Origin of the sequence: Marinobacter sp. AL4B, assembly GCF_019916045.1 — a bacterium.
Taxonomy (GTDB): Bacteria; Pseudomonadota; Gammaproteobacteria; order Pseudomonadales; family Oleiphilaceae; genus Marinobacter.
In genome coordinates, this window is the sequence record NZ_JAILWZ010000011.1 from 980,415 (window position 1) to 1,095,757 (window position 115,343).

At 53.8% G+C, this 115,343-nt stretch carries 108 protein-coding genes (2 of these 108 cut by a window edge); 38 read left to right on the forward strand and 70 right to left on the reverse strand.

Features of this window, described 5'->3' with window-relative positions; translation table 11 throughout:
• Positions 1-1,206 carry the 5' portion of a type VI secretion system Vgr family protein gene (locus tag K5L82_RS08560; RefSeq protein ID WP_223133827.1) on the reverse strand. Its footprint begins 927 nt before the window's first position, so 1,206 of the gene's 2,133 nt are visible here — the first part of the coding sequence; the start codon lies at positions 1,204-1,206; its stop codon lies beyond the left edge, outside the window.
• A gap of 170 nt (positions 1,207-1,376) precedes the next feature.
• Between K5L82_RS08560 and K5L82_RS08565 the strand changes: the two genes are divergently transcribed.
• From K5L82_RS08565 to K5L82_RS08590, 6 genes are all read left to right on the forward strand, one after another.
• Positions 1,377-1,805 (forward strand): SRPBCC family protein, encoded by a 429-nt coding sequence (locus K5L82_RS08565; protein WP_223133828.1) that lies wholly within the window; start codon positions 1,377-1,379, stop codon positions 1,803-1,805.
• Positions 1,806-1,874: 69 nt separating this feature from the next.
• Positions 1,875-2,600, forward strand: coding sequence for a YebC/PmpR family DNA-binding transcriptional regulator (locus K5L82_RS08570; protein ID WP_223133829.1), 726 nt, complete (start codon positions 1,875-1,877; stop codon positions 2,598-2,600).
• A gap of 35 nt (positions 2,601-2,635) precedes the next feature.
• Entirely contained in the window at positions 2,636-3,382 is a 747-nt protein-coding gene (locus tag K5L82_RS08575; protein ID WP_262492549.1) for a glutamine amidotransferase, read from the forward strand.
• A 39-nt stretch (positions 3,383-3,421) separates the two neighbouring features.
• Positions 3,422-4,867 (forward strand): phospholipase D family protein, encoded by a 1,446-nt coding sequence (locus tag K5L82_RS08580; protein WP_223133830.1) that lies wholly within the window; start codon positions 3,422-3,424, stop codon positions 4,865-4,867.
• 97 nt (positions 4,868-4,964) lie between these two features.
• Positions 4,965-5,366 carry a PA2779 family protein gene (locus K5L82_RS08585; protein ID WP_223133831.1) on the forward strand — a complete coding sequence of 134 codons (402 nt, stop codon included), beginning with the start codon at positions 4,965-4,967 and terminating at the stop codon, positions 5,364-5,366.
• A gap of 146 nt (positions 5,367-5,512) precedes the next feature.
• Positions 5,513-6,373 carry a PA2778 family cysteine peptidase gene (locus K5L82_RS08590; protein WP_262492550.1) on the forward strand — a complete coding sequence of 287 codons (861 nt, stop codon included), beginning with the start codon at positions 5,513-5,515 and terminating at the stop codon, positions 6,371-6,373.
• A 12-nt stretch (positions 6,374-6,385) separates the two neighbouring features.
• Here K5L82_RS08590 and K5L82_RS08595 read toward each other — a convergent pair whose 3' ends face one another.
• Positions 6,386-7,063 (reverse strand): class I SAM-dependent methyltransferase, encoded by a 678-nt coding sequence (locus tag K5L82_RS08595; protein WP_316933380.1) that lies wholly within the window; start codon positions 7,061-7,063, stop codon positions 6,386-6,388.
• 23 nt (positions 7,064-7,086) lie between these two features.
• Complete coding sequence (thpR, locus tag K5L82_RS08600; protein WP_223133832.1) at positions 7,087-7,617, reverse strand: RNA 2',3'-cyclic phosphodiesterase; 531 nt, start codon at positions 7,615-7,617, stop codon at positions 7,087-7,089.
• Between the two features lie 125 nt (positions 7,618-7,742).
• Between thpR and K5L82_RS08605 the strand changes: the two genes are divergently transcribed.
• Positions 7,743-8,798, forward strand: coding sequence for an alpha/beta hydrolase (locus K5L82_RS08605; RefSeq protein ID WP_223133833.1), 1,056 nt, complete (start codon positions 7,743-7,745; stop codon positions 8,796-8,798).
• A 28-nt stretch (positions 8,799-8,826) separates the two neighbouring features.
• On the opposite strand, the gene K5L82_RS08610 is transcribed toward K5L82_RS08605, so the two are convergent.
• The 4 genes from K5L82_RS08610 to K5L82_RS08625 form a co-directional block, all read right to left on the reverse strand.
• On the reverse strand, positions 8,827-9,312 hold the full coding sequence (locus tag K5L82_RS08610; protein ID WP_223133834.1) for a DUF4442 domain-containing protein: 486 nt from the start codon (positions 9,310-9,312) through the stop codon (positions 8,827-8,829).
• A 101-nt stretch (positions 9,313-9,413) separates the two neighbouring features.
• Positions 9,414-10,022: a LysE/ArgO family amino acid transporter gene (locus K5L82_RS08615; protein ID WP_133006203.1), complete on the reverse strand. Its 609-nt coding sequence runs from the start codon at positions 10,020-10,022 to the stop codon at positions 9,414-9,416.
• Positions 10,023-10,055: 33 nt separating this feature from the next.
• Entirely contained in the window at positions 10,056-10,640 is a 585-nt protein-coding gene (locus tag K5L82_RS08620; RefSeq protein ID WP_223133835.1) for a CPBP family intramembrane glutamic endopeptidase, read from the reverse strand.
• Positions 10,641-10,643: 3 nt separating this feature from the next.
• Positions 10,644-11,498: a crotonase/enoyl-CoA hydratase family protein gene (locus K5L82_RS08625; protein ID WP_223133836.1), complete on the reverse strand. Its 855-nt coding sequence runs from the start codon at positions 11,496-11,498 to the stop codon at positions 10,644-10,646.
• A gap of 180 nt (positions 11,499-11,678) precedes the next feature.
• Here K5L82_RS08625 and K5L82_RS08630 point away from each other — a divergent pair, with 180 nt between their 5' ends.
• On the forward strand, positions 11,679-12,098 hold the full coding sequence (locus K5L82_RS08630) for a universal stress protein (RefSeq protein ID WP_133006205.1): 420 nt from the start codon (positions 11,679-11,681) through the stop codon (positions 12,096-12,098).
• A gap of 1 nt (position 12,099) precedes the next feature.
• Here K5L82_RS08630 and K5L82_RS08635 read toward each other — a convergent pair whose 3' ends face one another.
• On the reverse strand, positions 12,100-12,327 hold the full coding sequence (locus K5L82_RS08635; protein WP_133006206.1) for a hypothetical protein: 228 nt from the start codon (positions 12,325-12,327) through the stop codon (positions 12,100-12,102).
• Positions 12,328-12,351: 24 nt separating this feature from the next.
• Here K5L82_RS08635 and K5L82_RS08640 point away from each other — a divergent pair, with 24 nt between their 5' ends.
• Positions 12,352-14,538: an OsmC domain/YcaO domain-containing protein gene (locus tag K5L82_RS08640; RefSeq protein ID WP_223133837.1), complete on the forward strand. Its 2,187-nt coding sequence runs from the start codon at positions 12,352-12,354 to the stop codon at positions 14,536-14,538.
• Between the two features lie 33 nt (positions 14,539-14,571).
• On the opposite strand, the gene K5L82_RS08645 is transcribed toward K5L82_RS08640, so the two are convergent.
• The gene (locus tag K5L82_RS08645; RefSeq protein ID WP_133006208.1) at positions 14,572-15,456 is read right to left on the reverse strand and encodes a diacylglycerol/lipid kinase family protein; all 885 of its coding nucleotides are present in this window, start codon (positions 15,454-15,456) and stop codon (positions 14,572-14,574) included.
• Between the two features lie 79 nt (positions 15,457-15,535).
• Here K5L82_RS08645 and K5L82_RS08650 point away from each other — a divergent pair, with 79 nt between their 5' ends.
• Positions 15,536-15,835: a SelT/SelW/SelH family protein gene (locus tag K5L82_RS08650; RefSeq protein ID WP_223133838.1), complete on the forward strand. Its 300-nt coding sequence runs from the start codon at positions 15,536-15,538 to the stop codon at positions 15,833-15,835.
• A gap of 21 nt (positions 15,836-15,856) precedes the next feature.
• Here the strand turns inward: K5L82_RS08650 and K5L82_RS08655 are convergent, their stop codons facing one another.
• The 5 genes from K5L82_RS08655 to K5L82_RS08675 form a co-directional block, all read right to left on the reverse strand.
• Positions 15,857-16,375, reverse strand: coding sequence for a copper chaperone PCu(A)C (locus K5L82_RS08655; RefSeq protein WP_223133839.1), 519 nt, complete (start codon positions 16,373-16,375; stop codon positions 15,857-15,859).
• 109 nt (positions 16,376-16,484) lie between these two features.
• Positions 16,485-17,609: a dihydrolipoamide acetyltransferase family protein gene (locus K5L82_RS08660; RefSeq protein ID WP_223133840.1), complete on the reverse strand. Its 1,125-nt coding sequence runs from the start codon at positions 17,607-17,609 to the stop codon at positions 16,485-16,487.
• Between the two features lie 11 nt (positions 17,610-17,620).
• Positions 17,621-18,613 carry an alpha-ketoacid dehydrogenase subunit beta gene (locus K5L82_RS08665; protein ID WP_133006212.1) on the reverse strand — a complete coding sequence of 331 codons (993 nt, stop codon included), beginning with the start codon at positions 18,611-18,613 and terminating at the stop codon, positions 17,621-17,623.
• Positions 18,610-19,689, reverse strand: coding sequence for a pyruvate dehydrogenase (acetyl-transferring) E1 component subunit alpha (gene pdhA, locus K5L82_RS08670; RefSeq protein WP_223133841.1), 1,080 nt, complete (start codon positions 19,687-19,689; stop codon positions 18,610-18,612). The genes K5L82_RS08665 and pdhA overlap by 4 nt, the downstream gene beginning before the upstream one ends.
• A gap of 198 nt (positions 19,690-19,887) precedes the next feature.
• Positions 19,888-20,226 (reverse strand): zinc ribbon domain-containing protein YjdM, encoded by a 339-nt coding sequence (locus tag K5L82_RS08675; RefSeq protein WP_133006214.1) that lies wholly within the window; start codon positions 20,224-20,226, stop codon positions 19,888-19,890.
• A gap of 119 nt (positions 20,227-20,345) precedes the next feature.
• Between K5L82_RS08675 and K5L82_RS08680 the strand changes: the two genes are divergently transcribed.
• The 9 genes from K5L82_RS08680 to K5L82_RS08715 all read left to right on the forward strand — a co-directional run bounded on the left by K5L82_RS08680 (position 20,346) and on the right by K5L82_RS08715 (position 30,406).
• Positions 20,346-20,798, forward strand: coding sequence for a YaiI/YqxD family protein (locus K5L82_RS08680; RefSeq protein ID WP_133006215.1), 453 nt, complete (start codon positions 20,346-20,348; stop codon positions 20,796-20,798).
• A gap of 80 nt (positions 20,799-20,878) precedes the next feature.
• Positions 20,879-21,211 carry a hypothetical protein gene (locus K5L82_RS16645; protein ID WP_262492551.1) on the forward strand — a complete coding sequence of 111 codons (333 nt, stop codon included), beginning with the start codon at positions 20,879-20,881 and terminating at the stop codon, positions 21,209-21,211.
• A gap of 40 nt (positions 21,212-21,251) precedes the next feature.
• Complete coding sequence (locus K5L82_RS08685; RefSeq protein ID WP_262492552.1) at positions 21,252-22,667, forward strand: ABC transporter ATP-binding protein; 1,416 nt, start codon at positions 21,252-21,254, stop codon at positions 22,665-22,667.
• 77 nt (positions 22,668-22,744) lie between these two features.
• The gene (locus K5L82_RS08690; RefSeq protein ID WP_133006217.1) at positions 22,745-23,518 is read left to right on the forward strand and encodes an ABC transporter ATP-binding protein; all 774 of its coding nucleotides are present in this window, start codon (positions 22,745-22,747) and stop codon (positions 23,516-23,518) included.
• A complete protein-coding gene (locus K5L82_RS08695) occupies positions 23,508-24,434 on the forward strand; it encodes an iron-siderophore ABC transporter substrate-binding protein (protein WP_133006218.1) in 927 nt (308 codons plus the stop codon). The genes K5L82_RS08690 and K5L82_RS08695 overlap by 11 nt, the downstream gene beginning before the upstream one ends.
• A complete protein-coding gene (gene fhuB, locus K5L82_RS08700; RefSeq protein ID WP_223133842.1) occupies positions 24,424-26,454 on the forward strand; it encodes a Fe(3+)-hydroxamate ABC transporter permease FhuB in 2,031 nt (676 codons plus the stop codon). The genes K5L82_RS08695 and fhuB overlap by 11 nt, the downstream gene beginning before the upstream one ends.
• On the forward strand, positions 26,441-27,244 hold the full coding sequence (locus K5L82_RS08705; RefSeq protein WP_223133843.1) for a (2Fe-2S)-binding protein: 804 nt from the start codon (positions 26,441-26,443) through the stop codon (positions 27,242-27,244). The genes fhuB and K5L82_RS08705 overlap by 14 nt, the downstream gene beginning before the upstream one ends.
• Positions 27,228-28,187 (forward strand): helix-turn-helix transcriptional regulator, encoded by a 960-nt coding sequence (locus K5L82_RS08710; protein ID WP_223133844.1) that lies wholly within the window; start codon positions 27,228-27,230, stop codon positions 28,185-28,187. The genes K5L82_RS08705 and K5L82_RS08710 overlap by 17 nt, the downstream gene beginning before the upstream one ends.
• A 110-nt stretch (positions 28,188-28,297) precedes the next feature.
• Positions 28,298-30,406: a TonB-dependent siderophore receptor gene (locus K5L82_RS08715; RefSeq protein WP_223133845.1), complete on the forward strand. Its 2,109-nt coding sequence runs from the start codon at positions 28,298-28,300 to the stop codon at positions 30,404-30,406.
• A gap of 293 nt (positions 30,407-30,699) precedes the next feature.
• Here the strand turns inward: K5L82_RS08715 and K5L82_RS08720 are convergent, their stop codons facing one another.
• Both K5L82_RS08720 and K5L82_RS08725 read right to left on the reverse strand, forming a co-directional pair.
• Positions 30,700-31,113, reverse strand: coding sequence for a GFA family protein (locus K5L82_RS08720; protein WP_223133846.1), 414 nt, complete (start codon positions 31,111-31,113; stop codon positions 30,700-30,702).
• An 89-nt stretch (positions 31,114-31,202) separates the two neighbouring features.
• On the reverse strand, positions 31,203-31,973 hold the full coding sequence (locus K5L82_RS08725; protein ID WP_223133847.1) for a glutathione S-transferase N-terminal domain-containing protein: 771 nt from the start codon (positions 31,971-31,973) through the stop codon (positions 31,203-31,205).
• Between the two features lie 251 nt (positions 31,974-32,224).
• Here K5L82_RS08725 and dacB point away from each other — a divergent pair, with 251 nt between their 5' ends.
• On the forward strand, positions 32,225-33,793 hold the full coding sequence (gene dacB, locus K5L82_RS08730) for a D-alanyl-D-alanine carboxypeptidase/D-alanyl-D-alanine-endopeptidase (RefSeq protein ID WP_223133848.1): 1,569 nt from the start codon (positions 32,225-32,227) through the stop codon (positions 33,791-33,793).
• A gap of 49 nt (positions 33,794-33,842) precedes the next feature.
• Here the strand turns inward: dacB and K5L82_RS08735 are convergent, their stop codons facing one another.
• From K5L82_RS08735 to K5L82_RS08760, 6 genes are all read right to left on the reverse strand, one after another.
• The gene (locus K5L82_RS08735; protein ID WP_133006226.1) at positions 33,843-34,103 is read right to left on the reverse strand and encodes a DUF2798 domain-containing protein; all 261 of its coding nucleotides are present in this window, start codon (positions 34,101-34,103) and stop codon (positions 33,843-33,845) included.
• Positions 34,104-34,298: 195 nt separating this feature from the next.
• Positions 34,299-35,069, reverse strand: coding sequence for an SDR family oxidoreductase (locus K5L82_RS08740; protein WP_133006227.1), 771 nt, complete (start codon positions 35,067-35,069; stop codon positions 34,299-34,301).
• Between the two features lie 15 nt (positions 35,070-35,084).
• The gene (locus tag K5L82_RS08745) at positions 35,085-35,774 is read right to left on the reverse strand and encodes a histidine phosphatase family protein (protein WP_223133849.1); all 690 of its coding nucleotides are present in this window, start codon (positions 35,772-35,774) and stop codon (positions 35,085-35,087) included.
• Entirely contained in the window at positions 35,774-36,838 is a 1,065-nt protein-coding gene (locus K5L82_RS08750) for a phosphotransferase family protein (RefSeq protein ID WP_223133850.1), read from the reverse strand. The genes K5L82_RS08745 and K5L82_RS08750 overlap by 1 nt, the downstream gene beginning before the upstream one ends.
• Positions 36,839-36,875: 37 nt before the next feature.
• Positions 36,876-37,697, reverse strand: a complete 822-nt coding sequence (locus K5L82_RS08755) for an SDR family oxidoreductase (protein WP_133006230.1) — start codon at positions 37,695-37,697, stop codon at positions 36,876-36,878.
• 229 nt (positions 37,698-37,926) lie between these two features.
• Positions 37,927-39,135 (reverse strand): acyl-CoA dehydrogenase family protein, encoded by a 1,209-nt coding sequence (locus K5L82_RS08760; protein WP_223133851.1) that lies wholly within the window; start codon positions 39,133-39,135, stop codon positions 37,927-37,929.
• 150 nt (positions 39,136-39,285) lie between these two features.
• On the opposite strand from K5L82_RS08760, the gene K5L82_RS08765 reads away from it, so the two are divergent.
• Entirely contained in the window at positions 39,286-40,185 is a 900-nt protein-coding gene (locus K5L82_RS08765; RefSeq protein ID WP_133006232.1) for a LysR family transcriptional regulator, read from the forward strand.
• Here the strand turns inward: K5L82_RS08765 and K5L82_RS08770 are convergent.
• On the reverse strand, positions 40,182-40,538 hold the full coding sequence (locus K5L82_RS08770) for a hypothetical protein (RefSeq protein WP_133006233.1): 357 nt from the start codon (positions 40,536-40,538) through the stop codon (positions 40,182-40,184). The two genes, K5L82_RS08765 and K5L82_RS08770, sit on opposite strands and share 4 nt — an antisense overlap.
• A 187-nt stretch (positions 40,539-40,725) precedes the next feature.
• On the opposite strand from K5L82_RS08770, the gene K5L82_RS08775 reads away from it, so the two are divergent.
• Together K5L82_RS08775 and K5L82_RS08780 are read left to right on the forward strand one after the other, a co-directional pair.
• Positions 40,726-41,880: an isocitrate/isopropylmalate dehydrogenase family protein gene (locus tag K5L82_RS08775; protein ID WP_223133852.1), complete on the forward strand. Its 1,155-nt coding sequence runs from the start codon at positions 40,726-40,728 to the stop codon at positions 41,878-41,880.
• A 44-nt stretch (positions 41,881-41,924) separates the two neighbouring features.
• On the forward strand, positions 41,925-43,184 hold the full coding sequence (locus tag K5L82_RS08780) for an aspartate aminotransferase family protein (RefSeq protein WP_223133853.1): 1,260 nt from the start codon (positions 41,925-41,927) through the stop codon (positions 43,182-43,184).
• Positions 43,185-43,265: 81 nt separating this feature from the next.
• On the opposite strand, the gene K5L82_RS08785 is transcribed toward K5L82_RS08780, so the two are convergent.
• Positions 43,266-43,835, reverse strand: coding sequence for a DUF1439 domain-containing protein (locus tag K5L82_RS08785; RefSeq protein WP_223133854.1), 570 nt, complete (start codon positions 43,833-43,835; stop codon positions 43,266-43,268).
• A 68-nt stretch (positions 43,836-43,903) separates the two neighbouring features.
• A complete protein-coding gene (locus K5L82_RS08790; RefSeq protein ID WP_133006236.1) occupies positions 43,904-45,130 on the reverse strand; it encodes a pyridoxal phosphate-dependent aminotransferase in 1,227 nt (408 codons plus the stop codon).
• Between the two features lie 157 nt (positions 45,131-45,287).
• Here K5L82_RS08790 and K5L82_RS08795 point away from each other — a divergent pair, with 157 nt between their 5' ends.
• On the forward strand, positions 45,288-46,265 hold the full coding sequence (locus K5L82_RS08795; protein ID WP_223133855.1) for a D-2-hydroxyacid dehydrogenase: 978 nt from the start codon (positions 45,288-45,290) through the stop codon (positions 46,263-46,265).
• Positions 46,266-46,320: 55 nt separating this feature from the next.
• Here K5L82_RS08795 and K5L82_RS08800 read toward each other — a convergent pair whose 3' ends face one another.
• From K5L82_RS08800 to K5L82_RS08810, 3 genes are all read right to left on the reverse strand, one after another.
• Complete coding sequence (locus tag K5L82_RS08800) at positions 46,321-46,986, reverse strand: LuxR C-terminal-related transcriptional regulator (RefSeq protein WP_133006238.1); 666 nt, start codon at positions 46,984-46,986, stop codon at positions 46,321-46,323.
• A gap of 43 nt (positions 46,987-47,029) precedes the next feature.
• Entirely contained in the window at positions 47,030-48,979 is a 1,950-nt protein-coding gene (gene acs / locus K5L82_RS08805; RefSeq protein ID WP_223133856.1) for an acetate--CoA ligase, read from the reverse strand.
• Positions 48,980-49,194: 215 nt separating this feature from the next.
• Positions 49,195-50,733, reverse strand: a complete 1,539-nt coding sequence (locus K5L82_RS08810; RefSeq protein WP_223133857.1) for a fatty acyl-CoA reductase — start codon at positions 50,731-50,733, stop codon at positions 49,195-49,197.
• 583 nt (positions 50,734-51,316) lie between these two features.
• Between K5L82_RS08810 and K5L82_RS08815 the strand changes: the two genes are divergently transcribed.
• Positions 51,317-51,970, forward strand: a complete 654-nt coding sequence (locus K5L82_RS08815) for a class I SAM-dependent methyltransferase (RefSeq protein ID WP_133006241.1) — start codon at positions 51,317-51,319, stop codon at positions 51,968-51,970.
• A gap of 43 nt (positions 51,971-52,013) precedes the next feature.
• Positions 52,014-53,021, forward strand: a complete 1,008-nt coding sequence (locus tag K5L82_RS08820) for a DUF2156 domain-containing protein (RefSeq protein WP_223133858.1) — start codon at positions 52,014-52,016, stop codon at positions 53,019-53,021.
• Here the strand turns inward: K5L82_RS08820 and murI are convergent.
• Both murI and nudC read right to left on the reverse strand, forming a co-directional pair.
• A complete protein-coding gene (gene murI, locus K5L82_RS08825; protein ID WP_223133859.1) occupies positions 53,013-53,843 on the reverse strand; it encodes a glutamate racemase in 831 nt (276 codons plus the stop codon). The genes K5L82_RS08820 and murI overlap by 9 nt on opposite strands.
• 2 nt (positions 53,844-53,845) lie before the next feature.
• A complete protein-coding gene (gene nudC / locus K5L82_RS08830) occupies positions 53,846-54,673 on the reverse strand; it encodes an NAD(+) diphosphatase (protein ID WP_223133860.1) in 828 nt (275 codons plus the stop codon).
• A gap of 136 nt (positions 54,674-54,809) precedes the next feature.
• Here nudC and plsB point away from each other — a divergent pair, with 136 nt between their 5' ends.
• Positions 54,810-57,281: a glycerol-3-phosphate 1-O-acyltransferase PlsB gene (gene plsB / locus K5L82_RS08835; RefSeq protein ID WP_223133861.1), complete on the forward strand. Its 2,472-nt coding sequence runs from the start codon at positions 54,810-54,812 to the stop codon at positions 57,279-57,281.
• Between the two features lie 30 nt (positions 57,282-57,311).
• Here plsB and K5L82_RS08840 read toward each other — a convergent pair whose 3' ends face one another.
• The 9 genes from K5L82_RS08840 to cysM all read right to left on the reverse strand — a co-directional run bounded on the left by K5L82_RS08840 (position 57,312) and on the right by cysM (position 69,359).
• The gene (locus K5L82_RS08840; protein WP_223133862.1) at positions 57,312-58,136 is read right to left on the reverse strand and encodes a class I SAM-dependent methyltransferase; all 825 of its coding nucleotides are present in this window, start codon (positions 58,134-58,136) and stop codon (positions 57,312-57,314) included.
• A gap of 18 nt (positions 58,137-58,154) precedes the next feature.
• Positions 58,155-58,862 (reverse strand): tRNA (adenosine(37)-N6)-threonylcarbamoyltransferase complex dimerization subunit type 1 TsaB, encoded by a 708-nt coding sequence (gene tsaB, locus K5L82_RS08845; RefSeq protein ID WP_223133863.1) that lies wholly within the window; start codon positions 58,860-58,862, stop codon positions 58,155-58,157.
• Between the two features lie 32 nt (positions 58,863-58,894).
• Positions 58,895-59,548 carry an adenylate kinase gene (gene adk, locus K5L82_RS08850; protein ID WP_133006248.1) on the reverse strand — a complete coding sequence of 218 codons (654 nt, stop codon included), beginning with the start codon at positions 59,546-59,548 and terminating at the stop codon, positions 58,895-58,897.
• A 227-nt stretch (positions 59,549-59,775) separates the two neighbouring features.
• Entirely contained in the window at positions 59,776-61,146 is a 1,371-nt protein-coding gene (locus tag K5L82_RS08855; RefSeq protein WP_223133864.1) for an HDOD domain-containing protein, read from the reverse strand.
• Positions 61,147-61,210: 64 nt separating this feature from the next.
• Positions 61,211-63,856 (reverse strand): phosphoenolpyruvate carboxylase, encoded by a 2,646-nt coding sequence (ppc, locus tag K5L82_RS08860; protein ID WP_223133865.1) that lies wholly within the window; start codon positions 63,854-63,856, stop codon positions 61,211-61,213.
• Positions 63,857-63,937: 81 nt separating this feature from the next.
• On the reverse strand, positions 63,938-64,777 hold the full coding sequence (gene mazG / locus K5L82_RS08865) for a nucleoside triphosphate pyrophosphohydrolase (RefSeq protein ID WP_223133866.1): 840 nt from the start codon (positions 64,775-64,777) through the stop codon (positions 63,938-63,940).
• On the reverse strand, positions 64,774-67,011 hold the full coding sequence (gene relA / locus K5L82_RS08870; protein ID WP_133006252.1) for a GTP diphosphokinase: 2,238 nt from the start codon (positions 67,009-67,011) through the stop codon (positions 64,774-64,776). The genes mazG and relA overlap by 4 nt, the downstream gene beginning before the upstream one ends.
• Positions 67,012-67,084: 73 nt before the next feature.
• Positions 67,085-68,437 (reverse strand): 23S rRNA (uracil(1939)-C(5))-methyltransferase RlmD, encoded by a 1,353-nt coding sequence (rlmD, locus tag K5L82_RS08875; RefSeq protein WP_133006253.1) that lies wholly within the window; start codon positions 68,435-68,437, stop codon positions 67,085-67,087.
• A 28-nt stretch (positions 68,438-68,465) separates the two neighbouring features.
• The gene (gene cysM, locus K5L82_RS08880) at positions 68,466-69,359 is read right to left on the reverse strand and encodes a cysteine synthase CysM (RefSeq protein ID WP_223133867.1); all 894 of its coding nucleotides are present in this window, start codon (positions 69,357-69,359) and stop codon (positions 68,466-68,468) included.
• Between the two features lie 158 nt (positions 69,360-69,517).
• On the opposite strand from cysM, the gene K5L82_RS08885 reads away from it, so the two are divergent.
• Positions 69,518-72,382, forward strand: coding sequence for an ATP-binding protein (locus tag K5L82_RS08885; RefSeq protein ID WP_223133868.1), 2,865 nt, complete (start codon positions 69,518-69,520; stop codon positions 72,380-72,382).
• 5 nt (positions 72,383-72,387) lie between these two features.
• On the opposite strand, the gene pdxJ is transcribed toward K5L82_RS08885, so the two are convergent.
• The 13 genes from pdxJ to rpoE all read right to left on the reverse strand — a co-directional run bounded on the left by pdxJ (position 72,388) and on the right by rpoE (position 85,688).
• Entirely contained in the window at positions 72,388-73,122 is a 735-nt protein-coding gene (pdxJ, locus tag K5L82_RS08890) for a pyridoxine 5'-phosphate synthase (RefSeq protein ID WP_133006256.1), read from the reverse strand.
• Complete coding sequence (gene recO, locus K5L82_RS08895) at positions 73,119-73,859, reverse strand: DNA repair protein RecO (protein ID WP_223133869.1); 741 nt, start codon at positions 73,857-73,859, stop codon at positions 73,119-73,121. Before recO ends, pdxJ begins: the two co-directional genes overlap by 4 nt.
• 7 nt (positions 73,860-73,866) lie before the next feature.
• Positions 73,867-74,787 (reverse strand): GTPase Era, encoded by a 921-nt coding sequence (gene era / locus K5L82_RS08900; RefSeq protein WP_223133870.1) that lies wholly within the window; start codon positions 74,785-74,787, stop codon positions 73,867-73,869.
• Complete coding sequence (gene rnc / locus K5L82_RS08905; RefSeq protein ID WP_133006259.1) at positions 74,784-75,473, reverse strand: ribonuclease III; 690 nt, start codon at positions 75,471-75,473, stop codon at positions 74,784-74,786. Before rnc ends, era begins: the two co-directional genes overlap by 4 nt.
• Complete coding sequence (locus tag K5L82_RS08910; protein WP_410505851.1) at positions 75,470-75,886, reverse strand: DUF4845 domain-containing protein; 417 nt, start codon at positions 75,884-75,886, stop codon at positions 75,470-75,472. The genes rnc and K5L82_RS08910 overlap by 4 nt, the downstream gene beginning before the upstream one ends.
• Entirely contained in the window at positions 75,883-76,665 is a 783-nt protein-coding gene (lepB, locus tag K5L82_RS08915) for a signal peptidase I (RefSeq protein WP_133006260.1), read from the reverse strand. The genes K5L82_RS08910 and lepB overlap by 4 nt, the downstream gene beginning before the upstream one ends.
• A gap of 17 nt (positions 76,666-76,682) precedes the next feature.
• Positions 76,683-78,485, reverse strand: coding sequence for a translation elongation factor 4 (gene lepA / locus K5L82_RS08920; RefSeq protein ID WP_133007605.1), 1,803 nt, complete (start codon positions 78,483-78,485; stop codon positions 76,683-76,685).
• A gap of 102 nt (positions 78,486-78,587) precedes the next feature.
• Positions 78,588-81,311 (reverse strand): EAL domain-containing protein, encoded by a 2,724-nt coding sequence (locus K5L82_RS08925; RefSeq protein WP_223133871.1) that lies wholly within the window; start codon positions 81,309-81,311, stop codon positions 78,588-78,590.
• Positions 81,312-81,432: 121 nt separating this feature from the next.
• Positions 81,433-82,908 (reverse strand): DegQ family serine endoprotease, encoded by a 1,476-nt coding sequence (locus K5L82_RS08930; protein WP_410505852.1) that lies wholly within the window; start codon positions 82,906-82,908, stop codon positions 81,433-81,435.
• Positions 82,909-82,991: 83 nt separating this feature from the next.
• On the reverse strand, positions 82,992-83,471 hold the full coding sequence (locus tag K5L82_RS08935) for a SoxR reducing system RseC family protein (protein ID WP_262492554.1): 480 nt from the start codon (positions 83,469-83,471) through the stop codon (positions 82,992-82,994).
• Positions 83,431-84,477 carry a MucB/RseB C-terminal domain-containing protein gene (locus tag K5L82_RS08940; RefSeq protein WP_223133872.1) on the reverse strand — a complete coding sequence of 349 codons (1,047 nt, stop codon included), beginning with the start codon at positions 84,475-84,477 and terminating at the stop codon, positions 83,431-83,433. The genes K5L82_RS08935 and K5L82_RS08940 overlap by 41 nt, the downstream gene beginning before the upstream one ends.
• A gap of 17 nt (positions 84,478-84,494) precedes the next feature.
• Positions 84,495-85,055 carry a sigma-E factor negative regulatory protein gene (locus tag K5L82_RS08945; RefSeq protein ID WP_223133873.1) on the reverse strand — a complete coding sequence of 187 codons (561 nt, stop codon included), beginning with the start codon at positions 85,053-85,055 and terminating at the stop codon, positions 84,495-84,497.
• A gap of 15 nt (positions 85,056-85,070) precedes the next feature.
• Positions 85,071-85,688, reverse strand: coding sequence for an RNA polymerase sigma factor RpoE (gene rpoE / locus K5L82_RS08950; RefSeq protein WP_228259100.1), 618 nt, complete (start codon positions 85,686-85,688; stop codon positions 85,071-85,073).
• A gap of 207 nt (positions 85,689-85,895) precedes the next feature.
• Here rpoE and nadB point away from each other — a divergent pair, with 207 nt between their 5' ends.
• From nadB to K5L82_RS08970, 4 genes are all read left to right on the forward strand, one after another.
• Positions 85,896-87,503: an L-aspartate oxidase gene (gene nadB / locus K5L82_RS08955; protein WP_207924298.1), complete on the forward strand. Its 1,608-nt coding sequence runs from the start codon at positions 85,896-85,898 to the stop codon at positions 87,501-87,503.
• A 39-nt stretch (positions 87,504-87,542) separates the two neighbouring features.
• Positions 87,543-87,815, forward strand: a complete 273-nt coding sequence (locus K5L82_RS08960) for a succinate dehydrogenase assembly factor 2 (RefSeq protein ID WP_133006267.1) — start codon at positions 87,543-87,545, stop codon at positions 87,813-87,815.
• A 543-nt stretch (positions 87,816-88,358) separates the two neighbouring features.
• The gene (locus tag K5L82_RS08965; RefSeq protein WP_223133874.1) at positions 88,359-89,261 is read left to right on the forward strand and encodes a YgfZ/GcvT domain-containing protein; all 903 of its coding nucleotides are present in this window, start codon (positions 88,359-88,361) and stop codon (positions 89,259-89,261) included.
• A 91-nt stretch (positions 89,262-89,352) separates the two neighbouring features.
• Positions 89,353-90,186, forward strand: coding sequence for an HDOD domain-containing protein (locus K5L82_RS08970; RefSeq protein ID WP_133006269.1), 834 nt, complete (start codon positions 89,353-89,355; stop codon positions 90,184-90,186).
• A gap of 10 nt (positions 90,187-90,196) precedes the next feature.
• Here the strand turns inward: K5L82_RS08970 and ung are convergent, their stop codons facing one another.
• The 13 genes from ung to ffh all read right to left on the reverse strand — a co-directional run bounded on the left by ung (position 90,197) and on the right by ffh (position 103,708).
• Positions 90,197-90,925 (reverse strand): uracil-DNA glycosylase, encoded by a 729-nt coding sequence (gene ung, locus K5L82_RS08975; protein WP_223133875.1) that lies wholly within the window; start codon positions 90,923-90,925, stop codon positions 90,197-90,199.
• A 3-nt stretch (positions 90,926-90,928) separates the two neighbouring features.
• Positions 90,929-92,464 (reverse strand): lysine--tRNA ligase, encoded by a 1,536-nt coding sequence (gene lysS / locus K5L82_RS08980; RefSeq protein WP_223133876.1) that lies wholly within the window; start codon positions 92,462-92,464, stop codon positions 90,929-90,931.
• Positions 92,465-92,515: 51 nt separating this feature from the next.
• Positions 92,516-93,611, reverse strand: a protein-coding gene (prfB, locus tag K5L82_RS08985; protein WP_114333037.1) for a peptide chain release factor 2 whose coding sequence is annotated in 2 segments (ribosomal slippage) — positions 92,516-93,538 and positions 93,540-93,611 — 1,095 coding nt in all. Because the reading frame shifts where the segments join, the coding sequence is not laid out codon by codon here.
• Between the two features lie 132 nt (positions 93,612-93,743).
• Positions 93,744-95,477 carry a single-stranded-DNA-specific exonuclease RecJ gene (gene recJ / locus K5L82_RS08990; protein ID WP_223133877.1) on the reverse strand — a complete coding sequence of 578 codons (1,734 nt, stop codon included), beginning with the start codon at positions 95,475-95,477 and terminating at the stop codon, positions 93,744-93,746.
• Positions 95,478-95,483: 6 nt separating this feature from the next.
• Positions 95,484-96,884 carry a threonine synthase gene (gene thrC / locus K5L82_RS08995; RefSeq protein ID WP_223133878.1) on the reverse strand — a complete coding sequence of 467 codons (1,401 nt, stop codon included), beginning with the start codon at positions 96,882-96,884 and terminating at the stop codon, positions 95,484-95,486.
• Positions 96,885-96,895: 11 nt separating this feature from the next.
• Entirely contained in the window at positions 96,896-98,197 is a 1,302-nt protein-coding gene (locus K5L82_RS09000; RefSeq protein ID WP_223133879.1) for a homoserine dehydrogenase, read from the reverse strand.
• A 143-nt stretch (positions 98,198-98,340) separates the two neighbouring features.
• Positions 98,341-99,075: a thioredoxin fold domain-containing protein gene (locus K5L82_RS09005; RefSeq protein ID WP_223133880.1), complete on the reverse strand. Its 735-nt coding sequence runs from the start codon at positions 99,073-99,075 to the stop codon at positions 98,341-98,343.
• A 137-nt stretch (positions 99,076-99,212) separates the two neighbouring features.
• Entirely contained in the window at positions 99,213-100,118 is a 906-nt protein-coding gene (gene xerD / locus K5L82_RS09010; RefSeq protein WP_223133881.1) for a site-specific tyrosine recombinase XerD, read from the reverse strand.
• Between the two features lie 96 nt (positions 100,119-100,214).
• Complete coding sequence (gene rplS, locus K5L82_RS09015; protein ID WP_133006277.1) at positions 100,215-100,571, reverse strand: 50S ribosomal protein L19; 357 nt, start codon at positions 100,569-100,571, stop codon at positions 100,215-100,217.
• Positions 100,572-100,596: 25 nt separating this feature from the next.
• Positions 100,597-101,355 carry a tRNA (guanosine(37)-N1)-methyltransferase TrmD gene (trmD, locus tag K5L82_RS09020; protein WP_133006278.1) on the reverse strand — a complete coding sequence of 253 codons (759 nt, stop codon included), beginning with the start codon at positions 101,353-101,355 and terminating at the stop codon, positions 100,597-100,599.
• A 3-nt stretch (positions 101,356-101,358) separates the two neighbouring features.
• Entirely contained in the window at positions 101,359-101,886 is a 528-nt protein-coding gene (rimM, locus tag K5L82_RS09025; RefSeq protein ID WP_133006279.1) for a ribosome maturation factor RimM, read from the reverse strand.
• 29 nt (positions 101,887-101,915) lie between these two features.
• Positions 101,916-102,155: a 30S ribosomal protein S16 gene (gene rpsP / locus K5L82_RS09030; RefSeq protein ID WP_133006280.1), complete on the reverse strand. Its 240-nt coding sequence runs from the start codon at positions 102,153-102,155 to the stop codon at positions 101,916-101,918.
• Between the two features lie 164 nt (positions 102,156-102,319).
• Positions 102,320-103,708: a signal recognition particle protein gene (gene ffh / locus K5L82_RS09035; protein ID WP_133006281.1), complete on the reverse strand. Its 1,389-nt coding sequence runs from the start codon at positions 103,706-103,708 to the stop codon at positions 102,320-102,322.
• A 160-nt stretch (positions 103,709-103,868) separates the two neighbouring features.
• Here ffh and K5L82_RS09040 point away from each other — a divergent pair, with 160 nt between their 5' ends.
• The 4 genes from K5L82_RS09040 (at position 103,869) to K5L82_RS09055 (ending at position 109,178) form a co-directional block, all read left to right on the forward strand.
• Positions 103,869-104,666: an inner membrane protein YpjD gene (locus tag K5L82_RS09040; RefSeq protein WP_133006282.1), complete on the forward strand. Its 798-nt coding sequence runs from the start codon at positions 103,869-103,871 to the stop codon at positions 104,664-104,666.
• 88 nt (positions 104,667-104,754) lie between these two features.
• Positions 104,755-106,053, forward strand: coding sequence for an HlyC/CorC family transporter (locus K5L82_RS09045; RefSeq protein ID WP_133006283.1), 1,299 nt, complete (start codon positions 104,755-104,757; stop codon positions 106,051-106,053).
• Positions 106,054-106,211: 158 nt separating this feature from the next.
• Positions 106,212-108,419, forward strand: coding sequence for a DUF1631 domain-containing protein (locus K5L82_RS09050; RefSeq protein ID WP_223133882.1), 2,208 nt, complete (start codon positions 106,212-106,214; stop codon positions 108,417-108,419).
• 6 nt (positions 108,420-108,425) lie between these two features.
• Positions 108,426-109,178: an energy transducer TonB gene (locus K5L82_RS09055; protein ID WP_223133883.1), complete on the forward strand. Its 753-nt coding sequence runs from the start codon at positions 108,426-108,428 to the stop codon at positions 109,176-109,178.
• A 1-nt stretch (position 109,179) separates the two neighbouring features.
• Here K5L82_RS09055 and grxD read toward each other — a convergent pair whose 3' ends face one another.
• Positions 109,180-109,506, reverse strand: a complete 327-nt coding sequence (gene grxD, locus K5L82_RS09060) for a Grx4 family monothiol glutaredoxin (RefSeq protein ID WP_133006286.1) — start codon at positions 109,504-109,506, stop codon at positions 109,180-109,182.
• 210 nt (positions 109,507-109,716) lie between these two features.
• Here grxD and argF point away from each other — a divergent pair, with 210 nt between their 5' ends.
• Together argF and K5L82_RS09070 are read left to right on the forward strand one after the other, a co-directional pair.
• Positions 109,717-110,631: an ornithine carbamoyltransferase gene (argF, locus tag K5L82_RS09065; RefSeq protein ID WP_223133884.1), complete on the forward strand. Its 915-nt coding sequence runs from the start codon at positions 109,717-109,719 to the stop codon at positions 110,629-110,631.
• Between the two features lie 3 nt (positions 110,632-110,634).
• Positions 110,635-111,708: an ABC transporter ATP-binding protein gene (locus K5L82_RS09070; RefSeq protein ID WP_133006288.1), complete on the forward strand. Its 1,074-nt coding sequence runs from the start codon at positions 110,635-110,637 to the stop codon at positions 111,706-111,708.
• Positions 111,709-111,914: 206 nt separating this feature from the next.
• On the opposite strand, the gene K5L82_RS09075 is transcribed toward K5L82_RS09070, so the two are convergent.
• From K5L82_RS09075 to K5L82_RS09090, 4 genes are all read right to left on the reverse strand, one after another.
• Positions 111,915-113,486, reverse strand: coding sequence for an ATP-binding protein (locus tag K5L82_RS09075; RefSeq protein ID WP_223133885.1), 1,572 nt, complete (start codon positions 113,484-113,486; stop codon positions 111,915-111,917).
• Between the two features lie 55 nt (positions 113,487-113,541).
• A complete protein-coding gene (locus K5L82_RS09080; protein WP_133006290.1) occupies positions 113,542-114,276 on the reverse strand; it encodes a response regulator in 735 nt (244 codons plus the stop codon).
• 171 nt (positions 114,277-114,447) lie between these two features.
• Positions 114,448-114,924, reverse strand: a complete 477-nt coding sequence (locus K5L82_RS09085) for a peptidylprolyl isomerase (RefSeq protein ID WP_133006291.1) — start codon at positions 114,922-114,924, stop codon at positions 114,448-114,450.
• Positions 114,924-115,343 carry the end of an acetyl-CoA hydrolase/transferase C-terminal domain-containing protein gene (locus K5L82_RS09090; RefSeq protein ID WP_223133886.1) on the reverse strand. It continues 1,791 nt past the right edge of the window, so only the last 420 of its 2,211 coding nucleotides appear in the window; its start codon lies beyond the right edge, outside the window — the gene reads right to left on this strand; its stop codon occupies positions 114,924-114,926. The genes K5L82_RS09085 and K5L82_RS09090 overlap by 1 nt, the downstream gene beginning before the upstream one ends.

A 115,343-nucleotide genomic window follows, 5' to 3' on the forward strand; every position in this document is an offset into this window, starting at 1 on the left:
TGAATAGCGGTCCCACGGGAATCGCGCTTTCACGCGGCCGTATTGGTCGCAGTGAATCTCTTCGCCTTCCGGGCCAGTTACGATGGCCATTTGAGGGCCGTCCATCATGGGTTTGTGCCCACAGAGGGCGCGCCAGGTTTTATCGGCGGGAATGGCGGTGAATTCGTTGGCGTAGCTGGTCGGTTCGCTACCGCCCTCTTCTTCCAGCGCTTGCGGTTGTTTACCGGTGTGGGTGATGGCGGTCAGTAGCCATTCCCGGTTCAGGCTTTGACTGTCGTGGTCTTGCAGGTCGACTTTGGCTCCGGCGGCAAAATCCGGACGGTTGCTTTTGCCTTTGGCGACAGACGCATCATTTCTGAGTGCGTCTAATCGAGCCTGAGTATACGGCTGGCCGCTGGCGTCGGCTTTGTAGCGGCCAGGATAGTCATAGTGTTGGTAGTCTTCCCGGTGGTTCACGCCACCGGCACTCTGTTCATGCATTAGAGCGTAGGCAGGGTTCTTGAAGGTGTAGTCTTTCATCGCCACCGATGAAGCCCGCACCCTTTCTTCGTAGGCGAAGCTGTAGATGCAGGCCTGCTGGGTACTGCCACCAGCTTTGGTGTTACATTCTACCGGGTCTAGTTTGGGCGCATCACCGTGATGGTCGGCGATGATTAACGCCGGTTGTTCTCCACCGTCCAAGCTGCCGTGCTGGTAGCGGTAGTGCCAGCCTTCTTCGGCAGCGAGTCGTTCCAAGAATTTCAGGTCACTTTCGCGGTGCTGGACGCAGTATTCTCGCTCCTCGGGGGAGCGTTTAAGGTCGAACACCGTATCCACAATTCCTCGCTCTTCCAGCAACGTGCGCACAATGGCATCGGTGGTCTGTGCCTGGAAGATACGGCTGTTGTGCATTAAGCCCAAGCGCCACACGGGAGGCTGAATCACCACTTCGTAATGGGTGCGGCGGTGACCGGTGTTGCCCCGAACAAATTCGTTCACCACGCCGGTAAAGCGTCGTAGGGGCTGGCCGTCTTGCCACACCACCAGATCAACCGGCTGCTCCAGCACATCCGCTGCTTGCACATCGGGGTCGGTGCTGGCCAGTTTCAAACGGCCATGGGAGAGCGTGGATAAACCTTCGGTGAGCACAAAGCTGGCGACCACGAAGTGGTCTGAGAGGAATTCGCCAACACGGGCGGTGAACTGCAATCCGCTTGCCTGGGGCATAACTTCAGTCCCTGAAGTGTGTGATTTTGATCCTGCTCGTCCTGAGCAAGACGGATTATAACGGGAGCGACCTACAAGACCAACCACCCACTCGGCCTACTGGGCACCTTTTGTTAAACAGTGTGAACCGTTACTCTTGGACCAACATCAAAGAACGATAGAGAAGCAACATGCCTGTTTACACAATTGAGATCGATGAAACCTTCAACGTACCGAGCAAGAAAGTGTTTGCGCTGTTTGCAGACCACCACCGCTTTGGCAAAATGATTGGTGCGCCGGTCAAACGCATTAAAGATAGCCATCAGGCCGACCCGAATGGCGCAGGGTCGGTTCGTAAAGTAGGCTTGGGGCCTCTAAGTATCGAAGAGACAGTGCTTGAGTTTGAGCCCTATTCGTTGATCGAATACACAATCACCAGCGCCGGTCCGATCAAAAATCACATAGGTCGCATTCATTTCAGCGAAACCAGTGACGGCCAAACCCGCCTTCGGTACACCATCCGCTTTGAAGATGTCATTCCTCTGACAGGGAAGCTGATTCGCTCTTCACTGGAATTGGGCCTTCGCCGCGGAATCCGACGAGTTCCCGAACTGGCGTAACAAAGCTGTTGTATTGTCCTCAGGTTCAGTAAAATCACGCTCTTTATAGCAAGCAAGGGGCACAGAAATATGGGCAGAGCCTATCAGAATCGCAAAGAATCCATGGCCAAAACGGCTGCGGCAAAAACCAAGGTCTACAGCAAATACGGGCGGGAAATTTACATGTCGGCCAAGTCTGGCGGCATTGACCCTCAGGCCAACCTATCTCTGCGAGGGCTAATTGAGCGCGCGAAGAAAGACCAGGTTCCCACCCACGTTATTGAAAAAGCCATTGATAAAGCCAAAGGTGGCGGAGGCGAAGACTACTCCACCGCTCGCTACGAAGGCTATGGTCCGGGCAATTGCATGGTCATCGTTGACTGCCTGACTGATAACCCGAACCGAACCTTTGGCGATGTTCGTCTGGCTTTCACCAAAACAAAATGCAAAATCGGCACCCCCGGCGCTGTCGCTCACATGTTTGACCACTGTGCGATTTTTGTATTCAAGGGCCAGGACGAAGAAGCTGTCCTTGAAGCCCTGATGGAAGCCGATGTTGATGTCACCGATATCGAGAATGAAAACGAAACTATCACCGTTTTCACACCGAACACCGAATACGCCAAAGCCAAGCAGGCCTTGGAAGAAGCCTTCGAGGGCATTGAGTTCGAAGTAGACGAAATTCAATTCTTGCCTAAAACCACCACACCGGTAGAAGGCGACGATATTCCGATGTTCGAAAAATTTATGGATATGCTGAACGATCTCGACGACGTTCAGAACGTATTCCATAACGCTGAATTGCCGCAGGAATAATCTGCGCAACGCTTTAGCATCAGATGAGGTGCAGTATGGCTGGTACAAATGAGGGCATGAAGCCTCGGGTCGTGATCCTGAAAACGGGCACAACCTACCCTCAAATTAAAGATCAGTTTGGAGATTTTGAAGACTGGTTTGTAGCTAGGCTGTCCAGCCAACTGGACCTTACCATCGCTGACGTGACGCAGGCACTCCCACCCGGTCGCCCTCAGGATTGGCATGGCGTTGTCATTACTGGCTCCCCAGCCATGGTGAGCGACCGTGAGCCGTGGAGCGAGCAAGCCGCGGGATGGTTAAAAGAGGCCGTGCAGACAAACATTCCAACGTTCGGTGTCTGCTATGGCCACCAATTACTTGCCCACGCTTTGGGGGGGAAAGTCGGCTACCATCCACAAGGGCGCGAAACCGGCACACAAAACGTCACGCTGTTCGAGAACGCGCAAACTGACCCGTTGTTTCGTCATCTTCCCCCGCAGTTCTTCGCTCAATTGACCCACAAACAATCCGTTCTGGAGTTACCTCCCGAAGCAGTGCTGCTCGGCGCAACAGATTTTGAGCCACACCAAGCATTCCGGGTTGGCAACAATGCCTGGGGCGTTCAGTTCCACCCCGAGTTCTCCGATGACGTAATGAGAAGCTACCTCAAGGTTCAACAGCCCGAACTTGAAAAAGAAGGCCTCAACACCGAATCACTCCTAAATAGAGTCTCGCCCGCCCCTCAGGCCACTTGGCTTCTTGAGCTTTTCTCCGAGTGGGTTATCAATAAACAACGTGATTAAACGGCTCAGGACGGGCCCATTCGACGGATCGAAGCGACTATGACGATGAAGTTATTAGCCTGTATCTTACTATTGGTTTTGATCGCTTTGGGTGCGTGGCATTCCTACAAACCCCTACCGGAGGGCATTCGATATACAGGAAGCACCGTCCCTCTGCTTTCCCCTCGTCTGTTAACCGACACCACACGGCACTTTCCAAACGGCAAAACAACGCTAGACCACAAGATCTTTGATGAAGCATTGCGGCTGATCGCCCACGCTGAGCAGTTCATCTTAATCGACATGTTTCTTTACAACAGCACTGGCGCAGAGAGTGCAGAACTTCGCCCGCTGGCCCGTCAATTGACTAAGGCATTGATCAACAAAAAGCGGGCTATCCCAAACATCGATATTTTGGTGATTTCAGACCCTCTGAACACTTTCTACGGCGGCACCCGTTCACCCGAATTTGAGGCTCTGAAGAAAGCTGGCATTGAATTGATTGTCACCAACCTCAAACCTCTGCGTGACAGCAACCCCGCGTGGTCTGCCGTTTGGCGTCTTTGCTGCCAATGGCTTGGCAACGACCCCGACGGCGGTTGGCTGCCAAACGCCCTTGGTACCGAACAAACGACACTACGCAGCTATCTGGCGCTGCCCAACTTCAAAGCCAATCATCGTAAAGTTTTGGTCGCCGACTCAGGTGATCAGTTTCGTGCGCTCATTACCTCCGCGAATCCCCATGACGGCAGCAGCCGTCACAGCAACATCGGGCTCACGTTCAGCGGACCAGCCATAAAAGATGTGATTGAGAGCGAGCGCGCAATCGCCCAAATGTCCGGCGCCAACACGCAAACGTTTGACCGTTGGCTTAACCAAGCAGCCATCACCCAACAATCTGAACCCGGTTCGTCAGCAACGATAAAACTTCTTACCGAGTCAGCCATTCGCGATCAAGCATTGGACATGGTCGCCCGAAGCCAATCTGGCGAAACGTTAGATATCGCGATGTTCTATTTCTCTCACCGACCTATCATCAAAGCGTTAAAAGCCGCACAACATCGCGGTGTCACTATCCGCCTACTGTTAGACGCAAACAAAGATGCTTTCGGCCATGAGAAAAACGGAATTCCAAACCGCCCGGTTGGCCGCGAACTACACAAAGCAGGCCTTGCTGTGCGCTGGTGCAATACTCAAGGTGAACAATGCCACAGTAAGTTACTCACCTACACCCGCAACGATGGCCAGCTAGAACTGCTGCTTGGCTCTGCCAACTTTACGCGAAGAAATCTGGACGACCTGAATCTTGAATCCAATGTATGGCTGAGCGTGCCCAACGACCATCCGGTTGCCCGCACAGCCTCGGATTTTTTCGATCAGCACTGGGCAAACGAACAAACGAACAGCGCTCCTCTGAGCTTGCCCTATTCCGACTGGGCTGATGACTCCCGCCTGAAATACTGGCAATACCGTTTTATGGAAGCCACCGGTCTCTCAACCTTTTGACCTCTGTGCTTTTTATCCATGAACGTTTTGTATGTTGAATGGTAAGCCGGAGCATTCTAGGGTTAAGGGAACTAAACAAACGGGAAAGGAGCCTGCAATGAACGGCATTCGACGCTATGCCAAGCAGTTTTCGCTTGTGATGGCCATTCTAATGGCTTTTGCCACCACCTTTTCGGTCTCCGCCAGCGCTGGCATGGTCGGGACCGGCGAGTTGATTCAGCAGCAACAGGTCAACCTGGACCGCCAACAGTTGTTAAGCATGCTGGAACAGCAAGAGGTTAAAGAAAAACTCGCCGAGCTTGGTGTCAGTGAAGACCAAGTAGCGGAGCGAATCCAGAACCTCACGCCCGCCGAACTGGCTGACTTTGAACAACAGTTGGCCGAGGCCCCCACAGGTGAAGGCGTGGTCGGAATCATCGTTTTATTTCTGTTGGTGTTCATCATCACCGACATGCTGTGTGCCACTAACCTGTTCTCCTTCATCAATTGTATTCGCTAATCCTCTCCGTTTGTCAGACGGCATTTGCAAGATGCAGAAGGCTGTCAGCCCTTCTCGGGCTGCTCCTGCTGGTCGGGTGCGCAACCACTCCGCCCTGGCCTGATTCGCCCACCGCTGACCAAACGGACACAGACAGCCCGCAACTGTTGGCTGATGTTCCCTTTTATCCTCAAGAAAAGTATCAGTGTGGCCCGGCGTCATTAGCCACCATGCTGAACAGTCAAGGCCTTAGCACCGAGCCGGAAATTCTGAAAGAACTGGTCTATCTGCCCGAGCGGGAAGGCTCGCTGCAGGTTGAGATGGTTGCCGGTGCGCGGTCACATAACATGGTGGTTTATCATTTACAGCCAGACATCAAAACACTTCTGGCCGAAGTCTCGGCTGGCAACCCGGTGCTGGTCATGCAAAATCTGGGATTCGATTGGTGGCCGCAGTGGCACTTTGCGGTGGTTGTCGGATACGACAATCAGAACGAAACCCTGATACTCAATACCGACACCCGTAAACATCACCACCAGCCTTACAAAGTGTTCCACACAACCTGGAACCGGGCCGAGCGCTGGGCGATGGTAATCCTGCCCCCCGACAAATTACCGGCAACCGCCGAGCTTTTGCCCTGGCTACGCGCTGCCCACGATCTGGAGACCACCGGCCACACTCTAGCAGCCAAGACCGCGTATCAGACCGCAGAGCATCACTGGATGGATGAGCCCGCACCGCTTTTAGCTCTGGGCAACCTGGCCTACAGTCAAAATCGTTTTGGCGCGGCTGCCGACCACCTTCGCCGTGCAACCCTTCGATTTCCAGAGTTTGCTGATGGCTGGAACAACCTGGCTTATGCCCTCTCAGCGAAAGGTTGCCAGCAACAGGCAAATCAGGCGATGACCTGCGCAGCCAGCCTCGCCGGCGACCGTTTCAACGTCGCAAAATTCCTTCCAGACAACAGGTCACCCGACACCTCATCCGTATGCCCGGAACTGCCTGCCTGCCCGGCAGATACAGACTAGCCGCTCAGCGATTCAGAGCGGTTTTCGGAGCAGCACAACATCTTTAGCCGGACTGTCCATCTGCCAGCCATAGCGTTTGGCCAACCACTCAAACGTTTCTTCCCTATAAAAAACCACATGTGTAGGGTCACGCCGATAGTGCCAGTTGTCGAAACGATCATCGTCAGTCTGAAAGCAAGTCATAATGCCTAACACCCCACCGGGGTTCAGAAGACGGTCAAATTGAGCAAAGACCTTGGCCGGCTGAAACAGATGCTCAACCACCTCGGTGCAGGTCACGAAGTCATAGTTTTGCTCCAGTACAGATGCTTCTGGATAAAAGAACAGATCATATAGCGCAACCGAAAAACCTGCTTCTTCAAACATCCTGGCCAACGCCGGTCCCGGGCCGCACCCAAAATCCAGCCCCGTCGCTCCTTCCGGCAATCTTGCGATCATTGGAGCCGCCAGTTTCGACAAAAAACGCCGGTATCCCGCGTCATCAGGGTCGTTGTCGTGCAGCTGATACACTGCGCGCTCTTCATCTGGTGTTAACCGACATTCAGGCGCCATAATCGTAGCTTGGCAGTTGCCACACCGTAGATAGCGCTTTTGCTCTATTTCGCGGAACGAACCCAGCTCAGCCAACTCGCACACCGGGCACTTCATGAAACCTTTACTCACCAGTACATCCTCAATGGGCGTCGTCATGCTCGACGTTGCCAGGCCCTCATTTATAGGGGAAACCGCTTTAATACGGTATAAACAGAACCGTTTGGCCCTTGGGTACTTTCATACAAAACGAACTCCCGTACAGCCATAACACCAAAGCCAGCGTTATGCTCCGACTCGATCAAGGGCTTGACCGCCCCTGCATCCCGGCCAAACCGGCTCAGCGTAATGTGCGGTCGAAAATGGCGGTGTTCAACCTTAAAACCGGCCGCCACCAACAGATCCACTAATTGCCGATGCAGATGAACAACCAAAACCTCTGGCGAGACACCCGCCCAGAAGGTCTTTGGCCGCTCCGGCGAGCCAAAACACCCTAAACCGCTGACGGCAAGCTCAAACGGACTCGCCGACACGCCGCCTGCCGTATCAGACAACCGTACTACTGCGTTTTCAGCAACGTCCCCCAGAAACACCAACGTCAGATGCAGTTGTTCATAACGCTGCCAACGGGCAGACTCAACCGGCGCTTGAACCCTCAACAAACGCTCTTTAATGTCGGGCGCAATCTCAACACCAAAAAACACCTTGGGCATACGTGACCTCCTTTGGGCAACTGAGCCAATTGCAAACCATCGCAACTCTGAAATAGTTGCCATTATAAGAACATAACGCCAGCATATTAGGCATCGGAAAACGAGGCACCCATTAAGGAACACTCATGCTCTGGATTTTACTCGCCATCGTTGTAATGCTCGTTGTTGCCACCTTCCTGTTGTTTCGGGTTCAGGACCTTTCGCACTTTGACGGCAACGAATGGGCCATCAATGAAGTCTCTCCTCACCCCGCCCAAGACGAAGTGCTCTCACGGATAAAAGAGATGGGGCGTTCGTCCAAGGGGCTAAAAGGCAAAGCCAGATTAGCGGCTGTGCGTAACCATTTTGATCGTTTGGGGGCAGAGGCAGAAATCGAGTCTGAGATTCGCCCTTGTGCGCTGCCGAAAGGCGAGTGGGTGATTGCACCAGGGGTGAACACCCAACGCAGAGTGCTCTATATCCACGGCGGCGCCTGGTCCGTTGGTAGCCCGACCAGCCATCGCGCGGTGACCAATCGATTCTCCCAAGTTGCCAATGCCGCGGTGTTTGCTGTGGATTATCGATTGATGCCAGAACATCGCTTTATGGACGGCATCATTGACTGTCGGGAAGCCTACACTTGGCTTCTTCACCACGGTCCCGAAGGCGAATCCGAAACTGAGTTTATGGTCGTGGCAGGGGATTCTGCCGGCGGCAGCCACACTCTATCGTTGATCGCCTGGTTACGTGATAGCGGTTTACGCCAGGCAGACGCGGCGGTCGCCCTGTCTCCGTCGACAGACCTGACACTGACGGCCCCCAGTAATCGTGACAACATCCGAAGCGATGCCATGCTGGGGCCAATATTTGGCGGGCTTTCAAAAGTCCCTCTGCCGGTTATCTGGTGGGGCACACTGGCTGCTTTCCGATTGTCTCCGACCAACCCGGTCGCATCTCCGCTGCGTGGGAACCTTGCTAACCTGCCACCCACCCTGATTCACGCCAGCACTACTGAAATGCTGCTGGATAATGCGGCTCGATACGCCGCCAAGGCCAAGGCAGAAGGGTCGCCGGTGGAGCTACACACCTGGCAGCGCATGGTACATGTCTGGCAGATATTCACCCCGCTGTTACCCCAGGCCGAGGAAGCATTTGACGATATCGCGCGCTTCCTGAAGCGGGTCGAGGTGGGTTCTGAGTAACTAGCCGTTGGTCACGAATAGGCCCGGATCAGCTATTGGCCCGGGCTTTTTTCTTTCGAACGTATAGAACTTTATTCACTTTCGCGACAATCTCACCAGATTCATCGACGATATCGAGCGTCCACTCCGGCAAATATTTATCGCCGTTTTCCGTTGCCTGCCGGATTCCCTCCAACTTTGCTTCAGTCAGCTCAAAATGAGCCGTCACACGGCCTTTACCCGGCCTGATGAATTCGATGCTCGCCGCTTTATCCCAAACCACATAGCTGTTACCCAGCTTGCGCATGAGCAAAAGCATGTACATGGGATCAACCATGCTGTAGAGCGATCCGCCGAAATGAGTACCCACGTAGTTGGTGTTGTACCAACGCTGCTTCATTTCCACCGTGGCTGAGGAGAAATCATCCGCAATATGGGTAGCTTTGATGCCGGCCCCTAGATACGGAGCAAACATATTCATCATATGCCGCAGGGAGTTGGCACTGGCTAACCAGCGTCGAATGGTTGAATTCATCGGGTACCTCTGTGTATTGGGAGCCTTGCAGGCGTTTTATAGCGAGCTATCTTCCTGCAAGCTAATCGAAGACTCAACCCATTTTCATACAACCGTTTGATTTATTTCAGCCCCACGAATGCCAGCTGCATTGCAATTGCAAGCATCATCAAACCAATCAAACCATCGATAACACGCCAAACTCTCGGGCGTGACAGAATCGGCGCCATCGACGACCCGAACCACGCCAGCCCTCCGAACCACAACACCGACGCACTGCTCGCTCCCACCAAAAACCCATTAGCACTTGACTGTTGAGCCCCCACTGCCGGAACCAGCAACAAAGTATCCAAATAAACCTGTGGGTTCAGCAGGGTAACCGCCAAAGTCGTCAGTAAAACGCCTTTCAAACTGCGCCTTTTTTGCTGCTTTGCGGTCAGTGCCGCCCGGCCCCGTCCAACCCGAATGAATGCCTGAAGCGCCAACCAACCCAAGAACACCACACCCAGCCAGCGTAGAATCTCCAAGCCTTGGGGCATCGCAGTCAACGCAGCGGATACACCAAACATCCCCAAGGTGAACAGCACGATATCGGAGATCATGCAAACTCCGGCAGACCACCAATGATGCTCTCGACGGATAGCCTGGCTAAGCACATAGGCGTTCTGAGCACCAATGGCAACGATAAGGCCACCGCCCACCAGGAAACCGGTCAAATAGCTTTCAAACACGCATTATTCCTAATTCAGATCGTCAGAAGATGGTTATCGGCGGACGCCAAACCATGAAGGATAATTCAACAGAAAATACAGGGCCAACACATCGTATACAGCGTGCCAGACCATCACCATGATCAGACTGCCACTGAGTTGATAGGCGGTGCCCAAGACCAACCCCAATCCCGTTGCTATGACAAAATAGGTAAAAGAAACGTAGTGCACCAACCCGAATAGCAATGAAGCGACAATGACCGCAGTCCACTGCCCTGTGTACTGGAGCAACCCGCCTTGGATGGCACCTCGAAACAACAGCTCCTCACCCACCCCGGCCAGCAGGGATAATAGCAGAAGCACCGGCCAGCAATAACTCGCTGCAAACTTATACAATGCCTGCATTTGTTCACTGAGGCCGTCCGGGAAAAGCCTGGCCAGCTTGGTCAGTTGCAACAAAAACAGATAGGTCGCCGCGGCTCCCACGACACCATAAACGAACGCGTTGATCCAACCAACGTTGCCCGCCAGTACCGGAATATCAAACAACCAGAGCGCAATGGCCCCCACCACACCAATACCGCCCTGAAACAACAGGGCGGCGACTGAGGAGATTGAGGAACTTTGGCGCTTACTCATGAATCAGTTAGAAAACAGATCCTTGACCGGGAACAGGTCATCGTAGGCCGGGGCCTGTTTCTGAGCCTTGGCCTGGAAGGTTTTCATCATGTCGGTCGGGCGGAACATACCGGCCTGCCAGGTAGCCATATACTTCAAGCTGTCTTCGACGCTGTGGTCACGGCTAAAGTTCAGCATTTCTTTACAGCCGGTAACCGCCAGCGGAGAGTTGGCAGCAATTTGTGCAGCGATCGCCAGCACAACCTCAACCATTTCTTCCTGAGAGTCATACACACTATTCACAAAGCCAAGGCGTTGAGCTTCTTCGGCGCCAAATTTCCGGCCGGTGTAGGCCAACTCACGCACCACGCCTTCTGGCATCAGCTTCGGCAAGCGCTGCAATGTACCCACGTCAGCCGTCATCCCCAGCTCGGTTTCTTTAATGGTGAAATAGGCATCCTTAGTGCAATAGCGGCTGTCTGCCGCACACACCAAATCCAGTGCCCCACCAATGCAACCTCCGTGCACCGCTGCCAGCACCGGCAAACGAACCTTTTCCAAAGAAGTCAGAGTATCTTGCAGCTGCAACACCACGCGGCGCAAATTCTCAGCCATGCGGCCGGGGTCGCCACTCATAGGCACAGATTTCGGATCAGAAAACACCCCCAGATCCATGCCGGCAGAGAAATGCTTTCCAGTGGAAGAAATAACGATAGCCCGGGCATTGGTATTGGCCTCAATATCCTGCACGCAGCGAGGCAGTTCCAACCAAAACGCTTTGTTCATCGAGTTCATCGCCTCAGGACGGCTGAACTGCACATGCGCAACGTAGTCTGTGACTTCAATATTAAAGCTTTCGTAGGTGGCAAGTTCCGACACGGTGTGGCTCCTTTAAATATATGTTTTTATTACTGGCTGGTATTCAGCTCTGTATTCGTTAGCACGCACATTACCTCGAAACGAGTCCCTAGGGAACGCCCCTGAAACTTGCGAATCACGGAGGTCATGGTCCAGACTCACCACTAATAGTTCGAATTTTGAACAGAAGGAGGTCGAGTCATGTACCAGAACATTCTCGTTCCCGTTGATCTGGCGCACTTAGACCGAATGGCGAAAACGCTCAACACAGCCATCGATATGGCCAAACACTACGGGGCAAGGCTCTGTTACGTCACCGTGACTAACAGCACCCCAGGTGCTGCCGCCCACAACCCGAAGGAACTGGCAGACAAGCTCAAAGAATTCGCCGATGAGCAGGGAAAATCCCACGGTATACAGACCTACGCTAAAGTGCTGGAGTCAGTCGACACGGCCGTTGAATTGGACGACAAGCTGCTCGGCGCAATAAAGGATACGAGCACCGATCTAGTGGTGATGGCATCCCACTCGCCGGGAATTGGCGACGCTTTGCACCTGCTGCGCTCTAACGCGGCAGAGATCGTCAAGCACAGCAACATATCGGTCTTTGTGGTGCGCTGAGCTAGCGCCCGTCGCCCTTGACCCCCAGGCGATCCAAATATACGTGCAATTCCTGCTCGCTGATGTTCACGTATTCCAGCACACGGCCATAAAGCATCACTGTGGGCACATTGCGCCCGCCCAATTCCTTTTGGGTTTCGCTAAGGACGTACAGTATCGTCCTCTCTGTTTTTGTGAGACCATCCCGCGCGTCGGGGATAACCTCGTCAATTCCGCGTAAACTGCTCATATTTCTGAATCCGGTAAGCTGCCCATGGAAATCAAAGTCAATTATCTCGACAACCTGAGGCTTGAGGCCAAATTCGACGATTTCACCGTCGTCTCGGACCAACCTGTCCGCTATAAAGGGGATGGTTCGGCGCCCGGCCCGTTCGATTACTTTCTGGCGTCCTCAGCCATGTGTGCCGCTTACTTTGTAAAGGTTTACTGCAACGCTCGAGACATTCCGACCGACAACATTCGTCTGTCGCAAAACAATATTGTAGACCCGGAAAACCGTTACAAACAGATCTTCAAAATCCAAGTGGAGTTGCCGGAAGACATTTCCGACAAAGACCGCCAAGGTATTATCCGTTCCATCGACCGCTGCACCGTGAAGAAAGTGGTGCAAACCGGGCCAGACTTCCAGATCGAAGTGGTGGAAAACCTGGATGAAGATGCTCAGGCCTTGCTTAACGTCGGGTCCGGCGAAAACACTAGCACTTACATTGAAGGTAAAGATCTGCCCCTGGAGCAGACCATTGCCAACATGACCGGGATCCTTTCTGATCTGGGCATGAAAATCGAGATCGCCTCCTGGCGCAACATTGTGCCCCACGTCTGGTCACTGCATGTTCGCGATACCGCTGCACACATGTGTTTCACCAACGGCAAAGGGGCCACCAAGGAAGCTGCGTTGGCTTCCGCACTGGGTGAGTTCATTGAACGCCTGAACTGCAACTTCTTCTATAACGATCAGTACTTCGGCCAGGACATTGCGAACAGTAAGTTCGTGCATTATCCGAACGAGAAGTGGTTCCAGCCGGGCCCTGAGGGCGAGCTGCCCGCAGGCATTCTGGACGACTACAGCCTTGGCATCTACAACCCCGACGGCGAACTGTTGGGCACTCATCTGTTTGACACCAACTCAGGCACACCTGAGCGAGGCATCTGCAGCATCCCTTACGTGCGCCAGTCCGATGGGGAAACCGTGTACTTCCCCTCTAACTTGATCGAAAACCTGTTCCTCAGCAACGGCATGAGCGCTGGTAACACACTGCAGGAAGCTCAGGTTCAGTGCCTATCAGAAATCCTCGAACGGGCGGTCAAGAAAGAAATCATCGAGAACGAAATTGCCCTGCCGGACGTGCCGGACGAAGTGTTGGCAAAATACCCGGACATCGTGGAAGGTCTGAACGCCTTGGAAGAACAGGGTTTCCCGGTGCTGGTCAAAGACGCCTCTTTGGGCGGCCAGTTCCCGGTCATCTCGGTCACCGTGATGAACCCTAAAACCGGCGGCGTATTTGCTTGCTTCGGTGCCCACCCTAGCTTCCAGGTGGCGCTGGAGCGCAGCCTGACCGAGCTAATGCAGGGCCGCAGCTTCGAAGGCCTGAACGACCTGCCCGCTCCTACGTTCAACACCATGGCAGTGACAGAACCCAACAACTACGTTGAGCACTTTATTGATTCCAGCGGTGTGGTGTCCTGGCGTTTCTTCAGCTCTAAATCCGACTACGACTTTGTGGAATGGGATTTCTCCGGCACCACAGAGGAAGAGGCCGAAGCGCTGTTTGGCATCTTCTCGGATATGGGCAAGGAATGCTATATGGCGGTCTTTGAAGATCTCGGCGCACCGGTTTGCCGAATTCTGGTACCCGGCTATTCCGAAGTGTACCCGGTGGAAGACCTCGTTTGGGACAACACCAATATGGCGCTGGCCTTCCGGGAAGACATCCTCAACCTGCATCGTCTGAACGAAGACGAACTGGCGAGTCTGGTTGAGCGCTTGGAAGAAGCCGAGCTAGATGTGTACATGACAATCGTCACGCTGATCGGCATTGAGTTTGATGAGAACACCGTTTGGGGTCAGCTCACCATTCTGGAGCTGAAACTACTCATTTATCTGGCCTTGGGCGAGCTTGAAGAAGCTCTGGAACTGGTCGAAATGTTCCGGCAGTTTAACGACAACACTGTCGAGCGCGGTCTTTTCTATCAGGCGATGCAAGCTTCTCTGGAGGCCACGCTGGACGAAGAACTCGAGCTGGAAGACTATCTCTACAATTTCCGCCGGATGTTCGGCAACGAAGTTATGGATGCCGTTGTCGGCTCCCTCAATGGCTCAGTGCGCTTCTATGGACTGGAAGAAACCAGCACGAATCTGGAAGGCCTGGACAGGCATTTGAAGATGATCGAAAGCTACAAGAAGCTCCATGCCGCCCGGGCTAAAGTAGCCGGCCTGTAACTCGACGCCTCGACCTAAAACCGGAAGGGCGAATCACATTGCCCTTCCGGCCTGCACGACTTCTCGGCCAATAACCCTCAGAACACCCTTCTTGCAGACCGCCTCAAAGGGTGTGGTACCGGCCTCGTCACCATCAACCGTCACCGGTTTAGGCTGGGTGGTGCGCACCTGACATACCGAGCTTTTCACCTGCACGATAGTGCTGGTTCGCCGAGGTGTCTTGCCGTTCAGCCGTACCATCAAAAACGCAAACAGCAATTGCAGCAATGGCCTGGGCTTCACCGCAACAACATTCAACTGTCCATCGTTGGCTGAGGCTTCCGGAATTTCGTGCCCCCCACCAAAAAAGGCACCAGAGGCGATCGCAACCGACAACCAGCGCCCTTTCATCGCCGACTCTTCGGTTTGTATTTCGGCATGAAAGCCACGCTGTTCACCGATCTGCCGAAACAGCGTAGCCACGTAACTGAATTGCCCTAACCACTTTTTCGTCGGCCCATCCGCTTCACGGGCAGGCAGCGTTCCAAGCCCAATGTGAGCGACGTTCAAAAATATCCGCTCTCCGGCAACCGCAACATCAATGTTTTGCACGGTGCCTTCCGCGACAAGCTGGACAATCTGTTGTGGCTCATCGGGGATGTTGAGATTACGAGCAAAGTCATTGGCGGTACCGGACGGTAAAACAGCCAGAATCGCATCGTTTTCAAGACAGATTTCAGCCACACCATTGACCGTACCATCCCCACCAGCCGCCATCAGGCAATCGCCTTTGGACACTCTGCCGCGCCATTGCTCCTGCTTATCCAGATGGCAAACTTCGATATCGGAAATCCCCTGAGCCTGCAGGTGATCAAGCCAGAAATCTGCATTTCGGGTACCGTCTCCAGACCCCGGACTGTCCACTAGCCAATGAGCCATCACATCCCTCTAATAAGAATTAACTACCCTTATTTGATAGCATGAATAGCTCATTTATTCCTGCAGGAAGTATTACCGTATGGCAACGCGAGTCACGATTCACTATTGCACCGGCTGCAACTGGCTATTGCGCTCGGCCTGGATGGCCCAAGAACTGCTAACCACCTTCGACGGGATGATTGACGAGCTCACCCTAACACCGGGCACAGGGGGTATTTTCGAGGTGTACGTCAATAACATCCGGATATGGTCACGCAAGGAACAAGGGGGCTTTCCGGACATTAAGCAGTTGAAACAGCTGGTTCGCGACCAGATCGCCCCGGAGCACTCTCTGGGGCACACCGATGCTCACTCCCCGCAATCAGACTCTAACCTCTGAGCGGGGCATGCGTCCCCTATTTCAGTGTTCCATCCCTGAATGATGCGAGTGGTCCATGACCTTGGCATCTAAGGGCTGAACGACCAGCTTGACGGTAATATCTTCGGCATTCTCGAAATCCAGCTGGACCGGAATCGTTTCATCTTCTATCAGGGGCTTTGTTAGCTGTTCCAGCATCAGGTGGTAACTGCGGGGCTTCAACTCCACGGTGCTACCTGCCGGAATGTCCAAGCCGTTAGAAAGCGGCTGCATACGCATCATCCCTTCATGCATGGACGTTTCGTGGATAGAGACATGGCCGGCCCTGGGGCTTTCAGCCGCGATCAATCGCACTTCGTCAGCTCCGTGATTGGTGATAGTCATGTAGCCCACACCCATTGGCGTGCCCGGAGGTGTAGGGCGACTCCAGGCATTGTGAACTTCGATAGCACCGGTTGCTTGGTGGCCGTCATGATGCTGATGATCTGTTGCCCATGCTGGAGTCCCCAGAGTGGAACAGGACAGTAAAAAAGCGGTTGTCAGGCTCTTAAGTTGATTCATGATGTCTCGCACAGTCAGAGGTATCTATCTTTGTGGCCCCTAGTGTTGTTGCCACAAGGCCATTTGGCAAGACACTGATACGATCCGGTGGAATTTCCCGGCCAGATCATCATTTCCCTTTTTTCAATGCATCAACCAGCGCACCCAAGAACCGCGAGGCTTCCCCACCAGTCGCTGCCCGGTGATCGAAGGTCAGCGACAAGGGCAGAATGCGACGAATGGTCGCAGCCCCTTCATAGGGAACGACCTTTTCCCGAATGCGGCCTGCGCCAACAATCGCCACCTGTGGAGGACTGACAATGGGGTTGGCATATTGCCCCGTCATGGTGCCGAAATTAGACAAAGTGATGGTCGCGCCCTGCATTTCCTTGGGGGGAATTTTCCGAGAGGCTACCGACTCTCTCAGGTTTTCCAAACCCTGCCTCAAGTCCTTTAGGCTTCGGTGTGTAATATCCCTGAGCACCGGCACAAACAACCCCTCCGGCGTATCTACCGCAATTCCCACGTGAACTTCATCGAGCAATTGACGGCTTAGGCTATCGCCGTCAAACCAACAATTAAGTTCCGGTACGGCGGCACAGGCTTCGCCGATAGCCTGAACCAGCCTCATGGTGGTGTCAGCCCCCTTTTTCCAGTCACCAACATCCACATCCTCAAAAATAGAAACCGGCACAACCTGAGCGTGTGAGAGCGCCATGTTCTTCGCCATAGTCCGGCGAGTGCCTCGCAACGCTTCTGCATCGCCCAACTGCTTCTGGTGACTGGCCTGTTTATGCACGTCATCGGTGGAGATCAGCCCACCGGGACCACTGCCTTTGATGCTTTCCAAATTAACCCCGAGCTGCTGGGCCAGTGCCCGAACGCCCGGAGTTGCACGATTAGAACGTGCCCGCTTACTGGAGGCTGCCGCACCCACGATGAACGTATCTTGCTGAGCAGCTTTGCCCTCGCCTTTACCAGACGATTCAAGCTTGCCCACGACGGTTCCAGAGTCCTCGTCGTCGCCTTCATAAGCGAGCAAGGGTTCACCGGTATGAATGATATCGCCCGCTTCGCCATAGAGTTTGGCAATAACACCCGCTTGCGGCGATGGCACCTCTACAATGGCTTTCGCCGTCTCTACACTGACCAATACCTGGTCCACTTCCACGCTATCGCCCACCTTCACATGCCACTCAACGATTTCGGCTTCCGGTAGGCCTTCACCCAGATCTGGGAGTCTGAAATTTTTCATTATTGTCGCTCCTACAACCCGATCACCTGCTCAACGGCGTGCACGATGTCTTCGACCTGCGGCAGATAGTTCTGCTCGTTCCGGTAATACGGCATCACCGTGTCGTAGCCGGTCACTCTGATCACCGGCGCCTGCAAGTCCAAAAATGCCGATTCAGCAATGGAAGCCGCGATCTCTGCGCCGACACCGCCATTACGGCAAGCCTCATGGACGATCACCGCTCTGCCTGTTTTGGCCACAGAACATAGCAAGGTCTCCCGATCCAACGGACTGACGGTCGCTACGTCGATCACCTCACATCCTACCCCTTGTTCGGCTAGCCTATCCGCCACTTGCAGGGTTTCCTTGACGCAAGCACCCCAGGTAATGAGGGTGACATCGTCGCCTTCACGCAAGGTAAAACAGGTATCCAGTGGCAGCGCCTCGCCATTGTTGTCCACCCGCTGAGTAACGGCTCGATAAATACGCTTCGGCTCCAGGAAGATCACCGGGTCCGGGTTTCGGATAGCCGCCAACAGCAGACCGTAGGCACGCTGCGGTGAGCTGGGAATCACCACTCGCAATCCCGGAATATGAGCAAACAAAGCTTCGGTACTTTCGGAATGATGTTCTGGCGCATGGATACCTCCGCCAAACGGGGCACGAAACACCAGAGGACAATGCAGCCGACCTCGAGTGCGATTGCGCATACGGCTCGCGTGACAAACAATCTGCTCCATCGCAGGATAAATGAACCCCATGAACTGAAATTCCGCCACCGGTCTCAAGCCCTGCGTCGACATGCCGATCGCCGTACCAGCAATCAGATTCTCCGCCAACGGCGTGTCCATCACCCGCTTGAACCCGAAGGCGTCTTTCAGGCCCAACGTTGCCCGAAAAACCCCGCCATTCGTTGCGATGTCTTCGCCCAGGACCACAACGTTGTCGTCTTGTGCCATTTCCCAATGCAGGGCCATGTTGACCGCTTCTACCAAAGTCACATCACGAACGTCTGACTGACTCATGCCGGACCTCCACGATACTTGTTGGCGATCTGTTCGCGCTGACCCTGCAGCGCGGCGGGAAGGCTTTCAAACAGGTAGTCGAGCATCGCCGTGGGTGGTTCGGCCTCTGTCGCCAAGTACGTTTCTACAGACTCATCAACCGTCTTCTTGGATTCCGCCTGCAACGTTTTTTCCTGATCAGGACTCCAAAGATCGTTGTTGTACAGCCAATGTTGCAGCCGCTTTACCCCGTCCTTTTCCCACGCCTGCTTGAGTTCTTCAGCGGAGCGGTAGCGGGTAGCGTCGTCGGCGGTGGTATGGTCTCCAAGCCGGTAGGTTACGGCTTCAATGACTGTCGCCCCTTTACCCTGGTGGGCCCGGTCAAGTGCATTATCCAAGGCTTCGGCGCAGGCAAAATAATCATTACCATCAACAATGTGCCCCGGCAGACCCGCACCAATAGCTTTCTGAGCGATGGTTTCTGCGCCGCTTTGCAGACTGCGAGGGGTGGAGATGGCCCATTGGTTATTGATCACCACGAATACCACTGGCAAATGCCAAGCGCCGGCTAGGTTCAGGCTTTCCATGAAGTCGCCTTTCGAGGTACCACCATCACCTATGCAGCACACAACGGCCCTCTCCTCACCTCGAATCCGAAACGCCGAGGCCACCCCTACAGCATGACCGCACTGGGTGGCAATGGGCACCGCAATCGGCAGGTCTTCCTGGCAATGCTGCCAGGCACAACCGCGCTCATCGCCGCCCCAATACAGCAGTAACTCCGCCAAGGATACACCTCGAAGAATATGAGCCGCCTGGTCGCGATAATAGGGTACAAAGACATCGGTCTTGGCCATGCTCTGGCCAATGGCAGTGCCAATCACTTCATGGCCAAGCACAGAAGGATAAGTGCCACATTTCCCGGTACGTTGAAGTGCAATCGCTTTGGAATCCAAGGTCCGTGCCAGCACCATATTTTGGTAGGCAGCCAGAACCCGGTCGGTGTTCTCGGCTTGGATCGGCAGTTCACCGAATGGCTTGCCGTCCTCATCCAGATAGCGAGTGCTATCCACATGGAACTCATGCAGCTCTTTCATCCCATCCTCCTGCCCCCGGCTGTGCGATACCAGCCTGACTGAACTGATGCCTGCTTATGGCGGGCATTTCCAGCGTTGGAGTATTCATCTTATTGGTAGCGTGGGTTGCACGCTGCGGGATTAAACAGAGTGCCAGTCGACACTCTGTTTAATATTTAGACGATGGGATGCAATAGATCAAATGCGGAAGGAGAGCAATCAGGCTTTCTTGACGAACTCGGATTTCAATTTCATGGGACCGATACCGTCAATTTTGCAGTCGATATCGTGATCACCCTCAACCAGACGGATGTTCTTCACTTTGGTACCCACTTTTACGACAGAACTGGAACCTTTTACTTTCAGGTCTTTGATTACGGTAACCGTATCACCATCCTGCAACTCGTTTCCGTTGGCATCCCGAATGACCTTTCCAGCTTCCGCTTCAGCCTGCTCTGCTTCCGTCCACTCATGGGCGCACTCTGGGCAAACCAGCTGAACACCGTCTTCATAGGTGAACTCCGAGTTACATTGGGGGCACGGCGGCAATTGAGACATTATCATTTCCTGTTAATTGAATGAGATCCACATTATAACACCACACCAAAAGTTGTTCTCACAGGCGCTGCCAGAACAGGTAAACTGGCCCGCAAGCCAACGAACACAAGGAAACCGACATGCCGATCTGGGTCGACGCCGACGCCTGCCCCGTGCCCATCCGGGAAATCATCTGCCGCGCAGCTACTCGCTGGAAGGTTCAAACCACCTTCATCGCAAACCATGTCATTACGCTGCCGCCCAGCCCGTTTATCAGCCGTCGTCAGGTGCCTCAAGGTTTTGATGTTGCCGATAACGAGATTATGGAACAGATGGCAATCGGCGATCTGGTGATCACCCAAGATATTCCTCTGGCTGCGGAAGCTATCGAGAAAGGGGCGACCGTTTTCAATCCGCGCGGACAGGCGTTTACGAAAGAGAATATTCGCCAGCGATTAGCGATGCGAAACTTTATGGAAGAAATGCGAAATGCAGGACAAGTGACCGGCGGGCCAGCACCATTCGGTCAGACTGACCGCAAAGAATTTGCTAACAAGCTGGACCGGTGGTTGCAGAAGAACACCCGCAACTGAAAATCATTCTCTTTTAAACGGGTGCGGAATTCGCTACCCTTCCCGGCTCTGCAAACCAGACACCGAGAAGGAAGCAAATTATGACCACGCGCGCCCGTCCCTCCAGTAGTTTCGCTGCGCTCGGCCGTCTGCTTAGATACGCGCATGGCTATCGGCGGAACATTCTCTCGGCCACCGCGTGCTCCATCATCAACAAGCTTTTCGATATTGCTCCGGAAATCCTCATCGGTGTTGCCATCGATGTGGTGGTGAACCAAGAGGAAAGCTTTGTTGCGGGATTAGGATTCGACACCGCACAAGAGCAGATCACAATCTTGGCGGTGCTCACCTTCTTTATATGGGCTGGCGAATCGCTGTTTGAATACCTTTACCAAATTCTCTGGCGCAACCTGTCCCAGCGCCTGCTGGTCTGACCTCAGACAGGATGCCTATGAACACGCACAACGCCTGGATATGAGTTTTTTTGAAGCCAACAGCTCCGGACAGCTGGTGGCCACCATGAATGACGATGTAAACCAACTCGAACGTTTTCTGGATGGCGGTGCCAATGCGATGATCCAGGTGGGTGTTACCGTTATCGCAGTTGGCGCAGTGTTCTTCGTATTATCACCATTGATTGCCCTGCTGGCATTCACTCCAATCCCTCTGATTATATGGGGAGCGTTTTATTTCCAACGCAAAGCCGGCCCTCTCTACTCCGACGTGCGGGAAAAGGTAGGCGATCTGTCCAGCCGACTGGCTAATAACCTGGGCGGCATCGCCACCATCAAGAGTTTCACCGCAGAGCAACGAGAAGCCAAGCGCCTGAAAGACGCCAGTGAAGCCTATGTACAAGCCAACCGCCGCGCCATTCGGGTCAGTTCTGCCTTCATTCCTGTGATTCGTATGGCAATACTGGCGGGTTTTCTGGCTACCTTTACGGTCGGCGGCATGATGGCACTGGAAGGCAGTCTAAATGTGGGCGCTTACGGGGTGCTGGTGTTTCTTACTCAACGCCTGCTGTGGCCAATGACCGGCCTTGCAGAAATAATCGACCTATTTGAACGGGCCATGGCCAGTACCCGGCGTATTCTCGACCTGCTAGCTGAGCCAACGAACGTTCAGGATCAAACTGATACTCCCTTGCAACAACCGGTGTGCGGGGAAGTATCCTTCGACCAGGTGAGCTTCCGCTATACCAGCAATGGCGCGGGCGTTCACGGCATCACCCTAAACATACCTGCGGGCCAGACACTGGCGCTGGTGGGTGCGACCGGTTCCGGAAAATCAACGCTGATTAAACTACTGCTACGCTTTTACGATACGTCCGACGGTGACATCCGTATCGATGGCCAGCCCATCCGTACGATCAGCCTGAAATCTCTGCGTGAGGCCATCGGACTGGTCAGTCAGGATGTCTACTTATTTGAAGGAAGCATTCGGGAGAACTTGGCCTATGGCAAGCCCAGTGCCACCGACGACGAGATTATCGAAGCTGCACGTACGGCGGAGGCATGGTCCTTTATCGAGAACCTGCCTGACGGCTTGGCGACACAAGTTGGGGAGCGAGGTGTTCGCCTTTCCGGTGGACAGCGTCAGCGGCTTTCACTCGCCAGAGCACTATTAAAAAACCCGCCAATTTTGGTGTTGGACGAAGCAACCAGTGCGGTCGACAACGAAACCGAAGCCGCCATCCAGCGTTCGCTCAAACGCATAGGCCATAACCGCACCGTTATTATGATCGCTCACCGGCTTTCCACGATTGTGGATGCAGACACCATTGCGGTGGTCGAAAACGGACGGATCACTGAGCAAGGAAACCACAACAGCCTGATCGCTGATGACGGTTCCTATGCGGCTCAGTGGCGCGTTCAAACCGGGCAAACTTGAGGTCTTACACCAAAACACATTGATAGTAATTATCATTTAGATTACCCTCGCATGCATACGAACAGGGGGGGATCTGAATGCCCGCATTTTTTGATGTGCGAAACCTTGGCGTCCGCATCGGCGACACCACCATTCTCCACGGAATCAACCTGGCCTTTGATGAAGGTCAGGTCACCGCCTTGCTTGGCCACAACGGATCGGGCAAATCGACTTTGCTGAAAACACTGGCCAGACAAATACCGGCTAATGCCGGTGAGGTTATGCTGGAGGGAAAGACTGTCAAGAGCCTCGGCGCCCGAGCTTTTGCGCGAATCGTGGGTTACCTTCCCCAGCACCCGCCGGGCACCGATGGCCTTACAGTAAGGGAACTGATTGCCCTGGGCCGCTACCCTTGGCGAGGCCCTCTGGGCCGTTTAAGTGAGAAAGACCACACTCTGATTGACCAGGCCATTGCCGACACAGGCCTTAAACCCTTCGAGCACCGTTCTGTGGATACTCTTTCAGGCGGCGAGCGTCAGCGCGCCTGGATCGCTATGCTGCTGGCCCAACAAACTCGCTGCTTATTGCTGGACGAACCCATTTCGGCTTTGGACGTAAAGCACCAGGTGGAAACCTTACGATTGGTTCAACGGCTGGCCAAACAGCGAGCGTTGACCGTCATTGTAGTGCTCCACGATGTTGATCTTGCAGCTCGTTTTTGTGACCGCTTGGTTGCTCTGAAGGCGGGTGTGGTGGTGGCGGATGGAATTCCGTCAGACGTGATGAACAGCCAAATTCTTGAGTCCATCTACAGTGTGCCGATGGGTGTCATGGAGCGAGCCCCCGGGCAATGGGTTTCCTATGTCCATTAATCTGAGGACGCTGCTACTCGGGGCACTTTTTCTGGTACTCCCCGCCTTCGGCGCAAGCCAGACATGGACTCACGAGGGAGGCACACTGAGCCTAGACGCCCCCCCCAAACGCATTGTCGCGCTGAATTGGGCGGCTACAGAGACATTGCTTCTGCTGGGTACCACACCGGTTGGTGTGGCCGATAAAAGTGGCTACAACGCCTGGGTGAATAAGCCGAAACTTCCAGACGACGTCGCCAACGTGGGCACGCGTGTTGCGCCTAGCCTGGAAGCCATTGCCGAACTGAAGCCGGACCTGATTGTCACCAGTACAGAAATGGCACCCGCCCATGAACTGCTGGAGCAAATTGCTCCAACCTACGTCATCAGCGTGTACAAGCCGGACTCCCACCCCTTCGACAGAGCCAAGGAAATGCTTCGAGTCCTCAGCGATATGCTTGACCGTGAAGCCCAGGCCGACGCCGTTCTGACCGATATCGAGCAAACACTGAAGCAACAGCGGGATCGTTTGGAGCGGGCCAAACTAACGGACACAGCGATTGCACTCATCAGTTTTCAGGACAACCGTCATGTGCGGATCTACACCAAGGACAGTTTGTACCAAGCAGCATTGGATAGCCTTGGGCTTACCAATGCTTGGCCAAGCCGCGGAAATTATTGGGGTTTTGCTTCCATTGGCCTTGAGTCCGTTGCACAGATCCCGAACAGCCGCCTGGTGGTCATTGAACCTCTTGTACCCGGGCTCGCCGATAGTTTGGAAGAGAGCCCATTCTGGACCTACCTTCCGCCGGTAAGAAACCAACAGATCTATCAGATCCCCAACGCTTGGTCTTTTGGTGGGGTGCATCAGGTCAAAATTCTGGCCAAAACGCTCACCGAGGCTCTGCTCAAAGGGGGCAGCAACAATGTCCTATGAAGCAACCCTGACAACACCTGGCCGTCCGAAAATGCCCACGCGGCTTCCGGCAACCGTCATTCTGCTATGCCTCTTAGCTTTCCTTGCCAGCGCACTGCCGTGGCTTCAGCAACTCTCGCCACTACAACTTGTCTCGGCTTTTTGGACCTACGACGGCGATCAATACGCCTCGGTCTTGGCGCATTTTTCGTGGGCACCGAGACTATCCATGGCGCTGCTGATCGGCTGCGCACTGGGCCTTTCCGGGGCGATTACGCAACAGGTACTGGGCAACCCCCTTGCATCGCCTACCACTTTGGGCGTGGAATCCGGCGGCCAGTTCGGAATAACGATGGCCACGTTGTTTGCCCCCGGCTTACTGGCTTTGAGCCCGGACATAGCCGCGGTGGCCGGCGGCCTGCTTGCTATAGGCTTGGTTATCCTTCTCACCTGGCGGCTGGGTTTCTCGCCGGTGACCGTTATTCTGGCCGGCCTGGTTGTGACGTTCTTTCTGGGCGCCATCAACATGGCCTTACTTCTTCTCAAAGGTGAATGGCTGGGCAACCTGTTTATTTGGGGCGCCGGCTCGCTGGCGCAGAATAACTGGACTCCCTTCTTCGATCTTTTGCCCAAGGTACTGATCATCGCCGCTCTGATGCTCACCTTGATACGCCCGTTGCAACTACTGCAACTGGGCCAGACGTCAGCAAACGCATTGGGTGCGAAAGTATCACTGCTACGCGCAACAGCTCTGTTTCTGGTAGTAGCAATGACATCGGTGGTGGTCAGCCGGGTGGGCGTCGTCGCATTTGTGGGGCTGGCCGCGCCCGTACTGGCACGCCTGCTAGGCGCTCGAACGCTCACTGAGCGCCTGTTCTGGAGCACACTGGCCGGTGCCGGCATTCTCCTGTCGGCCGATACCCTCGCGTATTGGACAACGTCTCTCAGTGGCGGCTCACTTGTTCCTACTGGCACCACCACAGCGCTGATTGGCGGCCCTATTATTCTTCTGGCGTTACAAGGATTCCGGGATGCCCACCCTATGCCAGGCCATGAAACCAGCCCTAGCGACTTCTTGCCCCCTCGCCGCAATCCGTTTCAGGTAGCGGGGCTGCTGAGCGCCTTATTGGCCATAACGATTATTCTCTCGATGAGCTGGTCACCGGGATTGGAGGGCTGGAACTGGACACCCTTTACGCAATGGACAGATGCCTGGGTATGGCGGGGCCCCCGATTAATGGCGGCAATTCTGGCCGGGATGGCGCTAGGAATGGCCGGCACATTAATCCAAAGAATGACCGGGAACCCCATGGGCAGCCCAGAATTGCTTGGCATCAGTGGCGGCGCCGCGTTGGTCATGGTGGCACTTGCCCTGACGGGACTGGATTTGGGTCGCGCGGGTCAGCTCGCGGCTGCGACTCTCGGTGCATGTGGCGCCCTTGCGCTGTTATTGCTGCTGGCTCGGAAACATCGTTTCTCGGGCAACCAACTGCTACTGGGAGGATTGGCGTTGTATGTGTTCATGGATGCAGGCCTGCGCCTCGTCATGGCCACTGGCGGCACCCTTGCCTCAAAATTGTTGAACTGGATGTACGGTTCCACTTGGTTGATTTCCGAAGTTGAGGCATTCGGTCTGTTAGCCTTGGTAGTCGGTCTTGGAGGCCTGACCCTCCTCACTCTTCGCCCCCTTACCCTGTTACCTCTGGGGGAGACTTCTGCTTCAGCTCTTGGCCTTCACGTACCCCGTACACGGCTTTTACTGTTACTGCTCGCGGCCGCATTGACGGCTGCCTCAACGGTCGTCATCGGCCCCTTAAGTTTTGTAGGGTTGATTGCCCCCCATCTGGCCCGGGTATTAGGCCAACAAACCGTCGGAAAACAGTTGATTGCCGCGGCTTTGGCTGGGGGGTTGTTGCTCGCAATCGCGGATTACTTAGCACGGCTGCTGGTTTATCCGAACCAGTTACCCGCGGGGCTACTGGCTGCCCTGGTTGGCGGCCTCTACTTTCTTTGGGGGCTGGGTCGTCATGGCAAAAACTGAAACGGGTCGCCAGTTGTTGGCGGACTATCATCATCTCGCCGCAAGCCGGTGCCTCAAGGCGAACGCATTGTTAGAAAGCGACCCGCTACCGGATATCCGCCCTCAGTCAACGCTGTTTTCTCTGGCTCAGTTGCTAGAAAGCCCAGGGCTGATTTGGCGAGAAATCCAGAACAATTATCCGGACGCCGACCTCCCGCGAATCCAAAAAGCACGAGTGTCTGTATTGCAGCAAAATCTGGCTCTACAGATTATCTGGCCCCTGGTTATCCGACTGTTCCGAGACGGAAATAGCATTGCTCTGAATCCAGACCAGGTTTTCCTGAAATGGAAAGACAATGATTTAACCTGGCTTCATCTTGCCAACAACTCCGAGCCGCTAGAGACGCAAGAATTCATTAACGCTTTGAGTGAACAGTTGCAGAAATGGTACCCCGTTTTTCGACACCAGCTTGGAGTCAGCCCCGGCGCGTACTGGAGCAGTGTCGGTCTGGCACTTGGTGCTCCCTACTCAATGATATGGAATCAGGTGAACCCAGAAGCCTTGTGCAAGCAAGCCAATCATTGGCTGTCTCAATTCCATTGCGAAGCCAACAAACATATCGACTGGATCCCCGCAGAATTCAATCAGCAGCGGTGCGCCATTCCTCAACGCCGGGGCTGTTGTCTGAAATATTTGCTGCCAGACGAAGGGTATTGCGGAACCTGCGGCGTTCATCGCAAGAAACGCATGGCGCAAATTGAGACCCGACAAACGATTCCCCAGGCTTCGAAAAATGCACAATCATGCTGAACGCCGCTCATACCGCATTGGTGATTTTCGGGCACTTGGCGAGAAATTCGACATCGACTATCACTTTCCCAGTATCTCGCAGGCGGCGGCCGATGCAGACCAAACCATCATCGCGGAAGGGGGGATCTCCGAGTACGCGCTGAGCTCTGGATTTCGGTTCACGTTTTCCCGACTAAGTATCCGCCAGCCCTACAAATCGGTATCGCTCGGTCACGCGCCATTGTTAATACTGCTGGTCCTTGAAGGCCATGTTCACTTAAAAATCGGAGCGTTGGAAAAAACATTAACGTCGGGCAGCGCAGTGACTATGCAGCTGCACCCTGAGTACCCCTTACAAGCCACGCAGATGACCCAGCAGCCCCTTATCACCGTAACACTGGCGTTCGACCCGAAAGGAGCTGATGTAGGGCGAGCCTCCCCGCCGACATTGCTCAGACTACTCAGCCAAATCCACGAACCTGTCCATACGTGGTCTCTACCGGATTTTCTCAAAACACAACTGGTAAAGGGTTATCTGCCAGAACTGCCAGAGTTGCAACAGTCTTTGTTGCTGGAAGGCTTGGCGCTGCAATTGACTGGTTTGGGAATACCGGAAAACAAGACCCAGACGCACGTAACGGACGCTGTTTCCCAACCTCAGCGTGAACGCCTTGAACTGGTACGCCAAAAACTGGAATTCGCCCCGCAACAAAACTACTCGTTTTCAGAGCTGGCACGGATAGCTGCGATGAGCCCCAGCAGCCTGAGAACGAAGTTCCGCGCTACATACGGGCTATCCCCTTTCGATTATCTCCGCCGTTGCCGCCTCGACCTGGCACGACAATACCTCAACCAAGGCTTCAGTGTTCAGCAAACCGCTCACAAAGTGGGTTACCGCCACGCCACCAACTTTGCCACCGCATTTCGCCATGAGTTTGGGATTTCGCCGAAAAACAGCCAGTGACCCCCCAAAATTGTGTTTGCCAATAGGTTTTTTGTTGTTTGTCATACCAAACACTGAACACGAACGACAATAATTCTCATTATTAAATAAAGCTCATATAGAGGTACACCATGCTTGCCCGCTCACGATTGTCGCTATCCATTGCAGTATGTCTTTCCAGCTTGGCTGGGGCGACACCGGCGTTTGCACAGGCCTCAGACGAACAATCTGTCCGGCAACTTGAGGCCTTGTCGGTCACTGCAACGCGCGGTGCCACCAAGACGGAAACACCGGTTATGGAAACGCCGCAAACCGTCAATGTCATTAGCCGCGAGGAGTGGCAAAAAAGGGGCGCCAAATCAGTCCAGCGGGCGGCCAGCTACACTCCTGGTGCCAGTACAAACCAAGTCGGCTCGTCAAATCGCTACGATTACCTGGTGCTGCGAGGTTTCTCCAGTGGCAGCATCAACAATACGTACCTAGATGGCCTTAAGGTTATGAACGATGGGGGCTCGTTCAGTTCTTTCGCCATTGATCCGTGGTTTCTGGAACGAATGGAGATCGTTAAGGGACCTACTTCAGTGCTCTACGGGCAAAGCTCACCTGGGGGTATTGTTGCCCTCACAAGCAAAAAACCGGAGTTCGAATCCGGCGGCGAAATACGAGCGACGCTCGGCAGCAATGCGCAGCGCGGTTTAGCTTTTGACGTTACCGGCCCGATCGATGATGACCGTCGTGTGGCATATCGCCTGACAGGAAAAATGTCAGCCGCCGATGCGCAACAAGATCATGTCGAAGAGGAGCGGCGGGTTATTGCCCCATCACTGACCTGGGATATAACCGACCATACCTCTCTGACACTGCTTGCCTACCTGCAAAGAGACCCAGAAGGGGGCTACCATAATGCGCTCCCCTATGAGGGTACGGTCGAATCCCGGAACGGTCAGAAAATCAGCAACACCTTTTTTGACGGCGAGCCGGGATATGACAGGTTCTCCCGTGATATGACCATGGTCGGCTATGACTTGGAACATGAGTTCAGCCCTGACTGGACTGTTCGCCAGAGACTTCGCTTTCTGGAGTCTGATGTCTCTCTCGATCAGGTCTATGCTGCCGGCTGGGCCAGTGACACGGAACTGGCGCGCTACTACTCCGGCGCCGAGGAAGATCTTGAAGCGATAACAATCGACAATCAGGTGGAAGGATCCTTTTTCACCGGTGCTGCCGAACACCGTGTACTGGTGGGTGTGGATTACCAGCAACGAGAAAATGATGTGGAATGGCTCTCTGCAGCGTTCCCGCCAATCGACGCATTTAACCCTGTGTATGGTGCAGAGCCGACAGCAACGTATCCTGCCGTACGAAATCGTCGTGAAGTGAAGCAGGCAGGGCTATACCTGCAAGACCAGATCAATCTGAATAGCTGGTACCTTAGCCTGGGTGGCCGGTATGACCGGTTGGGCATTGAGAATACTGACCTTGATAACGGTGGAAAAAGCGAGCTGGATGAAACCCACTTCACCGGCCGTGCGGGCTTGCTGTATCAATTTGAATCGGGTTTAGCGCCTTACCTATCGTATTCGACTTCGTTCTCTCCGAACGCCGTTGTTGGAGAAGATGGAGACCTGCTTGATCCAAGCACAGGCAAACAAATCGAAACCGGCCTGAAATACCAGCCCGTCGGAACGAACGACCTGTACACCCTGTCCCTGTTCAAAATTAATCAGGACGACCTGGCAACCAAACTTCCGAATGAAACTTTCAGCCGTGCCATCGGTGAACTCCAGTCCCAAGGCGTGGAATTGGAGGCGAAAACACAGCTGACAGACAATTTGGATATTCAGGCCGGGTATGCGTACACAGAGGTGACTTTCGAAAAATCGGAGCCTTATCGGGAAGGTAACCAAGCCAGCCAGTCGCCCAAGCATCAGCTGACCCTTTGGACTGGTTATCGCTTCAACCAAGGCATTCTGAGTGGTGCCCGTGCGGGTCTGGGAGTACGGCATCTCAGAGATATTCAAGCCGATGACGCCAATACGAAAGAGATTCCGAACTACACCTTGGTAGACATCGCCCTGTCGTATAATTTTGCGCGCTTAGGGGCTCCCGGTGTTACCGCCCAACTCAACGTGAACAATCTGCTGGACAAAGAGTACGTAGCCTCTTGCTACAACAACCTGAATTACTGCTACTACGGTGCGGAACGCGATGTAACAGCTTCTGTCTCGTACAAGTTCTAAGTTATTCACTATCCCAAACAACTCGGGCCCGTACTTACGGGCCCGAGTTGTTTATGTTATTAAAAAAAGGTCGGTCAGGATTAGCCACTCATACATTTAACGCCCAAATCACCACGAGTGCCAAGGCGAAAGTGACCGCAAACCCTGCCAACTTGATACCTTCTAATGCTTCATGATTCATCGAGATTCTCCTAAGCTTTAGAATCATCATATAATAATGATTCTTATTTGCAAATAAAGATTACTCTCATGATCACTAAAAATGTCAGGTGCGGAAGGGCCTCACCAATGCATCAGAACGGGTCGTTGGTTCGCTCTGTTTTTTCAAACTGCGGAAGCTCATCAGCAATATCAAACCACTCCGCTTTTGAGCCGACATAGATGTGTCGAGCGGGCTTGGCCGCAATCGGTTCATTGATCACGCCAATGCGCAAGCGAAGAATGCCCGAAATAGCATCCAGCCGGCTGTACAAGTGGCTGCCACAACGGCTACAAAAAGCGCGATATTTGCCCGGTCGAGACTCATATTCAGTCACCTGATCCTCACCAGCCACATACCGAAAGCGCACTTTTTGTACCGGCGCACTGGCTGAAAAGGCACTGCCATGGGCGCGGCGACACTGACTGCAATGACACAGAGAGATCGGGCCAAGGGCGCCTTCATACTCGAAACGAACATCGCCACATAAGCACCGACCTGTAAACATTACATTCTCCCAAAGCAGCTGAAATAAACGCGCAAATCATACCGGCTCGGGGCGGAATTGCTACCCCGAAACCAGCTTAATCGCTGAGCTCACAAAGCGTATTCTTTCTCCAAATAATCCACAATTTTCTTGGATTCGAATAACTTCATACCGGTGTTCGGATCTTCCAGATAGGGCACCTGAACCCGGCCGTGTTGCTGGAAAAATGCATCCCGTTTACCGCCCGGAGCAGGCTTGTACGGACCCGGCTTGATCCGCTGAAATGCGGGACCGGCCTCGGTCCAGTGCTCTTTTCCTAAATTGTGCAGGGTATAAGGAAGCTCGAATTCGCAGAGTTTTTCTCGAACTAGGCGCGAGAACGGGCTGCCTTCGAAGCTCCACAAGTGCAAACTCTGCCCCGGGCGCTTGGCGCGTTCTACACGCATGCCTCTAAGCTCGCTGCTCGCAGACCCTGCCGCTCCCCATATAAACTGTCCTACTTTCTCCTCATAATACCCCGGCACCGGACGTCCACCGTATTGCCTAAACAGGTACTCAACAATCTGTGCCGACTCGTACATAACCTGATCGGTATTCGGATCCACCAGCAACGGAAACTGTTGTTTTCCGCCCAAGGTTTCGGCTTCACTCCGGAACACTTGCCCACCTTTAGGACACGGCCGTATATCGACATCGAGATGAAGCGCGGTGAACACTTCACGCACCTTTCGGCAATAGGGACAGGCTTCAATGTCGTACAGAACCAACGGTTTTTCCGGCTGCACCGCCGGTTTTACGACCAAGCACCCGCGCCAGGCTGAAAAAGAGGAGGTTGCAACAGATTCCAGAACGTTAATGGAATGTTTGATGGATCGAAGCATGCTGAATTTCCTTAAAAACGAAGATTTGGGTCATTCTCACACAATTGACTTCGGAACCATTGGCCCCAGAGGCCATCCATTAAACTCGCGGTAACCTATTGTTTCACAAAACCTTGCCGGCATTCTCAACAAAAAGCTTCAGAAACAATACACATAACGTCATTTTTTAACGTCACGTGTAATGTTTCTGCATAGTAGAAATAGACGGAATAAGCTATGGTTACAAAACACACCACTCACGGGTTCAGGGTATGCCGCGGCTGCATTCACAGGCTATAACTCGCCTAAAAAGACTACTATCCACACCGGAAAATCTGCTGACGGCGGTAGTCGTGCTTAGCACACTCGCTACGCCTGCTCTTGCTCAAAGCAGTGGCGCCACCGAGCCTGCTTCTAGCTCGCGCCTGTGGGCTTCAGAAATCCGTACCTATGCCGAGAAATCCCTGAATGACGATGAAGCGCTAAGTGTCGCTGCCATACCTCTAAATGGTCCGGGCATTGAGCAGTATGTAAACGCTGACCAACTCATGAGTCCGGGTTCCATCATGAAGCTGGTGACCACCTATGCCGCACTGGAACTCTTGGGCCCTACACACCATTGGAAAACCGATTTCCTGACTGATGGTGAAATGGTGGGGGACACTCTCGAAGGCGATCTATACGTTCGCTTTGGCGGAGATCCCAAGCTCAATCTTGAGCGTCTTTGGAGCACGCTCCGCGAACTCAAGGGCATGGGTATTCGCCAAGTTACCGGGGACCTGGTGCTGGATGGTAGCCATTTCGAGATCGATGGTGGACTTCCGGTTTTCCACGACAATGGCAACAACCCACACGCGCCTTTCTTGGTGGAGCCATCTGGATATCTAACCAATTTCAACTTAGTTCACTTGCAGGTTAGGGCTGACGAACGTGGCACTCAAGCTTGGGCCACCCCCAATCTGAACGAAATCACGATAGATAACCGGATAACAGCTGTGGCCGAGGGGCCCTGCCCTTCCCGGCGCAATTTTAAGTGGCAACCGGTGTTTCACAACAATCAGAAAGTAACGATTAGAGTAACCGGCGAACTACCACAAGGGTGCCGGGCCACCAGCTATATGTCATTGCTACCCCAAGAGCGCTATTCCGCATCCACCCTTCGCTCTTTGTTTTCCGAGCTGGGCGTTGTTATCCAAGGCAGCGACCGGTTTGAAGAGACTCCGAAAAACGCTCACCTTGTGATGCGCGCCACGTCACCGGATTTGGTCACAATGGTCCGCGACATCAACAAATGGAGCAGCAACGTGATGGCAAGGCAGCTATTGCTTACCATCGGTGCAGAACTCCGCAAAGACGATGAGCACGACGATCGGGTCGCGGGCATCCGCGCCATCTATCAATGGCTTGAAGAAAAAGGGGTTAACACTAACGGTATGGTCATCGACAATGGCGCGGGCCTTACCCGCCATGGTCGGATTTCAGCCCGGCAAGGAGCCCAGATTCTGCTTAATGCTTGGAACAGTCGCTACGCGTCGGATTTGATGACTTCAATGCCCATTATCGCGATGGACGGCACCATGGCGCGCAGGTTGCGCAATACAGGGTTGAAAGGTGAAGGCCGAATCAAAACCGGTTACTTGCAAGATGTCCGCTCCATTGCCGGATTTGCCCGAGACAATAACGACACCACGTGGGCTGTGGTCGGCATGGTCAACAACGATCCGGCCTGGAATGGCGGGGCGGTACTCGATCGAGTACTTCATTCGTTGCATTACCGGCCGCCCGTGGGGCTAGCCTTATCTCAATCCACCGATGACACTTCCGAGTCGTCTGTTCAATAAACCTCTGGCCGTTCTTGGCGCCACGCGAGTAGCGGCCGCACGCAATTCTTCAACCGGACTGGTGATCGTTGGCAAACAGCTTGGCCATAGTCCAGTCCGCAATCTTTCCCGCCATCGGCGCGATAAAGCTCACGAGCGGAAATGCTACAGCCCACGCGACAAGAAAAGCCGCGCCCCAGCGATGGAAAAAGCCGTCAGCCAAACCGGTATTGATCAAGGTAATAACCCCGGACATCAACAACGACATCATGCCGGACATATAAAAGGCAAAAACAAACTGACGAACACGTGCTTGCTTATATGAGGACATGCTTTCTTTCCCGGGTTTGGTGTTATGAACAGTAAACAATTCAATCATACGACCGCCGCGCAAGACCGCTCACACGTTGACCGGTGAGAAGCTGCAACATGATAGTAAGCGGGAATTATTTTTCCATACGGCTTTTTACCAAGAAGGGGCGGATGACTCCCGTCACCCGCCCCTTTTTATCATCACCAGCCGTGTTTAAATCGTCAGGTAACCACCGTCCGCATTGATGCACGCACCTGTGGTGTAGCTGGAGGCGTTCGACACCAGGTACAAAACGGTACCGGCCATTTCGTCTGGATCGGCCACGCGCTTCATGGGGATGTGTGCCATCGCTTGTTTTTTGATGGATTCGTTGGTGGTCAAGGCACTGGCGAATTTGGTGTCCGTCAGGCCTGGCAACAAGGCGTTAACCCGCACGTTTTGCTGCCCCAGTTCCATGGCGAAAGACTTGGTCATAGAGATCACGGCAGCCTTAGTTACTGAATAGATACCCTGGAAATGACCAGGATTAACACCGTTCACAGAGGCTACGTTTACGATCGAGCCGCCGCCATTCTTCTTCATCAACTGGGCGCCTCGGGCGCACATGAAGAAGTAACCACGAATGTTAACGTCCACGGTCTTTTGGAAAGCGCTTAGATCCGTGTCTTCAACCGGGCCAAAGTAAGGGTTAGCAGCGGCGTTGTTTACCAGAATATCCAGTTTACCGTGGGCCTCGGCGATGTGCTCCCAAGTGGCTTCAATCTGATCCATTTCGCCAATGTGGCAGGCAACGGCCTCGGCACTTCCGCCCGCTTCGCGAATGCTGCTGGCAACGGTTTCACAATCATTAATTTTGCGGCTACTAACAATCACGTGAGCACCGTAGGTGGCCAAAGTACGGGCAATGCTTTCGCCGATGCCACGGCTGGCGCCGGTTACCAAAGCGACTTTGCCAGTCAGATCAAACAGGTTCGCGTTGCTCATAGTTGTTCCTCAGTGTTATCGGAATGTCACCAAAGCGGGGTTCTCCGCTTCGAGGTGGCTATAGTTGTTGAATACGGCCAGGCTGCGCCGGGCACCGGAATACAGAATTCGGGATACGCTGGTATTGGCGATCACGCTGTTAACTTCCAGCGTTTTTCGGTCGGAAAGCTCCAGTAGATTCTGAGCAATTACGGCAATCGGCCCACCTGAGGTGGAAACCACCACATCGGCGCCGTCGGCCATTTCGATCAACTGCTCCAACGACTGATTCACCCGCTGCTTGAAGCTTTGCCAAGTTTCAGTGTACTCGTTGTCGTATTCCCCGCTCACCCACCGCTCCACAGCCTTTTCAAAGGCCATCTGAAACGCCCGGGCAGGCTTCGGAAAACTCGCCAAATCCCTTGCCATTGCTTGTTTATCTGCCCATTCCGGGCGTAGGCGCTCTACCACCTCGACATGATCAAACTCGTTCAAACCTTCGAGTACCCGCATGTCTGGCAGCGTTGCGCCATAACCGGTCGCCAGCGCTTCCACGGTTTCCCGGTGACGCTGGAGATTGCCACCGAAAATAGCGCCCGGCTCCACTTTGTCTGCCAGCCAACGGCCCAGCACTTTGCCCTGTTCCCAGCCTCGCTTGGAAAGCTGATCGTAGTTTTCTTTGCCGAAGCTCGCCTGTCCGTGTCGAACCAGATAAACCGTTGCCATTACAAACTGCTCTCGCTGATCAACCGCAAGCAACGTTTTTCGAGATAGTTTGCTGCGTGGCCAAAGGCCGCAAAACGCTTGTCTTTGGTTTGGCCGTTGTAGAAGCGGTAATAAATCTGCTGAACAATCACCGCCAACCGGAACAAGCCGTAAATTTCATAAAAATCAAAGTTATCGGCCCGGAACCCTGATTTTTCCATGTAATACTCCACCACTTCCTTGCGGGTCAGCATGCCCGGTTGGTGGGTGGGCTGACGACGCAGCATCTGGAATGGGCCTTCATCATCGGCCTCAATCCAATAGGCCAACGTATTGCCTAAGTCCATCAACGGGTCGCCAATGGTGGCCATTTCCCAATCCAGCACGCCGATCACTTCAAACGGATTGTCGGGGTTCAAAACCACGTTATCGAAACGGTAGTCGTTGTGGATAACCACTTGGGCAATGTCGTCTGGCATCTTATTATTCAACCAGCTCATGACGGCTTCGAAGTCACCCACATCTCCGGTGCGCGCTTTGCGAAAACGGTCGCTCCAGCCACCAATCTGACGCTGAATATAGCCCTCACCTTTGCCCAGCGTGTCCAAGCCTGCGGCCTTCGCATCAACGGTGTGAAGGTCAACCAATTTATCGATCACGTTCAAGCACAGTTTGCGGGTATCCGCTTCACTGAGTTCCAGTTCGCTGGGAAAATCCTGACGCAGAATGATGCCTTTCAGTCGTTCCATCACGTAGAAGTCGCAAGCCAGTACGCTGTGGTCATCGCAGATGGCCACGATGTTCGGCACATACGGGTAAACCGGTTTTAATGTTTCCATCACCCGCGCTTCGCGCAGCATGTCGTGGGCGGATTTTGCAATCTTGCCCAGCGGCGGGCGACGAAGTACGTAGGACTGGTTGCCGTAGTCCACTTGGTAGGTCAGGTTCGACGCACCACCCGGGTACTGTTTGATGGTCGGCTGGCCTTCAAGACCCGGAATGGCTTGTTTCATGAACTGGTCAACCACCTGAATGTCCAGCTCTTCGCCTTCCCGGATGTCTACGGCCTCATCAATCTGTGTCATTCACTCTCTCCTGTGATCCTCGAGCAAGCTTGGCCATTCAGGCGTTGCTTTTTTTACCCATCTTGCCCATCCAACGTTTGGTTTCCTGGTGCATCAACCAATCAAACGCTTTCGGCGCATGGCGCTTGAGCATCCACATACGGCGCTCTTTAACGTGTGGCAGCACCCAGAAATCTTTGCCTTTTACGCTACGGACAATATCGTCTGCGACGTCCTCTGCAGTGATGCTGGAACGCTTCATCAGTTTGTTAACATTCTGCTGTATTCCCGGAATATCCGAACGCATGCTGCTTGTGAGGTTTGTCTGGAAAAATGCCGGGCATACGCAGCTTACGTTTATTCCGGAATCCCGGAGTTCTTGGCTTAGGGTTTCAGACAGCGCAATCACACCTGCTTTGGAAACGTTGTAGCTGTTCATCAACGGCGCAAGCATCAATCCGGCCATGGAGGCGATGTTCACAAACGTGCCGGACTTTTGTTCTTTGAACAACGGCGTGAAAGCCTTACAGCCTCGCACAACACCAAGTACGTTGATATCGAGTATCCATTCCCAGTCACCGATGGTGGTGTCTTCGATAGCCCCTGCGGAGGCCACGCCAGCGTTGTTAACAACAACGTCCACTCCGCCCCACTTTTCCACCAGGTCGTCCCGAACTTTCTCGAAATCGCTCAAGCGGCGAACATCGCATTCCACGAAGTAACCTTCGCCGCCGGCGTTGCTCAGTTCTTTCTCGACGGCAATGCCCTGCTCCGGGTTAATATCTCCGATGCAAACCTTGGCACCTTCTTTCGCGTACCGCAATGCAATCGCCCGGCCCAAGCCACTGGCTCCGCCGGTTATGAATACTCGTTGTGTCATTCGTGTTTTTCTCCGATTTAATATGGAGTTTATTATCTTCATCCGAGTAAGAGCTGGTGCCGGGTAGAGCTTTCCAAAAACCGCTACGAGCACATCCATGTGCGCTTCTCTCCGGCCATCCATGGCCTACGAAATTTTTGGAAAGCTCTACCCGGCACCAACTCCCACACTTATCAGTAAGCTGCTCAGAAATTACAGTTGATCTAGATTGCGGTTGCTAATACAGAACTTACTTATACTTCCGAAGCTCAAGGCGAGCCACCATCGCCCGGTGAACCTCGTCAGGGCCATCGGCCAATCGCAGAACGCGAGCATAAGCAAACAATGCCGTCAGCGGGAAGTCCTCATCGCTGACGCCACCGCCACCGTGCATTTGAATCGCATCATCCACAATCTGTTGTAGCATCACAGGCACCACCGCCTTGATCATGGAAACCTCTTGCAATGCCCCCATGATGCCCTTGGTATCCAGCGCCCAAGCACACTTCAGTGTCAACAACCGCGCCTGCTCGATATTCATACGGGCATTGGCGATCACATCCGGGTTGCCACCGAGTTTCGCCAGTGGGCGACCAAATGCCTCTCGGCTCATGGAACGTTTAACCATTAATTCCAGAGTACGCTCGGCAGCACCGATTGCGCGCATGCAATGGTGCACCCGGCCTGGGCCCAAACGACCTTGGGCGATTTCAAATCCACGGCCCGGGCCGGCAATAATCGCGCTCTTCGGCAAGCGAACGTTTTCAAACAAAACCTGGCCATGACCATAAGGCTCGTCGTAAGCCCCGAAAACCGGCAGCATGCGCTCAATCGTGATGCCCGGAGTGTCCATAGGCACCAACACCATAGAATGACGACGATGTTTATGAGCGTCAGGATCGGTCACCGCCATGAAAATGCCCACTTTGCAGTCGGGGTGCCCAACACCCGTACTCCACCATTTGCGCCCATTGAGAACCACCTCATCGCCCTCAACCACAGCAGTCGCTTCCATATTAGTCGCATCGGAAGAGGCGACCGCCGGCTCAGTCATAAAGAACGCTGAGCGGGCTTCGCCATTCATCAACCGAGGCAGCCATTCCGCCTTTTGCTCGTCTGAGCCGTAGTGGATCAGCACTTCCATATTGCCAGTATCCGGGGCGTTGCAGTTGAAGATCTCCGGTGCAATAAAGCTGCGGCCGGTTTCTTCGGCAATCAGGGCATAGTCGGAGTTCAGCAAACCACATCCATGCTTTTCATCCGGGAAGAACATGTTCCACAGGCCTTGGGCCTTGGCTTTTTCTTTCAACTCTTTGATGATTGGCAGAACAACCCAGCGATTTTCCTGGGCAGCCAACTCTTTATGGTATTGCTCTTCAATCGGGTAAATCTCATCACGCATAAACGCTTTCACGCGCTTCAGGTAATCTTGGCCTTTCTCGGAAATATTGAAATCCATGGTGCAGCTCCTCGCGCTTACCAGCCCCAGGTTCCGGGGCGCACTTTCGATCAGATGGCAAGCAGTCTAGAAGGCAAAACGCTATTACGCGACTGAATTGTTCTTATCGTTTATCATTACTGCCACTTATTCAGAAAGTGGATACGCATGATGGCACTGAATCGACTCGATCTTAACCTGCTGCACGTATTTGACACGATTTACAGAGAAGGCAGTCTGACCCGCGCAGCCAAAGCACTGCACCTGACTCAGCCCGCGGTGAGCCATTCTTTGGCCCGGCTGCGCGACCATTTTGATGACCCGTTGTTCACCCGCCAGGGCAATCAAATGGTGCCAACACCTTTGGCGCGCCGTTTTCTGGAATCCATGCGACCGGGCCTGAATCAGGTGCAAAGTGCGGTCAACCAGTTTCACGCCTTTGACCCTGCCAGCCAACGAAAAACCTACGCGCTAGGGTTGAGAGACGTTTTGGAATCAACGTTTCTTCCGGAACTCATGAATCGCTTGGCCCCTTACCCCGACATGGAGATTTCCAGCCAGCGGGTGGCAAGACGAGAAATGGAAACTCAGTTGGCGGCTGGCAAGCTGGATTTTGCAATTGATGTATTGCTGCCCCTCAGCAACCAAACCAGTCACGAGCTGCTTCGACAGGACAGGCTTGTGGTGCTGGCTCGCAAGAACCATCCGGCCATACAAAAAGAACTGACCATGGCATCCTATTTGGACGCCAGGCACATACTGGTATCGTCCCGGAGCGAGGGTCCCGGGTTAGAAGACTTTGCGCTGTCTCGGCAGGGCGCGCAGCGAGATATTCGGTTGCGCTGCCAGCACTACTATGCGGCTTGTCGTGTCGCAGAATCGTCAGACTTGCTGCTGACCATGCCAGAAACATACGCTAAGATTATTGCCGAACGCGCAGAGGTGGAGGTGGTGGCACCTCCCGGTGAGATGCCCTCGATTGATGTGCACTTATACTGGCACAAAGCTTACGAGCGGGAGCCCGCGCTTGTGTGGTTCCGGGCGTTACTGCGTGATCTTCAGGAAAGCTAGTAGGCTCCCACCAGCATCAAAAAGCCCATAAAGCTGGCTGCGGTTATGGCCAACGACACCGCGACTATGCCGAAGCCCCACCAAATCGCCGCGCCACTGGAGACGTTCACGTCGTGGCCCAGTAACGTGCGATAGAACGCCCAAGGCCCTAGAACAAAAGCACCGACCACAGCAAACACAAGACCGATGGCAATGCCGGCAAAGGTCCAGGTAGCCAGTGCCGTGGCTCGTTCTGACACTTGATCCTTCACACCGTGATGCTCAAGGAACTTCTTGCAGAAGAACCAGATCAAACCAAACAAAGCCGCCACAAAGACGAGCGCACCAATGAGCGTGACAATCCGATAGAGCACTTGAAGATCCTGTTTTCGGGAGGTTAATCGAGGCCTAAGCCAATGGTTCAGCCACTATAACCATCATCTGTCACAAGGCACAACAGAGCCTTGATTTCCTTGCTCCTTAGAACTGGCATATAGTCGCGACAGGGCTACACTGGGGTTGTTGAATCCGCTTACCCCACACCGTTCAGGAGGTTCGGGAATGACCCAAACCACCCGCATCGCAGTTACCCCCGGCGACGGCATTGGCCCGGAGGTTGTCGCAGTCGCTATTCATTGTTTGGAAGCGTTACGCAGCAAGCATCAATTGGCCCTGGAATGGACACGATTTCCATGGCCGTCTCATGCCTGGCACGAAGAACACGGAGAAAGCTGGCCAGCCGATGCGCTGGAGCAGCTCAAGACCTACGATGCTATTCTGTTAGGCGCACTGGGCGACCCCGGCCCGATTAACGATCCTGAACGCTATCTACTATCTGACAGCGTTTCCCTTTCGCCCCTTCTCGAGATGCGCAAAGGTTTTGACCAATGGGTTTGCGAACGGCCCGCTCGCCTTCTGCCCGGTGCACGCCAGTATCTGAGGGATGACCGCGCCAAAGACATCGACATGCTCGTGATTCGGGAAAACAGTGAGGGTGAATACGTCAGCCAAGGCGGCCGGCTGCGCCAGGGAACACCCGACGAAGTCGCCACCCAAATGGAAGTGTTTACGCACCACGCCACCGAACGCATTATCCGTTACGGTTTCGAGCAAGCACGCAAGCGCGCCGCCGAACGCGCTCTGCAAGGGCGGGTTAGAGCGTTCAAAACATTGGACGGACATTCTTGCGAAAGTCAGGTGTGCGTGATCACCAAACGTAATGCACTAAGGCACTGGGGGGACCTGTATACGGAAGTCTTCGAAGCCGTCAGCAAAGATTACCCTGATGTCGCAACTCATCACGAACTGGTAGATGCCGCCTGCATGAAATTCGTGCAGTCCCCTTGGGCATTCGACGTAGTGGTAGCCAGCAACTTGCAGGGCGACATTCTGACTGACCTCGCCGCCGTGCTGTCTGGCGGCATGGGCGTTGCGCCGTCCTGCAACCTGAACCCGACTGACACGAACATGCCCTCCATGTTCGAACCAACTCATGGCAGCGCACCCGACATTGCCGGCAAAGGCATCGCCGACCCCACCGCCATGCTGTTCACCACGGCGCGTATGCTGGAATGGCTGGGGCAAGAAGACCCTAAACTCGCAGTTGCCGGTAAAGAACTGTTCGATGCGGTGGCAGCCGACCTTGCCGAACAAGGCTCTGAACAACGTGACACCCAGGAAATCAAAGACGCCATTTGTAAACGCCTGACCTCGTGACTAGGCTGCTAGTGAGTTTCCAAATTCATTCCGGGAGGTAATCAATGACCGACCATAAGGGCAAGTTGTCCCCTTTGCTGAAACAAGCCACAGGTGTCACTGCCGCCAAAGGCGAAGGTGCTTATATTATTGACCCGGAAGGCCGTCGTTATCTGGATTTCACGTCTGGAATCGGGGTCACCAGTACCGGGCACTGCCATCCGAAAGTGGTGGAGGCTGCCCAGAATCAAGTCGCCACCATGGTTCATGCGCAGGCCACCACAGTCATGAACCCCAGACTGCCGGAATTGGCGGAGAAATTGGGCGAGCTCACCCCGGATCCGCTGAATGCCTTTTTCTTCTCAAACGCAGGTACCGAAGCTGTCGAAGGGGCCATTCGGCTGGTTCGCCAAGCCACGGAACGCCCGAACATCATCGTATTTCACGGCGGCTTTCACGGCCGCACCATGGGTTCACTCTCATTAACCACCTCCAGTGTTGGTTTGCGGGCCGGTGTCAGCCCGATGATGAGCGGCGTTGTTGTCGCACCCTTCCCCCACGCGTTTCACTATGGTTGGAGCGAAGAGGAAGCCACCGACTTCTGTTTGCGAGAGCTGGACCGGATATTTGTCACCTATTCAGCCCCCAAAGAAACGGCGGCCATGTTCATTGAACCGGTGCAGGGTGAAGGCGGCTATGTCCCGGCCAACACCCGGTTCATGCAAGGACTGCGGGAACGCTGCGACAAACATGGCATCATGCTGGTGTTTGATGAGGTGCAGGCCGGCTTTGGTCGCAGTGGCAAGTTCTGGGCTCACGATCACTTCGGGGTCACCCCCGACGCCATCCTGATCGCAAAAGGCTTGGCCAGCGGCTTCCCCATCTCGGCGTTGGCTGCGTCAGAAGAAACCATGGCCAAAGGCTGGCCGGGTTCTCAGGGTGGCACCTACGGCGGCAATGCGGTTTCAGCCGCGGCAGCCATCGCCACCATTGACGTGATCCGCGAAGAAGGTCTCGTCGACAATGCTGAGCGAATGGGTCAGCGCCTGCGCAGTAATCTGGAATCACTGAAAAAAGATTATCCAGACATGGCGGACATTCGGGGTATGGGCCTGATGCTCGGAGTGGAAATGCGTCGCGGCGACAGCCCGGATGGAGAGCGGGCCGGCAACATTCTCAAGGAGTGTGAAAAACGTGGTCTGCTGATGTTGCGCTGCGGCCCCTATCAGGAAATCGTACGCTGGCTACCGCCACTGATCGTTAACCAGGCGCAAATTGACGAAGCCACCCGTATCTTTGAGGAGGCGTTGAAAGCAACGGCTTGAACAAGCTTTTCTCCCACAGCAAAAAGGCCCGATGAAACAAGTTCATCCGGCCTTTTTTTACCTGTATGCAGCGACTCGATTCTACTCCGCCATCACAAGTTCCAAACGACCGCTGGCAACCCGGATATCCATCGGCACAATCCCTAACAGGCGCTGAGCCGTATTTGTCTCATCCAAACGGTAAACCGGCATGGTTTCCAGCATTTGCGCCACAACCCGCATGACAGAGTCGGTCACCGGCCCCAGATCGCCCTTGAAGAACGGCGAATCAATCGAGCTTTCCAACAGTTGCAGGCGGCGGATGTAGATCGCTTTTTCCTCGCTGTCGTACACCGGCGCGCCTTCTACTTTGAGCGCAAGATCAACCGGCAGCTTGGCCAAAAGTGCATTCAGAGCAACCTGCCCCTTCAGATCAATAACCGCCACATCACGGCCATCAGGGCCCAGAGTAATGTCCGCGTCCGTCAAACTGAGGCTGAGCGGAGAGCCACTTTGAAGCTGTTCGCGATCGTATTTGGCAACCGCATTCTTCAAATGCTGCTCCACTTCACCCTCGGTAATCGAGTACGGGGAAAAACTGGCACAACCGCTTGCCACAACAACCGCAAAGATCAGTGCTAAACGCACAATCGGTTTAAGTATTTCGTTCATGTATCAGCCTCCTCGGAAGACTCCTATAGTGCGGCATCTCCCGGGAGCTGACAACTTACAGTCCTGTATCAGAACTTCTGTTTGGCCATCCAGGGGATAATCCTGTCAAAAGCTTCATCCATCCGTTCGCAACTGAGTGAGAAGCTGAATCGGAGTGCGTTGGAGCAATGGTCACCGAAGGCATCACCCGGCACCACGCAGACGCCCGTTTCTTTCAACATTCGCAGCGCCACATCGGAGCCATCCACATGGGGTGGCAAATTGGGGAAGGCGTAAAAGGCACCCCCAGGTTTGTAACCCGTAAGGTGAGGTGTACGGTCAATCAAATTGGCGATATTGTCCCGACGTTCGCGATAAATGTTCACCATATCCTGCACACAATGCTGTTCCGCCGTGAGCGCTGCGACTCCGGCAAACTGAGCCGGCGTGTTGGCCACCGACGTGGTAAACATATGATAACGCCGCAACGATTTGATCGCCGCCTGACTCGAGATCACCCACCCCACCCGAAGACCGGCCATACTGTAAGTTTTCGAAAAACTGCTGATACACATGATGTTATCAAGGTCGACGGCACAGCTCAGGACACTGGCAAAATCCTCGTCATCAAACAGCATATGGTCGTACACCTCGTCGGCGTAGACCTGAATGCCCCGATACGCGCACTCTTCCAGAATCGTCTCCACGGTACTTCTGGGGTACACCGCCCCGGTGGGGTTATTGGGGTTGTTAAGCACCAACGCAAAAGTACGAGGCCCCATAGCCCGTATGACATCATCGGGGTCAAGCTGATGGTTGTTTTCAGCATAGGTTGGGATGTACTTCACTTCCCCGCCGGTCATCCGAATCAGCGGCGCATAGAGAAGAAACGATGGATCGGTAACAAGAAACTGTCGCCCCGGCGCCGAGGTCGCCGAGATCGCCAAATACAGCGCCTCAGTCGCCCCGCTGGTGATCAGGATGTTGTCCCGGGTCAACTTTCGGTTATAGCGCTTGCCGTAATAATCTCGTAAAGCCACCAAGAGCTCTGGCAGGCCCGCGTCCATTGTATAGCCTGTCTGTCCGGCGTTCAGCGCATCAATGTAAGCCTCGATAATGTGCGGTGGTGTTGGTTGGTCTGGCTGCCCAATCGAAAGATGGATAACATCTTTCATGCTGGAGGCCATATTCACAAGCTTTCGAATTCCCGATACGGGAATGGCCTGCATCGAAGGATTCCAACTGGCCTTCGCTTTCCGGTACTTCATTTTGCGAGACGTTGCCTGGCCCACACTCTTGTTCAACGGTTCCGGCATGTCCACCTCCTTGCACGTCAGGGGAATAAAGGCCTACCTCGAGCGTAGCACGAAGCCCCGGGTCTACAAGTACTGTGATTGATTTGACCACGGCCTTACTGGCAACCAGACTGTGTAATTATAAATGAACAGACTGCAAATCCCTTCTGGAGCTGACATGACAGAGTCCCGCAAACCGGTTGTGACCGTGCTCACCGCCCCCGATGATTCTACGCCACCAGGCATTGAACCTCTTAAAGATCAGGCTGAAGTTCGCTTCGCCTGCGATGAGCAATCTCTGCGGGAGACCCTACCAGGCACCGACGTGATGATGGTGACAGACTTTCGCACAGAGGCACTCGAAGCCGCTTGGCCTTCAGCCGATCGGCTGCAGTGGATTCACGCCACCAGTGCCGGTGTCGATGCACTGATGTTCCCCGCCCTGATCGACAGTGACGTTACGGTGACCAACGCTCGCGGCATTTTCGACCGAACCATCGCCGAGTACGTGCTTTGCACCATTTTGATGTTTGCTAAAGACTTTCCCGAATCGCTCAGGCTGCAAGCGAAACGCCAGTGGAAACACCGGGATACCGAGCGCGCTGAAGGCAAACAAGTACTCGTGGTTGGCGCCGGTTCCATCGGCCGTCAAATCGGCCGTTTGGTGAGGGCGATTGGCATGCATCCCCACGGGATTGCCCGAACGGCCCGGGAGTCCGACCCGGATTTCGATGCGGTACACAGCAATGATGCGCTGTATGAACAACTCGAACAGGCAGACTTTGTGGTGATTGCCGCACCGTTAACACCCCAAACAGAAGGGCTGTTTGATGCTAAAGCTTTTGCCTCGATGAAAAAAACGGCACGCCTGATCAATATTGGACGCGGCCCCATCGTGAATACCGAAGCGTTGATCAAAGCATTGGATGGTAGAGAACTTGCCGGGGCGGCACTCGATGTCTTCGAAGAAGAGCCTCTACCAGAAGACCATCCGCTTTGGGCCCGAGAGAATGTCATTATGACAGCTCACATGGCAGGCGATTTTATTGGCTGGAACCAGGCCCTGACCAAACAGTTTCTCGATAATTTCAAACAATGGTCGCAGGGCGAGGAATTATTTAACCTGGTGAACAAAAAGCTGGGTTACGCAGGCTAAACAAAACGGGAGCCGACAGGCTCCCGTTTCTTATCCACCGCTCAATACCCAGCCATCAACCACCCGAAAGCGATTGCTCCGAAGGGTCAAGTTCCATTTGCTGGATAGCGATCACCGCCTGAGTCCGATTACGCACACCCAACTTGCGGAATACCGCTGTAATATGAGCCTTGATAGTGGCTTCCGACACGTCCAGATCGTAAGCAATCTGTTTGTTCAGAAGTCCTTCAGCCAACATACCCAAGACACGGAACTGCTGGGGCGTCAGAGAGGCCAGACGCTCCGAAAAGTCCGTGGGTTCGGATTGCATCCGCTCGATCTTGTCGGCCACGCCGTCTGGTAACCACACATCGCCTTCCAGAACCGCTTGAATGCCTTCCGTGATGGTCGGCAGAGGCGCGCTTTTCGGGATAAAGCCGGAGGCACCATAGTCCACAGAGCGACGCATAACCTGTAAGTCTTCGGAGCCCGACACAACCACCACGGGCAAGCCCGGATACTGGCCTCGCATGAACACCAAACCCGAATAACCATGTGCCCCCGGCATATTCAGGTCCAGCAAGATCAGGTCAGCATCGGGGTTAGCCTCTACCGCCGCCTGTAATGCCTTGATGCTGTCCACCTCGACAGTATTCGCATCCGGCACCGCTTGGTTGACCGCCTGTTTCAAGGCTGCTCGAAACAAAGGGTGGTCATCAGCGACGATAATTGTTTGTGTCATTCCACACATCCCTCACAGGTTATAGGCTGGCAGCCATGAGCGATTAACTCGTCGCCCGGCTACCAATCAGTTCATCCACTACACTTGGATCGGCCAGCGTGGAAGTATCTCCCAACTGGTCATGCTCATTGGCTGCAATCTTACGCAATATTCTTCGCATAATCTTGCCGGATCTTGTTTTTGGAAGACCCGGGGCCCACTGAATCACATCCGGTGACGCAATCGGCCCAATTTCCTTACGAACCCACTGAACCAGTTCTTTCTTCAACTCATCAGACGGTTCTTCACCCTGCATCAGGGTAACGTACACATAGATGCCTTGACCTTTAATTTCATGGGGGTAGCCCACCACGGCAGCTTCTGCCACTTTATCATGGGCGACTAGAGCACTTTCAACTTCGGCAGTACCCAGGCGGTGGCCAGACACGTTCAACACGTCATCAACACGACCGGTAATCCAGTAATCGCCATCTTCATCGCGGCGCGCGCCGTCTCCGGTGAAGTACATGCCCTTGTAGGTACTGAAATAAGTCTGGATAAAGCGTTCGTGATCCCCGTAAATAGTGCGCATCTGTCCGGGCCAACTATCCAGAATCACCAGGTTGCCCTCGGTGGCGCCTTCCAGCAGATTACCGTCATTATCCACTAACGCGGGCTGAACACCGAAGAAAGGCCGCGTGGCCGAACCCGGCTTCAGATCCACCGCGCCCGGCAGGGGCGCAATCAGAATGCCGCCGGTTTCAGTTTGCCACCAGGTATCCACGATCGGGCATTTGCTGTTGCCAATTACACGGTGGTACCACTCCCAGGCCTCGGGGTTGATCGGCTCGCCAACCGAGCCCAGCACGCGAAGGCTGTCGCGGGTCGTGCCATCCATGCAAGACGCGCCTTCGGCCATCAACGCACGAATCGCGGTAGGCGCCGTGTACAGAATATTGACCTTATGCTTATCCACGACCTGCCCCATCCGTGAACTGTCGGGATAATTAGGTACACCTTCAAACAGCAGGGTGATTGCACCGTTTGCCAAGGGGCCGTAGAGGATATAGCTGTGCCCGGTAACCCAACCAAAATCCGCCGTGCACCAGTAAACATCGCCATCATGATAATCAAACACATACTGATGGGTCATAGCGGCATAAACCATATAGCCGCCGGTGGTGTGTAGCACGCCTTTCGGCGCACCAGTGGAGCCGGAGGTATACAACATGAACAACGGATCTTCCGCATTCATCGGCTCAGGCTCGCACTCGGTCGACGCCTTTGCCATCAAGTCTTCGTAACGAACATCACGCCCCTCGGTCCAAGGCACCTGATCGTTACCGGTGCGAGTCACCACAATGACTCGCTCCACCTTAGCGTTACTTTCGTGGTTGAGCGCCGCATCTACGTTCTTTTTCAGCGGAATGGCACGACCGCCACGCAAACCTTCATCAGCGGTTATAACAAAACGAGACTTACCATTAACCACACGGGCTGCGACAGCTTCGGGAGAGAAGCCCCCAAACACCACAGAATGGATTGCACCGATGCGGGCACAAGCCAGCATCGCAACGGCCGTTTCCACGATCATTGGCATGTAGATAGTAACGACATCGCCTTTCTTAACGCCCTGATCTTTCAGCACGTTAGCAAACTTACAGACTTCTTGGTGCAGTTCGCGGTAAGTCACATTGCGTGAAACCGAAGGATCGTCACCTTCAAAAATAATGGCGGTCTGATCGCCGCGGTCGGCAAGGTGGCGATCTAGGCAGTTAGCCGCGGCGTTCAAAACGCCATCTTCGAACCATTTTATAGAAAGGTTATTGTAATCATAGGTGCTGTTTTTCACCTTGGTAAACGGCTTGATCCAATCAATACGCTTACCATGCTCTCCCCAGAATTCATTCGGTTTTTCAACGGACTGGCGATACATTTTCTCGTATTGCTCTGCCGTCACCAAAGCATTTTTCTCGATATCGGGTTGAACCGGATACACCTTCTTATCTGTCATTGTATTCCCCTTGCTAAGAGTTTTTATCGTTATCGAATGTCGTTTCAAGGCGGGTGGAACGCAGTGCCGCGTTCGAAAATATGGTTACACGTAGTTCAACACGTGACTCACTACACATTGAATTAGACGAACGTCCAAAATAAATTAGACGAACGTCCTGCGTTCGAACAGAGGGGAAATCAACATTCAAGTAAAACTCAAGCGTTCAAGGCCATTCACGCCGCACATTTGGCTTGTTTTTTTGTCTTAACCCTTCGGGTTTTTCGAGGCTTCAGCGCGTAACGATTGAGCCCGGCCAAATGAATTTTCCGCAGATATGTTACCCAATCAACGGCGCGGGCATCTACCGGGAACAAGCTCTGATCCACGGCGCCGGAGCGTTCTGCCAACGCAAGTAGCTCGTCATTGCAAAAAATATAATCCGGTGCCGTGTAAAACCCGAAAATCGTCGCCAGCGACTGAGTCGTATCCAGATTTCTCAGCCACTTTAGGTCGGCACGACTGCCCAGACGTTTGAGCCCCCCATTGGTCAGCCTGAGAGGCAGACGTACACCTCTCACCACCAGCTCGAACAAGGTTCGATTGACTGCCACAAAAGGCTTAGAGGGCTTCCGGTAGAAGAGATGATCGTAAGCGGCATAATTCGCTTTTGCTTCGGCAATCAGATGATCAATGAACTGACCAATGGTAACCGGGTTGGAGCTACCACTACAGCACTGGTAAATTCTCTGGCCATTGGGCTCAGCCAGAGCCTCTGCCAGCGCAAGAATGATTGAGTTGGCCACAAGATCCACGGGAATGACATCGATAACACCTGAACGATTGCCCGGAAACAACGATACTTTCCCACGGGCGTACGCCAGAATAATTGCGTCAGCAACTTTCACCCCCTCAATCCAGCCGGGCGCGGGCTCCTCAAGAGCGCTTTCAATAATAGAAGGTCGAACAATGGTCAAGCTTCGCCCTTTCAGCGCCTTAAGCAATAGTTGTTCACCCATCCATTTGGTAAAGGTGTAGGTATCACTCCAGCCATAGTGACGAGCTTCACGCAGCCCCAGCTCAACCAATCGTTTCTCCAAAGCCCTACCCTCAAAACGGGTTTGCTCTTCCTCAACTTTGCTCTGGAGGGTCGCAATCAGATTCTCTACTTCGTAGTAGCCATGCACAGAACGCGGTACAGACTTTTTAGCCGGCTTGATGATGGACTCGGTGACCTGCCCGCTATTCATGCCGTTCACATAGCACGTCGATACCTGCAAAACAGCAAGCTGCAAATTCAATCGTGCCAGCTCGGCGATATTATCTAGGCAAAGCGTGTTGATCTTCAGCGCTTGATCAAGCGCTTCCTGAAAGTTCACACTGGCCGCAGAGTTGATCACTGCATCTAGATCACCTGCCAGTTTTTGAAATGCCTGCTGCCCGATTCCAAACGAAGGCTCGGTGACTTCCCCAGTGATGCAGTGCACCTTATCGGTAAGGAACGACTCAAAAGCCTCTGAATCGTGTTCGCGCATACGATCAAATATCGAGGATGTCGCAACCTCTTCAAGAAACCGACTACGGGCATCCGCATGTTTCCTGTTCGCTCGAATCAACAGATACACGCCACCAATCTCAGGCACCGTCCGGATAAGTTTTTCCAGAACCACTTTCCCTAAAAATCCCGAGGTGCCCGTAATCAGCACCCATTTTCCTTTCAGCTGCCTCAACACCTGAGACGTTGCCTTATCAGCCGCTGCCTGTTCGTTCGCCATTTTCTGCACTCCGTGTCTCAAACCGGTTACCGGGTCCAAGCATTCCCGAATACTGAGCCATGCCTTACTTTTATTTTCGTTCAATGCTTGCACACTTAGTATGACAAGCGGGTGACCAACTGCATACTTAACATACAAACCCAAATCGATTTTGTTTTCCGTCCCTCAAAAACGACGACGAACGTGTAGAAAAACCAACCACATCACACTCCTACTAACACAGCGCTTAAAGACACATTCACGATGAGCGGGATGTCGCACGCGGTGCATACGCTGCTCGCAGGCCCAACATCAGTGCCGATAACCCTTGCTAACTGGAAGTTCGTCTTAAAACCAAAGTTCGTCGTCACGCTTACCCATGCGCCAGCCAGGATTGTAAGACACTCGGATCAGGAAGGTTGACGAAGTTAGCAAAGCGTTGCAGCTCGTTAATTTTTGTATCTCGAAATGCGTGCTACTGCACATATTTCGCTCAGTCCCTTCTCTAATCTAGCTCATACACGCACGTCACCGAATCACCGGCTAACGGTTAACAACGACAAAAAGGTGACGGCAAACAAAGACTAGAAAGAAGGCAGCAATCATGCGCGATAAGTACAAATATATCGGTCCCGTCTACGACTTTCTCAGCAATCTTTACAGCGGTAAAAACATTCATCACTGCAAAACCGCCATGCTGGATGTTGAAACTCTGCAAAAAGGCGATCGGGTTTTATTTGCCGGCGTTGGTCATGGTCGTGACGCGATTCGCGCAGCAGAACTCGGGGCCGATGTAACGGTGGTCGATTTGTCTGAAACCATGCTTCGAAAATTTGGTGATGCACTGCGTGACGAAGCGCCTCACCTCAGCATTCGCCGTATCCACAGCGATATTATGAAAGTAGATGAAGCAGGCGAATACGACATGGTTGTCGCCAACTTTTTCCTGAACGTATTCGATGAAGACATGATGGTTAAAGTTCTGGAACATCTGATCAACCTGGGTAAGTCAGATGCCAAAATCGTCGTTGGCGATTTTTGTTACCCCACCGGAAATATTTTCTCTCGCACGTTCAAAAAACTGTATTGGTACATGGCCGTGTTCGTCTTTTGGCTATTCGCCAACAACGCTTTCCACAAAATCTACAACTATCCCGAACACATGCAGCGTCTGGGCTTGCAAGTGAACGAAAAGAAGCACTTCAAGCTTCTTAACATGGATTGCTATTGGTCGATTCTCGGCCAGAAAAAAGCCTAAAACCTATTAACCACGATAATAAAAAGGTTACGGGAGCAGTGATATGTCAGACCAAATTCTTGCACTCGATGGCATCAAAGAGAACGCGAGTTGCCAGTTCACATTCTCTGAACGTGTGGGCTACCTGAAGCAACACGGCGCGCACTCGCAGTCGTTTTCCACGCTACAACCCGGCATGCAATATTTCGATGTACCGGGTGTCGGCTACATTGCTTACATGCGCAAATGGGGTGCCACCTTCGTCCTGTCGGATCCGGTTGCGGCGCGGGAAGATTTCCCCGTGGTTCTTGAGCAGTTCCAGCAGACGTTTCCGAACGCTTCATACGTTCAGGTGTCCAAGGCCGTTGTTGATTTTCTTCACCTACGTTTCGGCATGTATGGCACACAGTTTGGCTGCGAGTCCCGTATCAACCTCCAGAAATGGTCGCTAACAGGCAAGAAAAAACAAATCTTGCGTACCGCTCTGAATCAGGCTGAAAAGCATGGGATCACTGTAAAAGAACGCTACAGCGACGATCACACCCGCGAAATATCTGAGGCTTGGATACGCACTCGAAAATGCAAAAGCAATGAAATCCGGTTCCTGATTCGCCCGATGGAAATGGATTACCGCGAGAACGAACGCCACTTCTACGCTTACGAAGACGGCAAGGCTGTCGGCTTCATCTATTTTGATCCGATCTACCACAACAACAAAATTATCAGCTACGTACCCAATATCTCACGGGCAAATGCAGACTTCCGTCAAGGCATTTTCTACACCTTGATGGCCCACGCCATGGAAGTGTTTAAAGAAGAAGGGGTGCCGTTCATCGATTTGGGCCTGATACCTTTATCACTGGACAAAGCCACCGAGCACCAAGAAAGCCCGCTGCTAAAAAAACTGATGCACGGCATCTACGACAAAGGAAATTTTTTATACAATTTCAAAGGATTGGAGTTCACAAAATCCCGTTTTCGAGGCGAAAACTTCAAAACCTATTGTTGCCACAAGCGTGCCATTCCAGCACTTGAATTCTTCGCGATGTTTAAACTGACCCGGTTACTTTAAGCCGGGCCAGTTACTCTTCACATCGGCGACGGGCATTCCCATACCTTCCAAGAAACGCTCAATACCAGCCGGAGCGGGGCCGGAAAAACAGGCGGCTCCCACCACTCCTCCTGACAACTCGCCGGGCACATCTGAAGGCAGCATGCGGCCAGCGTTTTTCAGTAAATACTCGACCCGTCGAGCGATTGCCTCTCCCGAATCAACCCAAAACGCCACGTCCGGCAAGCTTTCCCGAAACCACTGCAGCAACAGAGGATAATGGGTACAGCCCAAGACAACGGTGTCCACACCGCGTTGTTGAAACGGACGCATGGCCTCATTTAGTTGATGTTGATTCGGCTCCTGACCGGAAACCAACTCTTCTGCCCAGCGCACCAGATTCGGATCGCCCAAGCGGACAACCTCACAATTACTCGCAAAGTCTCTAATAAGCTTGTCCAGATAGGGTCGTTTCACAGTAGCCGGAGTCGCCAGAACACCGATTTTTCGGTTCAATGTGCACTGCGATGCCGGTTTGATCGCAGGAACGACGCCCACCACAGGAATCTCTGTTCGCGCTCTCAGATAAGGCAAAACAATAGTGCTGGCGGTATTACAGGCAATAACAATGACATCGCACGGAGTTTGCTGAACGCACGCTTCGATCAGCGAGCAGCAGCGGTCGATCACCACCTGTTCCGGTTGATCGCCATAGGGAAACCCCGCGTTGTCGGCCACATACAGTAATTCTGCGCCGGGCAACGCGCGATGAATACAGGCGGCCACACTGAAACCGCCGACGCCCGAATCAAACACCAGTACTCTGGGATTACGTTTGTTCATCGTCAGGATGACGCTCCGGAGGCGGCAATTTCCTCTTTCATGGCTTGAATCAACTGCCCTGAAATAGTGGTGACTGGAGGTGTCGGTGGATGATCATCGGGCGTGTACCAGCCGGCATCCGACAGCTCGTCTTCCTGAAGCACAAGATCCCCACCTTGATAATCCGCAAAAAAGCCCATCATCATTTGGTGTGGAAACGGCCAAGGCTGGGAGCTTTGGTACCGAATGTTCGCCACATCCAAACCGGTTTCTTCTTTCACTTCTCGAACGACCGCTTGCTCCAGATTCTCTCCGGGCTCAACAAAACCGGCAATCAAACTATAAAAGTTACGGGTAACCCGGGACGACTTGGCCAAAAGAAACCGGTTATCACGACGAATAACCACGATCACACACGGTGAAATTCTGGGATACCAAGGAACGTTACATCGTCCGCACCAGCGGGCACGTTCACGTGGGTGAGCTTGCGTCGCTTCTCCGCAGCGCCCGCAGAAACGATGGTCTTGCCACCATTGCCAAACCTGAAACCCGGTGCTGAGTAGCTCTACTGGCGCAGCCGGAGCTTGTAAGATTGCGTCTCTGAGTGTCACAGTGCTAAGGCCCGGCAAACCGGTGTCCGGCAAAGTACTGACAAAAAGTCTGTGTCCGCACCAGGTTCCCAAAGACAAAGCTTCTGGCCGGCTATCCCCCATTTCGGGACCACCCCAACGCAAAAACCATCCATTACCCGGCTTTAAAATGCTGCTTCCGGAAAACGCCAACAACAAATCGCCCTGTTTTGGCGTATCGTCACTCCAACCGGGTACCCACTGCGCGCTGTGATTCATCATAGCCAGCCCCTATTTATCTAACGCTGGGCAGCAATGTAACACATCGAATTCATTGGCAAGAATGTCTATACGACTTTTCGCCCTCGCAACAACCCGTTAAACTTGGCCACTGTTTCTAGGTCCGGAGTTACACCTTATGCGATTTTATCAGGGCGTTCGCAGCCTGATCCTGTGTTTTTTCCGCAAAATCCTGTTTTTATGGGTTCGCACAGACGTCAGCGGCAACACGTTAGAAGATCTCGGGCTCGATCCTGAAAAACCCGTGTGCTACGTGCTCCAGTACAGCTCGCTATCGAGCCGTTTGGTGTTGGAGCAAGAAGTGGTTCGCGCCAAGCTGTCTGGCCCCGCCCCTGAACTTCCGGTCAAGAACAGCTCTACCCATTCGTTCTTCTTTCTTTATCAACGTGTGGGCGGCCTGTTCCGGGGCGGCCGACAGAAGCCAGTGCCGACTCAAGAGTTCAGTGAGCTCGTCAAATTCGGCGTTAAACACCCGGAAAAAGACGTACAGATAGTCCCTGTATCGCTGTTCTGGGGCCGTTCTCCCGACAAGGAGAAATCGCTGGTCAAACTTTTGCTTTCCGATACCTGGTCCGTTGCCGGCCGATTACAAAAGCTACTATTGATCCTGGTTCACGGCCGTGACACCTACGTACAGTTCAACCAGCCGTTGTCGCTCAACAAGGTTATCGATGAGTACCGCGACAATGAAGAGAAAGCCCGACGTAAACTGGGCCGCATTCTACGCACCCATTTCCGGCGCGTGCGCCAAGCCGTTCTCGGGCCAGACCTATCCCATCGCCGCACACTCGTGGAAGGTCTACTGCGCACCCCTGCGGTAAAAGAAGCCATACGGGAAACCGCCGCGACAGAAGACATCGCTCCTGAAAAAGTTCGTGCGCGAGCCTTCAAGTACGCCGATGAGATTGCTGCCAGCATGTCCGTTGTCACCATCCGTTTTATGGAACGAGTGCTCGCATGGCTCTGGAATCGCATCTACAACGGCATTGCTATTAACAACATTCAGGTTGCTAAAGAGGTTGCACAGGACAGTTCAGTTGTTTATGTGCCCTGTCACCGTTCCCACATCGATTATCTTTTGTTGTCTTACGTGCTGTATAAAAACGGGCTGATGCCACCCCACATTGCAGCCGGCATCAATCTAAATATGCCCGTCGTAGGCCCTATCCTTCGCCGTGGTGGTGCCTTCTTCATGCGCCGCAGCTTCAAGGACAACCCGTTGTATGCCACAGTGTTCAACGAATACATGCACGTGATGTTCACCCGGGGTTATTCGGTTGAATACTTTGTAGAGGGTGGTCGCTCCCGAACCGGGCGAATGCTGCCACCCAGGCCCGGCATGCTGGCGATGACGGTACGCAGTTTCCTGCGCGACAATCGTAAACCCATTGTTTTTGTGCCCGTCTACATCGGATACGAGAAGGTGATGGAAGGTCGCTCCTATCTCGGAGAGCTGCGTGGTAAAAAGAAGCAAAAAGAAAGCGTGTTCGGGCTTGCCAAAACCGTCCGTAAGCTCAGCAACTCGTTTGGCCGGGTTTCCTTGAACTTCGGCGACCCTATCCCTCTGGCGAACGTGCTGGACGATGTTCGCGACACTTGGCGCGAAGAAGCATACGATGCAGAGTATCGGCCAGACTGGCTCCCCGATGCGGTATCGGAACTGTCTCAGCGGGTAGCGGGCAACATCAATGCGGCGGTCGCGGTCAATCCCATTGGCATCACAGCCACCGTTTTGCTTGGCACCGAACGCATGGCGATGGACGAAGGCCAGTTGGTGCGCCTGATGGACCAGTTTGCCAGCATGCTCAAGGCTTTCCCTTACGCCGACACTGTGACTCTACCGGAAGGCAATGCCCGAGACTGGCTGACTTACTGTGAGGGCATGGGTCTGGTCAACCGTTTGCCGCAAAAGCTGGGTGATATCATTTCGCTGGAAGGCTCCAACGCCATCTTAATGACCTACTATCGCAACAATATCCAGCACCTGTTTGCCCTCCCGGCACTGATTGTCAGCCTGTTTGAGAACAAGGCCTGCCTACGCCGCGAGAAAATCGTTTTCCTGGCAAGCGTCGCCTACCCTTATCTGCAGTCGGAGCTTTTCCTTCGGTATTCACAAGACGAGATCGAAAACATCATCCATGAATGGATTGATGTTTTGATCCAGCAAGGGCTTCTTGTCGCCCTTGAAGACGATAAGCTCAGCCGACCGGAAGAAGGCACCGAGGCGATGTTGCGAGCACGGATTCTGTCGCGTTTTGTCATACAGACCCTCGAGCGTTATCACATCGCTCTGGGCATTCTGCGCAAGTACGGTTCGGGCAAACTGACTGCGGCTGAACTGGAAGAACAGAGCACGTTGCTAGCTGAGCGAATGTCGATTTTGTTCGGCCTGAATGCTCCGGAATTTTTCGACAAAACCCTGTTCCGAAGCTTCATCGCCAACATGCAGAAAAACGACGTACTCATTGCGGATGAAGAAGGCCGGCTGTGTTACGGAGAAGGGCTGGATGAGGTCGCTGAAGATGCGCGCCTAGTGCTGAGTGTCGAGAAGCGCCAGGCTATTCAACAAATTACCATGATGGATGCCTGAACGATGAATCCCTACCGGGCTGAACCCGTGTCAGCTCGGCAGGGCTTTTAGCGGATAAATATCGTAACGACTGCTTTTTCCTTCCACCTGCGTTGCCGGTTTCGGTCCGGTGACGGACGGCGCCTTACGGGGCCGTTTGACCACCACCCGATAACGAGCCGCAGCCAGTGCTGCCTCCAACAGTTGTTCCGAATCGTCGTCATCGCCAACCACCTGTCGGAACACCTGCATTTCTTTTTTCACCAACGCCGATTTATCTCGATGCGGAAACATAGGGTCCAGATACACCACATCCGCAACGTCGCTGCCAGCGTCTCGCAGCCAATCCACAGAATTGCCTGTCTGCAAATGCATGCGCTGAACCACGGTGGCACATTCCGCATTTAGTGCAGCGCGTGCCAGGCCGTCTGCCAACAACGCATGAATAACCGGATTCCGCTCAAACAGCGTTACCTTGCAGCCCAACCCTGCCAACACGAACGCGTCTTGCCCCAATCCTGCAGTGGCATCGAGTACGTGCAACTCGGCTTTGGTTTTCTGCAACCCCACCGCGCGGGCCACCAGCTGACCGGTGCCACCACCATGTTCGCGCCGATAACCCATCTTTCCGGTCACGAACTCAGCCCTGACGGGGCCGGGAGCACCCTTTCCGGTTAACTGAAGGGCCAGCCCCTGGTCATCCATAATAAGCAATACAGGGAAATCTCTGACGAGCTTTGGTTTTACCAAGCCCAGCCACGTCAGCCCCAGCTCGTCGGCTAGATTTTTGGCGCCATGGCTGTCTCCCAACGGGGTGCATCCAACGGCAACAATGTCTTCGAGAGGCGCAGTGTTTACAGGTGAGCTATCAGCCATGGCAGTGGTCTCCCGAGACTATTCCCGCCCTGGGAGTTTTTTCCAGGTGACTTCATCACGGACGTACACTGGCTGGGCCTGCTCCGCAGGAACCGCCTGACCCGCATGAAATCCGGGGATCGCCAAGCGAGCAACATGAGCCGCCCTTGGCACGAGAGAAGAGTCAGCAGAGCTTATACGGGTTTCAACAGCTTCCGGCATGTCATTCCGAAACTTCCATCCTTGCCCTGCCCCAAACCAGCCATCGCTGATCCGAACTGAATCAGGCAAGCTGACCTTATCCGGATGACACACACGCTCGTCACCCAATAAAACAGGCAATCCCTCACGGCAGGTAAAAGTCGCCCAATACACCTCACTCATGCGCGCATCGAACGCGACCGCAACACCACTGCCGTCGGATAATTGGTGCTCTTCAATTGCGTTAAGAGCCACAACAGCCAAGGACGATACCGGTACAACCGGCAAATCAAGCCCCCAGGCTAAACCTTGGATGACGCCGGTGGCGATGCGCAAACCGGTAAACGAACCCGGCCCACGAGCAAAGGCTAAGGCATTCAGATCTGAAGGTTTCAGCCCCTGTTCTGCGAGCAGCTCGCGAACCATAGGCATTAAAAGGCGGGTATGGCCTCTGGGGGCCAGTTCAAACCGCTCGGTAATCTGGCCATCCAGCCACAGAGCGGCGGAGCAGCCTTCGGAAGACGTATCCAGTGCTAACAACTTCACAGATTAAGCCTCCGCGGCTACCCCGGTTTCAATTACTTAAGTTGTGACAGGATCTGGTTACGAATGCTATCCAGACTGCCTACCCCTTCAACACGCACATACTTAGGCGCGTCGGCAGGTGCCTTCTCAGCCCACCCCTGATAAAAACCGATCAGCGGCGCAGTCTGGTCGTGGTAAATACCCAAACGCTTACGCACGGTTTCTTCTTTATCATCTTCACGCTGAACCAGATCTTCGCCGGTTTCGTCGTCTTTGCCAGCAACCTTCGGGGCATCGTATTCCACGTGATAGATACGGCCACTGCCTTCGTGGACGCGGCGGCCAGACAGGCGACTGACAATTTCTTCGTCGTCTACAGCGATTTCCACCACATAATCGATATCAATGCCCTGATCCTTCAGCGCTTCAGCCTGGGGAATCGTGCGCGGGAAGCCATCCAGCAGGTAGCCGTTTTTGCAATCAGGCTGCTGAATGCGCTCTTCAATCAGCGCGATAATGATGTCATCAGACACCAAACCACCGGAAGCCATCACTTCTTTCACCTGTTTGCCCAGCTCTGATTCCGCTTTAACGGCAGCGCGCAGCATGTCACCGGTCGAGATCTGAGGGATGTCGAACTGGCTGGTGATAAATTGGGCTTGAGTGCCCTTGCCCGCACCTGGCGCGCCTAGCATGATGATTTTCATAACGTTGTACTCCCGTTGTCTTAAATTGTCGTGCGAAAAGCTGTTGCAAAAACCCACGTTTTTGCGACAACTTCTCCGAAATCGTCTGGCGGTTTCAGCAGGTCCAGACGAGAATCGAGGCCGCATTATACGAACTCAGCCCCTGCAGAGAAAGTCGACCTCTGTATCATCGCGTATTTTAAATAAATTCAAAGTGTATGTAGCTGGCTTAAGCGAGGCCGATTGGCTCAAGAAGACAAGGAGGATGCGAGCACATCCAAGTCGGAAGATACTTGCTCTACGTCTTGTTTCACCCGTTCTAAATCGGCTAAATCCAACCCTAACATTGCAACCAGAGCCGGCACATCATCAGCATTAAACTCATCCCCGATTCCGTGCTCTTTCAACACAGCATTGGCGAGTTGGACCATCACAACATATTCCTCATGATCGCCGTTGTATCCAATAAATTGGTGCATGCCCGCCGCTTTGATCACAGGCTCTGGCAGCTGCCAGAGACGATGCAGGATACCACCGATAGCCCCGTGCCCCACCGAAAGAATGTCTTCCTGCTCACTGTGCCCCAGAACCTCCTGCTCCAGCGCCTGCAGACTGGCTTCGGGATTAATTTCTCTGAGCGCGTTCAGCTCATCAAATTCGGTCGGGAACAGATGCCCTACCAGCAATAAACCGAAGTTGTGCAACAACCCACACAGATAAGCCAGACCTTTATCAAGCCCGGCTCGGGCAGCAAAACCCTGGCACAGGAAAGCACAATACAAAGAATGTCGCCAGAAATTGTCCATCCCCAAAGGCCCCTTGCGTGGCACATCAAAAGCCTGGACCGAGGCTATCCCGAGCGCAATGTGAGCCACGCGATCAAACCCAAGAACTCGGGTCACAGCCTCTTGAACCGTATTTATCTGCCCAGGGTAGGCAAACAAAGCGGAACGGGCATACCGCATAATTTGCGCCGTCATACTGGGGTCGAACTCGATCAGCTCCGACAACTCCTTCGCTGAAGCCTCTGGGTTGCCGGTAAGCCTGAGAATGCGCAGTGCCAATGCTGGCATCGGAGGCAAACGGTAAAGCTTCTGGAGCTTGTCGGCCACTTGCTCGAGCGTCAGGGCTTCACGCTGGCCCACGCCCTGACCATGGATCACCAATCGCCCCACTCTTGCTCCCGCCAGTGCAAGTCTCAATGAGCGGCCATCCATCTCTAGCAATGAATGGTTCACCCCGCCTGTAAAAACAACCGTGTCGGCAGAAATCGCGTCTTCATCCACCAGCACCGGAATCCCCCATGCCGCACCCAAAGGCGGCACAAAACCGGGCGCGCAATCACTGAACAACCGGCTTATCTGGCGGGCGGTCAACGGCTTCAGACGTCGCCCGGTTACCTGCTGTACGGCATCCAAATCCAGCGTACTGTCAAACCGGTGCACAGCCATCACTACGCCGCTCATGTCGAGCAATATCGTGCTCTGAACGAAGTCGTGCTGAGATCGTCCTGACGCAAGCACCAAGGCATCCAGACTGTTGGCTGGTTCGGTCTCAACGGGCCGATAGACAATCCCTTTTCGACTCAGAAAAAGCTCCAGCTTCTCTACCACTGCCAACAGCACCTACCCCTTTAATGATCACAACTGATGCAAGGCCCTAGCCATGCACCCTCGCCGGATGTTAACCGGTGTTACGCATGCCGGCCGATATGCCGGCCATCGTCACTTTAAGAGCCCGCTCAACGAGCTCGGGCACGTTAGTTTTACCCTCGCTCTCCCGGTCTCGGCGCAACAATTCGGCCTGAAGGTAATGCAATGGATCGGTATAGGGGTTTCGCACCCGCATTGAGTGGGCGAAAACCGGCTCATCCTCCAGCAGACTTTCTTGTTCTTTCAGCTCTAGCAAGCGCTCAACGCACCCGTGCAAACGCTCCCGCAGATTAGACCCAAGGGCTTTCAGAGTGTCGTCCTGCACAAGGGTCTGCTCGTAATAGGTGGCAATTCGCAGATCCGCTTTGGCCAATACCATTTCAAGCATATCTACGTAGGTTCTAAAAAACGGCCATCCTTTCATCATTTCCCGTAACTCAGGCAAACGATTTTGGCGAGCAGCTTCTTCGAGCGCGACATCACTGCCCAACCAACTCGGCAGCATCAAACGCATCTGAGTCCAAGCGAAGATCCAGGGAATCGCCCGCAAACTCTCGACACCACCGGTAGGCTTGCGCCGGGCTGGCCGGCTCCCAAGAGCCAGCTTACCCAGAGCGGTTTCCGGGGTTACCTGACGGAAATAAGGCACAAAGTCCGGATTCTCCCGCACCACATCGCGATAGGATTTGAGCGAGATGTCCGTCAGCCAATCCATTACCTCTCGCCAGCTATCCTTCGGTACCGGAGGTGGTGCCAGCGTCGCCTCAACCACAGCGGTGGTATAGAGTGTCAGACTTTGCACCGCCAGCTTCGGCAAGCCGAACTTGAATCGAATCATCTCGCCTTGCTCGGTAATCCTGAAACTACCATTCACGGAACCGGGAGGTTGCGACAGAATCGCCCTATTGGCGGGACCACCACCCCGGCCAACCGTACCACCACGGCCATGGAACAACGTCAGATGCACGCCGTACTGGCTGGCCACCTCTGTGAGCTTTTCCTGCGCTTGGTACTGAGCCCAGGCCGCCATCATTTGGCCCGCATCTTTAGACGAATCTGAATAACCGATCATCACTTCCTGTCGACCGCGACAATACTCTCGGTACCAATCCACCTGATACAACGCCGCCATAGCATCCGGCGCACCTTGCAGGTCGCTCAGGGTTTCAAACAGGGGCACAACCCTCATGGGAAACTGCATGCCCGCTTCTCGCAACAGCAGGATGACACTGAGCACGTCCGACGGCTGACTGGCCATCGAGATGACGTATGAACCCAACGCCTCCGGCGTCTGCTTGGCAACTACTTCGCAAGTAGCCAACACTTCCCTAACCGCTTCAGAAGGCTGCCAATCACGTGGCACCAATGGCCGCCGCCCTTGTAACTCCCGCAACAAGAATTCTTGCCGCTCAGGCTCGGACCAGGCTGTGTAGTCTCCCATACCCAGGTAATCGACAATCTCCGCCACTGCCTCCGCGTGGCGAGCTGCTTCCTGGCGGATATCCAGACGAATCAAAGGCAACCCGAACGTATACGCCCGGCGGAGGGTATCCAGCAGCGGGCCGTTGGCAATGTGTTCTAATCCGCAATCCACCAGCGACCGATAACAAAGCTCCAGAGGTGCCGTCAGATCTTCGTTTTCAAACAGTATGTTGGTATCGTCGGCGGCTTCGCCTTTGGCACAGGCGGCGGCCCAATCGCGAGTTTTGACCAATCGGTCCCGTAATTGGCCCAGAACAACTCGATACGGCTCCCGCGAGTCTCCGGCCTGAGCTTTCAATTCGTCACTGGCCTGCCACATGGACAATTCGGCACGTAAAGCCTTGATGTCTCGTAGATAAAGGTCTGCCGCCATCCAGCGGCCGAGCAGAAAAACTTCCTGAGTCACTTCATGGGTAACATTCGGGTTTCCGTCGCGGTCCCCCCCCATCCAGGAAGCAACCTGCACCGGCGTGGCTTCAATGGGCAGGCCTTTGCCTGAAGCATCAAGCAGTGACGTGTCCAGATTACGCAGAAATCTCGGCAACGCCTCCCACAAGCTGTTTTCGATAACGGCAAAGCCCCATTTTGCTTCGTCCACCGCTGTGGGCCGCTCGAAACGGATTTCGTCAGTGTGCCACGCCTCGGTGATCAATTGGGACAGACGGCTCACCGTGTCGCCCCGCTCATCGGGAAGCAAGTCGCTGTGATCCAGCTTCTCCAGGCAATCCGACATTTCGTCATACTTCATAATCAGGGTGCGGCGAGCCACTTCGGTTGGGTGCGCGGTCAGCACAAATTCTATGTGCAAATCCGCTACCTTTTGATGCAGCTCTTCGGGTGCAACACCGCCAGCCTTCAAGCGTTCGAAAACGTCGGCAAGCGATTCCACCGTCAGGTCCGATGCATGCCCCTGCTTACGACGGATCCCGTGGTACTGCTCTGCGAGGTTGGCGAGGTTCAGAAACTGATTAAAGGCGCGGGTAACAGGAAGGAGTTCATCATCACTCAACTGACCGAGCAAGGTCACTAGGCGCTGGCCAGAACCGCTTTCTTGAAGTCGGTCGGCTTTCGCTGCAGCCCGCAGTTCCTCTATTCGATCGTAACAGTCATGCCCGGGAAATCGTTGAATGCTCTGGCCCAACAATTCACCCAGTAAACGCACGTTTTCTCGCAAGTCAGGATGCAGTTCAGTCACATGGAGTTCCTTTTAAATAAGCAGAAACAATCTGAACTTACGATACTAAGGATTCGCAAAAAACGCTATCAGGCCTTAAGGTTAGCCTTTTTCTACGCCTTTCACTTGTTGCCAAATAGCATCAAGCGCCTCAAGACTTTCACTGTCCAGATCCCGCCCTTGCGAGTACAGAATACGCTCGATGGCCCGAAATCTGGCATCAAATTTCCGATTAGTTCGCTCCAGAGCTTGCTCGGGATTCACTTTCATGAACCTTGCCAGGTTCACACACACAAACATCAGGTCACCCAGTTCGTCTTCAACCGCGTCGCGATCCCCTGTGCCCACTTCTGCTGCCTGCCAGGCTTCTTTCAACTCATCAATTTCTTCGTGCAGCTTATCGAACACCGGCGTTATGTCGGGCCAGTCAAAGCCATGATTGGACGCACGCTTTTGCAGTTTCTCCGCCCGCGCAATGGCTGGCAAGGTGCTGGCGATTCCATCAAGCCGACTAACCGGCTCCTCGGTAGCCGGCTTACTTGCCCGCTCTTCCGCTTTGATGCGTTCCCAACTGGCTTTGATCCATGCCTCGTCCGGGCGATTATTTGGGTCAACCCGGCTGTCCAGAGTGCCTTCCGGAAACACATGCGGGTGCCGTCGAATGAGCTTACGGACCAAGTGATCAACGATGGCATCAAAATCAAAATGCCCGTCTTCTTCGCCAATTTGTCCGTAGAAAATGACCTGAAACAGCAAGTCACCCAGCTCATCTTTCAAATGTGGAAAATCCTCTCGGGCGATGGCATCGGCCACCTCGTAGGCTTCCTCGATCGTATGAGGCACGATCGTGCTGTAGGTTTGTTTGGTATCCCACGGGCAGCCGGTTTCCGGCTCCCGCAGGCGCGCCATGAGGATTTTCAAATCGTCGATCGAATAGCTCATGAGCGTTTCCGCCTTACGTCGATAATGTTCGGCAAATTACGGACCTGCGCCAGCAAGCGAGCCAACTGTTCAAGACTGGAAATTTCCACCGTTACCCGCATGGTGGCCGTATTTTCGTCTTTGTTGGTCTGCGTTTGCAGTGACAACACGTCGCACTTCGAGTTCGAAAAGACCTGCGTGATATCCCTCAACAAGCCAGACCGGTCATAGGCTTCAATCTCGATCTCAACCGGATACACCGCCGCTGGCTGGCCGCCCCAGTTAACTTCGATGATGCGATTAGGTTCAACTTCCTGAAGATTCAAAAACGTAAGGCAGTCTTGCCGATGCACGGTTACGCCGCGACCCACGGTGATGTAGCCGCCAATGGGGTCACCAGGCAGGGGTTTGCAGCAGTTGGCTACTTGCGTCTTGAGATTGCCTACACCCCGAATCTGGATATCGGAATCCGTGCTGTAACCGCTTTTTCGGGCCGGGCTCAGCTTCAAATCCAGCTGTTCGGTTTTCGGCTCCAACATCTGCTGAGCCACATTCGCCACATGCGAGGGCCTCAAGTCACCGGCACCGATGGCGGCAAACATATCATCTGAGGAATGATAGTTAACCCGCTTGGCCAAGTCGGTCAGGTTCAAGTCGTAGAGCGACAGGCGCTTGAATTCATCTTCAAGAATGGCTCGACCGTCAACAATATTGCGCCCGCGATCTTGTTGTTTAAACCAGCTTGTGACCTTCGCCCGGGCACGGGAGGTTTGTATGTAGCCCAGGCTTGGATTCAACCAGTCGCGACTGGGTGCGGGGTTGTTCGAGGTCAGGATAAACACCTGATCGCCCGTTTTCAGCGGATAGGTCAACGGCACTATGCGACTGTTAACACGAGCACCACGACAAGAGTGACCGATCTCCGTATGAACGCGGTACGCAAAATCGACCGCCGTTGCGCCTTGTGGCAAATCCACCACATGGCCTTCCGGTGTGAAGATGTAGATTCGATCGGGCACAAAATCCGATTTTAAATGGTCGGCCAAGCCGGACAAATCGCCCAACTCTTCCTGCCATTCCAGAACCTGACGCAGCCAGTTTATCTTGGCATCGTAACCGCTGGACTTGTTATTCGTATCCGTGCCTTTGTACAACCAATGGGCACAAACGCCCAGTTCGGCTTCTTCGTGCATTGCATGGGTACGGATCTGGACTTCCATCACCCGCCCTTCCTCGCCGACAACTGCGGTGTGCAGTGACTGATAGCCGTTCTCTTTTGGGTTGGCGATATAATCGTCAAACTCATTCGGGATGTGGCGCCATAGCGAATGCACTATACCCAGCACCGCATAGCAATCCCGTACCTCCGGCACCAGAATGCGAACAGCCCGGACATCGTATACCTGAGAGAAGTCGATGCCCTTCCGCCGCATTTTTCGCCAGATACTATAAATGTGTTTGGCTCGCCCACTCAGTTCGGCGTTGATGCCAGAAGCTTTCAATTCGGCCTGCAGGGTTTCGAGTACTCGGCGAATATAACTCTCACGATCCAGACGTTTTTCGTCCAGCAGCCGAGCAATCTTTTTATAAGCGGTGGCATGCAGATAACGGAAGGACAAGTCCTCCAGCTCCCACTTGATATGCCCGATGCCTAATCGGTGAGCCAGAGGTGCATAGATATCAAACACCTCCCGAGCCACCTTCATGCGTTTTTCTTCGGTGGTATCTTTAATCGCCCGGATTGCACAGGTGCGCTCGGCCAGTTTGATCAACGCCACACGGACGTCATCAATCATAGTCACCAGCATCTTACGGACATTATCGAGCTGCCCTTCGCTCTGCCCCAGTACGTTGCCTTTCAGGGGATGATGAATCGAGGAGATCGCAGCCATCTGCTGAACACCATTGATCAACCCGGCGACTTCATCACCAAATTCTTTTCGGATTTCTGCCAACTCTACCCGCTCTTCCCGCACTGCACGGTACAATACGGCCGCGACCAAACTGGACTGATCAAGGTGCAATTCAGCCAGAACCTGAGCCATCTCCAGGCCGGTATGAAAACTGTTGGCACCAGGCGCCCATAAGCGGTCTTCACGGAACGCTTCCAATGCGATCCGTTTGGCCTTTTCACAGGCCAAGCGTAACTGATCCGGATTCTCCAAATGGGTCTGTTCCGCAATACGATGAACCCAACGGCCAATGTCCACCTGGCCGTCGCCGGTTACCCCGTAATCTTCCCTAACTTTAACCATAGTAAAGACTTACCTGATACTGGCCCGGTGTTTCTGGAACTACCCTGATCTCAGAAAACCGGACACTTCAAACTCATTTACGCTGATCGCGCTCGAACAAGGCGATCGACTCAACGTGAGTCGTGTGCGGGAACATGTCCATCACACCCGCACGCACGAGGCGGTAACCATTATTCACCATGACACCGGCATCTCTGGCCAAGGTTGCCGGGTTGCACGACACATACACAATCTGATCGGCACCGAAAGCCGTCAGATACTTACAGATGTCTTCGGCACCAGAGCGAGGCGGATCAATCAGGATTTTATCAAAACCCTCCTTGGCCCAGCTTTGATCGGTGAAATCGCCATGCAAATCAGCCCCGAAAAACTCTACGTTTTCCAAACCGTTCAGCTTGGCGTTCTCACGACCACGAACCACCATGGCATCGTCGCCTTCCACTCCAACAACCTGCCCACCCTTTCGAGCCAGCGGCAACGTGAAGTTGCCCAGACCGCAGAACAGATCCAACACCCGCTCACCGGGCTGAACATCAAGCCATTCCACCGCACGATGCACCATCTTGCCGTTGATCCCCGCATTCACTTGCGTGAAGTCCATCGGATGGAACTGCATAGTCAGATCAAACTCTTCCATGCGGTAACTCAAACGCTCGTCATCGCGACCGGAAGAGTCGGGCCAGATTCGATGAACCGTATCCGGGCCTTTCGGCTGAAGATAGATGTGCAGGTCATGTGCCTGACCAAAGGCGATCAGTTTTTCCTGATCTTCCGGCACCAGCGCATCCATATTGCGGAATACCATAGCGGCATGATCATCACCACACGCCACCTCTACTTGTGCAATACGATCAAACGCTGCCATACCGTGCAACAGTTCGCGCAACGGCATGATCCGCTCGCCAATACGGGGATCCAGCACCACACACTCATCGATATCGGTCAGAAAGCTGTTGCGCTTCTCACGGAAGCCAACCAGGACAGATTCCCGGGCTTTTACGTAACGCACTCCCAAGCGTGCCTTACGGCGGTATCCCAGCGATTCAGGCGAACGCATGGGCTCGACCCACTCTTCTGGCTCAATACCGCCAAAGTGCGCGAAATGCTCGCGCAGAGTGTTTTCCTTAAAGCGTATCTGGGCGTCGGCACTCATGTGTTGCAGGCTGCAGCCGCCGCACAAGTCGGCAAATTTGCACGGTGGCTGCTGGCGATCCGGAGCCGCTTCCAACACTTCCAAAGTGCGCAATTCATCAAACTTACTGCGGCTACCCACCACTTTTGCCATCACCGTTTCGCCCGGCAAACCGCCATCAACGAACTGGACTTTTCCGTCGGCACGGGCAATACCTCGGCCATCGTGGCCAAGGTTTTCAATCTCACAACGCACGGGTTCTTGCGGCAGAACCTTACGGCGGCGTCTACTCATATCAAATAGTCTCTTGTCAGTTTCCGGCTCAGGCGCTCGGGAATACACCGGTGGATAAGTAACGGTCTCCGCGATCACAAATAATGGCAACGATTACGGCGTTTTCAACCTCTCGGGAGAGCCGGAGCGCTGCCGCAATTGCACCACCGGATGAAACACCACAAAAAATCCCTTCTTCTCTGGCTAGGGCTCGCATGGTGTCTTCCGCTTCCTGCTGGCCAATATCCAGTACGGAATCAACTCTTGCGGCATCGAAAATTTTTGGCAGATACGCTTCGGACCAGCGTCGGATCCCCGGAATAGAAGCACCTTCTTCCGGCTGCAACCCGACAATCTGAACCTCCGAATTACGCTCTTTCAGGTAACGGGACACTCCCATTATGGTACCGGTAGTGCCCATGGAGCTGACGAAGTGGGTCACACGCCCCTCAGTCTGCTCCCAGATCTCCGGCCCAGTGGTGCGGTAATGGGCCAGCGGATTGTCCTGATTGCTGAACTGGTCCAGCACCTTACCCTTGCCCTCGGCTTCCATACGGATCGCCAAATCCCGCGCACCTTCCATGCCGACTTCAGGAGTGACATTAATAACCTCGGCCCCGTACGCGCGCATCGACGCCCGGCGCTCCTCACTCAAGTTATCCGGCATAATCAAGACCATCCGGTACCCCTTGATGGCCGCTGCCATAGCAAGAGCAATCCCAGTGTTGCCCGACGTTGCCTCAATCAAGGTATCACCGGGGCTAATGTCACCACGGCGCTCCGCTTCCTGAATCATACTGACAGCAGGTCGATCTTTCACTGAGCCAGCAGGATTGTTGCCCTCCAGCTTCGCCAGAACGACGTTACTGGTGTCACCCGGCAAGCGCTGTAAACGCACTAATGGGGTGTGGCCGACATAATCTTCAACAGTGGGGAAAGTCATATTGAAACCCTGTGATACACTTTCGGGGTCGAATCATACTCGCTATAGCCGTTATGTCCCAATACAGCTTATCGCTATATCCATGACCTCCGGCTATAACAGAATAACGTGCCTTACCCGGCATCGCCGGGAACTCATGAGAATAACAGGAACAAGATATGCGGCGGTGGGGCATTCGCAAAAAAGTCTTGGTGGTAACACTCGTTCCCACCCTCGTGACAACTCTACTGTTGGGCCTGTTCTTTACCCACAGTTGGATCAACAACATTGAGAGCCTGCTTCACGACCGTGGTGAATCCCTTTCTCGCCAACTGGCAGCCGGTTCCGAATATGGCCTGTTTACCGCCAACCGCAGTCTGCTCAGCAGCCTCTCCAACGCCTTGCTGGAAGAGCAAGACGTTCGCTCAATCTCTTTCTTCACTCCCGAAGGCAAGCGGCTTCTACACACTGGCCCGGGCAGTTCCGAGGCAATACCGACAAGCGCCTTTAAGCCCGATCAGGAAGTTAAACTGACCCTCAATCACACCACGCGCTTTATCAACCCTGTTCATCTGCAGGACCTGAGCATAGAAACCATGATCGATCCAGAGGCGCGCTTAACTGCCTCTCGAGCCCAGAACCCTCTGGGCTGGGTGATGGTTGAGATGTCCCATACCCGCACAGAAAAAGAAACCTACAAAGCCTTGTTGATTTCGCTTCTGATGATCATCGGCGGCGTTTTCCTGAGTATGGGCATTGCCATGCGCCTCAGCCGTGCCTTCACCGACCCCGTGTTCCAGTTAAACGAGGCTGTGGCATTGCTAAAAGAGGGCAAACTGGAAACCCGCGTGTATACCGGCGCAGGCCCGGAGTTTGAACAGCTGGAATCCGGCCTGAATGATATGGCATCAGAGCTGGGCCAGGCCCAAGCGGAAATGCAGCAGAACATCGATCAGGCCACCGAAGACCTGCGGGAAACACTGGAAACCATTGAGATCCAGAACATAGAGCTGGATTTTGCCCGCAAGGAAGCATTGGAAGCCAGCCGGATCAAATCCGAGTTTCTGGCTAATATGTCTCATGAAATCCGTACACCGCTGAACGGTATAATCGGATTCACAGAGCTGCTGCTGAAAACCCCGCTGCCTCGCCAGCAGCGCGATCACCTCAATACAATTCGGAAATCCTCCGAAATTCTTCTCACCATCATCAATGACATTCTGGATTTCTCGAAAATCGAGGCCGGCAAGTTGTTACTCGACAGAGTACCCTTCCCGCTGAGAGATATTGTCGAAGAAGTCATGACCATGCTGGCTCCGGCAGCACACGCAAAAAACCTCGACTTGGTGCCCTTGGTCTACAACGATGTCCCCGACCACATTGTCGGCGACCCCTTACGGGTAAAACAGGTTATTACCAATCTGGTTAACAACGCCATCAAGTTCACCCAGACCGGTGAAGTCGTTTTGCGCGCCAGCCTTGAAGAAGAAGATGCCGAGAACAACCGCGTCACATTGCGCTTAAGCATCACCGACTCCGGGGTGGGGCTATCTCGTGCCCAGCAGCAGTCGCTATTTAACGCCTTCAGCCAAGCAGACGCTTCGACAGCCCGACAGTATGGCGGCACCGGCCTGGGGCTGGCGATTTCCAAGCGTCTGGTGGAAGAAATGGGTGGAGAGATCGGACTTAAAAGCGAGCTTGGCAAAGGGTCGACCTTTTGGTTCACACTCACGCCGGAACTTTCATCGCCGGCCGATAACAGACCGCCCAAAGAAGCGCTTCGCGGTGAGCGTGTGATTTATCTTGAGCAACAGAAAACCACCGGGCTTGCGGTTGAACACCTGCTGCGGGACTGGGGCATGGTGGTAGACAGAGTGTCATCGCCGGCCGCACTGCAGGAGCACGTTGAAGAAGCTCAATTGCACCAAGAAGGTTACGGCGCCGCGATCGTGGGCATCACCCGCCACTTGTTGAATTCGAACCAATACGGCAACTTACTGCGCGCTCTGGAAGTGGAACGAGACTGCCGAACTCTACTTTTAACCCCCACTCTTGAAACACTCGAAACACCGCTTTCAGGCTTATCCAGCGGCCACCTGACCAAGCCGATTTGCCGGGATTCGCTTTACGACGAGCTGCTGGCGCTGATACATGGCATCCATTCAAGTCATCGTGAAGACACACCGGCTTCGACACCGGAACGCACTCAGGTGAAAGCGCCCCGCATCCTGGCAGTCGATGATAACGACGCGAACCTGAAACTGGTCATGACACTGCTTCAAGACTGCAAGATCAATGCGGAAGGCGCGTCCAGTGGCTTCGAAGCCCTGACAAAGGCTCGCAAAAAACCGTTTGATCTGGTCTTCATGGACTTGCAGATGCCGGGCATGGATGGCGTTGAAGCGACCGCACGCATTCGGGACTTGGATTCTGACACGCATTACACCCCGATCATTGCGCTAACCGCCCATGCCCTGGCAGATGAGCAGGAGCGACTGTCACAGCAGGGTTTCGACGGTTATATGCCCAAACCGATCAGTAGCCGCCAATTGAATGAGCTGGTGCGCGAATACACCGGCTATGACTGCAAAGCTTCTGGTACATCGTTTAAAATTTCCGAAATTCGGGACACTGGACGCATCCTTCGTCCGTCAAATCGCCGCGTACAACAAGACTGCATGAGTATTAGCGAAAGCATTCAGCTTGCTGCGGGCAAGGCCGACCTGGCGGAAGAGCTGTTCAGCATGTTGCTGGAGCAGCTGCATTCCGACGCCCCGAGGATTCAGGCGTTGTGGGATGGCGAAAATCATGAGGAACTATTGGAGTGCATCCACAAGCTGCACGGAGCAACCCGATATTGCGGCGTGCCCGAACTGCGAGCCGCCGCCAATCGGTTTGAAACCGCACTAAAATGCAAAGCAGCTGACCGCGAAATTCTAAAAGATCAGCTCACCTGTTCGATCGAACGCTTGCAGAACTGGAGCGAGCAAACCGACTGGCAAACACTCTTCCGCGAACAACAACGTCGATCAGAAACCTATTAAGCAATTCAGGCCCGCGCGCGATCCAAAATCGCGCGCATATCCTTCACCGCGTCTTTCAATCCTGAGAACAAAGCGCGGGCAACAATGGCGTGCCCGATGTTCAATTCATTAATGCCCGGTATGGCCGCCACTCTTTCCGTATTGTGGTAATGCAAACCGTGCCCGGCATTAACAATCAAGCCCTGTTCACACGCATAAGCCACTGCATCTTCGAGGATTTTTACAGTATCTTCGACCCGAGCTGGCGTTTTTGCCTCGGCATACTCGCCGGTGTGCAGTTCAATGACCGGCGCACCACAACGGACCGCAGCATCTATTTGAGCCCGGTCCGGATCAATAAACAACGACACTTCTGCCCCGATATTCGCCAATCGGTCACACGCTTTCGCGACGCGCTCTTCCTGCCCTACAACATCAAGCCCACCTTCTGTTGTGAGCTCCTCGCGCTTCTCGGGCACAAGGCAAACACACTCTGGCTTCACCTGCTCGGCAAACGTGAGCATGGCGTCGGTCACCGCCATTTCCAAATTCATTTTCGTCTGCAACACGTCCTTCAGCAGCAATACGTCACGATCCTGGATGTGTCGGCGGTCTTCCCGGGGGTGCACGGTGATGCCATCCGCACCCGCCTCTTCGGCAACCAGCGCAGCTTGCACCGGGTCGGGATAGCGGGTGCCCCGCGCCTCTCGCAAAGTGGCCACATGATCAATGTTTACACCAAGCAACACTCTGGGGTTCATAAGGTTCTCTCTGATGAAGAAACGGAATGACTGAATAAACTTCGGCTGTGGAGCGGCTTCCCCTGCAGCAGAAAGTCGACAAGCACACGCATCACGCGTTTAGCCGTTCGACGCGCCGACTCATCGCTGTAGTCGTCGCCCGCCAGCGCAATCAAGGCTTCGCCTGGTAGTCGCCCCAAACGAACGTTAGCACCACTGGCAGAAACAATGCCTTGAACAGGATCATAACCATAATACCGCCCAACCTCTACCGGGCTGCCGGTATCGGTGGTTTGATCCCATGAAAAATCGTAACCCAAAGCACCTGCGAAGGCTCTCTCGAAACGCCGCAATATCGGCTCGACATCGCTGTTCACCTGAACACCAGCCAAGGCCTGAAGACTCTCGATGTAGTTGGCAAACAGCTCTGGATGGGGGTCTGCAGGCGGTAGAACACGCTGCAAAAGTTCATTGATGTACAACCCGCTATACAACGCTCGGGTTTGGTTCAGGCGAGGTGCCTCTCGTAACTCCAGTTGCACCAGAGTTTTAAGATCGCTTTTGCCCGTCCAGTCGATTAACAAAGGCTGGAACGGTTGAAGCTGCGCTTTAAGGGGGCTTTTCGCGCTGTTACCACCGCGGGCAATAACGCTCATACGGCCATGGTTCAAGGTGAAGATATCCACCTGTAATGCGGTTTCCCGCCATGGCCGCCGATGGATGACGTAAGCGGGTTCGTGTTGCACCGCTCCTCTCATATCAACCTCAGAGGTCGTTCATGCCCAGACTTTTCAAGGCCCTGTCGCTATCTGCCCAACCACGCTTTACCTTAACCCAAAGTTTGAGCATGACTTTCGTATCGAACATTCGCTCCATATCAATACGAGCGTCCTGGCCGATCTGACGCAACCGAGCGCCCTTGTCGCCGATGATGATCTTTCGCTGTCCGTCACGCTCCACCAGAATCAACGCAGAAATGTGAAGAGTCTTACCTTGCTGTTTAAATTCTTCAATTTCCACTGCTACCGAATAGGGTAGCTCGGCGCCCAGCTGACGAGTGATTTTTTCCCGCACCATCTCTGAAGCCATGAAGCGCTGACTGCGATCCGTAATCTGATCATCCGGATAAAAGTGCACACTCTGTGGCAGGAAACGGCCAACGGCTTCTTCCAAAGGCTCCAAGTTAGTCTCGCGCAGCGCTGACAACGGAATAATCTCGGCGAAATCCCGCTTTGCAGCCAAGCTTTCGAGATGCGGCAACATCAACTCTCGCTTCTCTAGCTTATCAACCTTGTTGATAGCCAGAATGACCGGGCACTTCAAGCGCTCCAGCTTCTCTAAAACCATCTCGTCAGCGGTGGTCCAATTCAATTGATCCACCACAAACACCACCACATCGACATCCACCAACGCGGAGGTTGCGGCTTTATTCATGTAACGGTTGATCGCTCTTGGCTCTTCTTCATGCATACCCGGCGTATCAACGTAAATCGCCTGCACATCCCCTTCGGTTTTGATCCCCAGCACCTGGTGCCTAGTGGTTTGAGGCTTCCGAGACGTAATGCTGAGCTTTTGCCCGAGGATGTGGTTCAACAGTGTCGATTTGCCCACATTGGGGCGTCCGACGATTGCCACAAATCCGCAACGGCTGTCCGGATTATCCGGGGTGGTTATATCGTTCTTCATGAATTCTCCACGCCCAGCTTCTTGAGGGCACTGCGGGCGGCTTGTTGCTCAGCAATTCGGCGACTGCTGCCGGTGCCAGTGGTTTTACGGTCCAGCGACGACAACGCACACGTAACATGGAACGTCTGATTATGCGCTTCGCCATCCACCGAGATAACTTCGTATCGCGGTAACGGGAACTGACGCGACTGCAGATATTCCTGCAATCGGGTTTTTGGGTCTTTCTGGGTATCCTGTACATCCAGACCTGCCAGCCGCTCGGTAAACCAGCGTAAGACCTGCTCTCGGCAGGTATAGAAATCGCTGTCCAAGTAGATGGCTCCGATGATGGATTCCACGGCATCAGCCAGAATGGACTCACGGCGAAATCCGCCACTCTTTAGCTCTCCGGACCCTAATCTCAGGTACTGTCCCAACTGGAATTCGCGGCCGATTTCAGCAAGGGTAACGCCTTTTACCATACGGGCTCTGAGGCGGCTTAGCTGGCCTTCACGGGCGGCTTCGAACTTCAAAAACAAGTTCTCGGCGATCACCATATTGACGATAGAATCGCCAAGAAATTCCAGACGCTCATTGTTCTGGTTGCCAAAGCTTCGGTGGGTAAGCGCCAGCAGCAGCCGATCAGGGTCTTTAAACTGATAGCCAATGCGGCGCTGAAGTTGATCAAGATCTGGTTTTGAACTCACTTGCCTTTAAACTCATACTCGTGTTGAAAGTGAACGACGGTGTCGACACTGCCAAATAGGTTGTTGCGAACCTCATAATCAACGCTTATGAGCACCAAATCTCCGTCTTTATCAACAGTGATATTCTTGGCATCAAAACCGCGTACGTTGTTCACACTTAATTGCTTGTTAATAACCCCTCGCACCTGAGCCGGCCCCATTTTGGACAGGCCGTCGGTATTTTCAAGATTTTCGAGGGCTTCCTGAATAGTAAAGTCATCAAGATAAGCCGGCCCCACCTTAAGAGCGAACGTCAGCAAACCGGCAAAAAACAAGGCCACGATCATCATCGTCAAGCCGCTGCCTTGCTGATACTTCATACCCTTGGGAAATCCATTCTTCATTCGTGTTCGCTCCGAAATCTTCGAGATCATTCGATGCCACCCACTCGATCAAAAGATGGCAGACTTGTGAAAGATTTCCAGTGCATCCAGATGCCGAAGGCCTTGCCAACCACCAGTTCATCCGGCACCGTGCCCCAGAAACGACTGTCGTTACTATTATCCCGGTTGTCACCCATTACAAAGTAGTGTCCTTCAGGAACTGTCCACTCTCCCTCTCCCGAGCCAGACACACGCCCCATGGTGAGGTAGATGTCATGCTCAACACTACCCATGGTTTCTCGCCAGCGTTCCATAGGAGGCAATCGTGCGACAAAGTCCCGAGCCACGGGTTCGCCATTGATAAAGAGCTGCTTGTTACGGTACCGCACGGTGTCGCCCGGCAAACCGATCACCCGCTTGATGTAATTGGTGACACCGTCCTCCGGAAAACGGAACACCATAACATCGCCACGCTCCGGGTCCCCGATCTCGACAATTTTGGTGCCGGCCACGGGCAATCTCAGACCATAGGCGTATTTGTTCACCAAAATGAAATCGCCTACTTCCAGCGTGGGCAACATAGACCCTGATGGAATCTGAAACGGCTCAATCAGGAACGAACGCAACACCAGCACAACGGCCAATACTGGAAAAAAAGAGCGACTGATATCAATCAGCCAAGGCTCTGCGGGTTCTTCCGAACTACTCGTTTCGGCTTGTTCACTCCTGTTGGCAAGACGACGTTGTCGCAAAAACAACTTGTCCGCCAGCCAGACCACACCCGTCACAAAGGTGAGAACAACCAATACCAGTGGAAAATCAATATCCATCGGGCGCCTTAGTTTTATTAATTATCAACTTTCAATACAGCAAGAAACGCTTCCTGAGGCACCTCGACATTACCCAGCTGCTTCATACGTTTTTTGCCTTCCTTCTGCTTCTGAAGCAGCTTTTTCTTACGGCTGACATCACCACCGTAACACTTGGCTGTTACGTTTTTACGTAATGCTTTGACGGTTACCCGAGAAACCACCTGGGTACCTATGGCCGCTTGAATTGCAATATCAAACATCTGCCTCGGGATCAGCTCTTTCATCTTCTCGATCAGCTGACGCCCTTTCCGGTGAGCCAGATCACGGTGCACGATGATGGCAAGTGCATCCACACGCTCACCGTTAATCAATACATCCAGACGCACCAGGTTCGCGTCTTGAAAACGCACAAAATGGTAATCCAACGATGCAAAGCCACGGCTTGCGGATTTGATACGATCGAAGAAATCCATAACCACTTCTGCCATCGGCAACTCGTAGCTGAGCTGCACCTGAGATGACATGAAGTGCATGTTTTTCTGAACACCCCGTTTTTCTTCACACAGAGCAATGACGTTGCCCAAATGCTCTTGAGGCACAAGAATATTGGCTTCAACGATCGGCTCACGCATTTCTTCGATAGAACCAATATCGGGCAGCCGGGACGGGTTGTCCACCGAAACCGTCTCACCCTGCTTGGTCACTACTTCATATATGACCGTAGGGGCTGTGGTAATCAGATCGATGTCGTATTCCCGCTCCAGGCGCTCCTGGATAATTTCCATGTGCAACATGCCGAGGAAACCGCAACGAAAACCAAATCCCAGAGCATCGGAGTTTTCAGGTTCGAAAAACAACGAAGCGTCATTCAGGGTCAGCTTTTCCAGCGCATCTCGGAAGTCGTCATAGTCATCGGCACTGACCGGGAACAAGCCCGCATACACTTGAGGCTTAACCTTCTGGAACCCCGGCAGCATCGGAGTTTCTTCCGCGTACTTCTGATGCACAATGGTGTCACCTACTGGCGCACCGTGAATATCTTTGATGCCAGCGACGACAAAACCTACGTCGCCCGCTTCGAGAATATTGGTATCCGTCGGTTTAGGATTAAAGATCCCGACCTTGTCAGCATTCCAGGCTTTATTCGTCGATTTGATAACAATCTTGTCGCCCTTGCGCAAAACCCCTTCGATGACTCGCACCAGCGACACAACACCCAGATAATTATCAAACCAAGAGTCAATAATCAGCGCCTGCAAAGGTGCACTGCGGTCCCCTTTCGGAGGCGGAATCCTCTGGATCAGATCCTCAAGGACATCTTCAACGCCCAGACCACTTTTGGCACTGCAACGCACGGCATCCTGCGCTTCAATACCAATGATATCTTCAATTTCGGCCGCCACACGCTCTGGTTCAGCCTGCGGAAGGTCCATTTTGTTCAGTACCGGAACAACCTCCAGCCCCTGCTCCAGCGCGGTATAGCAATTGGCCACTGACTGCGCCTCTACGCCTTGGCCAGCATCTACAACCAGTAGCGCACCTTCACAGGCATACAGAGATCGAGAAACTTCGTACGAGAAGTCCACGTGCCCCGGTGTGTCGATGAAGTTCAACTTATAGGTTTCGCCATCTCGAGCCGTGTAGTTGAGCGTTACACTCTGGGCTTTGATGGTAATGCCCCGCTCTCTCTCGAGATCCATGGAGTCAAGCACCTGAGCGGCCATTTCACGCTCGGTCAAACCGCCACAGCTTTGAATGAAACGATCCGCCAGCGTGGATTTACCGTGGTCGATGTGGGCAATGATGGAAAAGTTACGGATTCGGCTCAGTTCAGTCACAGACAATGATTACTCATATAAGACATGGGATTGAGCCCGGTATAGCCGCTACGGGTCCGGGAACGGCGTGATTTTACCGGTATCCGGCCGCTATTGCCATGTTCAGGAAATAAGCGGCTTCTCATACTGGCGAATCAGGAACCCGATGAGGGCATCTTCATCCAGCGGATAGCTGAACAAATTGCCCTGGCTCTGAGCGCAACCAGCGGACTTCAAAAACGCCAGTTGTTGTACCGTTTCAACACCTTCGGCCACTACCGTCAGATGTAATTTGTGCGCCAGAGCAATGACCGCTGAAGCAACATCGGTGGCGCTGACGTTGTAGGGGATATCACGAATAAATCCGTGATCGATCTTTATCACATCAAGGGGAAGCTGCTGCAACGCAACTAAAGAGCACGATCCCTTGCCGAAATCATCCAAAATCAGACAAACGCCGAGATCATTCAGCGAAACCAGCAGCTCACGCAGCATTCGCGGATCTTCGTTGAGTAATTCCGCCGGAAGCTCCAACTCGATTCTGTCCGCAGCGACACCGGTTTCGGTGATCACCCGCCGGATTAAGTCTAAAAAGCCCGTATCGGTGATTTGGCGAACCGAAAAATTAACCGCCATTTTTAGGGATTCAAAGCCCGCACGCTCCAGCGCCTGAACCTGAATACAAGCTTGCCGAAATGCCTGCTCACCCAACCGAATGATTAAGCCCGTTTCATCGGCTAGATTAATAAACTGCTGCGCGGGCACCACCCCCTTTTCAGGGTGGTGCCAACGTAAGAAGGCTTCGACTCCAATCACCTTCTGGGTTACCAAGTCCACCTTTGGCTGATAATGCAGCACAAAACGATCCTCCTGCAGCGCCGTTGCCAACTCTTCTTGTTGCAACATGCGACGCGCGGCTTTGATGTTCATCGCCGGAGTAAAGAATTGATAATTATTGCGGCCCATTTCTTTGGCTCGATACATGGCCAAATCCGCATACTTCATGAGTGTGCCCACGTCTTCGCTGTCATGGGGAACCATGGTGATACCAATGCTGACGGTCACGCCAACATCATGGTCACTCAGCCTGACTCTCTGGCACAAGCGCCTCAAAATCGTTTCCGCGACCTTGCTCGCCGCGTCGGTTCCACTAACCCTAGACAGCAGAACCACGAATTCATCGCCACCCAGGCGGGCCACGGAATCTTCTTCCCGAACACAGCCTTGGAGCCACTCAGCTACCTTTCGCAGCAACTCATCGCCGGCATCATGCCCCAGGGTATCGTTAATTCGCTTGAACCCGTCCAAATCCAGATACATCAAGGCCGCCGGTTCACCACTGCGGCGGGATCGTTGCACAACACTATTCAGACGGTCACGAAACAATTGCCGGTTGGCCAACCCCGTTAAAGGGTCGAAAAAAGCCAACCGGTGCAATTCTGATTGCGCCGCTTTTAACTGTGTCAGGTCACGCAAACTCAACACGACCCCGCTTACCCCGGGCACACTCAGCATAGACGTGAAGGTACCTTCCATCTCACGGCACTGTCCGCCGGCATCATTGATACGAGCTCGCACCGCCGGCATCTGCTTACCCGGAGAAGACACAGCATCCGTGAAGGCCTGCCGCAACCCCGCCCAATCGTCAGGATTAACCAAAGCCTTAAAGTTCAGATCTGAGATCCGGTCCGGATCAAAACCAAGAATATCCCGGGCGGACGGACTCGCGTACATCGGGCCGCCCGATCGATTCATGACCATCGTCACGTTTGCAGCGCCTTCGGTAATCGCTCGATACCGACCCGCACTGACCTGAGCCCCCAGACGTGACCGCACCAGCGAGAGAACGAGCAGGTACATCAGAACACTAATAGCCAACCCCGAGCCTAGAACAATCGGAGGGCGGGGGTCCGAGGCCAGATAGTCAAAGGCGGGGGTAGACCGCGTTTGCAATAGCCATTCTCGACCACCATGAGAGACGGTTTGGCTGAGTTCAAAACTGAACTCGTTATCCAGCGACCCCAAGTTGGAGCCATACATAAGAGTATTTCGGGAAACGACGGCGGCATCGTATATACGCACATCAAGAAACGGGGAAATCAGACCAACAATGCCATCCAGCAAGTTATTCATACGGAAGGCACTGAACACATAGCCCGCCAACATCATTCGGCGCTCGGTTCTGACATCCGGCATGGCCCCACCCTGGTATACGGGGTAGTACATGAGGAAACCTGCCTGATCTTCGGCCAAGGCTTCCTGAACCAACACGACCTTGCCCGTGACCATTGGTTTTGCTTCATCTCGGGCCCGCTCCATGGTCACCCGGTGGATAGGATCACTGAAGGCGTTGTAGCCAAGGGCACTCAGATTTCGCTCCGTACCGGGCTCGAGGTACACCATGGGGTAATAATAAGGCCCAGTCCCCAGCGGTTTTACCAGGTACTTATACACCCCTTCGGCCCGAACAAAAGCAATGTGATCCGCCATTTGGCGAACGCCAATCCTTTGTACGTAACCGATCCCTTCGATTCCGGGGTAATAACGATTGATGTCGACTTTCTCAACGTACTCGCGCCACTCATCACGACTGACCTCACCTTTCACCGCAAACAGACCTGCACTGCCAGCCAATACCTGTTCGTAGTTCAGCAGCCGCTCTTCAATGGCCGTTTTCAGCTGCAAGGATTGAGCGCGAAATTTGGCTTCAGCCCGGTCTTCCACCAAACGGATGGAAACCTGCCAAAGCAAGATAGTGACGCAAACAGAAGCAATAAAAACGAGCAATGCCAACCAGGAATTGCGCAGCTTAAGCAGTTGGCGGAGGGATAATTCCTTGTTTTTCATATTGTCACCGGGTCCATCCCATGACTGAAGGTCCGAAAGATTCGGAGAGTATAGCAAACGCTCCCGGTCATGTCGTGACACGCCCGGGAGCCAGCACACAGCTTCAAAAAATAGCGTTAACCTAAGGCCTCATCACCAGATAGATTGGTCGCCCCTGACGCACCACCCGCACTGACACTGCCTGACCATCCGGCAGACTTTCCACTACTGTCCGGAACGCCTTCAGTGAACCCACCGGTTTGCGGTTTATTTCGGTGATGATGTCACGGGTTCGAATTCCCGCTTTCAAAGCCGGGCCCCGCTCAACACCCGTCACCAGGACTCCACTTTCAACACCCGCAGCACGGGCGTTTTCTGGCGTAAGCGGCTCAACAGTCAGACCAAGAGCACCGGTTTTTCCATCAAGGGGATCACGGCTCTTCGAACGGCTGGCACGGCCATCTTCCGGCAACTCTCCGATCTCCACATCAAGCTCGATCTCATCCCCCCCTCTAAGCACGGTCAGCCGCGCAGATTCACCTACTGGTGTGCGGCCCACTTTCGGAGGCAGATCCGACGATAGTTCGACCTCTTCACCGTTATACTCCAGCACGATATCGCCAGACCGCAGTCCACCCGCCTGCGCGGGTGAATTAATCATCACCTCAGCAATCAGGGCACCACGAGGCCGTTTCAGACCAAAAGTTTCGGCAAGATCACGATTAACTTCCTGAATCAGTACGCCCAACCAGCCACGAGCGACAGAGCCTTCATCACGAAGCTGACGAAACACACTCATGGCGTCATCGATCGGAATCGCAAACGACACGCCCATGAACCCGCCAGAACGCGTATAAATCTGAGAGTTGATGCCAATCACTTCGCCGTCCAGATTAAACAGCGGCCCACCGGAATTTCCGGGGTTAATCGCAACATCGGTTTGAATGAAAGGAACATAGTTTTCGGAGGGTAAAGAGCGGCCAAGCGCACTGACGATACCTGCCGTCACCGTGTAATCAAACCCGAACGGTGACCCGATCGCGAACACCCATTCACCTACTTTAAGCTCTTCGGAACTGCCTACCTGAACCACGGGCAAATCGTCAGCATTCTCGATTTTTAAAACGGCCATATCGGAACGAGGATCGGTACCCACAATCGTCGCAACAAACTCCCGACGATCGTTCAGACGAACCCTCACTTCGTCGGCACCTTCAACCACATGGTTATTGGTCAGCACATACCCATCTTTGGAAACGATGAAACCGGAGCCCATTGAGCGTGCTGGCTGTTTACCACCTGGAGCACCACCAAAAGGCGAATTCGGGCCGCGAAAGAAATCCTGTAAAAAGGGCGGCAACTGATCCAGCTGTTCCTCGTCAAACGGCAACCCCTGAAAGCGCGACCTGCGACCCGCAGCTTCACTGGTGGTACTGATATTTACGACGGCACTGGAGTTTTCTTCGACAAGCTCGGTGAAATCCGGCAAGCCCCGCGCCGCCGCCTGTTGACTCCATAGAACCGATACCAGAACCGCTAACACCAGCCACACGCCCGGCATGAAGTCCGATCGGAACAAATCGGGATAACGAGCAACCGGCGTAGTTATTTTTTGCATGAGAACCCCCTTATTTTAGCCGTTGGTCTGCCGTTACAATTTATGGCTGAACGGCTAATTTTCAACTTAAAAAACGGTAGGTTTTACAGACAGGTGACCGACGCTATCCGGTTTACTCGAACCATATGAGGCTGAAAGCGATCTCCCAACCTGGATTGCCAGCGGCGCACCAACCCGAACCCCGCCCCTAAACCCACTAGCGCACCAATAAATGCCACCAAGTCCGTTTCACCTAGCAATCGGAACGCTCCGATACTTGCCAAAACCATGAGCAGCAAAGGCACCCCGTATACCGCCAAAGAGGCCGCCAGCAACGATTGCTCATCCATACCGATGACGACTTCGTCGCCAACCTGCGCAGCGGACGTATTCAACACCAACACCTGATTGGCTTTCCCCCCCGACACCGCCGCAAGCGCGCGCTGGCCACAACCCGCTCGGGCCGAACAACTCTCGCACGCGCTGGTCTGAATCGTTTGCACCCAAGCCTGCGTTCCCTGAAGGGCAATCACCTTTCCGGTTTCAGTGATCACTTGCCACCCACCCTTGAGCCAGCGCATCATCGATCGACACCGAGTGGGCGACTTTTCGGGCCGTTGCAGGCGGAATTTCCCCGACCACGACTATCAAAAATGGTCGTTCCGCTGCCGATACTTCGTGAATATAGACCGTAGACGCTCCCACCCTTGACGCGCCTGTTGGCATTTTGACCCCTTTGACCGGTTCGACAAATACCGAAAACGTTGCTAAACCATCCGAGAACGCAACCGCTTTGCCATTACTGGAACTAGGGGTGGCGGCCGCCATGTAACCGTCCGGACGCCAATTCAATGTCCAACCGGTCATTCGCCCCACGGATGACTGTTGAAGTTCAGGCGTACCGAGACGGCGAGTTATCTCACGCCCCTCGGTTTGCACTTCAAATTTTTCGTCGGCGATATCCTCAGTAATCTCCAGACTGGTGTACTGGAAGTGTTCCAAAACCGTCTCATCCACGTCACGAACATGGCTTTTAACCAATAGACCGGTTTCTTTTTCAATCCAAAGGCGATGGCTGTAACGATGGTTGTCCTTAGCAGTCAGATCTACCGCCACCACATCGTAGCCAGCCACCCGGTCTGCACCAAGCAAAGCAGGCTGATACCATTGACCGACCGGCATGAGTTGACTCGTAAAGGCCTCGGCAAACGGCCCCGACGGGATGACCTCATCTAAACGAATACGTCCTTGATCCGGCAACACACAGACGACATCCATGCCTTTACGAACAATTTCACCTGAGCCGCCGTCTTGCATTACCAACCGCTCTTCCACCTGTCCGTTGTGGTACCGATGGGCAATATGCATTGAATGCACCTGGTCTCCCCGGGCGTATACAAACACGCCTTCATAGGACGTCATGTTCAATGCCGGGCCTAGACGCTCCAACCAGTCCATTGCGGTCATTGAAGATGGTGCTGCAGCCTGATTATTTTCAGCATATGCCGCCATGGCGGGCGCAAACAACACCCACAAGGCAAGCATCAGCTTTCGAACCGTGGCGAGTTCGCCTTTAAGCGAAACATTCATATCCAGACACCTCGGGCTCAATAGCCACCGTTTGCACTGACCATTCTCGCGTACCCCATAGAACCACGCCCTGCGCCGACGCTGTTATGTTGGGCATGCTCCAGCAAGTACTGTCGCACTTGGCGCAACTGCTGTTCATCCAATCTCTGCAAAGCGACTTCTTCCGCACTCAACACGAGCTGTGGCGAAACCTCGCCTGCTTCGCTCAACGCCAGCGAATTTTCTACCTCAACCGGTGAAGTTCCCCAACCGGCTCCGGCACCAAATCCAACCACCAGAGCCAAAGTTATCATAGCCGCCACTGGCCAATGCCAGTACCCGCCAGCACGGACGTTGGTGGCTGCCGCATCTGCAGCTGGGGCTTCCTGGTCATCAATTGCAGCTCGAACCGCACTTGCAACATTCACACCGTATGACGCACTCGGTGCTTCGTGCATCAGGTCGCGCACCTGCTGCCATCTTTGCCATTGCCCTGTGACTTCGCTCTGATCGTCGTGCGAAAGCAATCTACGCACTGAAAGCTCGTCCGCTTCATCGTCCATCATTGCTGACAGAGTTTCTCTGAGACGCTCATCCATCGGATGCAACCTCACTTACGTCACTGAATGATTAAGTAGTGGACCAATGTGTCGATCCACTGCATCCCGGGCTCTGAAGATCCGGGAACGGACCGTTCCAATCGGGCACTCCAGAATCCGAGCAATATCTTCATAACTGAGACCGTCATATTCTCTGAGCAAGAAAGCGGATCTTAGTTCCTCAGGAAGTGCGGCAATGGCTTCGGCCAAGGCTTTTTGCAGCTGGTCTTTTTGCAGAAGTTTTTCTGGTGACGCCACATCCCTTAATCGACGACCGTCGTCATAGTTTTCCGCCTCGGAAGAATCCACTGAGCCTTGCGGCCGACGCCCTCGGGCCTCGAGATGATTTTTTGCGGTATTCACCGCAATACGATACAACCAGGTGTAAAATGCACTGTCACCGCGAAACCGATCGATGGCGCGAAACGCTTTAATAAACGTTTCTTGCGCCAAATCCATCACTTCGTGACTGTCGTAAACGTAACGGCTGATAATCGAGGCCACCCGAGACTGATACTTCACCACCAGCAGATCAAACGCGGCCCGATCCCCATGCCGAACTTTGCGGACCAGCTGCAAATCCGTCTGGCTTTCAGTCTTCTCGCTCGTTGTAGAATCTTTATCGGAAATCATGGGCGAAGCAACGGCGTGTCCCGTTTGGTTGGCCAGCTGGGTGGCTTTTAATCGGCTCGCTTGTGTCATTGTGTTATTCCGGTGTTCATACATGAACCCAGGTTGCCGACAGCAACCGGTTCGAGACATATCCATCGGGCCAAATAGACAGCAAGCACAAAGTTTAGTTCAATACACTTCCACATTATGGCCTGCGACAACAACCCAATGCCACAATCCTACGAATACGATGTTCTTATTATTGGCAGCGGCGCTGCCGGACTGACCGTCGCTTTGAATTTGCCAGAGCACTTAAATGTTTGCGTAATCAGTAAAGCTGACATCAGCTCCGGTGCGACGCTGTGGGCGCAAGGTGGCATTGCTGCGGTTCTCGATGCAACCGACTCGGTAGAAAACCATATTCAAGACACCCTAAACGCAGGGGGTGGTTTGTGCCACGAAGATGCAGTGCGCTTTACGGTAGAACACGGCAAAGAAAGCATCGACTGGCTCATTGAGTCCGGCGTGACCTTCACTCGCAAAGAAAACAACGATCAATACCACCTGACCCGTGAAGGCGGTCACAGCCATCGCCGCATCATTCATGCCGCCGATGCGACGGGACAAGCCGTATCGACTACGCTCGCCAGCCAGGCAGCAGCCAAGCGAAACATTGAACTCAAATCTGGCCGGGTCGCGGTTGATTTAATAACCAACCGAAATTTGTCACTACCCGGAAACCGCTGCGTAGGGGCTTACGTACTTAACCTTGAAGACAATCACGTGGAACTTTACCGCGCGCGCTTCACCGTGATCGCAACCGGTGGCGCTTCCAAAGCGTACCGCTACACAACCAATCCCGATGGCGCGTCCGGTGACGGCATCGCCATGGCATGGCGAGCCGGCTGCAGGGTCACCAACATGGAATTCAACCAGTTCCACCCAACTTGCTTGTACCACCCCCACGCCAAATCCTTCTTAATCACCGAGGCGGTTCGCGGTGAAGGCGGCGTATTAAGATTGCCGGATGGCAGCCGATTCATGAACAAATTTGACGAACGTGCCGAGTTGGCACCTCGTGATGTTGTCGCCCGAGCCATCGACCACGAAATGAAGCGCTTAGGTGCTGATTACCTATATCTGGACATCAGCCACAAACCGGCGGACTTCATCAAACACCACTTCCCGACGATTTACGAAAAATGCCTCGGTTTCGGCATCGACATCACTAAAGACCCGATTCCCGTGGTGCCGGCTGCCCACTACACTTGCGGCGGTATCATCAGTGACAAGCGCGCAAGAACCGACATTAACCAGCTCTATGTCGTCGGAGAAGCGGCCTTTACCGGTCTCCACGGCGCCAACCGCATGGCCAGCAACTCGCTGTTAGAATGTCTGGTGTATGGCCGCGCGGCCGCTCAGGACATCGCTCGCCGAGAAGCAGACATCCCCCATGTGCCCTCTGTGCCCGCGTGGGACGAAAGTCAGGTCCGGGACTCAGACGAAGATGTCATTATTTCCCACAACTGGGACGAATTGCGCCACTTTATGTGGGATTATGTCGGCATTGTGCGCACCACCAAACGCCTGCATCGTGCCAAACACCGAGTAGATCTTCTGCAGGGCGAGATCAACGAGTTCTACAGTAACTATCGGGTGACCAACGACCTCATTGAATTACGTAATTTGGTCACCATATCAGACCTGATCATATGCTCGGCTCTGCAACGCAAAGAAAGCCGCGGGCTGCACTACACCCTGGACTACCCGCAGACCCAGAGCGACGCCCGAGATACCGTGCTGATGCCCACAACTTACCGAACTCTGGCTCCCTGAATCAGAGCCTTCAACAAACGCTTAAAGACGGAACCCGTTATGTCCGACACCCAAGAAACAAACGCGCACACTGAGTTCCACCGTCTTTGGTGGCACAGCCGTCGCGGCATGCTGGAGCTGGACGTTCTGCTTCTCCCGTTTCTGGAAGAAGCTTACCGAGACCTCGAACCGGAAGACCAGGCACGTTACCGCAAGCTGTTGAGCTGCGAAGATGCGGACATGTTTGAATGGTTCATGCAGCGCAGCAAACCTGAAGACGCCGATCTCCGCCGCATCGTCGAAATGATTCTGAACCGTGTCCAGCCGGATTGAATTAACCCTGTTACCCTCGGTTTCCGCTGGCCTTTTAGCCATTATTCCCTGGCTTGGGCTAGCGGTGTTCACGGTTGCCGCGGCTCTGGAAACCTCCTATCTGTTATTGCTGTTGGTATTGCCAACATTAGCGTTGGGATGGGCATCATTTCAGCGCTTTGGATTATTAAGCAAACCGGATTCGGTCGTTGCCCTCTCCCATGACCATGCAGGGCTATCTTGTCAGCTGGCCAACGGACACCATGTACCCGCGACTGTTAGCAACGCCAGCTTTCTCAGTTCTCAGCTGCTTGTTTTACAGTTCAAACCGCGGATGCCAAGATCGAGCCCAATGCTCGCAATCATTACTGGCTCCAAAGGCGGGCTAAAATCAAACGTTAGCGACTCGGCCGCTTTCAGGCGCCTGCGAATGCTACTTCGCGCCGGTTCACCTGAAGCCGGACATAACACTCCTTCGCATTAATTCTGGGGACTATTTTGAGTAGACAGGATTCTCAACAACCCGCAAACTCCAACGGCTATACCCTGTTGAGCAACCGGCTCATGGCACGCATCAGCGGCCCGGGGACCGACAAGTTTGTGCAAGGCCAATTCACCCAACACGTGGACGAAGTCACCAACGAGCAATCTCTCAGAGCAGCTGCGTGCACCCATAAAGGTCGAACCTACTGCCTGACACGCCTGGTTCGCAGTGGCGAAGACCTGCTCATGGACTTTAATACCAGCCAGGCGGAAGCCACGATTACCCACCTGAAAAAGTATCTGATGCTATTTCGGGGCACAACGCTGGAAACACTTTCCGCTGGTCGGATTATCGGTCTGATTGGCAAAGCTGCAGCCGTATCGGTAGGCGGTGAAGAAGCAGATTCCCTAACCGGGCCCGGCCAAGTACTGAAGGTCGGTGATAGCCATCTGATTCGTATTGAAAACACCGCCGATCACACTGCTCGCTACGAGTGGTGGCAAGCAACCACAGAGCAACCGGTTCCAGAAGACATCCCCGAAATTACACCGGAGCAGTGGCTGGCATCCAGCATTTCGGCGGGCGTGCCTTGGCTGACGGAGGCATCTCAAGAAGCCTATGTCCCGCAAATGCTAAACTTACAGCACCTGCAAGGCGTGCATTTCAAGAAAGGTTGCTACACCGGGCAGGAAGTCATTGCCCGGATGCATTTTCTCGGCCAGTTGAAAAAAAGCCTGCACAGGCTATCTTTCAATAACGCCCATCAAGCTCCCAACGTCGGTACCAAGCTTCTGGCCGATGGTAAAGCTGTCGGAGAAGTGGTCAATGCCTTGATGACCGGGGATCTAAACGGTGAAATGCTTGCAGTCATTCGCCATGATGCCAGCTCCAAAGTACTTTCCTTAGATGGTATGGACAAGGTGACTATCAGTCTTCAGCAATTACCCTATGCTGTGCCTGAACAACTACCTTCTGAAACATAAGTTGACAGGAAAGATCGCGCTTATTTGCTATAAAGGCAGCCATACACTGAGCCCTGTTTGAGGGCCCCATTTAAGTGGAAACAGACTGACTATGGCCGACATGATCGAAACCATTAAAGCTGACCTGACCAGCGCCATCGAGAACGACAAGTTAATTTTGCCAACACTTCCCGAAGCAGCCCTGCAAGTCAGAGAAATTGCTGAGTCGGAAGATACCTCGATTGCAGATCTGGTGACGGTGATCAGCAATGACACGGCACTGTCTGCTCGTATCATCCGCGTGTGCAACAGCCCGTTGTTCCGTGGCACGCGGGCCATTGAGAATCTGAACATGGCTGTAAGCCGCCTGGGCATGGCCTACACCAGCAATCTCGCAATGGGGCTGGCCATGGAACAAATGTTCCAAGCCACCTCTGACATGGTGGATAAGCGGCTTCGCGCCACTTGGCAAACCAGCACCGAAGTCGCCGGCATTTGTCACGTTCTGGCCCAACACTACACCAAATTAAGACCCGACCAAGCCACTCTGGCCGGGCTGGTACACCTAATTGGTGTTCTTCCCATTCTTCGCTATGTTGAAGATCACAGCTTGGACCTGAGCGGTATCGTACTGGATGCAGTGATCGAAGAGCTGCACCCTCGGATCGGCAGCTTGATCCTGAAAAAATGGCAATTCCCGGAAGCACTGCAAAATGTGCCAATGGACTATGCCAACTTACAACGTGAGGTACCTCAAGCAGATCATGCCGACTTGGTGATGATTGCCAACCTACAGTTGATCGCCGGCACTAACCACCGTTGGAACCAGGTGGATTTCACCACTATTTCGGCGTTTGGTCGATTAGGTCTGGACCCTGAAATGAATCTGGCTGAGGAAGAGGATCTGAGCGCCCAAATGGAAGCGGCCATGGCATTGCTTGGGTAATCGCTCGACTTTAGAGGTCAAGCAGCTCCTGCTGTGAAGCTGAATCCAGAGCCCACTCTATCGGGCTCTGGTGATGCTCAAGCAACCATTGATTAACCCGAGAAAAATGCTGACATCCGAAGAACCCGCGATAGGCACTGAGCGGGGATGGATGCGGCCCCTCCAGTACCAAATGACGATCACGATCAATGATCTGACCTTTCTGCTTGGCGTATCCACCCCAGAGCAAAAACACCACGCCCTCGCGTTGCTGATTCACTACGTTGATCACTCGATCAGTAAAGATTTCCCAACCCTTACCTTGATGGGCGCCAGCCTTTCCCTGCTCAACCGTCAATACCGCATTTAGCAGCAACACACCCTGCTCGGCCCAAGATTGCAGGCAACCGTGACCGGGGGAGCCAATACCCAAATCCTGCTGAATTTCTTTAAAGATGTTCTTCAGCGACGGCGGTATCCGCACACCGTGAGACACCGAGAAGCTCAGGCCGTGGGCCTGACCGGCGCCGTGGTAGGGGTCTTGCCCCAAAATAACGACTTTGATCTGATCAAGCGGGGTGCTGTTTAGCGCATTGAACAGCTGTGACTGAGGAGGAAACAGTGTCTTTCCGGCACGCTCTTCCGCTACCAGAAATTCTGCCAAGCGATGCATATAGGGTTGACGGAACTCGTCCGCCAACCACTGGTCCCAGCCGAGCCCGGACTTCAGTTCCTGGGCCAGCGCCTCAGCCGGGTGCATGCCTTATTCGTCTCCAGCGCTCTGTTCGGCTTTGTGCTCTGGGCGCATGGCCGGGAACAGAATAACATCACGGATCGACGGCGAATCGGTCAGCATCATAGCCAAGCGGTCGATGCCAATTCCCTCGCCCGCGGTCGGCGGCAAGCCGTACTCCAGAGCCATCACGTAGTCGTCGTCGTAGAACATGGCTTCGTCGTCGCCGGCGTCCTTCTCAGCCACCTGCGCCTTGAAGCGCTCCGCCTGATCTTCGGCATCGTTCAGCTCCGAGAAGCCGTTGGCAATTTCACGACCGCCCACGAAGAATTCAAAGCGCTCGGTGACAAACGGATCGCTGTCTTTGCAGCGGGCCAGCGGCGACACTTCCTTCGGGTACTCGGTGATGAAGGTCGGCTGCATCAAGCGATGCTCGGCGGTCTCTTCGAAGATCTCGATTTGCACCTTACCTAAGCCCCAGATGTCTTTAACCTTGATACCAAGCCCTTTCGCCAGCTCACGTGCCTGAGCTTCGTCGGCCAGCTGCTCACGTGTAATGTCCGGATTGTAGCGCAAGATTGCATCCACCACGGTCAAGCGCTCAAACGGTTTGCCGAAGTCGTATTCAACGGCTTCTTCGGTACCGTCTTTCAGCACGCGCGTGTTGGTCACCGTGGTGGTCCCCAGCACTTTGTCAGCGATGGTACGCAGCATGTCTTCGGTCAGGTCCATCAGGTCGTTGTAATCCGCATACGCCTGATAGAACTCAACCATGGTGAATTCCGGGTTGTGCCGGGTCGATAAGCCTTCGTTACGGAAGTTACGGTTGATCTCGAACACTCGCTCAAAACCACCCACAACCAAGCGCTTGAGGTAAAGCTCCGGCGCAATCCGCAGGTACATATCAATACCCAGTGCGTTGTGATGGGTCACGAACGGACGGGCGGTCGCACCACCAGGAATCACCTGAAGCATCGGCGTTTCGACTTCCATGAAGTCACGCTCGGAGAAGTACTGGCGCATTACATTGATGATTTTCGAGCGTGCATAGAACACCCGACGACTGTCTTCGTTCATCATCAAGTCTACGTAACGATGACGGTAACGGGCCTCGGTGTCGGTCAGGCCTTTATGCTTTTCAGGCAGCGGACGCAACGACTTGGTGAGCAGGGTGTACTCATCCATCGCCACGTAGAGGTCACCTTTGCCCGACTTGCACAGCACGCCGCGCACGCCCACGATGTCGCCAAGATCCCAATGCTTGGTGTCTTTCTGGACATCTTTGGTGGCGTAAATCTGAATCCGGCCAGTCATGTCCTGAACCACTTTGAACGCCTTGCGATCGAGCATCATGCGGCCAGCAATGGCCACTTGGATGCCCATGGCTTCCAGCTCTTCCTTGGACTTGTCACCGTATTTCTCCTGCAGCTCGGCAGCAGTGGCATCCCGTCGGAAATCGTTCGGGAACGCATTGCCCTGCTCTCGCAGGTTGGCCAGTTTGGCGCGGCGCTCCGCAATCAGCTTGTTGTCCTCGGGCTGGGTCGCGTTCTGGGTCTGTTCGGTCATGTTAGCTCACTAAGAAGTCGGGGGGGTCCGGTTCGGGTTGAATGGCGCTGTTTACAGCGCCATCTTCAGACTGGCTTCGATAAACTTGTCGATGTCGCCATCGAGCACCGACTGGGTGTTACTGGTTTCCACCTTGGTGCGAAGATCTTTGATACGGCTATCATCCAGCACGTATGAGCGGATCTGGCTACCCCAGCCGATGTCAGACTTAGAGTCTTCCTGCTTCTGCTTCTCGGCGTTGCGCAATTGCATCTCGCGCTCGAACAGCTTGGCTTTCAGCTGTTTCATCGCCTGATCTTTGTTCTGATGCTGGCTTCGGCCAGCCTGGCACGCCACCACGATTCCGGTAGGGTTGTGAGTCAGTCGCACGGCCGATTCGGTTCGGTTTACGTGCTGACCACCCGCACCGGACGCGCGGTATACGTCTACGCGCAGATCAGCCGGGTTGATGTCGATTTCAAAGCTGTCATCCACTTCCGGCGAGATGAACACGGAAGAGAAGGACGTATGCCGACGATTACCGGAATCGAACGGTGATTTGCGCACCAGACGATGAACGCCGGTTTCGGTCCGCAACCATCCGTAGGCGTAGTCGCCCTGTATGTGAATAGTCGCACTCTTGATACCCGCGACTTCACCTTCCTGCAACTCAACGATTTCGGCTTTGAAGCCTCGGCGCTCGGCCCAGCGCAGGTACATACGCAACAGCATGTTACCCCAGTCTTGCGCTTCGGTGCCGCCAGAGCCGGCCTGAATTTCCAGGTAGGCGTTGTTGGCGTCCATTTCACCGGAGAACATGCGGCGGAATTCGAGCTTCTCGAGTTCCTTATCAAGGCCTTCTAAATCAGCTTCAATTTCTTGAACGGTGCCTTCGTCGTCCTCTTCTACGGCCATTTCGAGCAGGCTTTCTGCGTCTGCCAGGCCGGAGGTGAGGTTATCAATGGTTCTGACGATCAGTTCGAGGTCAGAACGCTCCTTACCCAGTGACTGGGCGCGCTCCGGATCGTCCCATACGGTTGGGAGTTCAAGTTCGCGTTCTACTTCGACCAGGCGTTCGCTTCGCTGATCGTAGTCAAAGATACCCCCTCAGCGCTTCGGTGCGCTCGCGAAGCTCTTTGATCTTCGTCACTATGGGATTAATTTCCATGAAACCTTGTCTCGCTTTGGAAAATGGTGCGATAAAAACTGAGGGCGAATTCTACCGGAATTCGTGCGTTAAATCAGCTATTCGTGGATGAGTGCAGGCACCCTGCGAGGTAGGGCTTTCCGAGAGACGCGGTCAGCCCAGAGGCTCGAGATAATCCACCATCAACTGCAAGTTGGTCCGCCCACGGAAAGTGTTGGCATCCGGTTTGTAGACCACCCGGGCACCCGAGCGGGTGTAGTCCGGTACTTCAGGGCCGGTATTGAAGGCGATGGCGTCGATAATGCCGCCGCCTTCTGCTGGCTGCAGCACCAATTTCAGGTGATTTTCTCCCACGATGCGCTGGCTGACGACTTTGAATTCACCGTCGAACAGTGGCTCTGGGAAGTGTTGCCCCCAAGGGCCGCTGCGCTTGAGCAGGTATGCGGTATCGAGGTTCAGCTCCGCAGATGCCAACGGGCCGTCGGTGACGATGGCCGCTTCCAGGTCTTCCGGCGTCAGGGTGTCTCTAACCGCCTGATCGAAAGCTTTGCCGAATAATTCCAGGTCGTCACGGGCAATCGTCATACCGGCGGCCATGGCATGGCCGCCGTATTTTTTCATCAAACCCGGTGATTTGGCATCCACGACCGCGAGAGCATCGCGGATATGCAGGCCCGGAATAGACCGGGCCGAGCCTTTAAGGCTAACGCCGTCATCGTCCGGCGCAAACGCAATGGTCGGGCGATGGGTCTGCTCGCGGATTCTGGCGGCGAGAATACCTATCACACCTTGGTGCCAGTCCTGATCAAACAAAGCCAAGCCCCAGGGCAAACCGTCGATATCCAACGACATGGAAGCCAGCAGCTCTTGGGCTTGGCTTTTCATGTCTTTTTCGATGGTGCGGCGCTCTCGATTGAAAGTGTCCAGCTCTTGCGCGAGACGCAAGGCTTCATCGGGGCTATCCACGAGCAAACAGGCAATGCCGATGCTCATATCATCCAAGCGGCCGGCGGCATTAAGACGGGGGCCAACAACAAAACCCAGATCGGTAGAACTGATCTCGGTGTGGTCCCGGCCTGCCACTTTTAACAGCGCCAGTATGCCGGGGCGAGCCTCGCCTTTGCGGATACGGCGAATGCCCTGCTCTACAAAAATTCGGTTGTTATGGTCCAACGGAACAACATCCGCCACCGTGCCCAAAGCGACCAGATCCAGCAGGGTACCCAGATTGGGCTCAGGATTCGGCAGCAGATTGCGATCACGCAGGTGCTTTCGCAGCGCGGTGAGCACATAGAACATTACACCCACGCCAGCGGCATTTTTGCTTAAGAACGGGCAGCCGGGCTGATTGGGATTTACGATGGCATCTGCGTCTGGCAGCTCTTCTCCCGCCAAGTGATGATCAGTCACAACCACTTTGATTCCAAGTTCCCTTGCAGCTCGCACGCCTTCGATGGCGGAGATACCGTTATCAACGGTCACCAGCAAGTCGGGTAATTCACCCTCTTCCTGCAATCGATGGATGATTCCCGGTGTTAGGCCGTAACCATCGGAGAAACGACTCGGCACTCTGAAATCGACCGATGGCACGCCCAACATAGACAAGCCGAGCATCGCAACCGCCGTGCTGGTGGCACCGTCTGCATCGAAATCACCAAGAATCATAACGCGCTGCTTCTGAACCACCGCGTCGGCCAGCAACTCCACAGCTCGGTCTATGCCTCGCAATTGCATCGGGGACGCCAGGTGCTTCAGGGTGTACTGGAGCTGATCGTCGGATTGAACGCCACGGGCGGCGTATAACCGACGAAGGATGGGAGGCAGGCTTTGCCCCCAGCTCGACGTGTCAGCGGGCTGGGGGCGGCGCAGGATCTTTTTAGGAGTCATGCCGGATCAGGCATTTTTCCAGTGCTTGGACAAAAAGCCCTGCACTTCGGCCAGATCGTTATCCAGCACGGTGTAGCGCTCTTCCCGCTCGAACAGATCAGCCATATGAGGCGGCAACTGAGGCTTCACCGACAAGCCGGATTCGACAATGGCATCCGGGAACTTGGCCGGGTGCGCGGTGCCCAAGGTAATCATCGGAACCGTTTCGTCGCGACGGCAATTACGGGCTGCGCGCACACCGATCGCGGTATGCGGGTCGAGCAGGTATTCATTCTTCGCGTAGATTTCGCGGATGGTATCGCAGGTGGCTTTGTCGTCTACCGCATCGCTGTCAAACAGCTTGCGGGCCGCCTTCCAACGGTAATCTTCGATGCTGACTGGACCTTTAGCTGCGTTTTCCAGCAGATCTTTCACCGCAACGCCGTCACGACCATGCAAGTCGAACAACAGCCGCTCAAAGTTGCTGGATACCATGATGTCCATGCTCGGCGACAGCGTGTGCTCCAACTGCTGCTGCTCATAGCGGTTACCGCTCATGAAGCGATGCAGAATGTCGTTGCGGTTGGTGGCAATAACCAACTGACTGATAGGCAGGCCCATCTTCTTGGCCAGGTAACCGGCAAAGATGTCGCCAAAGTTACCCGTGGGCACAGAGAACGCCATGCTGCGGTCAGGGCCACCCAATGCCAGCGATGCTTGGAAGTAGTAGACGATCTGGGCCATGATTCGCGCCCAGTTGATCGAGTTCACAGCCGCCAACTGGGTTTTACCACCCAGGAACGACTGGTCACCGAAGCTTTCTTTGACCATGCGCTGGCAATCGTCAAAGTTTCCCTTCACGGCAATGTTGTGGATGTTGTCGCCCTGCACGGTCGTCATCTGGCGACGCTGTACCTCAGACACACGCTGGTACGGGTGCAGGATGAAAATATCCACATGCTCGCAACGTCGGCAACCTTCAATGGCCGCAGAACCTGTGTCACCCGACGTCGCGCCCATGATCACAACGTGCTGCTTACGCTTTTCAAGCACATAGTCGAGCAAGCGGCCAAGCAATTGCAGCGCAAAGTCTTTGAAGGCCAACGTGGGACCGCGGAACAGTTCCATCACCCATTCATTACTGTCGAGCTGAACCAGAGGCGCTACCGACTGATGGGCAAAGCCGCTATAGGTTTCATTCAACATTATGCGGAAATCGTCGGCCGGGATGGCATCTTCCACGAACGGGTACATAACGTTAAAGGCCAACTCCGCGTAGGGTAAGCCCCGCCAGCTGCGAATTTCTTCCAAGCTGAAGTGCGGCAACGACTCCGGTACATATAGGCCACCGTCGGTTGCCAACCCAGTCAGAAGAACGTCTTCAAAGCCTAAAGCGGGTGCTTCGCCCCGTGTGCTGATGTATCTCACGTGCGTACCTGTTAGTTGAAATTTTCTGCGCGGATGCGGACAACGGAACCGTCTACGTCGACCAGCGATTCCATTTCTTCAATCGCCAGATTCATCTGACGCTCCTGAACCGTGTGAGTCAGGATGATGACCGGAATACGGCCATCCGCGAACTCGGATTCTTTCTGCATGATCGATTCAATGTTGATGCCGTGCTCACTCAGAATCGATGCAATCTTGGCCAGAACACCCGGGCGGTCAAACGCCTGAATGCGCAGATAATAAGCAGATTGAATTTCTTCCATCGGCAGCACTGGTAAATCTGCCAACGCATCAGGCGTGAAGCCCAGATACGGCACTTTCTGCCGACTATCACTGGCTACCGAGCGAGCTACATCAACGATGTCCGCAATCACTGCAGAGGCAGTGGCCTCGTCACCTGCACCGGGGCCGTAATACATGGTTTGGCCAACAGCATCACCGTCGACCATGACGGCATTCAGAACGCCGTCAACCTGAGCAATCAGGTGTGTTTTCGGAACCAGCGTGGGGTGAACTCGCAACTCAATACCTTCGTCACGACGACGGGCGATACCCAGGTGTTTAACGCGGTAACCCAGCAGCTCGGCGTGAGCGATATCGCTCGGGGTCAACGACGAAATGCCTTCGGTGTAAGCTTTCTCGAACTGCAGCGGAACGCCAATACCGGACGAGGCCAAAATCGTAAGCTTGTGGGCCGCATCAATGCCTTCAACATCGAATGTGGGATCAGCTTCTGCGTAACCCAGCGCCTGCGCCTCTTTTAGTACTTCGTCAAACGGACGGCCAGCGCGCATTTCGGTCAAAATAAAGTTACCGGTACCGTTGATGATTCCCGCGATGGTGTCGATGCGGTTTGCAGCCAAACCTTCACGGACGGCCTTGATAACCGGAATACCACCGGCCACACCGGCTTCGTAAGCAACGACGACACCCGCCTTTTCAGCGGCTTCAAAAATTTCGTTACCGTGAACGGCAATCAGAGCCTTATTTGCTGTTACGACATGTTTACCGTTGGCAATGGCAGTCAACACCAGTTCACGGGCAACGTCGTAGCCACCAATCAGTTCGACCACAACGTCGACGTTAACGTCATTCACCACATCAAAAATGTCGGTGCTGAACGGAATATCACCGAGGTCGAGATCATCCCGACGCTTCCGGCTAGCCACACGGGTAATTCGAATATTACAGCCGATACGACCCGAAATAATCGCCGCGTTGCGAGTCAGGACATTGAATGTACCGCCGCCTACGGTTCCTAATCCGCAAATTCCGACATTAACGTCTTTCAAGCTCTCACCTCTGGTCCCGCTCGGGGGTGCTGATGGATTGCAATTGGGGGCATAGTATACCGATTCAGACGCGTGTGAATAAGCCCTGAATCGGTTACCTTTCAAACAGGAGGAAACGGCCCTCAAACGAGAGCCGCTTAAACTTAGAGCAGACCAAGGCCTTCTGCCAGATTACGAGCCGGAACATAACCACGAATCATGTTACCGTCTTCCAGAACAATCGCCGGAGTTCCGGTTACACCGACCTTACCACCTAGCTGATATTGTTCCGCGACCGGATTCTCACAGGTTTCACTTGGTACTGATTTACCAGCTTTGGCTGTGTCCATAGCATTCTGCTGATCATCTGCACACCACACCGATTCGTACTTCCGAAATGAAGGAGTATTAGGACCTGAGCGCGGGAAAGCATAGTAGTTGACGGTAATACCATAATCATTGAGTTGCGGCACTTCGTCGTGCAACTTCCTGCAGTATGGGCAATCAATGTCGGTAAACACATCGATAACGGCTTTCTGCTTACCTTTTGCCGGGTAAGAGATAACTCCATCGTCACCAAATTCTGCCATCTGTTTCTGGCGCACCTGAGCCCGCGCCTCTTCTGTTACATTGGCAATACCTTTTTCGGTAACTTTTAACATGTCGCCGGTCAACAGATAGACACCATCTTCCGTGGTGTAAATAGTGTCACCATTACTGCTTTGCACTTCGTAAAGGCCCGGGGCCTCCGACTTGCTCACAGACAGTATTCGCAAACCAGGCACTGCCTGCGACAAACGTTCAGTGATGGCATCTTCAACTTCACCAGCATTTACTGCTGGCACAGCTACCAACGGCATCATCAGGCCCGCCATAGCGGCCAAAGTTCTTAGCTTCATGAGATTGCACTTACCTTGTTGTTTAAGGAGTTCAGGGCTCGAGCCCCACTCGCCGGCAAATTCACACTATAAGACCGACTTCATGGGAGAGTGCGACACAGAGCAACAATAAAAGTTCAATCCCACACCATAACAGATCAGCCTCTGGGATGGTGTGTCTGATGCAGATCCTGCAATCGCTGGCGAGCAACATGAGTATAAATCTGGGTCGTTGAAAGGTCTGAATGACCAAGCAGCATCTGCACCACTCTCAGATCGGCACCATGATTAAGCAAGTGAGTTGCAAAGGCATGTCGGAGTGTATGGGGCGACAAATGTTTCTGTATACCAGAGCGGGAGGCGTATAACTTGATACGATACCAAAAAGTCTGCCGAGTCATCGCACTGGCGCGATTTCCGGGAAAAAGCGCATCACTGCTCTTGCCCTTTAACAGCTCGGCCCTAGCTTCGCGCATATAGCGGACGAGCCAATCAACAGCCTCTTCACCTAGAGGCACCAACCTTTCTTTCCCGCCCTTCCCATTAACGCGAACCACACCCTGGCGGAGATTGACCTGATCAACCGTCAGACCGGTTAACTCCGTTACACGCAAGCCGCAACCGTACAAAATCTCAAGCATGGCTCGGTCTCGCAATTCCAGCGGCAATTCCGGGTCAGGCTCGGCCAACAATCGCTCGACATCACCCTCGGTCAAGGTATCAGGCAGCCGTCGAGGCAAGCGCGGACTGTCTATCCGTAACGTCGGATCTTCGGTTATCAGCCCTTCTCGTAACAAATAGCGGTAGAAGCGCCGGATGCCAGAAAGACGACGCGCTGCGGTGCTTGCCTTTAAGCCGTCAGCCATCCCCTGAGACATCCATGCCAATAGGTCGGTACGCGCTGCCGAGCGCAAACCGGGGGCTCCGCGCTGTTGCTGCAGCCATAACGAAAGACCCGACAAATCACTGGCATAGGCCGCTCGGGTTTTCTCACCCAAACCGTCCTCAAGCCAAATGGCATCGGCAAACGCGACAATCAACGACTCATCTTCAACTCTGAGCAAATATATCACCCCAAGACGATCGAACTACCGAAATTTAAGCACAAAAAAAGCAGCCACTGAGGCTGCTTTTTTCTGTACTGATCGGTGAAACCGATATCAGCCCAGCTTTTCCTTGATACGAGCTGCCTTACCAGACAGGTCGCGCAGGTAGTAAAGCTTAGCCTGACGCACGTCACCACGACGCTTCACGCTGACGCTGTCTACCAGAGAAGAATAAGTCTGGAAGGTACGTTCAACACCCACGCCGTAAGAAATCTTACGAACAGTGAAGGAAGAGTTCATACCACGGTTGCGCTTACCGATAACCACACCTTCGAACGCCTGCAGACGCTCACGGTTACCTTCTTTAACGCGAACCTGAACAACCACGGTGTCGCCCGGCGCAAACGCTGGGAGTTCCTTGGTCATCTGTTCTGTTTCAAGTTGACTGATGATGTTGTTCTTGCCGCTCATCGTAATGCTCCTGATACCCAATCTTTCAATGCCCTGATGATTCAGAGGCACCCGGTTCGTTCAAAATTTCACCCAGTAGCTGACGCTCTTCTTCCGTAAACACCCGCTCTTCGAGCAGGTCGGGGCGTCGCTCCCGTGTTCGCCTCAACGATTCTTTCAACCGCCAACGCCGGATCTGTTCATGGTGACCGCCCAAAAGAACTTCCGGCACCGCCTGACCTTCGTAAACCTCGGGCCGGGTGTAGTGCGGACAATCCAGCAAACCATCAGCAAAGGAATCTTGCTCTGCCGACTGCGCATGACCCAGCGCTCCGGGGATGAGGCGTGTTACCGCATCAATTACAGCCATCGCCGCCAGTTCACCACCTGAGAGCACAAAGTCACCCAGTGACACTTCCCGGTCGACTTCCGCCGATATCAGGCGTTCATCAACGCCCTCGTAACGACCGGCAACGAGAATCAGCTGCTTTTCGGCAGCGAGAGACTCGACTACCGACTGATCCAGCCTTTCACCCTGCGGAGAAAGATAGACCACACAGGCCTTGCCGGGTGCCGATGCCCGCGCCTCATGGATAGCATCCCGGAGCGGCTGAATTTTCATCAGCATGCCCGGACCACCGCCATAGGGCCGGTCATCAACAGTACGGTGACGATCATGCGTGAAGTCCCGTGGGTTCCAGCTCTTGAACGTCAAAAGACCTTCTCGAGCGGCCCTACCGGTAATCCCGTAATCCGTCACCGAAGAAAACATGTCCGGAAACAGACTGACTGCGCCAATCCACACTCGTCAGAACTCCGGATCCCAATCGACCACCATTCGCGAACCACTCAAATCCACGCTCATAACTACCTGATCCGGCAGATACGGGATCAATCGTTCGCGCTGGTCAATGGAACCGGCTGTCGCATGCACAACCAACACATCGTTGGCACCTGTTTCCAGAAGATGATGCACCTTCCCCAGGCACTCATCTTCAACCGTGAAGACAGTCAGACCTTCCAGCTGAAACCAGTAGAACTCCCCACTGGGGAGCGCTGGCAACTGCTCAGTTGGAACTCTGATCTCGGCCCCCGCGTAGGTGCGAGCCACTTCACGATCATCAAGTCCTTTCAGCTTGACGACGATCCCCTGCCCTTGGCGGCGACCATCCTCAAGCTTTGCCGGGATACGCTTACCGTCAAGGACCAAGGTCCAATCACGATAGTTCAGTATGCCTTCTTTGGGATCGGTATCAGAGAAGACCTTAAGCCAACCCTTGACCCCAAACACCGAGGTTACCCGGCCGATCACAGTTTCCTGCGAATTCTGTGTCATGCCTGTCAAACCTCGATATTAAACTGCAATTACTCTGCAGTCTTAAGCAGCTGCGCAACGCGATCGCTGGTCTGAGCGCCTTGGCCCACCCAGTAATCAACGCGCTCACGGTTTACACGCAGACGCTCTTCCTGGCCGCGAGCAACCGGGTTAAAGAAACCAACACGCTCAATGAAACGGCCGTCACGAGATTTACGGCTGTCAGTGACTGTCAGATGGTAGAACGGGCGCTTCTTAGAGCCGCCACGAGCCAAACGGATTGTTACCATTTCGACCAATATCCTGTTCTGTTGTACGAACTTTGTACGATTCTCATCAGACTGCTAGCAGCCGACGAGAAGACCCATACTCGAAAGGGGCGCTATTCTATGCGAAAAAAGCGCCAATGAAAATAGGGAAACGCTCGGTTTCCCTATTTTATATGTAAGGCTTTTTACATACGGCCAAACGGAGGCATTCCGCCACCGCCGCCGCCAGGTGGCATCATACCACCTAGACCGCGCATCATGTTGGCCATTCCGCCTTTCTTGCCAAACTTTTTCATCATTTTCGCCATCTGCTTATGCTGCTTAAGCAAACGGTTCACATCCTGTATCTGGGTGCCGGAGCCAGAAGCAATGCGGCGTTTACGCGAGTTATTGATGACATCCGGATAACGGCGCTCCTTCGGGGTCATAGAGCATATGATGGCTTCCATCTGCCCTACTGACTTGTCATTGACCTGCTGCTGGGCCATCTGGGCCATTTGCCCCATGCCCGGCAACTTGTCGAGCAACCCACCAATGCCACCCATATTTTTCATCTGCTGAAGCTGGTCCCGAAAATCTTCCAGGTCAAAACCTTTGCCCTTTTTGATTTTCTTAGTCAGCTTTTCAGCTTTCTGCTTATCCAGCTTGCGCTCGGCCTCTTCGATAAGCGACAGCACATCGCCCATACCAAGGATTCGCGAAGCGACCCGCTCCGGGTGGAACGGCTCAAGAGCATCCGTTTTCTCGCCGATACCCAGGAACTTGATGGGCTTACCGGTAATATGGCGAACAGAGAGCGCTGCACCACCCCGAGCGTCACCGTCGGTCTTGGTGAGTACCACACCCGTCAGAGGCAACGCATCATTAAACGCTTTAGCTGTATTTGCCGCATCCTGACCTGTCATGGAGTCAACCACGAACAGCGTTTCGATCGGCTCTACGGCCGCATGCAAACGGCCAATCTCACCCATCATCTGCTCATCGACATGCAGACGGCCCGCGGTATCAAGGATAACCACATCCACGTGTTTGCGTCGGGCTGCGTCAATCGCACCGTTAGCAATATCAACAGGATCCTGATCCACGCTACTGGGGAAGAACTCAACCCCGACTTCGGAGGCAAGAGTTTCTAACTGTTGAATCGCTGCAGGACGATACACGTCCGCACTGACGACCATGACAGACTTTTTCTCGCGCTCTTTAAGGAAACGAGACAGCTTGGCGACCGTCGTGGTCTTACCCGCGCCCTGAAGGCCCGCCATCATAATGACCGCAGGCGGACGCGTGGAAAGGTTAAGGGACTCATTACCCTCACCCATAACCCGTTCAAGCTCTTGCTGAACAACTTTGACGAACACCTGGCCCGGAGTCAGACTTCGCTGCACTTCCTGGCCGATCGCGCGCTTACGCACACCCTCGACAAAGTCTTTGACCACCGGCAACGCCACATCGGCCTCAAGCAACGCCATGCGAACTTCGCGCAGCGTGTCCTTAATGTTGTCGTCGGTGAGGCGCGCTTGACCAGAGATCTTGCGCAAACTACCGGATAGCCGGTCCTGGAGATTCTCAAACATGTTGCTCTTCCGTACCCCGGAGAAATTGTTCACACAAATCAAGAAGCCGGCCCGGGCCGCTTGATTCCTGTTGCATAATCGCGACATTATACCCAGACTTGGGAGCCTCAGAACAACTCCGAGGCCGCTTTAACCCTTAGACCAGCATATAAAGGACGTCATGGGAACGCTGATTATCGCGGTTACCGCACTTTTCTTGTACAGCGTTGGAACTGCCCTGCAAGCACTCCACTTCAGAGGCAAAGTCGAAACCAGCCTTGCCATTACAACGCTCATCGGCATTCTCGCCCTGACTGGGCATGGGTTGCTCATCGCACAAACCGTGTATTCAGACGGCGGCTTCGATTTCAGTTTTTTCAAAAGCTCGGTCTTGATCTCCTGGCTCATCGTTTTTCTATTACTGGGCCTGAATCTGACCAAACCGGTCGGCAGCCTGTTTCTCGGTGCCTATCCCATAGCCGCCGGCACCATTACAATGGCCCTCATCGTACACACCGAATCACGTTTAGTGTCAGGGCATAGCTACGGAATGCTCTCTCACGTTGCCCTATCCGTTACCGCATATAGCCTGTTCACACTGGCCGCCATCCAGGCTGTGCTGCTTTACGTTCAAAACCGGCAACTAAAACACAATTACAACAGCCGTCTGATTCGCAACCTACCCCCGTTACAGACAATGGAATCACTGCTCTTTGAGATGGTATGGGCAGGCGTGGTCTTGCTGGTTCTGGCCATTATCACCGGGGCGATTTTCATTGAAGACCTGTTCGCTCAGGACCTGGCCCACAAAACCATCTTCTCCCTTCTGTCGCTTTTAGTGTTTGCCAGCCTCCTTATTGGTCGATACACCAAAGGCTGGAGAGGACTTACGGCAAGCCGCTGGACATTGACCGGTTGCGCGCTTCTTATGATCGCCTTTTACGGCAGCAAATTCGTACTCGAACTGCTGTTCCGATAAGGCTTAGCCGCCCGCCGCGGCAGCGCTTGACAGCACAGGCTTTGACACCTTATTTTCGCAACTTGTCATCCATAGAAGGGTTCCCCTCTTGAACGAGACATCGCTAACCGCGCTGTTTATTCTCCTTGTCGGCCTGATCATCCTCTCCGCCTTCTTTTCAAGTTCCGAAACCGGGATGATGTCACTTAACCGCTATCGCCTTAAACACATGGCGAATACCGGCCACAAAGGCGCAAAACGCGCCCAGAGGCTGCTGAACAGGACCGATCAACTGATCGGCGTCATCCTGATCGGTAACAATTTTGTTAACATTCTTGCTTCGTCCATTGCCACCGTCATAGCCATCCGTATATGGGGCGATGCCGGCATTGCCATCGCCACCATTTTGCTGACCGTTGTCATTCTGATTTTTGCGGAAGTCACTCCAAAAACGTTGGCGGCGCTTTTCCCAGAGAAAATTGCTTTCCCGGCCAGCCATGTGCTCGCGCCACTGCTCAAAATTCTTTACCCGCTGGTATGGTCGGTCAACCTGTTTACCACAGGCATTTTGCGTTTAATTGGCATTTCGTCAGCTCAAGCGAACGAAGACCACCTCAGCCGCGAAGAGTTGCGCACAGTTGTTAACGAAGCCGGCGCACTGATTCCCGCCAAGCATAAAGACATGCTGGTCGGCATCCTTGATCTGGAAAAAGTGACGGTCACCGACATCATGGTACCCCGCAACGACGTCGTCGGTATCGACCTGGAAGACGACACAGACGACATCATCCGACACTTGCGCAACAGTCAGCATACTCGCCTTCCGGTGTTTGAAGGCGACATCAACAACATTCAGGGCATTCTGCACCTGCGCAGCGTTGCCAAGCTGTTACACGAAAACGACATCACCAAAGACATGGTGCGGCAATTATGCCAAGAGCCTTACTTTATTCCGGAAAGTACGCCACTGAATACCCAACTACTCAACTTCCAGAGCGTTAAACGCCGATTTGGAATGGTGGTTGATGAATACGGAGAAGTGCTCGGGCTCGCTACCCTTGAGGACATACTGGAAGAAATCGTCGGCGAGTTCACCACCGACTACGCCTCGACCTCGCCAGACATTATCCCTCAGGACGACGGCACGTACATTATTGATGGCAGCACCCCGGTACGAACCATCAACAAAACTTTGGACTGGGAGCTTTCAACGGATGGTCCCAAAACGCTCAACGGTCTTATTACCGAGCGATTGGAAAACATCCCCGACACCAACGTGTGCCTCAAAGTCGAGAGACACCGAGTGGAAGTACTCCAAATCAAAGACAATGTCGTCAAAGCCGCGATTGTGCACCCGAGACACACCGCAAAACGGCTTCGGGCGAGGCCTGCACAGAAAAACGAGTAGATCCGAAGCAGCAAATACTCCACCCAGAATATTGACCCAGATCCCAGCTTTCGGTTTATTTGTGTTCTTTGTGCAAAAAGTGCGCTAAATTTAAAAAAAACGATAACGTGGAAATAGCTCGGTCATGTATCCGGTTAAGGCGTAGACAGGAGTTGGCCATGAACAAGCAGTCCGGTATACATTACCTTCGCGAGCACAGAGAGGCTGCTAGCAGTAGCCCTGTGCCCTCTGAGGTGACTCGCATACGTAATACCGTTGTTGCCGGGTTGGGAGATCTGCTGCAAGGGGCCTTTGATGCTGTGGACGACTCACTTTTTGAGCTCGCCAACAACGCCCGAAGCAACAACGAACAGAATCGTTACTTTGAAGCGATGCGGGAAATCCGTATAAAGCGCAAAGGTGTAGAACGTCATTTTCAAAGTGCTGTTTCTCAGCTTTTCACTACACCACCTCATGTCGGCGCGTCGCAAGGTCAAGATACTCAGGCGCAAGCAGATAGCTCGAACCTGACACTCTTGGGCAATGACGACTTGGAAGAACAGGTCGCCTTGAACGCCATGATCAGCAAGGCGAAAACTCACTTTCAAGGAGCACTGCTTCAGCTCCAAGCTCGATTTACACAGGTATACCCGTCAGCCAGCGATGACCAACCTGTTAACCCCATGGCCCCGGAACATCTGTGCAGCGCCTTTACCGAAGCCATCCAGGCTCTGGATATCCAAATTCGTGAACGCCTGATCCTGCTGAAGCAGTTCGACCGATACGTGGTATCGAACCTCGGCATGTTGCTGGATGAAGCCAACAGAATCTTGATCCAAGCCGGCATCATCCCCAACTTCCGTTATCAAGGCAAAAGCCACGGGTCGAAAGCAAAAACAGCCAGCGAAGAGTCCGAGCAAGCCGACGCTAGCGCGCCCGCCAGCAGTTCCGAAACCGATCGCGAAGACAGCGTGATGTTCGAACAAATCCGCGAAATGCTCAGCCAGCAACGACACAGCACGGGCACCATGCCCCGAAGCTCCGATCCCGAGCTGCACGTTCTCGGCGGCCGCGAACTGGCCAGCCTTCTGAGTTCGATACCAATCAACCCTACCGAGCGCGATTTCGGCGACCTAAGCTCTGGTGAGCCAGTGACCGTTGATTTGCGAGAGGTGGTTCAGCAACTGCTTTCCCAGACTCAAACACCCGACGGCCGCAAACCGGCGCTGAACGAAGTTGACGAAGACCTGATCAACCTGGTGTCAATGTTGTTTGAGTTTATTTTGGACGACTACAACTTGTCAGCACCTGTGCAGGTCCTGATCAGCCGGCTCCAGATTCCCATTCTGAAAGTCGTGATTAAAGACAAGAACTTCTTCAGCAAGTCCAATCATCCGGCACGCAAGCTACTGAACTCACTTGCCAAGGCAGGTATTGGCTGGAGCAGCAGTGATGAAAAGTCTCGGGACAAACTTTATGGGCAAATCCATAACGTAGTTCAGCGAATCCTTAATGAGTTTGACGGAGACGTAACGCTATTTGAAACGCTGAATACCGATTTTGAACAATTCCTAGAGCGGGAGAACCGCAAATCCAATCTGGTGGAACAACGAACCCGCGAATCGGAACGCGGTCGTATCAAATCACAGAAAGCCCAGGAAGCCGTCGACAAACTTCTCAAAGAAAAACTGTCACGCTATAAACTGCCCGAATCCATTCACGAGATACTCACTAACGGTTGGAGCAGGGTTATGTTCCTGGCCTATCTTCGTGACGACTCTGAACATCGCTGGCAGGAAACCGTAAAAGTCGTCGACGACCTGATCTGGTGCCTGCACCCGCACGAAGAAGACGAAGAACGCGACCAGTGGGTTCGCGTGGTTCCAAGGCTACTGAGAACCCTTAGAAGCGGCTTGGAAGAAGTCTCCTATAACGCCACCAAGCTAGACGACATGATGGCTCAACTAAAACACCAGTTGGCCGAAGCGTTCCGAACCAACGCGACAATTGAAGCACGAAAAGATGAGCCCTCCCCAGAGGAAGATTCTCCGTCTCCCGAAACCCAAACGGCCATCCAAAGACAGCAAGAGCTCGAAGATGCTGCCGTATCCGAGTTCATCACCAAGATCGATCAACTAGAAACCGGAAATTGGGTTGAGTTTCGACTAGTCAACGGCGCCAGTTTCCGCTGTAAACTCTCTGCAATTATCGAAGAAGCCGATTGCTTTGTCTTTGTGAACCGTATGGGCCTGAAAGTGATTGAAAAAACACGGGTTGAGCTCGCACATGAGCTTCGCCGCGGGCGTCTGACCATGCTGGAACAAGGCGCTCTAATCGACCGGGCTCTTAATGCTGTTGTGGGTAGCTTGCGCGCAAAATCCGCCTAACGCCCTATGCTGCAGTCTGATTCTGAACCCGCCAAGTCCGTTCCGGCTTCCTACCGGATCGGCTTGGCGCTTTCGTTAGCCCTGATGTCACACATCCTGCTCCTTGCCGGGCTGCCATCTCCCGCTCTGGAAACACAAGATCTCAGCCATCGGCTCGTGTTCACCCTTAACGCCGCAAGCTCTCAGCCCAGTATCCGTTCCGCGCCTGACTCCGCATCTCAAGAACCACTCAGGCACTCCGAGTTCAGCGTTGAGCCGCAAAGCCCTGCCGTAAAAGCACAACCCTCCCAGGCTCCGGTTGCTGCTAAACAACCTAAACATGTCAGCACGCCGCAACGCCAAGAAACCCTTCAACAAGCCCCCGGCGCACAACCGGGCTCTGCTGCCGCACAATCTGCAACGAAGCACACTCCCAAACAGGAGGGCACGGAGACTGTTCAAAGGATCACCAAATCACCTGCGGAGCAAGATCCTTATTTGATCAAGCTTGCCGTGCATTTAGCGGAAGAGCTGGAGGAATTGAAGGTACCGGCGATGTCGCAATTGGATACGACCAAAGACATGACGCTTGAGCTGCGGATATTGGCGAACGGGGCACTCACGCGAGCGCGAGTAAAAGATTCAACAGGTATCGATGTGATTGACCGGGCGGCCTATCGAGCGGCTCTGTCCGCCAGCCCTTACCCGAAACCAGAGGGCGAAAAATCCGACCGCTTTGACGTGAAACTGGTGTTCACGCCAAAGCGCCGAGAACGATAGATCAGGCTTCAGCTGATTTCACAGCGTCTTTCACCGCGGTCGCAAGTTCGCCGTTCTCTGACATTTCAAGAATGATGTCGCAACCACCAACCAATTCACCGCCAACGTACAATTGCGGATAAGTCGGCCAGCTAGAGTAAACCTTCAGCGCTTCGCGAAGCTCTTGGTTATCGAGAATGTTCACGAAAGCGAAACGTTCGCCACACGCCATCAACGCCTGAACCGTGCGAGCAGAAAAACCACACTGAGGGGCTTGCGGTGTACCCTTCATGTACAAAATAACTGGGTTCTCTTCTAACTGGCTCTTGATGGTTTCATTGATATCCATGAACACATACCTCTAATTGAAATCTGGATTACCGTCTGCCGGCATATTGTACCATTGTACACCGCCGACCAAGGCCGAACCAAACTGCCCGCTTTGACCCAGAACAACCCCGTGGTTACGAGCGTTGTTTTAACGGGAATGAAGGGCTAGACTTGATTCCCTTTTCAAAACGAAAACCTTAGCGCAGTTTCCTTGAAACAGGGGCCATTCATGGCAGTAAGACATTTTCTGACACTTAACGACATGACAACCAGCGAACTGGAGCAGTTGCTGGACCATGCTTCACGGCTCCGCAAGGAATGGCGTGAGGGCAAAGTCAGGGACTCCCTGAAAAACCGCGTGCTGGCCATGATTTTCGAAAAGTCATCGACTCGCACCAGAGTTTCCTTCGAGGCAGGCATGACCCAACTGGGCGGCACTGCCATGTTCCTTTCCCCCCGAGACACCCAGCTCGGTCGCGGCGAACCGATTGAAGACTCTGCCATCGTGATTTCCAGCATGGTCGATGCAGTCATGATTCGCACCTTTGCCCACGACACCGTACAAACCTTTGCATCGGCGTCGAGTAAACCGGTCATCAATGCGCTCACCGACGATTTCCACCCCTGCCAGCTGCTGGCAGACATGCAAACCTACCGTGAACATCGCGGCAGCATCCGAGGCGCTACGGTCACTTGGGTGGGCGACGGAAACAACATGTGCCACTCCTATATCAATGCGGCCGAAAAGTTCGACTTTCATTTGAACGTGGCGTGCCCAGACGGGTACGAGCCCGACCAAGCACTGCTTAATACCCATAAAGACCGGGTGACTATTTTCCGGGAACCACAAGAAGCCGCTCGCGGCTCCAACTTACTGGTCACGGATGTTTGGGCATCGATGGGGCAAGAAGACGAGCAAAAAGCCCGTGAGGAAGCGTTCCGAAGCTATCAGATTAACCCCGAGCTGATATCGCTGGCCGATAAAGACGCGTTGTTCATGCATTGTTTGCCAGCACATCGCGGAGAGGAGATTTCCGCTGAAATGATGGAGCACTCAAGTTCGGTGGTTTGGCACGAGGCTGAAAACCGCCTGCACGCACAAAAAGCACTGCTTGAATTCCTCATACTCAACCGTCTGGACTGATCCATGCCCGAGCCCAAGGTGCAGCCAAATGACTGGCTTTTGAACGTCAACAACCTATCTGTCGGGTATGGCGGCGAAGCCGTAGTCAAGAACATCAACTTCGCTTTAAGCCACGGCGATATCGGCTGCCTCCTTGGCCCCAGTGGCTGCGGCAAAAGCACCATCCTGCGCGCGCTTGCCGGCTTCCTGCCCATCGGTCAGGGCGAAATCAGCCTGCAATCACAAGCGATCAGCCAACCCGGCCGGTCGGTACCACCGGAAAAACGCAAAATCGGAATGGTGTTTCAGGACTACGCCCTGTTCCCTCACCTGAGCATCTCGGACAATGTCGGTTTTGGCCTAAAATCTCTGAGCAAACCTGAGCGCCAACAGAAAGTTACTGAATTACTCAAGTTGGTGCACTTGCAAGATCTCGCCGATAACTTCCCCCACGAGCTATCCGGCGGTCAGCAACAACGAGTCGCCCTCGCCCGGGCACTAGCCCCCGAACCCACGCTAATCCTGCTGGACGAACCCTTCTCAAACCTCGACACCGACCTTCGTCGTCGGCTTAGCCTCGACGTACGAGAGATTCTAAAAACGCTGGGCATCAGCGCGATCCTCGTCACTCACGATCAGCAAGAAGCTTTCGCCATGTGTGACCAAGTAGCGGTTCTCCGTGACGGCCAAATTCAGCAATGGGATGTGCCTTTCAACCTGTACCACGAACCCGCCAATCGCTTCGTTGCAAGCTTTGTTGGTCAGGGCGGATTTATTCCAGGCAAAGTGCGCGGCCCAGATGCCATCGAATCAGAACTTGGCGTTATCCACGGCAATCGGGCCTATAACTGGAAAGAAGGAACGCTGGTGGACATTCTGATCCGACCAGACGACATCGTGCACGATGAGAATTCCGATCTGCGGCCAAAGGTTGTGGAGAAAACCTTCGCGGGCACCTCAACGCTTTATCGCTTTCGTTGCTCTGAAGATACTGAATTTGAAGCATTGTTTAGAAGCCATCTGGACTTCAACTTAGGCGAGCAGGTTCCGGTGCGTGTTGAGGCAGACCACCTGATCGCTTTTGAGCGAACAGCCTAAGGGGCGTTCGGACGGGCTTATAGTTCAGGCAAAAAAAAGGGCTGGTAAAAACCAGCCCCAAAATGACGAATGAAACAAGGAAAGTTCGTAAGAACTACAACCTCTAAAGTCATCCCTTACGCAACGAAGTATCAAACAATCAGAGACCCCGTTCAGTAGTGGTTCTGTAGTGGTTTGTTACATCCGGTGAGGGCGCGAGACGCCCGTCACAAAAGCGGCGATTCAGGCTTCCGCCGCGGCCACACCAAGCTGAATTTAGCACCACCAAGCTGCTCGCTTTTGCCAACAAAAGCTTGACCGCCGTGCCAATACAAAATACGCCGTACGATCGACAAACCCAATCCGTACCCGCCTGATGTTCGTGTTCGGCTGTCGTCCAAACGGGCAAAGGCCGTAAAGATCTTTTCCCAGTCAGACTCCGGAATACCCTGCCCATCATCCTCAACGTCTATACGACAATTCTCTTCGTCCAGATGACACGACACCAGAACCCTCCCTTCAGCGTATCTGGCTGCGTTGCCTACCAAGTTTTGTACCGCGCGATGAATATACCGAGGCTCAACGTCAGACTGGGACCAGCGACCGCCTCCGTCGTCAATACGACACTCAATATCGACACCCTCACGAATAGTACGTTGCTCGGTAACAACCTGCTCCACAATTACGGTCACCGAATCATCACGCAAAGTAAATACCGGCCCGCCCTGCTCCAATCGAGCGTAGGTGAGTATTTCATCAATCAATTCATCAAGCTCTTGAATGTCGCCATCAATCCCCGTCATCTGTTTTTGCAGCGCTTCCGGCGAACTGGCAGACTCAATCATCTGAACACCAAAACGAATTCGAGCCACCGGCGTTCTAAGCTCGTGTGACACGGCATGAATCATTTCTCTTTGCACCTGAACCAGACGCTGGATATGCTCGGCCATGCCGTTAAACGCCGAGCCTAGCCGCGACACCAGTGTGCCGTCTCGTGACTCCACCCGGGCACCCATCTCACCACGGGCAATGCGGAGCGCCACCGATTCAACTTTTCGCAGGTGCCTATCCACGAAACGGAGCGCCAAGAACAGTCCCAGCGCCAACACACCACCCACCAACAGGAATAGCAAGGCAACGATCGGCCACCCCCACGGGTTGAATGCATCAGGCATATTAACCGCAACCAAATCACCTTCTGACAGGCGGACAACGCCCGCCAAGCCACCATCATCCCGGCGCAAAAGAGCCAAACCAGACGAACTCAACCGATCAAGTACTGCCTGCGCCGGTAAATCCGTTTGATTCTGCAATGGGCTAATTTTAACGCCAAGTGCTTGCGCCAGATAATCCGAGGCTTCAGCCCGAGCCTCTAACGGTGCTGCGTCCAAGTGCCAGCGCACGATCAGCGCTGTCGCACGAGCGAGGTCCCGATAGGGCTGCTCCAGATTCAGACTGATCAAACCGCCCGACTCTGAAGCTACGTAGAACACGAAGCCTTCACCGGAGGGCTCCCCCACAACCTGACCATAGCTTAAGCGCTCACTGACAACTGGGGACAATTGAAAGGTTCGACGATCGCCTGCTTTCATGCCGAATAAGGCGGGCATCCAGTGGTACTGTTCTGAAGGGGCAGGGACAGCCGCCAGCCATTTCATCAGAGGCTGCAACGAACGCTCATGCCAAGCCTGGCCACGCACATTGTTTAAACCGTTAAACAGGATAACGCACAGCAGCGCCACCAGAGCGGCGACAGCAACAACCTGTACGTAGGCTTTGAGGAGGAATTTCAGCGACATGGGCGCAACCCGGTGATTGGCGCGATACTCAACCGGCATCACACCAAAAGGACGGTCAGGCTTCTTTTACGAAGAGGTATCCCTTGCTCCGAACCGTCTTAATGCGTCTCGGATGAATAGGATCATCGCCAATCTTGGGACGAATCCGAGAAACCCGTACATCGATTGAGCGATCTTGGCCATCGTATTCGATGCCGCGCAGCGCCGTAAAGATCTCTTCTCGGCTAAGAACCCGCCCCGCGTTGCTGGAAAGCAACCACAGCAGATCGAATTCAGCACTGGTCAGGTCAATACTGTCTTCGTTCAACCAAGCTTCGCGCATGGAACGATCAACAATCAGGTCATTAAACTGAAGGCGAACCGGTTCTTCGTCATCGGTGCCTTGGCTTGATGCTGGATGTGTTTCGGCCCGGCGCAACATGGCACGAATCCGAGCCAGCAACACACGAGGCTGCACGGGCTTGCCAATGTAGTCATCCGCACCCATCTCCAGCCCCAACACCTGATCCAGATCATCTGTTCGGGCGGTCAGCATAATGATCGGCCCGGAATAGTCAGGGCGAACTCGCCGACAAATCGATAAACCGTCCTCGCCTGGCAACATGAGATCAAGCACCACCAGATCCGGCTGCTCTTTGCGAATCCGCTCAACAGCTGCGCCGCCGTGAGTTTCCAAAGATACGGTCAGACCATTGCTCTCCAGATACTCGCGGGTAAGATCCGCCAGCCGCTCATCATCTTCTACGATCAGGATTCGCCAACTCTCGTTTGTATGTTCCACGCCGTCCATCTCTGATTATTATCTTTGATTTTAAGGTTATACGTACAACAATACAGGCAACCTACGGTTACAGCAATTCATACATCGCACTCAAAACTGCACATACCACAACATTTCTTTACAGTCTGTGACACACCTCAAAATACCCGGCCACACAGTTTTTATTGCACTGCCTGCTTATCACAGCAAAGGGCGACCCTGCGCGATTTCATCCTCCGTCGCTTCACGCCGACCAACGATTTCTAAATCAAAATATAGCGTAAAACCGGCCAAAGGGTGGTTCGCGTCCACTTTTACCAAGTTGCCATCAATGCTAGCTACCTGAACAATCTGCGCCTGATCGCCCGAATTAGTCTGAAACTTCATGCCGACGTCTAAATTTTCAACACCCTCAAACAACGAGCGCGGAACGGTACGGACCAAGTCATCCCGATGCTCTCCGTAGGCCATTTCAGGAGGTACGGTTACTTCCAGACAATCCCCTGGCGAGCGGCCTTTTACCGCGGCCTGAATGCCTTCTATAACCTCCGGGCTCCCCATCAAAAAGTGCAGAGGTTCACTGCCCTCGGAGGTGTCCACCAGCTCGCCGATTCGGTTCTTCAGAATGTAATGAACAGTATAAACTTCCGGTTTGGTTTGCTGCGTATCTGCTTGCATTAGCTTTTCACGCTTCCTGTGTCTGTCGCGGGTTCAAGTTGTTGGAGGCCGTGCAGGACCAGTTTTCGATCAAGCTTTTCCCGAAAGCCCGCCGGCTGATTCAGCCCCATCCGTTCGAGCAGTGCATGGTAACGATCATCGTCGTGAACGCGCATGGCCCGCCAAAGGGTCGAGAGTTTACCACGGGGCGTTGCTGTTGAGGCCTTAAGCGACTTAAGGGCTTTCCCCAACGCCAGTTCTTCATCGGTAAAATCCCGCCCAAACGGGAAGGCCGGGAACCAGTCTCCGTCCCCCGCCGCAGCCAGAGTGTCGCGCACCTGCTTCGGAGTATTGTTTGCCCATTCCTTTGGCAGCTTAAAAGCCGCAGGCACTTTGCCGGCTTTCTTTGCTTGTTTGAGCAAGGGTTCCTGGAAGCGGGA

Excerpts from the sequence above, each read along its gene's own strand:
- K5L82_RS08715 (WP_223133845.1), top strand. The coding sequence starts at position 28,298 with ATGCTTGCCCGCTCACGATTGTCGCTATCCATTGCAGTATGTCTTTCC.
- K5L82_RS08595 (WP_316933380.1), bottom strand. The coding sequence starts at position 7,063 with ATGACGACGCCCATTGAGGATGTACTGGTGAGTAAAGGTTTCATGAAG.
- K5L82_RS08785 (WP_223133854.1), bottom strand. The coding sequence starts at position 43,835 with ATGAACGAAATACTTAAACCGATTGTGCGTTTAGCACTGATCTTTGCG.
- K5L82_RS08970 (WP_133006269.1), top strand. The coding sequence starts at position 89,353 with ATGGCCGACATGATCGAAACCATTAAAGCTGACCTGACCAGCGCCATC.
- ung (WP_223133875.1), bottom strand. The coding sequence starts at position 90,925 with ATGCACCCGGCTGAGGCGCTGGCCCAGGAACTGAAGTCCGGGCTCGGC.
- K5L82_RS08965 (WP_223133874.1), top strand. The coding sequence starts at position 88,359 with ATGGCACGCATCAGCGGCCCGGGGACCGACAAGTTTGTGCAAGGCCAA.
- K5L82_RS08665 (WP_133006212.1), bottom strand. The coding sequence starts at position 18,613 with ATGAGTCAGTCAGACGTTCGTGATGTGACTTTGGTAGAAGCGGTCAAC.
- recO (WP_223133869.1), bottom strand. The coding sequence starts at position 73,859 with ATGAGAGGAGCGGTGCAACACGAACCCGCTTACGTCATCCATCGGCGG.
- acs (WP_223133856.1), bottom strand. The coding sequence starts at position 48,979 with ATGACAGATAAGAAGGTGTATCCGGTTCAACCCGATATCGAGAAAAAT.
- K5L82_RS08790 (WP_133006236.1), bottom strand. The coding sequence starts at position 45,130 with ATGCCGGAACCGTTGAACAAGAGTGTGGGCCAGGCAACGTCTCGCAAA.
- rplS (WP_133006277.1), bottom strand. The coding sequence starts at position 100,571 with ATGAGCGGCAAGAACAACATCATCAGTCAACTTGAAACAGAACAGATG.
- K5L82_RS08570 (WP_223133829.1), top strand. The coding sequence starts at position 1,875 with ATGGGCAGAGCCTATCAGAATCGCAAAGAATCCATGGCCAAAACGGCT.
- K5L82_RS08680 (WP_133006215.1), top strand. The coding sequence starts at position 20,346 with ATGCCGATCTGGGTCGACGCCGACGCCTGCCCCGTGCCCATCCGGGAA.
- lepB (WP_133006260.1), bottom strand. The coding sequence starts at position 76,665 with ATGGATATTGATTTTCCACTGGTATTGGTTGTTCTCACCTTTGTGACG.
- K5L82_RS08820 (WP_223133858.1), top strand. The coding sequence starts at position 52,014 with ATGTCAGACCAAATTCTTGCACTCGATGGCATCAAAGAGAACGCGAGT.
- K5L82_RS08930 (WP_410505852.1), bottom strand. The coding sequence starts at position 82,908 with ATGCAAAAAATAACTACGCCGGTTGCTCGTTATCCCGATTTGTTCCGA.
- rpoE (WP_228259100.1), bottom strand. The coding sequence starts at position 85,688 with ATGATTTCCGATAAAGATTCTACAACGAGCGAGAAGACTGAAAGCCAG.
- ffh (WP_133006281.1), bottom strand. The coding sequence starts at position 103,708 with ATGTTTGAGAATCTCCAGGACCGGCTATCCGGTAGTTTGCGCAAGATC.
- K5L82_RS08605 (WP_223133833.1), top strand. The coding sequence starts at position 7,743 with ATGCTCTGGATTTTACTCGCCATCGTTGTAATGCTCGTTGTTGCCACC.
- K5L82_RS08725 (WP_223133847.1), bottom strand. The coding sequence starts at position 31,973 with ATGCTTCGATCCATCAAACATTCCATTAACGTTCTGGAATCTGTTGCA.
- plsB (WP_223133861.1), top strand. The coding sequence starts at position 54,810 with ATGCGATTTTATCAGGGCGTTCGCAGCCTGATCCTGTGTTTTTTCCGC.
- K5L82_RS08775 (WP_223133852.1), top strand. The coding sequence starts at position 40,726 with ATGACCCAAACCACCCGCATCGCAGTTACCCCCGGCGACGGCATTGGC.
- K5L82_RS08780 (WP_223133853.1), top strand. The coding sequence starts at position 41,925 with ATGACCGACCATAAGGGCAAGTTGTCCCCTTTGCTGAAACAAGCCACA.
- era (WP_223133870.1), bottom strand. The coding sequence starts at position 74,787 with ATGAAGAACGATATAACCACCCCGGATAATCCGGACAGCCGTTGCGGA.
- K5L82_RS08685 (WP_262492552.1), top strand. The coding sequence starts at position 21,252 with ATGAGTTTTTTTGAAGCCAACAGCTCCGGACAGCTGGTGGCCACCATG.
- K5L82_RS09040 (WP_133006282.1), top strand. The coding sequence starts at position 103,869 with ATGGGAACGCTGATTATCGCGGTTACCGCACTTTTCTTGTACAGCGTT.
- K5L82_RS08575 (WP_262492549.1), top strand. The coding sequence starts at position 2,636 with ATGGCTGGTACAAATGAGGGCATGAAGCCTCGGGTCGTGATCCTGAAA.
- K5L82_RS08645 (WP_133006208.1), bottom strand. The coding sequence starts at position 15,456 with ATGGCTCATTGGCTAGTGGACAGTCCGGGGTCTGGAGACGGTACCCGA.
- fhuB (WP_223133842.1), top strand. The coding sequence starts at position 24,424 with ATGTCCTATGAAGCAACCCTGACAACACCTGGCCGTCCGAAAATGCCC.
- K5L82_RS08885 (WP_223133868.1), top strand. The coding sequence starts at position 69,518 with ATGCGGCGGTGGGGCATTCGCAAAAAAGTCTTGGTGGTAACACTCGTT.
- dacB (WP_223133848.1), top strand. The coding sequence starts at position 32,225 with ATGCCGCGGCTGCATTCACAGGCTATAACTCGCCTAAAAAGACTACTA.
- K5L82_RS08750 (WP_223133850.1), bottom strand. The coding sequence starts at position 36,838 with ATGACACAGATTGATGAGGCCGTAGACATCCGGGAAGGCGAAGAGCTG.
- K5L82_RS08580 (WP_223133830.1), top strand. The coding sequence starts at position 3,422 with ATGACGATGAAGTTATTAGCCTGTATCTTACTATTGGTTTTGATCGCT.
- K5L82_RS08655 (WP_223133839.1), bottom strand. The coding sequence starts at position 16,375 with ATGAATCAACTTAAGAGCCTGACAACCGCTTTTTTACTGTCCTGTTCC.
- pdhA (WP_223133841.1), bottom strand. The coding sequence starts at position 19,689 with ATGAAAGAGCTGCATGAGTTCCATGTGGATAGCACTCGCTATCTGGAT.
- K5L82_RS08630 (WP_133006205.1), top strand. The coding sequence starts at position 11,679 with ATGTACCAGAACATTCTCGTTCCCGTTGATCTGGCGCACTTAGACCGA.
- K5L82_RS08800 (WP_133006238.1), bottom strand. The coding sequence starts at position 46,986 with ATGACACAAACAATTATCGTCGCTGATGACCACCCTTTGTTTCGAGCA.
- thpR (WP_223133832.1), bottom strand. The coding sequence starts at position 7,617 with ATGCCCAAGGTGTTTTTTGGTGTTGAGATTGCGCCCGACATTAAAGAG.
- K5L82_RS09055 (WP_223133883.1), top strand. The coding sequence starts at position 108,426 with ATGCTGCAGTCTGATTCTGAACCCGCCAAGTCCGTTCCGGCTTCCTAC.
- grxD (WP_133006286.1), bottom strand. The coding sequence starts at position 109,506 with ATGGATATCAATGAAACCATCAAGAGCCAGTTAGAAGAGAACCCAGTT.
- K5L82_RS08745 (WP_223133849.1), bottom strand. The coding sequence starts at position 35,774 with ATGGCAACGGTTTATCTGGTTCGACACGGACAGGCGAGCTTCGGCAAA.
- rpsP (WP_133006280.1), bottom strand. The coding sequence starts at position 102,155 with ATGGTAACAATCCGTTTGGCTCGTGGCGGCTCTAAGAAGCGCCCGTTC.
- argF (WP_223133884.1), top strand. The coding sequence starts at position 109,717 with ATGGCAGTAAGACATTTTCTGACACTTAACGACATGACAACCAGCGAA.
- cysM (WP_223133867.1), bottom strand. The coding sequence starts at position 69,359 with ATGACTTTCCCCACTGTTGAAGATTATGTCGGCCACACCCCATTAGTG.
- K5L82_RS16645 (WP_262492551.1), top strand. The coding sequence starts at position 20,879 with ATGACCACGCGCGCCCGTCCCTCCAGTAGTTTCGCTGCGCTCGGCCGT.
- K5L82_RS08740 (WP_133006227.1), bottom strand. The coding sequence starts at position 35,069 with ATGAGCAACGCGAACCTGTTTGATCTGACTGGCAAAGTCGCTTTGGTA.
- K5L82_RS08925 (WP_223133871.1), bottom strand. The coding sequence starts at position 81,311 with ATGAAAAACAAGGAATTATCCCTCCGCCAACTGCTTAAGCTGCGCAAT.
- K5L82_RS08695 (WP_133006218.1), top strand. The coding sequence starts at position 23,508 with ATGTCCATTAATCTGAGGACGCTGCTACTCGGGGCACTTTTTCTGGTA.
- K5L82_RS09070 (WP_133006288.1), top strand. The coding sequence starts at position 110,635 with ATGCCCGAGCCCAAGGTGCAGCCAAATGACTGGCTTTTGAACGTCAAC.
- recJ (WP_223133877.1), bottom strand. The coding sequence starts at position 95,477 with ATGACTCCTAAAAAGATCCTGCGCCGCCCCCAGCCCGCTGACACGTCG.
- K5L82_RS08650 (WP_223133838.1), top strand. The coding sequence starts at position 15,536 with ATGGCAACGCGAGTCACGATTCACTATTGCACCGGCTGCAACTGGCTA.
- relA (WP_133006252.1), bottom strand. The coding sequence starts at position 67,011 with ATGGTTAAAGTTAGGGAAGATTACGGGGTAACCGGCGACGGCCAGGTG.
- K5L82_RS08735 (WP_133006226.1), bottom strand. The coding sequence starts at position 34,103 with ATGTCCTCATATAAGCAAGCACGTGTTCGTCAGTTTGTTTTTGCCTTT.
- K5L82_RS08610 (WP_223133834.1), bottom strand. The coding sequence starts at position 9,312 with ATGAATTCAACCATTCGACGCTGGTTAGCCAGTGCCAACTCCCTGCGG.
- K5L82_RS08960 (WP_133006267.1), top strand. The coding sequence starts at position 87,543 with ATGTCCGACACCCAAGAAACAAACGCGCACACTGAGTTCCACCGTCTT.
- K5L82_RS09075 (WP_223133885.1), bottom strand. The coding sequence starts at position 113,486 with ATGTCGCTGAAATTCCTCCTCAAAGCCTACGTACAGGTTGTTGCTGTC.
- K5L82_RS08940 (WP_223133872.1), bottom strand. The coding sequence starts at position 84,477 with ATGAATGTTTCGCTTAAAGGCGAACTCGCCACGGTTCGAAAGCTGATG.
- K5L82_RS08945 (WP_223133873.1), bottom strand. The coding sequence starts at position 85,055 with ATGGATGAGCGTCTCAGAGAAACTCTGTCAGCAATGATGGACGATGAA.
- K5L82_RS08640 (WP_223133837.1), top strand. The coding sequence starts at position 12,352 with ATGGAAATCAAAGTCAATTATCTCGACAACCTGAGGCTTGAGGCCAAA.
- K5L82_RS08690 (WP_133006217.1), top strand. The coding sequence starts at position 22,745 with ATGCCCGCATTTTTTGATGTGCGAAACCTTGGCGTCCGCATCGGCGAC.
- K5L82_RS08795 (WP_223133855.1), top strand. The coding sequence starts at position 45,288 with ATGACAGAGTCCCGCAAACCGGTTGTGACCGTGCTCACCGCCCCCGAT.
- nudC (WP_223133860.1), bottom strand. The coding sequence starts at position 54,673 with ATGATGAATCACAGCGCGCAGTGGGTACCCGGTTGGAGTGACGATACG.
- rimM (WP_133006279.1), bottom strand. The coding sequence starts at position 101,886 with ATGACACAGAATTCGCAGGAAACTGTGATCGGCCGGGTAACCTCGGTG.
- adk (WP_133006248.1), bottom strand. The coding sequence starts at position 59,548 with ATGAAAATCATCATGCTAGGCGCGCCAGGTGCGGGCAAGGGCACTCAA.
- K5L82_RS08675 (WP_133006214.1), bottom strand. The coding sequence starts at position 20,226 with ATGTCTCAATTGCCGCCGTGCCCCCAATGTAACTCGGAGTTCACCTAT.
- K5L82_RS08620 (WP_223133835.1), bottom strand. The coding sequence starts at position 10,640 with ATGAGTAAGCGCCAAAGTTCCTCAATCTCCTCAGTCGCCGCCCTGTTG.
- K5L82_RS09080 (WP_133006290.1), bottom strand. The coding sequence starts at position 114,276 with ATGGACGGCGTGGAACATACAAACGAGAGTTGGCGAATCCTGATCGTA.
- pdxJ (WP_133006256.1), bottom strand. The coding sequence starts at position 73,122 with ATGAACCCCAGAGTGTTGCTTGGTGTAAACATTGATCATGTGGCCACT.
- K5L82_RS08755 (WP_133006230.1), bottom strand. The coding sequence starts at position 37,697 with ATGACACAACGAGTATTCATAACCGGCGGAGCCAGTGGCTTGGGCCGG.
- K5L82_RS08710 (WP_223133844.1), top strand. The coding sequence starts at position 27,228 with ATGCACAATCATGCTGAACGCCGCTCATACCGCATTGGTGATTTTCGG.
- K5L82_RS08765 (WP_133006232.1), top strand. The coding sequence starts at position 39,286 with ATGGCACTGAATCGACTCGATCTTAACCTGCTGCACGTATTTGACACG.
- nadB (WP_207924298.1), top strand. The coding sequence starts at position 85,896 with ATGCCACAATCCTACGAATACGATGTTCTTATTATTGGCAGCGGCGCT.
- K5L82_RS08935 (WP_262492554.1), bottom strand. The coding sequence starts at position 83,471 with ATGATGCGCTGGCTCAAGGGTGGGTGGCAAGTGATCACTGAAACCGGA.
- K5L82_RS08910 (WP_410505851.1), bottom strand. The coding sequence starts at position 75,886 with ATGATCTCGAAGATTTCGGAGCGAACACGAATGAAGAATGGATTTCCC.
- K5L82_RS08635 (WP_133006206.1), bottom strand. The coding sequence starts at position 12,327 with ATGAGCAGTTTACGCGGAATTGACGAGGTTATCCCCGACGCGCGGGAT.
- mazG (WP_223133866.1), bottom strand. The coding sequence starts at position 64,777 with ATGAGCTATTCGATCGACGATTTGAAAATCCTCATGGCGCGCCTGCGG.
- rlmD (WP_133006253.1), bottom strand. The coding sequence starts at position 68,437 with ATGAGTAGACGCCGCCGTAAGGTTCTGCCGCAAGAACCCGTGCGTTGT.
- K5L82_RS08720 (WP_223133846.1), bottom strand. The coding sequence starts at position 31,113 with ATGTTTACAGGTCGGTGCTTATGTGGCGATGTTCGTTTCGAGTATGAA.
- K5L82_RS09005 (WP_223133880.1), bottom strand. The coding sequence starts at position 99,075 with ATGAAGCTAAGAACTTTGGCCGCTATGGCGGGCCTGATGATGCCGTTG.
- K5L82_RS08840 (WP_223133862.1), bottom strand. The coding sequence starts at position 58,136 with ATGGCTGATAGCTCACCTGTAAACACTGCGCCTCTCGAAGACATTGTT.
- K5L82_RS08760 (WP_223133851.1), bottom strand. The coding sequence starts at position 39,135 with ATGGATTTCAATATTTCCGAGAAAGGCCAAGATTACCTGAAGCGCGTG.
- K5L82_RS08660 (WP_223133840.1), bottom strand. The coding sequence starts at position 17,609 with ATGAAAAATTTCAGACTCCCAGATCTGGGTGAAGGCCTACCGGAAGCC.
- murI (WP_223133859.1), bottom strand. The coding sequence starts at position 53,843 with ATGAACAAACGTAATCCCAGAGTACTGGTGTTTGATTCGGGCGTCGGC.
- lysS (WP_223133876.1), bottom strand. The coding sequence starts at position 92,464 with ATGACCGAACAGACCCAGAACGCGACCCAGCCCGAGGACAACAAGCTG.
- K5L82_RS08585 (WP_223133831.1), top strand. The coding sequence starts at position 4,965 with ATGAACGGCATTCGACGCTATGCCAAGCAGTTTTCGCTTGTGATGGCC.
- K5L82_RS09050 (WP_223133882.1), top strand. The coding sequence starts at position 106,212 with ATGAACAAGCAGTCCGGTATACATTACCTTCGCGAGCACAGAGAGGCT.
- K5L82_RS08815 (WP_133006241.1), top strand. The coding sequence starts at position 51,317 with ATGCGCGATAAGTACAAATATATCGGTCCCGTCTACGACTTTCTCAGC.
- K5L82_RS08565 (WP_223133828.1), top strand. The coding sequence starts at position 1,377 with ATGCCTGTTTACACAATTGAGATCGATGAAACCTTCAACGTACCGAGC.
- K5L82_RS09085 (WP_133006291.1), bottom strand. The coding sequence starts at position 114,924 with ATGCAAGCAGATACGCAGCAAACCAAACCGGAAGTTTATACTGTTCAT.
- K5L82_RS08810 (WP_223133857.1), bottom strand. The coding sequence starts at position 50,733 with ATGGCGAACGAACAGGCAGCGGCTGATAAGGCAACGTCTCAGGTGTTG.
- K5L82_RS08705 (WP_223133843.1), top strand. The coding sequence starts at position 26,441 with ATGGCAAAAACTGAAACGGGTCGCCAGTTGTTGGCGGACTATCATCAT.